Source organism: Winogradskyella sediminis (assembly GCF_003387355.1).
Taxonomy (GTDB): Bacteria; Bacteroidota; Bacteroidia; order Flavobacteriales; family Flavobacteriaceae; genus Winogradskyella; species Winogradskyella sediminis.
In genome coordinates this window covers 57,672-173,014 of record NZ_QUNH01000004.1, presented here as the reverse complement: position 1 = coordinate 173,014, position 115,343 = coordinate 57,672, and the positions used below count along the sequence as shown (strand labels likewise).

The window sequence follows — 115,343 nt, the reverse complement described above, 5'->3', positions numbered from 1 at the left end:
GATGCTCTATTTTTAGAAGCGTTTAGTTCTGCCATCACTCTTTCCTTATCCTTAGATAAGAACATTGCTACTACAGCTCCACCGTTTCCATATCCTTGAATACCTAACGGATTAATATCGGCTACATTTGTAGAGTCTGACTCTATCTGACCTGTAAGTTCGTCAATAGCATCTTCAGTACCTTCATCTTCTGTAGCCTCAGCGACTTCTTCTTTAGATTCTTTTTTCTTATTCGCCTCAACTAAATTTTGGTTCACCTCCATTATATAAGGTAAAACTTCTTCGGTTTTATATGTTTCCCAAAATTGTAATTGTGCTGTTTTAGTTACTAGATCTTTAACACGCTCTATATCTTTAGCACCTGGTAATTCTAAAAGAATACGACCAGAGTTTCCTAAACGCTGAATATTTGGTGAAGTCACACCAAACTTATCAATACGCTTACGCAATACTTCAAAAGCAGAAACGATAGACTCATCAATCTTAGTTTCAATGATGCCTTTAACTTCGTTGTCTGACATATTGAATTTAATCTCATCACTCAACGTTCTATTCGCAAAAATATCTGGAGAGGCTAATTTTGTATCTCCTTTAATAGCATCAAATGCTGTAAAGAAAGATTGCAAATAAGAATCTTGTGAATCTTTTTGTAATTCTTCTGCATCATCTAATGCTTTATTAAATACAGGATCTTTACTATTATTAGCTAAACCCTTTAAAATGTCTCTTACTGAAATCTGTAGAATTACGTTAATACCACCTTTAAGGTCTAAACCTAAATTCATGGCATTATTTTCAACATCTGAATAAGTGTATTGTGCGACACCTAAATTATAAACCTCAATTGGCTCAAATGTATCACCAACTTTTACTTTTGAAGTTTTTAATGAATCTAAGTAACGAATGGCTTCTAAATTCCTTTTACTTTGATAATCTTCTTCTGTATCAGCATATTTTTCAATTGCTGCTGCTTCTGCTTCTTTTTCTATTTGATTAGCTTTGAAAGTAAATGATAATTGATAAATACTTACTAAACCAAATAAAATTGCAAAAAGCTTAATTAATCCTTTGTTTTGCATTGTAATGTTTATTTAATGTCGAATTTTTAACGCGCAAATATAGAGTTTACACTATAATTCGACAATGTTTTTTTATAAATTGATTTTTAGCCTTTTGATTGAAAAAGCTATTCGTGGTGAAGTGGAATTTATTTCAGATGAAACCATTCCATTTATACTAACGGTCCGGCTCTAACTTCTGGAATAATATCGCAAATGTTATCGATTACTAAACGAGCATGGTTACTTATAAGAATAGCAACATTATGATCATAATAACGCTCAATATTCTGTAAACACCCTCCAAAACTATAGGTTTTTGAGAACAACCAGCGATCTGTTTTCTGATTGACCTCTACAATTTGGGTACGCTCAAAGTCCCAATTAATATTAGTATTAGACTTAATTTCAGAGATATTAAGCTCGTAATCTTTTTGATCTTTAGGTTCTGGAAAATCTTCCGAATTAGGTTGACCAGCATTGTAAGCAATGTTTAAGTCTTCAACATTATAAAGCGCTTTTTGAATATAGCCAACATCTGTGTTACTATGATAAAGTATTCTAAGCTGACCATCTTTACTGTGGCCGATTTGAATACGTGTAACACCAATGCTATGAAGTTTGTTTTGAATACTCTCAATAGCATTTTCTGTATCTTCTGTAGAAATATCAGTATCTGAGAACTGAATTACAATCTGTTGATTTGGTAGCGTATTTTGCTCTAAATACGTTCCTAAAAACGCCAAGAGTATAACTATTAACCCAAAATGTAATTTGGTTTTCATGGGCCAAATATAGACAAAAAATAAAGACTGTATTTCTACAGTCTTATCTAAATTAATTTCAAAATGTAATATATAATTACATGCCTTCCATTTTGGTGTAACCTTCAGGAGGAGTTAAGCTTAATTTATCATCTGAAACAGATTCTTGTTTAATCTCAGTTACCTCTGAGGTAACTTCAATACTTGCCCCCATTTGATTCATTTTCATTACAAAATAAAGTGGATAACCCTCAACCTGATCACCCATTGCTGTTGTGTTATGGCTAAAAGCAGAAATTTTATCTGTAGTAAACATTTGCATTTCTACATCTTGTCCGTTTTGCTTCATTTTAACGATATATTGTTGGCATTCATAACCCATAACCGTTTTTGTTTCACTACCCTTTTCAACTGTAACACTTTTTAAATCCTCTTCACTTGGCACAAAGGACTGCAATATATATTTCTTACCCACGCCTAATTGATCAATAAGCATTAACATTTGCTTTTCTTCGCCATCGACAATAATTGTCATATCTCCTGTCATAGGATTACTAGTCTCGCTACGTGATTTTGTACCTTTAAAATAGGTTGTAGCTTCAGAATCTCCCATAGCTTTTAATTGTGCATTCATCTGCTCATTATCGCTAGCCATCGTTTGCTTAGCCGTAAGAACACCTTCTTGCATTTGATCTTGGGCTGTTGCAACCATGTTTAACATTAATGCTAAACCCAATACTAGTATTTTTTTCATAATTTAATTGTTTTAATTATTAGTAAATAAACAAAAACCCTACCAACAAAATTATGCCAGTAAGGTTTTTTTAATTCGGTATAAGATATATTACAACTCTAATAAACCATTAGTTTTCTTTACACCTTCAGCGCTTTCTGCCATGTGAGCCTTTTCTGCATCACTTAAAGGAACATCTACTATTTTTTCAATTCCATTTTTACCTAATATTACAGGCACACCTATACAAAGATCGCTTAAACCATATTCACCATCTAGTAAAGTTGAACATGGAAAAATTTTCTTTTGATCGCAAGCTATAGCCTGAACCAAACCACTTACTGCAGCACCAGGTGCGTACCAAGCAGAAGTTCCTAATAATTTAGTTAATGTTGCTCCACCCACTTTAGTATCTGCAGCAACTTGCTCTAAACGCTCTTCTGATAAAAATTCTGAAACTTTAATACTGTTTCTTGTGGCATGCGATGTTAATGGCACCATACCTTTGTCGCTATGACCACCAATTACCATACCATCTACATCACTAATTGGTGCTTCTAAAGCTTCTGCCAATCTGTATTTAAAACGTGCAGAATCTAGTGCTCCACCCATCCCTATAATTCTATGCTTTGGTAAATCTGTAGTTTTGTGAACCAAATATGTCATAGTATCCATTGGGTTACTCACCACAATAATAATAGTGTTTGGAGAATGCTCTACTAAGCTAGATGATACTGTTTTTACAATACCTGCATTAATACCAATTAATTCTTCACGAGTCATTCCTGGTTTACGAGGAATACCTGAGGTAATAACACAAATATCGCTATTTGCTGTTTTTGAATAATCGTTTGTACTTCCTGTGATTTTAGTATCAAAACCATTTAAGGATGCACACTGCATTAAATCCATTGCTTTACCTTCTGCATAGCCTTCTTTAATGTCTAAAATTACAACTTCTGAAGCAAAGTTTTTAATTGCAATATACTCTGCACAACTTGCGCCAACTGCACCAGCGCCAACTACGGTAATTTTCATTTGTTTTTTTTATTTTAAATTAATGTCGAATGGAACTTGCTTAAAACTACTATTTTCAGTCATAACAATTTATAAGCTTATTTCATAGTTATATAAATATTTGTAATGTGTAAATAACGTATTAAATACGACTGTAAATTTACGAATAAAATTACCTTTAAAGAAGAAAGAATGTAATTTACTTGCCGTGTATTTCTAGGATTCTATACCATAAAAAAAGCAACTATGTAAATACATAATTGCTTTTTCATTTTCATTATTTCGATAGCTATTTATGCATCAATATTAGCATAGATTGCATTTTTCTCAATAAACTCTCTTCTAGGCGGTACCTCATCTCCCATTAACATTGAAAATACGCGATCTGCTTCTACTCCATTTTCTATATGAATTTGACGCAACGTTCTAAATTCAGGATTCATAGTGGTGTCCCATAATTGTTCTGCATTCATCTCTCCAAGACCTTTATAACGTTGAATTTTAGCTCCATCACCATACTTTTCCATTAATGCTAAACGCTCTTCATCGTTCCAAGCATATTCTTTCTTCGCTCCTTTTTTAACTAAGAATAAAGGAGGAGTAGCAATATAAATATGTCCGTTTTCTATTAATTCTTTCATATATCTAAAGAAGAACGTTAAAATTAAAGTTTCAATGTGCGCACCATCAATATCGGCATCACACATTATCACAATTTTATGGTATCTTAATTTTGAAAGATTTAAGGCTTTACTATCTTCTTCAGTTCCGATAGTGACTCCAAGAGCTGTAAAGATGTTTTTGATTTCTTCGTTTTCAAAAACCTTATGTGTCATCGCTTTTTCTACGTTAAGAATCTTACCTCTTAATGGAAGTATTGCTTGAAACATTCTGTCTCTACCTTGTTTTGCAGTTCCACCTGCCGAATCTCCCTCAACAAGGTAAACTTCACATTTTGAAGGATCTTGTTCAGAACAATCGGATAATTTCCCAGGTAAACCTCCAATACTCATCACGGTTTTACGCTGCACCATTTCACGTGCTTTTTGAGCAGCATGCCGTGCTTGAGCGGCCAAAATCACCTTTTGGACAATGGTTTTTGCATCTTCTGGATTCTCTTCTAGATAATCCGTTAGCATCTCTGATACAGACTGACTTACTGCTGCTGACACTTCACGGTTTCCTAATTTTGTTTTAGTTTGTCCTTCAAATTGTGGTTCTGCTACTTTAACAGATACAATTGCCGTTAAACCTTCACGGAAATCGTCTCCAGAGATGTCAAATTTCAGCTTATCTAACATGCCAGATTCATCGGCATATTTCTTTAATGTATGGGTAAGACCTCTTCGAAAACCAGAAAGATGTGTACCTCCCTCATGCGTATTAATGTTGTTTACGTAGGAATGTAAGTTTTCAGCATAAGATGTATTATACACCATAGCTACCTCAACTGGCACACCGTTTTTTTCACCTTCAAAAGAAATAACATCTTTCATTAAAGGTTCTCTATTACCATCTAAAAATTTGATAAACTCACTTAATCCTTCTTCAGAATGAAATGTTTCTCCTTCAAATTCGCCATCTTCTTTTTTATGACGTTTATCAACCAAATGAATAGTAATACCCTTATTTAAATACGCTAATTCACGTAAACGACTTGCTAAGGTATCGTAACTATACTCTAAAGTTTGCGTAAAAATGGTTGGATCTGGCTTAAAAGTAACTATGGTTCCTCGTTTTTCAGTATCTCCAACCTTTTTAACAGGATAGAGCGCTTTACCTCTTTCGTATTCCTGCTCCCAAATTTCACCTTTTCTGTAAACTGTGGCTTTTAAATGGTCTGATAATGCATTCACACAACTCACACCAACACCGTGTAATCCACCAGAAACTTTATAAGAATCTTTATCGAATTTACCACCAGCACCAATTTTAGTCATTACGACCTCTAGTGCAGAAACTCCTTCTTTTTTATGAAGATCTACAGGTATACCACGACCATCATCTTCTGTGGTAATAGAATTATCTTCATTAATAATAACGGTAATATTATCACAATGACCTGCTAAAGCTTCATCGATAGAGTTATCGACAACTTCGTACACCAAATGGTGTAAACCACGTACGCCAACATCTCCAATATACATGGAAGGACGCATACGCACATGCTCCATCCCTTCTAGGGCCTGAATACTATCTGCTGAATAGTTATCCTTGTTAAATTCTTCTCTTTTTTCGCTCATTATTTTGAATACATTTTAGTTCGAATCACAATTAAAAAACGATTCCGTTTTAAACGGAATCTATTTAGGTATCTTAATTTCGTTCCATTGTTAAAATTAAGTCCTGATTTGACATAAAAAAAATGACACGCTTGTATCATTTTTTGAATACTAACAAATATACGTTTTTTAAAAGCTTTATAAAAGCATTTTCCCGAATGCCGTTGATAATTATCAACATTTGTTAATTACTTAAAACACTCTTAGAATCGCTAAAAAGTAGCTTAAATTGAATTTTGTGATTTTTTTACAGCTGAATTTGAACCAAAATTATCAAAATCGCTTAGAAGCGCTCTTTTTAAAACCGTAATACGCTTTCAATAGATCAATTTCTGCTTAAAAACAACTCCTTTTTTCACTTTTGACCACTCATTCAATGACACAAAATGTTCTGCCTAATAAAAAAAGCAGTCTAAATTATTAAACTGCTTTGATTAAAATTACTCTTCTAGATAGCCAAATTTTCCGGTATTGAAATCCTGAAACGCCTCCACTAGCTCTTCTTGAGTATTCATTACAAAAGGACCATGAGCGGCAATAGGCTCGTTTATAGGCTCACCACTTAACACTAAAATCACAGCATCGTTTATGGCTTCAACAGTAAAAGATTCGCCATCATTACTAAACATAACAAAATGGTCTTGTGGTACTTTTGTTATATCATTTACAATGGTGTCTCCTTCTACCATTAAAAGTGCTGTTGTGTAATTGGACGGAAAAGCCAATGTTGTCTTGGCGCCTTTTTTCAACTTTACATTATACATATGTATAGGCGAAAATGTGGAAGCAGCTCCGTTATGCCCTTTGTAGTCACCTGCAATAACCTCAACAACTCCTGCATGGTCTGGCAAAGTGATTTTGGTAATTTCCGAATTAGAAATAGCCTGATATTTAGGAGCACTCATTTTATCCTTTGCTGGTAAATTAACCCATAATTGCACCATTTGAAATTCTCCTCCTGTTTTACTCCATTCGGTTTCATGGAACTCTTTGTGCAATACTCCAGACGCGGCTGTCATCCATTGCACATCACCCTCCCCAATAACACCGCCTCCACCAGCACTATCGTTATGCTCAACACGACCTTTATAGGCTATGGTGACCGTTTCAAAACCTCTATGAGGGTGCACACCAACACCTTTTGGTTTATCTGTAGCAGGAAAATGATACTTAGAATTATAATCTAGCATAATAAACGGATCCATCCTTTGCATGGTCGAAGTTCCTGGTATAAAATTATGAACTCTAAATCCATCGCCCACAAAATGTGGTGTTCCTGGTTGGGTTACTTTTTCTATACTTCTGTTTTTATTTGTTTTCATAGTTCTTTAATTATTTAAGTGTATACTGTTAGACAATATTACTAGAACTTAAAGCGCTGTGCATTGACATTTGGTAAGAAGCGCTATAAAGGCTACGAAGCGGTTAATTTGACTTAAAATTTTCTTTAGCCAAAGATTTACGTACTCGACTTAAACTTTCAGGTGTAATGCCCAAATAAGAAGCAATCATCCACTGTGGCACACGTAGCAAAAGATCTGGATACATGGCAACAAATTCTAAATACCTTTCCTTTGCAGAGGCGCCTATTAATAAACTGACGCGCTTATACAAATGGCGAATGTGGTTTTGTAAGAGACGTTCGTTTTGTGTTCTAAAACCAGGATTCAGTTTAGCTACTTCGCTCACAAATTCCTCACTCAACAACACCACCACAGCATCTTCTATAGCATCGATATAATAAGTAGATGGTTGTTGAAAGAACACACTACCACGATCGCTAACAATCCAGTTTTCGGTAGCAAATTGAAGTATATTTTCTTTTCCTTCTTCATTTAAAGCATAAAATCGAAGCACTCCGCGCTCTACAAAAAAGGAATGCGAACACACCTCTCCTGCTCTTAACAAAAACTCATGACTAGCCAAAGTTTTGGTTTGAATAAAAGGTTCTATTTGAACGATTTCATCTTCAGACAAGCCGCCTTTTTCAATAAGAAATTTTTTAAAATTTGCGAACTTCATTGTTTTTATACTAAGGATATGAAATTACAACAATGCTGGATATAAAAAAAGACCAATCTTAATTTTGATTGGTCTTTTTATCCTGTTGTGTTTATGACAGTTTATCCTTTCACATAAGAATCGGAATGCACATTTGCAATAGCTCTTCCACTTGGCTCATTCATCGTTTTAAAGGCTTCATCCCATTCTAAAGCTGTTGCTGTACTACATGCTACACTTGCTTCTTGGGGCACACTTAATGCCGCTGCATCACTAGGGAAATGGCTTTCAAAAATACTTCTGTAATAATATTCCTCTTTATTTAGTGGTGTATTTATTGGAAAACGGAACGAAGCATTTTCTAACTGCTCATCAGTCACTTCCTTTTCAACAATTTCCTTTAAGGTATCAATCCAACTGTAACCAACACCATCTGAAAACTGTTCTTTTTGTCTCCAGGCAACACTTTCTGGAATATAATCTTCAAAGGCTTTACGAATAACCCATTTTTCCATACGTTCTCCGTTAATCATTTTATCTTTTGGGTTGATACGCATTGCCACATCCATAAATTCTTTGTCCAAAAATGGCACACGACCTTCAATACCCCAAGCGGCTAAACTTTTGTTCGCCCGCAAACAATCGTACATATGTAATTTATCTAACTTACGTACAGTTTCCTCATGAAACTCTTGTGCATTGGGTGCTTTGTGAAAGTACAAATAACCTCCAAATAACTCATCAGCTCCTTCACCAGATAAAACCATTTTAATCCCCATAGATTTAATTACTCTTGCCATTAAATACATTGGAGTTGAAGATCTTATTGTGGTAATATCATATGTTTCGATGTTATAAATCACATCCTTAATAGCATCTAATCCTTCTTGAATGGTAAATTTTATCTCATGATGTACTGTACCGATATGATCGGCTACTTTTTTAGCTGCAGCTAAATCGGGTGATCCCTCTAAACCTACACTAAACGAATGCAACTGTGGCCACCACGCTTTTTCTTTATCGTCTGCCTCAATACGTCGTTCTGAATATTTTTTAGCTATAGCTGAAGTTACCGAAGAATCTAATCCGCCAGACAATAATACCCCATAGGGCACATCACTCATCAATTGTCTATGCACCGCATCTTCTAAAGCTTGTTTAACTTCTGCAATACTTGTCTCGTTATCCTTAACAGCATCATACTCTGACCAATCGCGTTTGTACCATTTTACAAATTCTCCATCTGTACTAGACATGTAGTGTCCAGGAGGAAATAATTCAATTTTAGTACAAATACCTTCTAATGCTTTTAACTCTGAAGCGACGTAGAATGTTCCGTTTTTATCCCAACCTATATACAAAGGAATAATCCCCATATGGTCTCTTGCAATGAAATATTCATCTTTTTCAGCATCATAGATTGCAAATCCAAAGATACCATTCATTTCATCTACAAAGTCCACTCCTTTTTCTTGATATAAGGCCAAGATTACTTCACAATCACTTTCCGTTTGAAAATTATAATCCGGAAACTGCGCACGTAATACTTTGTGGTTATAGATTTCACCATTTGCTGCTAAGATTAATTTTTTATCAGGACTTAATAACGGTTGTTTTCCTGAAGCCGGATCTACAATTGCCAATCGCTCGTGGGCCATTATAGCTTTATCATCACTATAAATTCCGCTCCAATCTGGTCCACGATGACGGATTGCTTTTGCCATCTCCAATACTTGAGGTCTTAAATCTTCAGCTTTTTGTTTTATATCAAACGCACATACTATTCCGCACATAACTTTTAGTTTTAGAGTTTAGCTGATTAACTACAGCTATAATTATTAATTACAGGACAAATATGAAATTAAACTTTCATTTTTAAAACATTAAATAGAATAATGGTTTCAATCTAAAACTATAAACACAAAATACATACAATTTAACAACCAACTAAGCACTATTTAAATAGTTTAACGATGAATCTGTAAATTTTAATAATTAATTACGACTACTTGCTCAATTAAAAACTATTTTTAACCAAACCAAAAACCATTATTTTTTATGAAAAAATCAAACGTACTAACTACAATCGCATTTGCATTTGTAATGCTATTCACCCTAAGCATTGGAGCTCAAGAATTTAAAGATTTAGACAAGAGCCCTATGGATGCAGCTGCGTACCCTGCAGATTATAAAGAGTCCAAAAAGTTAATTAAAATAACATATAGCCGCCCTCAATTAAAAGGTCGTAGTGTAGAGAAACTTGCTAAGGAAGGAGAAGTTTGGAGAACAGGAGCAAACGAAGCCGCTGAGCTTACCCTATATAAAGACATGAAGCTTGGAAACAAAAATATAAAAGCTGGTACTTATACTTTTTATATTATTCCTGGAAAAAAAGAATGGACTGCTATTATTAGTAAAGACCTTAATGTTTGGGGAAGCTATTTTTATAATAAGGAAAATGACATTGCCCGTTTAAATGTACCTGTAACTAAAGGGGATAGCTCTTTAGATGCTTTTTCTATTGCTTTTGATAAAGCTGAAAATGGTGTAGACATGCATTTAGGCTGGGGAACCGTTAGAGTTGCTGTACCTTTTAAGATATAGCTGTTAGCTAAATAATAAAAAAGTTCTGAGAAGATTTAATCTTCTCAGAACTTTTTTATTTGCATAATTTATCAATTAAAAAAATATACTAAAATTTAATCTAAGGAATATTCAAATATTTGTGCGTTTGTAGAGATACTTTCCATTTAGGATTTGCCATCACATAATCCACAATCTTAGGCATCACTTTATCTCGTTTACTCCATTCTGGTTGTAAGTACAGAATACAATTACCATTAACTTTGGCAGCTTGCTCTTCAGCAAATTTAAAATCATCATTATTATAAATGATACATTTTAGTTCGTGGGCTTTTTCGTAAACATCTTCTGTTGGTAATTTCATTTTCTTAGGTGATAGACAAATCCAATCCCACTCACCCGTTAACCGATACGCACCAGACGTTTCAATATGAGTTTGCACACCTTTAGCTTTCAATTGTGCCGTTAATGGCCCCATATCCCAAGTTAAAGGCTCACCACCTGTAACAATAATAGTATCGCTAAACGATACTGCATTTTCTACAATTTTTTCAGTAGCCGTCGGAGGATGTAACTCAGCCAACCAGCTCTCTTTTACGTCACACCAATGGCAACCGACGTCACAGCCACCAATTCTAACAAAGTATGCAGCTGTTCCTTTATGGAAACCTTCCCCTTGTATGGTATAAAACTCTTCCATTAAAGGGAGTAACAGCCCTTTATCTATTAACTCTTGTCGTTCTCTTCTTGTCATAAGGGTGCAAATATATTAATAAGTATGCAGTATTTAATCACCAAAGCCTGTAAACTCAAGGTAATCATCGCACATTTAGAAGTTATCCTAATAAAATGAAGTAATTATTACAATTACACACAAATATTGGGTTTAGAAACAATTTCATACTTGATGAAAATTACATTATTTTTATCCAAATTTTCTGACTAATGAAAAACTCTGAAGCTTTTGTAAAGGATATCAACGACGGAAACGCGTTTAAAGGAGACTATATCACCTTAGGTTCTGCAATGTTAGATGGCAAAACCATGACGAACACTTTTGTTAACGTTCCCTTGAAAACCATGAATAGACACGGTCTAATTGCAGGCGCAACGGGTACCGGAAAAACTAAAACGCTACAAGTTTTAGCTGAGAACTTATCAGAAAAAGGTGTTCCTGTTTTACTTATGGATATTAAAGGAGATCTTAGTGGCCTCGCGAAACCGAGTCCTGGTCATGAAAAAATTGATGAACGCCATGCACAAATTGGTTTACCTTTTGAACCTAAAGCATTTCCTGTTGAGCTTATGACTTTATCTGAACAAGACGGAGTACGGTTAAGGGCTACTGTAAGTGAATTTGGTCCCGTTTTAATTTCAAGAATATTAGATGTTACAGAAACCCAAGCTGGAATCATTTCTGTAATATTTAAATATTGTGACGATCATCAATTACCATTATTAGATCTCAAAGATTTCAAGAAAATTTTACAATATGCCACTAACGAGGGCAAAAAAGAGTTTCAGGATGCTTACGGCAGAATTTCAACTGCATCTACAGGAGCTATTTTAAGAAAAATTATAGAAATAGAACAACAAGGTGGAGACCTCTTTTTTGGGGAAACGTCTTTTGATACGCAAGATTTACTTCGAATCGACGAGAATGGTCGTGGGTTTATTAATATTATTAGATTAACTGATATTCAAGATAAACCTAAATTATTCTCAACGTTTATGTTGAGTTTATTAGCTGAAATCTATTCTACATTTCCAGAGCAAGGTGACAGTGGGCGCCCAGAACTTATAATGTTTATTGATGAAGCGCATTTAATTTTTAATCAAGCTTCGGATGCTTTATTAGATCAGATTGAAAGCATTGTAAAATTAATACGCAGTAAGGGAGTCGGGTTATATTTTGTAACTCAAAATCCCACTGATGTCCCTGAGGCTGTTTTGGGGCAATTAGGTTTAAAAGTTCAACATGCATTAAGAGCCTTTACTGCAAAAGATAGAAAAGCCATAAAATTAACCGCTCAAAATTATCCAGACACCGTTTACTATGATACTGCAGAAGTCTTAACCTCATTAGGTATTGGAGAAGCACTGGTTTCTGCATTAGATGAAAAAGGAAAGCCCACACCATTAGCTGCAACTATGTTGCGCGCACCGATGAGTAGAATGGATATTCTCACAGAAGCCGAACTTGGCAGTTTATTAGCGCAGTCTAAGCTCGCAAGAAAATATAATAAAGAAATCGATCGTGAGAGTGCCTACGAAATGCTTAATGATAAAATTAAAAAAGCTGAAGCAGAAGAGGCTAAACAAAAAGCATTAGAAGAAAAAGAAGCAATTAAACGTGCACAAACTAAACGCCAAACACGTTCTAGCTCTACAAAAAGTAACAGAATGAATCCAATTGTTAAAGTCCTCACTAGCGCTACCGTTATTAGAGGAGTGTTGGGTATTATTAGTAAAATGATTAAATAAATAACATCTAAAATCTTATATGAAAAACGTATTATCAGCACTTGTATGTGCTTTATTAATAACCAGTTGCAGTAACGACAATTCACCTAATCCATTTAAAATATCTAAAAACCGTATTGGTTTATTAACAGATTCTACGCAGGTAAAACAACTAGATTCTATTTACAGTAATGATTCTATTGTAAGATACATTGCCGGAGACGAATTTATAGGTTCTGTAAATACCATTGAAATTTATGAAAAAGGAGGTGAAAAACTACTCGATTTAACACCTAAAGAAGCCTTAGACTCTACTTCAGTAATTTCTAGTATAAACATTATTGATCCAAGATATATCACAGCAAAAAACATATCAAACTTAAGTACCTTTAAGGATATACAATCAGCTTATAAAATTTCGAAAGTTAATAATCTTATTGACGTAATTATGGTAACAGTTAATGAGATCAACGCCTCTTTTACTATTGACAAAAAAGAATTACCTGCGAGTATGCGCTTTAATATGAGTATGGAAATTGATCCTATTCAAATTCCAGAAAAAGCGAAAATTAAATATTTTATGATTCACTGGTAGACTAATTCATATGAAAAAAAATAAAAAATACACCATTCAAAATTCACCTTTTGTAGTTCCAACAGAAGATGGTAAAATTATAAAAGAACACTTTGGAAATGCAACAGACGGAAACTCCAATATTAGTATTGCTCATATGGTTGCACCCGCTGGTTGGTCAGAACCATTTCAAACACCAGAGTTTGATGAATACACCTTTATTATAAAAGGAAAAAAACAATTTATTATAGATGGTGACACTATCGTTCTGGAAGCAGGACAATCTATAAAAGTTAAAAAAAACACACGCTTACAGTATTCTAACCCTTTTACTGAGCCTTGTGAATATTTAGCCATTTGTTTACCGGCATTTTCAATTGAGGCTGTTAATAGAGAAGAAGAATAAGCATGAGTAGTTTGGTCATTAAATCTATTGGTAGTGCACTTAACGCTACCAGCATTATTTCGTCTAAATATGCGGCTAAAAAAGCCATAAATCTCTTTGCATCTCCTAGAAAAGGGAGGTATAACGATGAGCAAAAACGCATTATTGATTCTGCATTTTATGAAGAAATAAAATATAACAATATGAATATTGCCACCTATCGTTGGGTAGGTAAAGGCAAAACAGTTTTACTCGCTCATGGATGGGAGAGCAACACATCACGTTGGGCTTATATACTTAAAGACTTAAAGTCACAAGGTTACAATATCGTAGCTTTAGACGCACCTGCTCACGGGCGATCAGATGGAAAACAATTTAATGCTATTTTATATTCAGAATTTATAAATATTGTTGCTAATAAGTTTCAGCCAGATGTTTTAATTGGACATTCTGTAGGCGGCATGTCCTCTGTATTTTATATGCACAAATATCAATTACCTTCCTTAAACAAAATGGTTTTACTGGGAGCACCTGCGCATTTTACAGGTGTTTTTGAACGGTACAAATCCATGATGGGATTCAATAAAAAAATATCAAAAGGATTAGATAATATTATTATTGAACGTTTTGGACAACCCGTTTCTTATTTTTCTGTCGCTAATTTCACCACATCTATTGAAGCAAAAGGGTTAGTGATTCATGATAAAAAGGACAGAATTATTCCATATGAAGATGGACAACTCATAGCCAATCGCTATAAGAACTCCGAATTTATAACAACGACAGGATATGGACATGGTTTAAAAGACCCGTCGCTCACTCCAAAGATTATTGAATTTATAAATAACTAATCTTTATTGTATTTTTACAACATGTCAGAAGATTTAAAACGCCTAAACAAATACCTCAGCGAAGCAGGTTATTGCTCCAGAAGAGCAGCAGACCGCTTAATTGAAGCTGGAAGAGTCACTATTAATGATGCTATACCAGAAATGGGAACTAAAGTCGCACCTGGAGATGTTGTTAAAGTCGATGGCGAAATAATTGGGGAACGCAAACAAAACTTTGTTTATCTCGCTTTTAACAAACCTGTTGGTATTGTATGCACCACAGATACACGAGTTGAAAAGGATAATATTATTGATTACATTAATTATCCTAAGCGCATTTTTCCTATTGGAAGGTTAGACAAACCCAGTGAAGGCCTAATTTTACTTACGGACGATGGAGATATCGTTAATAAGATTTTACGAGCAAGTAACAACCATGAAAAAGAATACATAGTTACTGTGGACCAACCGATTTCTCAAACTTTTATTGAGCGCATGGCTGGTGGAATTTATTTAGAAGAATTAGGAAAGCATACCAACAAATGTAAAGTGAAGAAGATTGACAAATTTACATTTAGTATTATTTTAACCCAAGGCTTAAATAGACAGATTCGAAGAATGTGTGAGTATTGTAATTACGACGTGCAAACCTTAAAACGAATTCGTATAATGAATATAAACCTTGATATCCCTGTAGGAAAATATAGAGAATTATCAGAAGCCGAATTTAAAACACTCAATGATTTAATCAGTAATTCTACAAAAACTTTTGAGGCAAGCGCAAACCATACACCTAGAAAAAACAGACGTTAATTATGGATTTAACTCCTTTTCACCTCGCTATTCCTGTTCATAATTTAAAGGCTTGTAGAAACTTTTACACCAATTTGTTGCAATTTGAAGAAGGACGCAGCAGTGACCACTGGGTAGATTACAATTTCTTTGGTCATCAATTGGTAATTCATTATAAAGAGGAAAGTGAAAACAACAGTTATGCCAACCATGTAGACGGGAAAGCCGTACCAGTGCCACATTTTGGTGTTGTTTTAGAATGGGAAGCCTTTCATCAATTTTCAGAATTATTGAAATCTAAAAACATTGATTTTATCATTGCTCCTTATATTCGTTTTGAAGGACAAGTCGGAGAACAAGCAACAATGTTTTTTAAAGACCCTTCAGGAAACGCATTAGAATTCAAGGCTTTTAAAGATATGAGCCAATTATTTGCAAAGTAATTTACCGCGTTTATGCGCAATAAAAAAAGGCAAGTAGATTAATATAAACATCGGAATTATAATCAGTTGCCCTACAACAATATAATAAGGCCATTCCCCAAAATAGTCTAATAGTGAAGCCGACTGAGGCTTTTCATTTAAATAAAAATAATTGGCATCTAAAAGATTGTTTAGAAACATCATGAGTAGCACATATGCCTGAAGTGCCAAAAAGGATTTGAAAACACTTTTTAAGGTTGGCCTCATTTTTAATTCAAATATGAAATAGAAAATGATAGCCAACAAGCCTAAATGCACCACCCAATATCTAAAGTAATCAAAACTAGGAAAACCTACACTTATATCAGGAGTTAAAACACCTTGTAACGTTCCACCAATGATCCAAAATACTAGAATCTCGAACATCACATATTTACGATAATACGTAAAAATGGGTATGAGCAGTGCCATTAAACTACAGAGGTAAAGTGGCAAATCAGTTTTAAAATTATAGTTATCGAACAGAATTCGATACAAATGAAAACTTACCAAAGTAACCGAAACAAACCATCCTAAATAATGAACAGCTCTTTGTTTTTGAAGACTGTTAAAATTCTTCCTTGAATAATTTATTAGAAATAATATAAATACAAATGCTAGTACTATTGGAAACACATGTTGAAAACTACCAACCGTTACTTTTGAAAGTACGATGTATAGCATTAGTGTCACCATTAAAAATTATCTGCGATTTTTTCTGTGTTGCTCTCTTGCCAATAAGGTGTTTTTTAACAACATAGCAATAGTCATAGGACCTACTCCACCAGGAACTGGTGTTATATAACTTGCTTTTTTGCTCACATTTTCAAAATCAACATCACCAGTAATATAATAGCCTTTTTCAGAATCATCTGGCACTCTTGTAATACCAACATCGATGATCACCACATCATCTTTTACCATTTCAGCTTTTAAGAATTTAGGGACTCCTAATGCCGAAATAATAATGTCTGCTTGCGATGTAATTTGAGTAATATTCTTTGTGTGACTATGTGTTAAGGTTACCGTAGAATTTCCTGGAAACCCTTTTCTCCCCATTAAAATACTCATAGGTCGACCAACAATATGAGAACGACCAATTACCACAGTGTGTTTTCCTTTAGTTTCAACTTCGTAGCGGTCTAATAATTCAAGAATACCGAACGGTGTAGCAGGAATAAAAGTAGACATATCTAACGACATTTTTCCAAAGTTCATAGGATGGAAACCATCTACATCCTTTTCTGGATTTACTGCCATTAATACTTTTTGAGTATTAATTTGTGGTGGTAATGGTAACTGAATTATAAAGCCATCGATATCATCGTTATTATTTAATTCATCAATTTTATCTAATAATTCAACTTCACTAGTTGTATTTGACAAACGCACCATCGTAGACTCAAACCCCACACGTTCGCAAGCTCTTACCTTACTACCAACATAGGTTAAACTTGCACCATCATTACCAACAATAACTGCAGCTAAATGTGGTACTTTTTCATCATTAGCCTTCATCTTATCAACTTCGGCTTTGATCTCGTTTTTAATGTCGTTACTTACTTTTTTTCCGTCTAGAATTGTCATGCTTTTGGTTATTGTTTTCAGGCAAAGACGCTATGGCGCAAAGCTCTATTTTTAATATTATTTTATAAAAACTGATTAAATACTTTATTTAGGCATGTTTTTCATCATCTGCATCATGCGTTTTCCGCCTCCACCTTGCATCATTTTCATCATTTTACTCATTTGAGTAAACTGCTTTAACAACTGATTCACTTCTTGAACAGAAGTCCCAGAACCTTTACCAATTCGTTTTTTACGACTAGCGTTTATAACAGAAGGGTTAGAGCGTTCTTCTGGAGTCATAGAATGAATAATGGCTTCAATCCCTTTAAAGGCATCATCATCAATATCTATATCTTTCATCATTTTTCCTGCTCCAGGAATCATGCCCACTAAATCTTTCATGTTACCCATCTTCTTGATTTGTTGAATCTGTTTCAAGAAATCATCAAAGCCAAACTGATTTTTAGCAATCTTTTTCTGTAATTTTCTCGCCTCCTCTTCATCAAACTGCTCTTGTGCACGTTCTACTAAAGAGACCACATCACCCATTCCAAGAATACGATCTGCCATACGCGACGGATAGAATACATCTATGGCTTCCATCTTTTCTCCAGTACCAATAAATTTAATTGGTTTATCTACTACAGACTTAATAGATATGGCTGCACCACCTCGTGTGTCACCATCCAATTTGGTAAGGATTACACCGTCAAAATTTAAAATATCATTAAAGGCCTTTGCTGTATTTACAGCATCTTGACCTGTCATAGAATCAACCACAAATAAGGTTTCTTGTGGCTGAATGGCTTTATGAATATTAGAAATTTCCGTCATCATCGCTTCATCTACAGCCAAACGACCTGCAGTATCAATAATCACCACATTATGACCGTTTGCCTTAGCGTGAGCAATACCGGCTTGCGAAATAGCTACAGGATCAGTATTTCCTTTATCACTATATACTTCTACCCCTATTTGATCTCCTACAACATGTAATTGATCAATCGCAGCCGGACGATAAACATCACATGCAACTAATAACGGTTTCTTAGTTTTTTTGTTTTTTAAATAATTGGCCAATTTACCAGAAAAGGTCGTTTTACCAGACCCCTGTAAACCAGACATTAAAATAACACTTGGAGTACCAGAAAGGTTTAAACCTTCTGCATCACCTCCCATGAGTTCAGTTAATTCGTCTTTAACGATTTTAACCATTAATTGACCTGGTTGTAATGTTGTTAATACATTTTGACCAAGCGCTTTTTCTTTTACACGAACGGTAAATTCTTTCGCAATTTTAAAGTTAACATCGGCATCTAAAAGCGCACGTCTTACTTCTTTTAAAGTTTCTGCAACATTTACTTCTGTAATGCTACCATGACCTTTTAATACGTGTAACGCTTTATCTAACTTATCACTTAAATTATTGAACATGTTTTATAGTCTTCTGTTTGCAGGCTGCGGTTTGCAATCCACAATATTTTAATAAGCTGCAAATTTAATAATTTATGAGAGAATTATGAATGGGTTTAAGAATTAGTTTTTAGTTAATACCTTATAGCATAATAATGCCCAAAGAATGCACTACAATAGAAGAAAAATTCTAACACATCCTCTATATTATATTTTAATGTTTTGAGACTATCCATGAGGTTAAAAATAAAAAGAGTCACTCATGACAAATGACTCTTTTCAACAACCTAACTTACTAAAATTACTAACTTCTAGTGGATTTATTCACAGTTATTATCTAGAACAATTTCTAAACTACTGTCATTTACATTATGTAAGATCAATTGGTTTGCAGTACACTCTACTACTAACCAGCTTCCGTTTACAGCTTGGATATTTGGCCCAGTTACATTAGAAAAATCAATGATGACTCCATCACTTGTTTGTGATGTATTCCACGTTGCGTCAATGGTAATGGAATCAGTATAGATTACGACTATACCTGAATTATATTCGAAATGAAAATTATAATGACTTAAGTTATCGCTACCGTTATAGCTCGTTATATTCCACTCACAGGCTATTAATATTCCATCGACATCTGCTTCTGAACAATTGCCAGCGTTACAGGTCATAACATTTAATTGAATAGGAAAAATGTCAACTTGATTTTCAATTTCAACTCTTGCATAAATTGTTGAGGACACATCTGCTACACTATAAGAAGCAGGATTTACAATGATATTAGAACCCGAATCTGCGTCAGCTAGAGTTTCATGATAAGTCACAAGATCTGCAGTTGGTGTACAATCTGCAAATGCTATTGAAAGATCAAATTCATACAAACCATCTGTTCCTTCATCACAAAGCTCTAAAACCGCATCGACACTTTCAAAGCACGCAAAATAATTACAGTTCTCAACAATTAAATCGATTGTAAACATATGTACTATCGCTTCATCGTAAATATTTATTATCGCAGCATAAATTACCGTTGGGTTATACATATTACTATAACTTTCTGGAGTATAGATACGGTTGATATTACTTTGCAAATCGCTTTCCGATTCATAATAATAAATTCCATAAATCGCTAAATCTGGACCACATTCGGCATTGGCTTCTGTTAAATTAAAAGTGGCAAAACCATCAATTCCGCACGCTATAAGTTGTGTGTTTTCAAAACAACTAAAAAGATCGGTATTACAATTTTGTTCTAGGACTAAAGTTTGATCGTCTTTATGTAAAACGATTCGATCTGTATCACATTCAACAATTAACCAGTCTCCATGGAGGCTTTCCTGAAAAGCCGTTAATTCAGCAAATGTTAACCAAATACCAGCATCTGTTGCAGATAAATCCCAAGATCCTCCAATTGCTGAAGCAGCCATTCCTTCTGAAATTTGAACATCACCATTGGCATTAAAAATCATTTGATTTGTCTCAAAATTACCGCTACCATTACTAAAATCCCAAGGACACTCTTGCAAAATGCTACTAATATCAGTAAGCGAGCAACCCAAATCATCTTCGCATTCTTGGTTAATCACCATAGTTTGCCCTTCCTTGGTTAATTGTAAAATAGCGTTAGCACATTCTACCACGTGCCATTCACCATTAAAATCTTCAAAATCTGTTTCTAGATTAAGATATAATCCGTTTTCTGTAGTAATAAGCGACCAATAACTCACAAAATTATAAGTATTCCCATCTTGATAAAAAGCGAAGGTATTGTCGGAATAAAACACGAGATCCATTCCAATAAATTCGGGTAAGCTTGAGTAAGTTGTAATTTCCCAAGGACATGCCTCTAAACTTGATACTAAAGAAGCTTCTGAACAATCATCAATAGAACAATCATCACCAGCCAATTCAATAGCATCCGCTAATTCTTCATTGCTATTGACCTCAATACTATCTCCGTTGCTATATTGTAAATTTACTGGAAAATTTAAACTCACCACAACCACATTCTCATCATCTTCTAAATTATCTAAAAATCCGTGTAAAGCCTCATCACTTTCAATAACTATGGTATCAATAAGGTTAAAATCGGCATTAAAAACTGAAAAAGAAATAGGATATACTATATCTACACAAGCAATAGCGTCAGCGTCCTCTGTTTCACAATCGCTCACAAAATCTTGCAGTTCATCTTCATTTTCAATTACAATTTGACTGTAATCACTAAATACTATGGTGATTGGAAATATAAAATCTAAAAAATCATCGTCCATAGACGACTCGTTATACAAGTTTTCTAATTGTTGTAAATCAGATGGTGTTTCTATAATCATGGTAATATCACTCACCTCTACAGTCACTGGTAGTTCTACGGAAAAACAACTTGCACCATCTAAGATATCATCAGCCGCACCAAAATTTGCAGTAGTTCTACTCAATAGAATTGCCAAATTAGAATTAGAAATAATGGTTTCTTGATCATTAGGATTTTCAATATCAGTAATCTCTTCTTGGCAAGACGTAAAGTAAAATAGGGCAAAAAGGAGGTAAACAAATAAATATTTTAACTTGATTTTCATAGCGTTATGCTTTTCCATTTATTATAAAACAGTTAGGCTTCTATAATTCCTACCCAATAATCTAAAATATTATTTATAATTTGTGAGCCTATTAAGAACCATGAGTAAACCCTTACAAGATAATATCTGTGAATCGCAATTATTTGAGCGCTTTTATAAAAAGCATGCTAAAAATCTGCATGATTTTTTATATTATAAATACGGAGATCAATTAAATCCGCAAGACAAAGTACAAGAAGCCTTTATTAAATTATGGCAAAACTGCAGTAAAGTCGCGCCAAATAAAGCAAAGAGCTATTTATTTACCACAGCAAACAATTTAATGCTTAATGCTTATGCGCATCAGAAAGTGGTACTGAAACACCATAAGCAACCTCTAAAAACATCTACTAACGAAACCCCAGAATTTCTTTTAGAGGAAAAAGAGTATCATCAAAAATTACAAGTAGCACTCAGCAAATTAACCGAAGCCCAACGTGTTGCTTTTTTAATGAATAGAGTTGAAGGCAAACGATTTAAAGAAATTGCAGAACTATTAGATATCTCTGTAAAAGGAGTAGAAAAACGCATCTATGGAGCCTTAAAAAAGTTACGAGAAGATATTGATGAACTTTAATAAATGTTAGAAGTAGGAGTTTTTAATGATAAGCTGTTATATACTTGAAATCACATTATGAAGCGAGAAGAACTTATAAAAAAATGGTTAGATCATAATCTTAACACTGAAGAGCAAATTGCTTTTGAACAGTTAGACGATTATAATGAATTAATGAAAATGGACAGCGCTTTAAGAGATTTTAAAGCTCCAAAATTTTCTAGTACCCAAAGCTATCAAGAAGTTAAAACAAAACTTAAACCTAGAGTTTCACAACCTCAGCAATGGCTAAAACCTTTACTTAGAATTGCAGCAGTATTAGCTATAGGGTTTAGCATTTATTATTACACCACCTCTTTAGATACCACCATAGACACAGAAATCGCAGAACAAACAACAATTGCGTTACCAGATAATTCTATGGTTAACCTTAACGCCAACTCTACTGTAACGTTTAATGAAAGCCACTGGAATAAAACAAGAGCAGTAGAACTGCAAGGGGAAGCTTTTTTTAAAGTGGCAAAAGGTAAAAAGTTTGATGTTATAACAGCAGACGGTATTGTAAGTGTACTAGGCACACAATTTAATGTAAAACAACGCCAATCTTATTTTGAAGTAACGTGCTATGAAGGACTAGTTGCTGTCACTTATAATAACAAAACAACCAAATTAAAACCAGGCCATAGTTTTAAGATTATTGATGGGAAACTACTTGCAACTGAAAAAGAAAACGCTGTGCAACCACAATGGCTGAATGGCGAAAGTAGCTTTACAAGTGTACCTCTGAAATATGTTATTAAAGAGTTGGAAAACCAATATAATAGAACTTTAACTACCGAAAACGTTGATCTTTCGCGTTTATATACAGGAAGTTTTACACATAATAATTTAGATTTAGCATTAAAGTCTGTCACAATACCATTAAATTTAAGCTACAGCATATCTGAAGAATCTATATTATTAAAGCGTGAATAAAAAATTACTTAGTTTCATTTTTTACTTTATAGCAATTGCCTTTTGCAACCTTGCGTATAGTCAGCAGCAAAAAGCAGTACAACCGCTTACTGAAATTCTTCAAGCATTGGAAAAAAAACACCATGTTATATTTTCGTTTGAAACTAAAATCATTGAAGGCATTTCAATTAAACCTCTGTCTAAAGACCTTTCTATTCAACAGGTCTTAGCTCAATTAAATCGAACAACGGATTTTAATTTTAAAATGCTAAGCGACCGATTTATTGCCATAACACCGAAGGAGACCGATAAAAGCCAAAGCGAAATTCAACAATTAGAAGAAGTGGTTATCACTAATTATCTTACCAAAGGTATTTCTAAAACAAACAATGGAACCATAAAAGCAGACACCAAAGCGTTTGACATTCTACCTGGATTAATTGAACCAGACGTGCTACAAATTGTACAGAATCTACCTGGAATTATGAGTGTTGACGAACGCATCTCAAATATTAATGTTAGAGGTGGTACTAACGACCAAAACTTAATATTATACGAAGGCATAAGAATGTATCAATCAGGTCATTTTTTCGGATTAATTTCGGCTTTTAATCCGCATTTATCAGAAAACATTACTGTTTCAAAAAACGGTACAAGTGCTAAATATGGTAATGCAGTTTCTAGTACAATTGCCATAAAAAATGGTGATAAGCTAGACAATAATATTTCGGCTGGAATAGGCGGCAACATGCTGAGTGTAGATGCCTTTGCCAAAATACCATTATCAAAAAAAACAGAGTTACAGCTATCTGCAAGGCGTTCTTATACAGACATTCTAGTGTCTGAAACGTATGATGCTTATTTTGAACGGATTTTTAAAGACTCTGAACTCAATGCGGCTTCTCAAATGAATACACTTTTAGCCCAAGACGAACGCTTTTTATTTTATGATTTTAATGTTAAATTTTTATATGATATAGACCGTACTTCTAAATTGCGAATTAACGTAATGAACATATCTAATAATTTGAATTTTGATCAAATTTTTACTACCGTAGACAACAATTTTCAAGAGACTAAAAGTGATCTAGATCAAATGAGTTATGGAGCAAGTGTTACTTACATAAAACAGTTACATAACGACACCAAACTATCGGCACAAATCTATTCTTCAATCTACGATTTAGATGCACAAAATAATAATATTACCCAGAATCAATTATTCACACAAGAAAATAAAGTGGAAGATTTTGGTTTGCGGTTAGACGTATCTAACACCATAAGTAAAGACTTAAAATTTAATGGAGGGTATCAATTTAATGAAGTTGGTGTCACCAATTTTGAACATGTAACCAACCCAAATTACACAAGTTTGGTAAAAGAAATTATAAGAACACATGCCTTATTTGGTGAAATAGAATGGTACTCTTCTTCTCGCGACACCTATATTCGTTTGGGCTCTAGAGTCAGTTATTTTGGTAAATTATCTGAATTTTTAATAGAACCACGTGTTACTCTAAATTATAAATTTCTCGATTATTTTAGATTAGAAGCTATTGGCGAATTAAAAAGTCAATCAATTACTCAAATTATAGATTTACAACAAGATTTTTTTGGTATCGAAAAACGAAGATGGCAACTAGCTAACGGTAAAGACGTTCCGTTAATTAAAAGTGAACAAACCTCTTTAGGCCTCAGTTATAACCAAAACAACTTACTCATTTCGGTTGAAGGATACTATAAGGGTGTTCATCATATCACAGCACGTAGTCAAGGATTTCAAAATCAATTTCAGTTTATAAATGATATTGGTCATTACACGGTTAAAGGTGTAGATTTTCTTATTCACAAGCGCTTTAGTGATTTTAGCACATGGCTTAGTTACACGTATAGTAAAAACGACTATAATTTTAATGAAATTAATAATAGTAACGCGTTTCCTAACTCAATTGATTTAAGGCATGCGGCTAATGCTTCTTTAACCTATAATCGTAACAATTTTAAAATTGGTATAGGACTTAATTGGCACTCAGGCAGACCTTTTACAGCTCCTTTAGATATGCAAGACAACACGATTACCACCATAGCTTACAATGCACCCAATAGTTCTCGTCTTAGCGATTATTTTAGAACAGATATGTCCGCGATTTATAAATTTCAAGCTTCAAAAGGAATACAAGCTGAAATCGGAGCCTCTATCTGGAACATTTTTAACCAAACCAATATTATAAACCGCTATTACACACTAAATACTGAAGGCGACATAACACAGATAGATAACAGATCCTTAAAATTGACTCCCAACTTAAGCTTTAGATTGAATTTCTAATTACAGAAAAAGCCTCGAAATAGATTCAAGACTTTTTTACATTTCAAAGAGATATTTTTAGCCGTTAGCTGTTTTCGCTTTATCTTTTTGTTTCTCTATGTTTTTCTTAATTTTATTTATAGCTGATTCAATAGACTTATCGGGTTCTATTAAATTATATTTTCCCCAAAAATTAGGATCTGAAAAACCAGAAATAGCATCTGTAATAATTATAGAAGGTCTAAGTTTATCTTTGTTTTTAATTTTCTTGTCAGTAGTATTCACCTCCCAATCCGTTACTGCCATTTCGCTAGACAAAGTATACACCTTATTAAAGAGCTGACGCTTTTTATTCACTTTAAAAGTTAAGCTTAAGTTAGAATAACTATAATACCACTTATCCCCTTTTTCTTTATAATCTACTTTATAAATTGCCTCTAAAGGGTAAACGACAACATCGCTCGGTTTTCTTTTGACTAAAAGATTTTTAGTTTTACTCATATTACTAACATCTAAAAAGTAATTAGCGCTGACTAACGCTAATGATTGTACATCAATAAAAAGTTTCCCTTTATAATTCACTGCGAGCTGATTACCCTTTGGAGTAAAATCAACAACAAATACAGTTCTGTTATTTATAGTTGACGGCTTATTAAAACTAAAATTATAACTACTAATACTTTCGTCTGTAAAAATATATTCTGGATATTTCATTATATCTAAATACATCGTTGAAAACGGACCACCTTGCAATTTCACAGAAACAGTATCTAAACGCTTATAGTCCGTACTTTTTCTCGCTTTACCTAGCTGAATAGCATCTCGTTGTTTAGAGGAATTCGGTTGTTTTAAAATATTAACTACAGCCTCTGTTAAGGATACATTTCTATGTCTGCGTTTAATGGTTTCTCTGTAAAAAGCCGTCATAAAAACAGACTCATCCCCAACATTAACGCTTTTATCGCTAAATACTTTTCTTACAAGACTTTCAGCATTTTGGTACGAAGAAATATTTACAGCAGACAGTTCTGTTACAGCTTCGAATAATTCAATAATAGTTTTTTCCGTGTTTAATTCTGATAAAGGCACCACATAGGTATTATACCCTAAAAAAGAAACCAACACTTTAGAATCTAACTTATTGTTAGGAACTTTTAAGGTAAAATAACCTTCAGAATTGGTAATTGTACTAATGTTAGTATTATTAATACTAAGACTTGCGGCCTCTAATATTTTATTAGTTTTACCGTCAATAACTTTACCTTGGTATACTTTAAAATCCGTCTGAGCATTTAAAGAAAATAACACAAATACCATAAATAATAAAGTACTCATGAAACGTTTTAGCGTGTGAGATTTTTCCATAACAATAAGATTTAAGGAACATTATAACGCTTACTAAGATACAAAAAAGCCACTAAAACTTTCTGTTTCAAAATGTTAAACTGCAAATAACAACTATAATTTACTTTTTTTGCTTTCGAAAAACTGAAGGAGATAGCCTAAAAAACTTAGTAAAGATCTTGTTACAAAATGTTACGAATACTATTTAACGTATCTTCATTGAAATAATAGAACGTTATATCATTTCCCTAGTTATAAAACATAAAAAAACAGTAAAAATTGAACAGAAAGCTTAGTTAAAATCCTCTTCAGTTTTTACTGTTTTTATACTATTAACGACTAGTATTTAAAAGAATCTACATACGCTCTGGAACCTCAATTCCCAATACTTGTAATGCGTTTTTTATAGTCTGACTTACCAATTTAGACAATGCAACTCTAAAGTTCTTTTCTTCATCGGAATCTGCCCCAAGAATAGAAACATTCTGATAGAAAGAATTAAAATCTTTAACCAAATCGTAAGTATAATTGGCCACTAACGCCGGACTGTGTTGCTCGGCAGCGTTTTGAATTACTTCTGGAAACAATTCTAATTGTTTAATGAGTTGTTTTTCTTTATCGTGAAGTGTCACCTCAACAACATTATGTACATCTTTAAGATTGGCTTTTCTTAAAATAGACTGGATTCTGGCATACGTGTACTGAATAAAAGGTCCGGTATTACCTTGAAAATCGATAGACTCTTTTGGGTCGAATAAAATTCGTTTTTTAGGGTCTACTTTTAAAATGTAATATTTTAAAGCCCCTAAACCAATCTTCTTATACAACTCATTTTTGTCGTCTTCAGAATAATCTTCAAGCTTTCCTAATTCCTTAGAAATCTCTTCAGCTGTATCTGACATTTCTTGGATTAAATCATCGGCATCCACAACGGTACCTTCTCTACTTTTCATTTTTCCACTTGGCAAATCGACCATTCCATAACTTAAGTGGAAAAGATTTTTTGCCCACTCAAATCCTAATTTCTTTAAAATTAAGAATAGAACTTTAAAATGGTAATCTTGCTCATTTCCTACCGTATACACCATTCCTCCAACATCGGGATAATCCTTAATACGTTGTATTGCTGTACCAATATCTTGCGTTATATAAACAGCTGTACCATCTGCTCTAAGCACAATTTTTCTATCTAAACCATCCTCTGTTAAATCGCACCACACAGAACCGTCGGCATCTTGTTCAAAAACTCCAGTTTTTAAACCCTCCGCAACAAATTCCTTCCCTAATAAATACGTATTGCTTTCATAATAATACGTATCAAAATCTACACCTATATTTTTATAGGTAATATCGAAACCATCATAAACCCATTGGTTCATTGTGTTCCATAGTGCCACAACGTCTTTGTCACCAGCCTCCCATTTTCTAAGCATCTCTTGAGCTTCTAATAAAATAGGTGCATTCTTTTTTGCTTCTTCTTCAGATTGGCCTTCAGCGATTAATGATGCTATTTCAGCTTTATAGGCTTGGTCGAATTTTACATAGTAATTCCCAACTAATTTATCTCCCTTTAAATCTTCGGTTGGTGTTTCACCGTCTCCAAACTTTTTGTAAGCCAACATACTTTTACAAATATGAATACCTCTATCATTGATAATCTGTGTTTTGTAAACTTTTTTACCAGAAGCTTTTAAGATTTCGGAAACACTATAGCCCAAAAGCACATTTCTAACATGGCCTAAATGCAAAGGTTTGTTGGTATTAGGCGAAGAATATTCTACCATAATGGCCTCATCGTCTGTTTGGTCTACATAACCATAGTTTACCTTATCTTTTACAGATTTAAAGAAATTAAAATAATAACTATCTGCGATTTCAATATTTAAAAAGCCCTTAACCACATTAAAACCTTTTACCAAATCTACATGGTCTAATAGATATTGACCTATTTGCTCACCAATAACAACCGGATTTCCTTTAACCACACGCAACATCGGAAAAACGACCACTGTAACGTCACCAGCAAACTCTTTTCGAGTGGCCTGAAATTCTACAGAGTCTAAATCCGATTGAAACAATGCTTTAATCGCTGCTTTTACATGTAATTCTAATGTCTCTTGAAGGGTCATCATTCTGCTTTATTTTGGAATTTTAAAACGTTGGCAAAGATAGAAGTTTTATTGTTTTATTAAGATTCTATCTAAACATTATTGTGCAACTTTAGTCTGTTGACAAAGTTGAAATCAAACATGTTTATAAAGTAATTGAAAATGTATCATATCGAATTGATATATAAAGGAGACATTAATCCTTAAAAAGGTTAAAGATATTATTATATGATCCTTAAAATTTAAATAAACTTAATTTAGAAGTCTCAAGAACCTCCAAGGAGTTAAAAAATCATAAATTTTATTATATATTCAGTTATCGGATTACGGTTTTAAAGCTAAAATTTACACATATCAAGCAGACATCAAACAACCTCAAAAACCTAAATATCAATAATTTACACAAATCACGCATTTCATCGATAAAAGCGTATTACTACCGTTAAATTTGCGTTTTATCGATAAGGCTTTTTTTCAAAATATTATATTTGTCAGTTCAACTAATAAATAGGTATTAAATCCCAATTATTAGCATATTTGTTTACATAATAGCATTTTTGGAAGGCTATTAATCAATGTCCCAAACATTAATGAGGCTTAATTATCAAACATTAACCCAGTTGTTTTTGTTTTGTATTAACTTACTTTTGTCGTCCCTCCCTAAAAGTTTTTCAATCCAAAACAGCGCAATTCGTTTTAACGCTATTTTAAGATGAGACAGTTACTGACACTAGCTGTATGTCTTATATCGTTTTCCATTTTTTCACAAAATGAAAAGATAGATAAACTTACAGTAGAAATAGCTTATTTAAACGCAGACTCTACAAAAGTAGACAAGTCGCTTGTGCTCATTAATGAACTATACATTAATAAAGATTATAGCAAAGCACTTCTTTATATAAAAGAAACCGCCAAATTATCGGAAGACCTTAATTACATTAAAGGACTAGCAGAAAGCAGTTATTACAGAGCCTTAATTTTTACCGAACGTAATGATTATTTTAATGCTATTGATAACTATGAAAAATCTAGAAACTTATATCTAAAAATTAGCGACACGCTTGGTGTTGCCAAGGTTAGTAATAGCATAGGTCTTATTGAAATTAAAAGAGGTAATTATAAAGTAGGATTACAGAACTCACTCTCTGCGATTGCCATTTTTGAAAAACAATACCTCAGAGATGAGTTAAGTTTAGCATATAACAACCTTGCTGAAGCATACCATAAGACCAATCAGGTTGATAAAGCGATAGATTATAATTTTAAAGCCTTAGAGGTACGCAAACAGATTAATGACAAAGAGGGAGTTAAAACATCTACTAAAAACATTGCAGGTCTTTATTCCGAATTAAAAGAACATCGTAAGGCTATTGAGTATTATGAAAAGACTTTGGACATTCTTAATTCAAAAACAGATCAAGAATTACGTGGTGAAATACTCCCTAAATTAGGAAGCGAATATTTACGTTTTAACGAGTACGATAAGGCTTCAGAATATTTAGTAGAAGGCTTAAAGTACAATAGACAACAAAATAATAAAGAAGGCCTATTAAGAGCCTTAAATGCTGTTGGACAGCTAAACCTTCAAAAGAAAAAGATTAAACTCGCAGAAAAGCAATTGAATGAAGCTTATAAGATTGCACAAAGTATAGATAATAAAACCGAATTATTAGAAAACTACAAATTACATATTGCTCTAGATTCTACGCGTGGATATTTTCAAAATGCTTTTTTCTGGCAAAATAAATTCTATAATTTAAGAGATTCATTGACCAAAATTGACAGCCCTATTTTACCAACAGATTTAGAACCTATTAATTTAATTGAAACCAAAAACACTAATAAAGAGGCGTCTATTGAAGAAACACCTTTACATAACACACCAAAAACACTAGATAATCCTTTAGTGTTATACGGTGGCATCTTAGCATTAGCCTTACTTTTAGGATTACTTATTTTTAGTCTTTTAAAATCTAAATCTCATAAAGATGCCTTAGAAAAGCAGAAAGCAATATTGGCTGAAGAAAAAATAAGAACTGAAGCCATACTAGAACAAACCCATCATTTAGAAGAAGTTAACCAAGTAAAAGACAAACTTTTCTCTATTGTTTCTCACGATTTAAAAGATTCAATTTCATCAATTAAAGCGTTTTTAGATTTATTAAAAGAAGATAGTATTTCTAAAGATGAATTTTACGAATTAATTCCTGAATTAAGTGACAATGCTAATAATGCATCTTCATTATTATTTAATTTATTGAATTGGTCCAAATCTCAAATGCAAAATTTAGAGCCTAAACCCGAACGTTTTAATATTCAGGAAGTTTTTCATACAAAAATGGCGTTAGTTGAACAAAAAGTTGAAGACAAGCGTATTGTTATGATTGACGAATCTCAAGACGATTACATCTATGCAGATCGCAGTATGGTAGAAATTGTTATTCAGAATTTAATTACAAATGCTGTTAAATTTTGCCGTACGGGAGACGTAATAACCATCTCTAACCAAGATGTAAATGGCAAATCCCTTATTTGTATTGAAGATACAGGTGTTGGTATTTCTAAAAGTAATATTGACAAGTTATTTGCTGCTCATAAAAACTTTACAACGGCTGGTACTAAAAATGAAAAAGGAACAGGGTTAGGATTGTCTATTGCTAGAGATTTAGTAGAATTAAACCATGGTAGAATTTGGGTAGAAAGTATAGAAAATGTAGGTAGTAAATTCTTTGTAGAGCTTCCTAAAAGCGCTTCTTAACTACAACCGATTTCTGATTTTGCTTTTAGGGTATAAAAAGCATATCACACACTAATAGAAACCTATTCTGCAATTCACTTAGGCTTTAGGCAAAAATACTTCGGCCATCATACAACGCGCACTTCCACCACCACAAGTTTCAATAGTTTCTAAAGTACTAGAAATAATTGGGCAATATTTCTCTATACTTTTCACTTGATTAGGAGTTAAACTCTGGTGTGCAGATGCACTCATTATTAAATAAAGCTGTTTATTTTCTCCCTGAAGCTGTAACATATTCCCTGCAAATTGATGCATTTGCTTTTCGGTAATAGAGATAATTTCTTTGCCATCTTGTTTTAAATGTTTAACAACATTTTTTCGCTCTTTTTTATCATCTATTGTGTCTAAACAGATTACGGCAAAATTTTCTGCAATGCACATCATAACATTTGTATGATAGATTGGTAACCTATTTCCTTCAACGGTTTGATATGCAGTAAAAATTACAGGAGTATATTCAAAATCCTCACAAAATTCAATGAATAAATCTTCATCTGCTCTTGGTGATAAAGCACAATACGCTTTTCTATTTACACGGTCTAAAATAATACTCCCAGTTCCTTCTAAAAAAAAACCCTCTTGTTCTGCTGAAGTATAATCTACAATGTTTTCGATAAGAAAACCTTCATCTTCTAATCTTACAAAAACTTCATCTCTGCGCTCTCTCCTTCTATTCTCTGCAAACATTGGATATTTTGCAATATCTCCATTGGCATGAAAACTCACCCAATTATTTGGAAAAATAGAATCTGGAGTATCATTTAATTTATCATCATCTTCTACAATAACATTGATACCAACAGCTCTTAATTTTTGAACAAAAGCATCAAATTCAGTCTGAGCTTTGGCATTAATCTCAGCATTTTTTATATCTAAATCTTCTTGAAAGTAATTATTAACAGCAGTCTGCTCATTCATCCTAAAGTTAACAGGACGAATCATTAATATGGTATCAGTAGTTTGTTGCATTTTTTTATAAATAATAGTGTACAATGAAACGCAAAGTTATTGTTTTTTTATACGACTATTACAATAAAATCAGCTTTGATTTTCTAACCATTTTAAAGCATCTTCTCGAGACTTGAACATCTTTATATTCCAGTCGTTATCCCTATTTACATTTATTAAAACATCGGTTGCTAATTGAGAAACATAAGCGTAAGTAACCACCGCCATAGCCTTAACTAGCCCTATGTTTGCTATAGTTTTCTGCGCTTCAAACGTGTATGTATATGAGTGTTTTTTATTAATTAAAAGCGAAAAAGGAGCTTCCAATTTTTCGATTAAAAAAGCATGGTATTCTTCCACCATTTTAGAGTCCATTACAACTCCTTCATTTATTACAACTTCTGCCAAATTAACTTTTAATAAGCTAATACTACCAAAGCTGAGTTTATGTGTTTTCATGTGAATAAATATAAGTAATTTTAGCTAAATTTATAGACAATGAAAAAACTATTAGTATTAGCCTTATTGTTAATTGCTTGTAACGAAAAAAAGGAAACTAACCATCCTAAAAACACCGTTATTGAAGCAGACCTCACAACCGTTTTCGAAAAAAGTAATGGTATCGAAACCGCCACTTACGACGAAACAATTGCATTCTATAAAAATTTAGCGCTCAAATATCCCGAGATTACACTTAGGGAAATGGGTGAAACAGACTCAGGAAAACCTCTTCATATTGCAACCATGAACATGAGTGGTTCTGGTGATAATTTTGAAACTCTTAGAAAAGACCATAGAATACTTTTAATAAACAATGGTATTCATCCAGGAGAGTCTGATGGTATTGATGCCACTATGATGCTGTTTAGAGATATGGTGAATGGAAAAATCGAAGCTCCTAAACATACGATTGTGGTGACTATTCCTATTTATAACATTGGAGGTAGTTTAAATAGAAATACCACTTCTCGAACCAATCAAAATGGACCAAAAGCCTATGGTTTTAGAGGCAATGCTAGAAATTATGATTTAAATAGAGATTTTATAAAATCAGATTCAAAAAATGCAAAATCCTTTGCTAAATTATTTCACATCATACAGCCAGATGTTTTTATAGATAATCATGTCAGTAATGGCGCCGATTACCAATACACCTTAACTCATTTATTTACACAACACAATAAACTCGGTGGTGATCTCGGAAATTTTATTCATACAGAAATGATGCCTTCATTAGAACAAAAACTACTGGCAAAATCTTGGGATATTACTCCATATGTTAATGTTTTTAACCGCACACCAGACTCTGGATTTACACAATTTTTAGATACTCCAAGATATTCTACAGGCTACACCACTTTATTCAACACACTAGGAATGCTGGTAGAAACGCACATGCTAAAACCATATAAACAGCGTGTAGAAGGTACTTACGAACTCATGAAAAGCATGATAGAAATCACCGAAGAAAAAGGTATAGACATTGCAAAACTGAGAAAAGCACAAAACAAGCAATGGAAACCAGGAGATCAATACCCTCTAACATGGAAAGTAGACACCTCTGCAAGTTCTACCTTAAAATTTAAGGGCTATGAAGGTGAAATGGTAGCAAGTGAATTTACAGGAGCCAACCGACTAAAATACAACCGCTCAAAACCTTTTATAAAAGATATTAAATATCAGAATTACTTTAAAGCTACAGATACTGTGACTATTCCTAAAGCCTACATTATTCCACAAGGCTGGCATTCTATTATTGATTTATTAAAACTGAATAATGTAAAGATGACCAGATTTAATAACGATACTACCATCACCGTTGAATCCTATAAAATAGGCGGTTATAAAACGCGCACATCGCCTTATGAAGGTCATTATGCACACTACGAAACAACCATAAACAGCTCTAACGAAAACCACAACTTTAGAAAAGGTGACTATCTTATACCTTTGAATCAAAAATCTATCCGTTATTTATTAGAGACATTAGAACCAATTGCACCAGATTCATTCTTTAACTGGAATTTCTTTGATACCATCTTACAACAAAAGGAAGGCTTTTCGCCATACGTATGGGAAGATAAAGCCAAACAATTATTAGATGAGAATCCAAAATTAAAAGTAGAATACAATATAAAAATCAGTTATGATGAAGACTTTGCAAATAATTGGTATGCACAATTAGGCTGGTTACATAAACAGAGTAAACATTATGAAAAATCACATATGCAGTATCCTGTGTATAGACTTAAATAGACTTGATTTTACACTAATTTTTAATTATTTTGGTCAGTAATCTATAGTTAATATGCTAAAATATTTGAATCTATAAAAAACTAAATATTGCCAGAATGCTTGGTTTTATGAATACTATCACCTTTAAATATATTTCTAAGAATAAACTATAATGAGAGCACTATTTGTCACCATAACTTTATTAATGCTATTTCTACTAGGATCTTGTACGGCTAACGATAGTGAGGCTTTTAAAAATAGAATAAAAGAAGCCGAAACTACCGCTATTCTGCCTGCTTTTCGAGGTTTATACGCAGCTTCAAACAAATCCGTTGAAGATTTTACAGAAAAAATTAACGAAGCCAAACGGTCTTCACTAATCCCAATTGTTTACGGACATTATGCTGCTTCTAATAAAACCTTAGACCAATATTCAAAAAGAATCAAAGCGGCTAAAGTGGCATCTATGAAGCCGATGTACAGAGGTCTATTTGCTTTTTCAGACAAATCCATTCAAGAATTTAATATCAAAATAGAAGAGGCGGAAGCAACTACAATGTTACCTTTATTTAGAGGTCATTATGCTGCGTCAGATAAGTCTATCGACGTGTTTAATTTAAGAATTAAGGAAGCCAAAGCTACTGGTATTCCCACAGCGTACTGTGGCGAGTATGCCGCTTCGCATTTTTCTAAAAAACCATAACTTACTATTCTGTATAATACATGGTCCTTGAGGCTTAAACTAATATTCTAATATTAGCATAGCTATTCTCCAAAGCTTTTTGAGATGCTTTTTCATCTAACCATTCTACTCTAGAAATACCTTCGTTTTCTTGCGGATGTAATTTGCCTTCAAAATCGGTTACCATTTCAAACCAATAGGTAATTTTAATCTTAAGTTTCCCGTGACGTTTAAATATATGATACGTCGTTGGTAAAGGTTTTCTAATCTTTAAACCTGTAACTCCAGTCTCCTCTTCCACCTCCCTAATGGCAGTTTCTTCAATTGTTTCTTTTCGTTCAGCTTTTCCTTTAGGCAAATCCCACTTATCATTTCTATAAATAAAAAGAATTTCGTTTTTTGCATTATACGCTTTTCCGCCACCAGCAACAACATTAGGTAGCAGCTTTAAAAACTTGCTAAGCAGTTTTTCTTCGTTCTTATGAACTAAATGTACAGCCTTTAAATCTGTATTATTTAAGGTCTTTATCACCTTACCAATATTTACAGACTTTAAAAGATAGGATTTAAAATCGGTTTCTTTCTGTGTTTCTGTAGTTAAAATAATAGGCTTATCACCTACATATATGGTGTACATCGTTGCGTATATATTTAGCATTCCTATTGTAAAAATATTATTTTTTACGAGAAACTATTTGAAATGAAATTTATTTTCGATTAAAATTTTCTAACCTTGAAAAATCATTATTTTTGTAACATGATTTTTAACAAAGATACCGCCAAAAAAACAGCCGAAGTTTTATTGCAAATCAATGCTATAAAATTACAACCCAACGATCCATTTACTTGGGCATCTGGCTGGAAATCACCAATATATTGTGACAACCGTATTGTACTCTCTTTTCCTCCTATACGGAATTATATTAGAGCTACAATTGCTAAAAACATAGAAGATCTTTATGGAAAACCAGATGTTATCGCTGGTGTTGCTACAGGTGCTATTGGCATAGGTGCTTTAGTGGCTGAATATTTAAATCTACCTTTTGTTTATGTAAGACCAGAAGCAAAAAAACACGGTCGTCAAAACCAAATTGAAGGGTATATAGAAAAAGGCCAAACAGTTGTTGTTGTAGAAGATTTAATAAGTACTGGTATGAGTAGTCTTAATGCTGTAAAAGCATTAAAGGAAGCTGAAGTCAATGTTAAAGGTATGGTCGCTATTTTCTCTTACGGATTTGATGTTGCCTCTAAAAACTTTAAAGACGCTGATGTAGAACTACATACATTGGGTAATTACGAAAACTTGTTAGAACAAGCCCTCGACACCTTCTATATCACTAAAGAACAACAAGACATTTTAGCACAATGGAATGCCAATCCTAGTGAATGGAATGCTAATTGATAGCTATTTAGGAAAAACACTTACGGTTGTAAAGGTTATAAAACTGTTTACGGTTTCTCATTAAAGTGAATAGTTACAGTACACCTTTATACTTAAAAACAAACTAGTTAAAACAATACACATGAAATTAGAATCACCTAAAGTAACTCTAGATAAATCTGCAGAAGACACATTCAACTTTCTTTCTGATGTTAAAAATTTTGAGAGCTTAATGCCAGAAAACATCAGCAAATTTGAAGTTTTAGAAAATGATAAATTTCTTTTCGCGTTAAAAGGAATGCCAGAGATTATTTTAAAGAAAAAAGAAGCTATTCCTTATAACAAAATCGTTTTAGGTGCTGCTGGCGGAAAATTAGATTTTGCATTAGTTGCGAATATCACCGAAGTTGAACCAGAAAAAACGGACGTAAAATTAAATTTTGAAGGAGAGTTTAATGCTATGATGGGTATGATGATTAAAGGCCCAATTAGTAAATTTATAGAAACATTAGTCACTAATATGAAAACAAAGGTTTAACCATATCAAAAAGATGAATTAATACATTAATTTAACCTCCTTTAAATCAAAGGTTTTAATGATATCATCTTCTGTCCAAACTTGTAATTGTCCCGTTTCGGTGACACCTTGAATAATACCAGAAAAGCTATCATCTTTAGGTGTTCTAAAGGTTGATGGCTTATTTTTTCTAAAAAGAAGACTTTCGTATTCCGATTTAATTTCGAGAAGCTTCTTTTGTTCTAATAGTGTAAAATAAATTTTTAATTGTTTTAGTAACTCTGAAAGGACTTCTTCCTTATTATAAATGACACCAGTAAGCAAACTCATTGAGGAAGCTTGTGGTAAATTATCGAAACTTTTTTGGTTTACATTTAAGCCAAATCCAATAATTGAACCTTGTAGTCTATTATTTTTTATGACATTTTCAATTAAAATACCACATAACTTACGGTCTGCTGACAAAATGTCGTTAGGCCATTTTATATGTAATCGAGGAATTTTAAAGCTACTTAATGCTCTAATAATAGCCAAAGAAACAGTCATACTAATATAAAACTGATCTGTAACATTAAATGCAGTAAACCTTTTAAACACACTCGCTGTAAGGTTCTTACCACTTTCGGCTATCCATTCAGCTCCCATTTGCCCTCTACCTTTGGTCTGTAATTCGGCAACCACCACAGTGTAATCTTGAGGTAATGACACAGAAGATATCTCTTTGAGATATGTATTAGTAGAGTCAATGGCATTAAGTTTGATTATGTACATTTAATAGGCAATTTTATTTTATATTTTTCTTATGACAATATGCGCGCACAAGAACTAAAAAAATAATAACTTTGCACAAAATTAATACAATTTAATGACGAAAGATAAAATCCCTACAGACCAACTCATTACATCAATTATAGGAGGTATTGAAGATGTTAAAGGAAAAGAAATAACATTACTAGATTTAAGAGAAATTGAAAATACTGTTTGTGATTATTTTATTATCTGCGAAGGGTCTTCAAACACGCAAGTAAACGCAATCGTCGGTTCTATTCAAAAACAAGTTAGCAAAACACTTAAAGACAAACCTTGGCACGTTGAAGGTACAGAAAATGCCGAATGGGTCTTAATGGATTATGTTAATGTTGTTGTACATGTGTTTCAAAAACACATAAGAGAATACTACGATATTGAAGAACTTTGGGGAGATGCTAAAATAACCCGAATAGAAACTAGTTACTAAAAAGAGAAACGCTACGAATGGCTAAAGACAATAAAAACTTAAACAAAAAACCCAAATTAAATCCGTACTGGATCTACGGAATTATCATTGCTATATTCCTATCTGTCCAGATTTTTTCTGGTGGGTTTGGGGATTCTACAGGTACACAGACTACTCCTGCTCAATTCTTAGATTATCTAAGTCAAGGTGAAGTTTCAAAAATTGAAATTGTAAATAAGCGAGAAGCAAGAGTCTACCTTACGAAAGAAGCAAAAGAACAATCTGAGCATAAAAAAACGGAACCTAATTCTATATTTCCTTCTGTAACACCTGTTCCAAACTATAAGTTTGAATTTGGGGATCTTCAGAATTTCGAAAAAGAAGTTAACGAGGTTATCAAAGAAAATAATCTTCAAACCGAATTAGTATACGAAACCGAACATAATGTTTGGGGAGATTTTCTACTCACCTTATTACCATTTATATTAATTATCGGAGTCTGGATCTTTATTATGCGTCGTATGTCTGGAGGCGGTGGCGGAGGAGCTGGCGGACAGATTTTTAATATCGGAAAGTCTAAAGCTAAACTCTTTGATGAAAAAATAGACACCAAGACTTCATTTAAAGATGTCGCTGGACTAGAAGGCGCTAAAGAAGAAGTACAAGAGATTGTAGATTTCTTAAAATTCCCAGAAAAATATACTGCTTTAGGTGGAAAAATTCCTAAAGGAGCATTACTTGTAGGACCTCCAGGAACTGGTAAAACATTATTAGCAAAAGCTGTTGCTGGTGAAGCTAAAGTGCCTTTCTTTTCATTATCCGGTTCAGACTTTGTAGAGATGTTTGTTGGTGTAGGTGCCTCTAGAGTAAGAGATTTATTTAAGCAAGCAAAAGAAAAATCACCTTCCATTATATTTATTGATGAGATTGATGCTATCGGTAGAGCAAGAGGTAAAAATAACATGTCTGGTTCTAACGATGAACGCGAAAACACTCTAAATCAACTCTTAACCGAGATGGATGGTTTTGGTACCAATACAAACGTTATTGTATTAGCAGCAACAAACCGTGCAGACGTTTTAGATAGTGCTCTGATGAGAGCTGGTCGTTTTGACCGCCAGATTTATGTAGATCTTCCAGATGTTAGAGAGCGTAAAGAAATTTTTGAAGTGCATTTACGTCCACTTAAAAAAGAAGAAACCTTAGATATAGATTTCTTAGCGAAACAAACTCCTGGTTTCTCTGGAGCAGATATTGCTAACGTATGTAATGAAGCGGCATTAATTGCTGCCAGAAAAGGTAAAAAATCAGTAAACAAACAAGATTTCTTAGATGCCGTTGATAGAATTATTGGTGGATTAGAAAAGAAAAACAAGATTATTACACCTGAAGAAAAGAGAGCTGTTGCATTTCACGAAGCTGGCCATGCTACAGTGAGTTGGATGTTAGAGCATGCTGCTCCATTAGTAAAAGTAACGATTGTACCTAGAGGTCGTTCCTTAGGTGCCGCTTGGTACTTACCAGAAGAGCGCTTAATTGTACACCCAGAGCAAATGCTAGATGAAATGTGTGCTGCTTTAGGTGGTAGAGCTGCTGAAAAAGTAATTTTTGATAAGATTTCTACTGGTGCATTAAGTGATTTGGAAAAGGTGACCAAACAAGCCAGAGCTATGGTAACAGTTTATGGGCTTAGCGATAAAGTAGGAAACTTAACTTATTATGATTCTTCAGGACAATCAGAATACGGTTTTACAAAACCATATAGTGAAAAAACAGCAGAACTTATAGATAGAGAAATTTCTGATATTATTGAAGAACAATATCAGCGTGCTATTAAATTACTAGAAAATAATAAAGATAAACTTACCGAATTGGCTGAAGTCTTATTAGACAAAGAAGTTATTTTCAAAGATAATCTTGAAAAGATTTTTGGAAAACGTGCCTTTGAAAATTCTGCACAGCTAGCAGAGGATCAAAAAGAAACTGTTGAAAAAAACAATCAAGACATTCTCTCAAAAGAGGAAGAATAATATAGTCTAAATCTTACAATCATATAAAAAACTTAAATTAACCCCATGTTAATTTAAGTTTTTTTATATTTGGGAATCACACCAATTATAAGGATTAATAGCAATTATTGAATGAGCTTATTTCGTAAATTCTTCGGAAAAAAGTCTGAAAAGACTGAAGAACACATACCAAATCAAGAGCGTGGCAAGTACATGCCTGAAGTTAAGCTACCTGTAGACGAACGTTTTACAATTAACTTTAAAGGTAATGGAGGTAAGTTTTTGTATTGTGAAAATCTCGAAGAAGTTAAAGAAAGTTTCAATGCGATCTTAGATGAAAATAATTGGCATGATGATAAAGTTTTTGCTATTGATCAACGTTTAACAGAATTATTTAAAGATTTTAACCTTAATAGCACCACAAAACTCTCTGAAAGCACTTATTTTTTATCTACATGTGAGTATTTAATCTCGGATGATGGTTCGTTATTGATCTCTTCAAATCAAATTGCAGAAAAAAAATTAATAGAATTACCAGATCATTTTATCATCTACGCTACTACAAGTCAATTTGTAGAAACTATAGGAGAAGGATTAAAAGGTATTAAAGCAAAGAGCAAAACAAAAATACCTACCAATATTACTACAATAAAGCATTTTAAAACAGCTGAAGACAAGGACTTTCTTACCTATGGAAGTAGTTCTAAAAACCTATACCTACTTTTACTAGAAGACTTATAATGAAAGAACTAGCAACAAGAGCCATTTCTGGTGCTATCTATGTTTTACTTTTAATTGGTTCTCTTTATTCCGAAGTTGCCTTAGCTATTTTAATTGGCATTTTTGGTATTATTTGCTTAATGGAATTTAGCCGTTTAATAAAGTTAAAATCTTACATACAGTACGCTATTTTCCTAATTTTATATGGAGGGTTTTGGTATTTAAGAGTACACAATACTACAAATATTGTGGGTGATGAGGCTACTCAGATATTATTAGTAATTACCATATTTGTCAATCTTATTTTAATCAAAGATCTTTTTACATCGAAACGCATTCCCCTTTTTGAATCCAAACGATTTATCGCCTCAACATTTTATTTAACAAGTGGATTTATTTTTATGCTTCTTATATCTAATTATCATAAAGCCTTTACTCCATTGTTATTGCTAGGTGGTTTTATACTTATTTGGGTTAATGATAGTGCAGCTTATATGGTTGGAAAGAATTTTGGAAAACAAAAACTGTTTCCCAGTATATCACCAAAAAAAACAGTTGAAGGTTTCCTTGGTGGATTATTTTTTGCTTGTATATCGAGCTATTTTATAGCATTGTACACAGAAACACTTAACTTTACGCCCTGGCTCATTCTAGCTATTATTGTGAGTGTTTTTGGTACATTCGGAGATCTTATAGAATCAAAATTTAAACGCCAAGCAGAAGTTAAAGATAGTGGTTCTATTATGCCAGGACATGGAGGCCTTTTAGATCGCTTAGATAGTATTATCTTTGCAGCTCCATTTATATATTTATTTTTAAGAATTATTCACTTTTAAGAAATTTAGACTATGTTTCATAAAGAAGGTCACAAAATTATATTTATAACACTCGTTATTGTTGTGGGTTCATTTTTTTTAATTGATGAATTTATTGTTAATGAATGGCTAAGAAAAGGTTTAATGCTAGTCGTTTTAGCATTATTCATTTTAATTTTACAGTTTTTCAGAAATCCAAAACGTCATACACATCCTAATGAAAAACAAGCGTTATCGCCTGTAGATGGCAAAGTTGTGGTTATTGAAGAAGTTGAAGAAAATGAGGTTTTTAAAGATAAACGCATTCAAGTTTCTGTATTTATGTCTCCTGTTAATGTTCATGTTACCCGTTACCCGATTTCGGGGAATGTTACTTTTAGTAAGTACCATCCAGGAAAGTTTTTAGTCGCTTGGCACCCTAAAGCAAGTGAAGAAAATGAACGTACTACAGTAGTTGTTGAAAATGAAAGTTTTGGCAAGGTATTATACAGACAAATTGCAGGTGCATTAGCAAAACGTATTGTAAACTATGCTAAAGTTAATGACAAAGCAGCACAAGGATCTGATTCTGGATTTATAAAATTTGGGTCACGAGTAGATTTATTCTTACCTTTAGACGCTGAAATTAAAGTAGAACTTAATCAAAAAGTTCGTGGTGGTGAAAGCATCATCGCAGAAATGAAATGACTCCCGAAGAATTAGATATAGAATTTAAAGACGCTGTAAATCGTGTAAACGATCATACAGAGCCTTTTCCTGCGGATTTTTTACTTCGCCTCTATGCTTATTTCAAAAAAGCGACGGATAATTACGATCGTCCGAGCAGTCGTAAACCTATTATTAATGCGTTTAAAGCCAACGCGCTATTTCAAGTTAAAGACATTTCTAAAGACGAAGCGAAACAAGAATATATTAATCTTGTTACAAAGTACTTCTTGTATCGACGCTAATTAATCTCTTATTAGTGGCAATGTAGAGCATCTTAGCAACCCTTCTTGTTTGGCAATCTCTGCATAAGGGACTTCTTCTACCGTAATACCATGCTCACGTAGCCAAGTATTTAATCTGGTAAAATTGCGTTCAGAAATAACAACATCTTCCGCGATTGAAAATACGTTACTATTCATGTTATACATTTCTTCTTTTGTAATTTCAAATACATTTTCTTTCCCGAAGAAATTTAATAACCAATTGTACTCTTTTTCATTTAGAAATCCATTTTTATGAAGTATAGCTTTATCACTTCCGATAGGTTGAAAACAGCAATCTAAATGCAATGCATTTTCTTTAGCATCTGTATTAGATTTACGTAGTTCAAAGGATTTTACGGTTTTATGAGGAAATAATTCTTGCAAAGCAATGACAGCATCCATATTGGTTCTGGCAGTAATATAATCTGGATAATCATCACCAGAATAGGTGCCTACAAATATATAATCATTCCATGGCATAACGTCTCCACCTTCTACATGGCATTCCTCTGGTAGTGTAATAATATTATCCTTATCGATTGTATTAAGTACATGCTGAATGGCGTCATATTCGCGCTCGCGATCTGGTAATATATTTGCTTTTATAAATTTATCTTCTATAACAAAGGCTATATCTCTAGAGAATATTTGGTTGTAATCCTTAATGACTTCAGGTCTGTAAACTTTTACATCATACTTTTCCAATACTTCCGCAACAGCATCCATTTCTTTCTGCATATCACTTTCTATAGGATAAGTACCTGCCTTAATATGCAAAATAGATTTAGGATCGTACGCCTGATCAAGTGACGGCATAGCACCTATACTTTCGGCTGTACCTAATATAACGGCTCTAAGACGGGAGGTTTCGTTCTGTATATTTAATTTCATGTGTCACAGTGCTTTAGTATCATTAATATCAGCAATCAAATTGTATTTATTACTTGTAATATGACCGCGATTAGAATGCTTAAAAATAAAAAAAGCTCCATAATATCTATGAAGCTTTTAACTAATATTTTCTACGATATTATCTTTCCTCTACAGGTACAAATGCTCGGTAAGTTTCACCGACATATAATTGTCTAGGACGACCAATTGGTTCTTGTTTTCTTCGCATTTCTTTCCACTGTGCAATCCAACCTGGTAAACGACCTAAGGCAAACATTACAGTAAACATTTCTACCGGAATTCCCATAGCTCTGTAAATAATACCTGAATAAAAATCTACATTAGGATATAATTTTCTATCTACAAAATACGGATCTTCTAAAGCTTCTTTTTCTAATCCTTTAGCTATATCTAAGATAGGATCTTCAATACCTAAGTCTGATAATACTTCATCGGCAGCCACTTTAATAATCTTAGCTCTAGGGTCAAAGTTTTTATAAACTCGGTGTCCAAAGCCCATAAGACGGAAAGGATCGTTTTTATCCTTAGCTTTAGCCATATATTTTTTAGTATCACCACCATCTTCTTTTATGGCTTCTAGCATTTCTAAAACGGCTTGGTTAGCACCACCATGTAAAGGTCCCCAAAGTGCAGAGATTCCAGATGCTAATGACACAAAAAGTCCAGCGTGTGATGATCCCGTGATTCGCACTGTAGATGTTGAACAGTTTTGCTCATGATCTGCGTGTAAAATTAATAGCTTATCTAGGGCATTTACCAGAATTGGATTTTGTTTATACTCACTATTTGGACTCTTAAACATCATCTTAAGAATGTTCTCAACATAGCCTAAATTATCATCTCCATATTCTAATGGTAAACCTTGTTTCTTACGCATGGTCCATGCCACAATTACAGGGAATTTTCCTAGAATTGTTACTATTGAGTTATACATTGCTTCTTCTGATGCAACATTTACAGAACTTGGATAAAAAGCCGTAAGTGCACTTGTTAAAGACGATAATACACCCATTGGATGTGCAGACTTAGGAAATGCATCCAAAATCTTTTTAAGATCGTCGTCTACAACTGAATGTGATTTTATGTCTTCGTGAAATTTATCTAGCTGTTTTTTATTTGGTAATTCCCCGAATATCAGTAAAAATACAACTTCTAAAAAGTCTGCTTTTTCCGCCAATTCTTCAATAGAATAGCCTCTGTACCTTAAAATGCCTTTTTCACCGTCTAAAAATGTGATTTCACTTTCACAACTCCCTGTATTTTTGAACCCTGGGTCTAGGGTAATAACACCACCTGTTGCATTTCTCAAACTTTTAACATCAATAGCGACTTCGTTCTCTGTTCCTGTTATAACAGGGAATTCATATTTTTCACCATTAATTTCTAATGTAGCTTTATCTGACATATTTTCTTTTCGGATTTTAATAAATTATAAGGACTGTAAATTTACGAAATCTCAAACGATTTAGAAAGGAGATTTATAATGGTTTTAACAATTTGAGAGTGTTCGTATAAATTACTATGAATTCAATAATTTGGAAGGCAAATAACGACCATATTTTTATGCTTTATTAAATCTGAAACACATTGTTTTTAACTTCTATTTTTATCATGCACTATTTTTAAAATTAGTATTAACCCAATATTAAGAATTAGACTAAGTTGGAAAAACACACATTGAATAATATGAGATACCTCTATAATTTAATAGGCCTATGCCTGGTTTTATCGCATAAAAAAACCATCTAAAATTTAATATTTTAGATGGTTTAGTATATGTTCAGCATATTTAGTTGGATGGTCTATTCTCATTGTGTATTGTTCTATACACTCAAAAAAAAACACCCCTAAAGAGCTTCGCTCTGTAGTTTCAAAACAAAAAATATTTTGTTTCTCACTAATCCTCAAGGGGACAATCCAAAAAAACTTATGCTTTCACCTTAAAAGCATTTGCTCCAGGAAAATAAGCAACACTTCCTAATTCTTCTTCTATACGTAATAACTGGTTGTATTTTGCCATACGATCACTACGAGACGCAGAACCAGTTTTAATCTGTCCGCAGTTTAATGCTACTGCTAAATCGGCAATAGTATTATCTTCTGTTTCACCAGACCTGTGAGACATTACAGATGTATAGCCAGCATTGTGTGCCATGTTTACTGCTGCAATCGTTTCAGTTAGTGTTCCGATTTGGTTCACTTTAATTAAAATTGAATTGGCAATACCATTTTCGATACCACGAGATAAACGTTCTACGTTAGTTACATATAAATCGTCACCAACTAATTGTACTTTATCACCAATCTGCTCTGTAAGGTCTTTCCAACCATCCCAATCGTTTTCATCCATTCCATCTTCAATAGAAATGATTGGGTATTTTGATGCTAATTCTGCAAGATATTTTGCTTGCTCTGCACTTGTTCTTACTACACCTTTATTACCTTCAAATAAAGTGTAATCGTATTTACCATCTTTATAGAATTCAGCTGCCGCACAATCTAAAGCAATCTTAATATCTTCACCGAAAACATACCCCGCTTTTTCAACAGCAGTCTTAATAGTATCTAAAGCATCTTCAGTACCTCCTGGTAAGTTAGGTGCAAATCCACCTTCATCACCAACTGCTGTACTTAAATCTCTATCATGCAATACTTTTTTAAGATTATGAAAAATCTCAGTTCCCATTTGCATCGCATGTGTAAAGTTTTTTGCTTTAACAGGCATAATCATAAATTCTTGAAAAGCAATAGGAGCATCACTATGAGAACCACCATTAATAATATTCATCATTGGCAATGGTACTGTATTTGCAGAAACCCCTCCAACATATCTATATAATGGCATACCTAATTCATTCGCTGCAGCTTTAGCAACCGCTAAAGAAACCCCTAAAATGGCATTAGCACCTAATTTTGATTTGTTTGGCGTACCATCTAAATCGATCATCATTTGATCAATCGCGTTTTGTTCAAAAACAGAAACACCCATTAATTCTTGAGCAATTGTAGAATTTACATTGTCTACCGCTTTTAAAACTCCCTTACCCATGTAAGTATCTCCACCATCTCTTAATTCAACAGCTTCATGTTCACCAGTAGATGCACCAGATGGCACAGCTGCTCTTCCCATAATACCGTTTTCTGTGGTCACATCAACTTCTACTGTTGGGTTTCCTCTGGAATCTAAAATTTGTCTTGCGTGTACATTGATAATAATGCTCATTATTTCTTAATTTAAGTTATCTATAATTTTAAAAGGCTACAAGGCTCTGCACCTCATAGTGTCACCCAAATTTACGAAAATCTATGGCGCAAAACTTGACAAAAATCAAATTTATGATTAATCCTTACGATAATGATTTCGTAACTAAAAAAACGCAATAAAAAGGGTGTTTTATTGCGTTTTTGGTATTATTTATTTTTTATATTCTCAATAAATTGATCAAATAAATACAGTGAATCATTTGGTCCAGGACTAGCTTCTGGATGGTACTGCACAGAGAAACAATTTTTGTCTTTTATCTTTATACCTGCCACAGTATGGTCATTTAAATGCACATGTGTAATTTCTACATTAGCATTGGCTTCAGTTTCTTCTCTGTTAATAGCAAAACCATGATTTTGAGATGTAATTTCACCTTTACCAGTCACTAAATTTTTAACAGGATGATTGATCCCTCTATGACCGTTATGCATTTTGTAAGTTGAAATTCCATTGGCCAAAGCAATGATTTGATGACCTAAACAAATTCCGAATAATGGTTTGTTGTTAGCGATGATATCTTTAGCTAAATCGATAGCATCTGATAACGGCTCTGGATCACCTGGGCCGTTAGATAAAAAATACCCATCTGGATTAAATGCTTCTAAGTCTTCAAACTTTGCATTGTAAGGAAATACCTTGATGTAAGCATCACGCTTTGCCAAATTTCTTAGAATGTTTTTCTTGATTCCAATATCTAAAGCAGCAATTTTATAAGTTGCATTTTCATCACCTACAAAATAAGGTTCTTTTGTGGAAACTTTTGAAGCTAATTCTAAACCTTTCATTGACGGAAATTCGGCAAGTTGTTTTTTAAGCGCTTCTAGATTATCGATTTCAGTAGTTATTACAGCATTCATAGCTCCATTATCTCTAATGTAGCTTACTAAGGCTCTTGTATCTACATCTGCAATGGCCAAGGTGTTATGTTTTTCAAAGAAATCTTCTAACGACGCATCCGCTGCTGGTCTCGAATAATTAAAGCTAAAATTTTTACAGATTAGTCCTGCGATTTTTACATCATTGGATTCTACTTCTTCTTCTTTTGTTCCGTAATTACCAATATGTGCGTTAGTTGTAACCATTAATTGGCCATAATAAGAAGGATCTGTAAAGATTTCTTGATAACCAGTGGTACCTGTATTAAAACAAACTTCACCAAAAGCAGAACCTTCTTTTCCTATGGACTTACCATGAAAGATGGTTCCGTCTGCCAATAAGATAAGCGCTTTTTTTCTTTGTTGATATTTCATGTGTGTTGTGTGTAACTTAACTCTACTATTATATTGTTGATTTCACTGCGTTAGTGATTGAACGATTTGTTTGAGCTCCTCGCAGAGAGCGAGTAGTGAAAGCGCGACGGAATTAGTTTTCTAAAAAACTAATTGGGTAACGCCCAAATGATCAATCAATATATTTGCAAAAATCCAAAAAAAAAGGATAAACTGAAACAGTCTATCCTTTATATTTATTAATGCTTATTAACACTCGATAATCGAGATTTGTATAATGCGAAAGCTAGTGCAAAATTCTTATTTACATTGAATTTAAAATCGTCTAGAACTTTCGTTAGCATTTATTCTATTCTTCTTCGTTTGAAGCCTTAGTTTCAGTAGCAGCAGGTGCTGTTGCAGCCGCTTTACTTCCACCTCTTCTACTTCTACGTGTTGTTTTCTTAGGTGCTTTACCAGCATTGTAGATTTCGTTGTAATCAACTAATTCTATCATTGCCATATCAGCGTTATCACCTAATCGGTTTCCTAATTTGATGATACGTGTATATCCACCAGGACGATCACCTATTTTTGGTGCTACATCTCTAAACAATTCAGCAACAACATGCGTTTGTCTAAGCTTAGCCATTACAATACGTCTGTTATGTGTTGTATCAGTTTTAGATTTTGTAATCATAGGCTCTACAAACTGCTTTAGAGCTTTCGCCTTAGCAACTGTTGTGTTAATACGTTTGTGCTCTATTAAAGAACAAGCCATATTAGCTAACATTGCTTTTCTGTGTGCTGTTTGTCTACCTAAGTGGTTGAATTTTTTTCCGTGTCTCATGACTCTTGTTTTATCATCTTGCTACCAAACTCTTTTTTGAGGAGCAAAATATGATTATTAATAATTATTTTAAATATAAATACCATTCCCATAAAAACAGGAATGGCATACAATATTTAGTCTTTATCTAATTTATATTTACTTAAATCCATTCCGAAATTTAAACCTTTAACATTTACTAGTTCTTCTAGCTCAGTTAAAGACTTCTTACCGAAGTTTCTGAATTTCATTAAATCATTTTTATTGAACGATACTAAGTCTCCTAAAGTATCTACTTCTGCTGCTTTTAAACAGTTAAGTGCACGTACAGAAAGATCCATATCAACTAATTTAGTTTTCAATAGTTGTCTCATGTGAAGTGACTCTTCATCATAAGTTTCAGTCTGTGCTATTTCATCAGCTTCTAATGTAATACGCTCATCAGAGAATAACATGAAGTGGTGAATTAATATTTTAGCAGCTTCAGTTAAAGCATCTTTAGGATTAATTGATCCATCAGTTCTAATTTCGAAAACTAATTTTTCGTAATCCGTTTTTTGCTCAACACGGAAGTTCTCAATAGCATACTTTACATTCTGGATTGGTGTAAAAATTGAATCAGTAAAGATAGTTCCAACTGCAGCAGATGCTTTTTTATTCTCTTCTGCAGGCACATAACCTCTTCCTTTTTCAATCGTTAATTCCATATTGATGTTTACTTTAGGATCTAAGTTACAGATAACTAAATCTGTATTTAGTACTTGAAAACCTGAAATAAACTTCTGAAAATCTCCAGCTGTAATTTGATTCTGACCTGAGATAGATATGGTAACCGTTTCGTTATCCACTTCATCAATTTGACGCTTAAAGTTAACTTGCTTTAAGTTCAAAATCATTTCAGTTACATCTTCAACTACACCAGCGATTGTAGAAAACTCGTGATCTACACCTTCTATTCTTACAGATGTAATTGCAAAACCTTCTAAAGAAGATAATAACACACGTCTTAAGGCGTTACCAACAGTTAATCCATAACCTGGTTCTAAAGGTCTAAATTCAAATTTACCTTCGAAGTCGGTAGAATCAATCATGATTACTTTATCCGGTTTCTGAAAATTTAATATTGCCATATTGTTCTTCGTTTTAATTGTTATTTAGTTGCGCGGTTTATAAGTATGAAGAAGACTATAAACCCTTTGGCCAAATACCAATATGATTAGTTTATTATTTAGAGTAAAGTTCAACGATTAATTGTTCGTTGATTTGTTCTGGAATTTGAATTCTTGCAGGAACAGCAACATAAGTACCTTCCATAGAACCTGTATTCCAAGTAATCCATTCGTAAACATTACTAGAGTTTGCTAATGAATTTTGAATAGCCTCTAATGATTTTGATTTTTCTCTAACACCAACAACATCACCAGCTTTTAATTGATAAGAAGGAATGTTTACCTTTTCACCATTTACTGTAATATGTCTGTGAGATACTAATTGTCTTGCTCCACTTCTTGAAGGAGAAATACCCATTCTATAAACAACATTGTCTAAACGAGACTCACATAATTGAAGTAATACTTCACCTGTAATTCCTTTAGCAGAAGTTGCTCTTTTAAACATGTTTCTGAATTGCTTTTCTAAAATACCATAGGTATATTTAGCTTTTTGCTTTTCCATTAACTGAATAGAATATTCAGATTTTTTACCACGACGACGGTTGTTACCGTGTTGCCCTGGAGGGTAATTTCTTTTTTCGAAAGCCTTATCGTCTCCGAAAATAGCTTGTCCGAATTTACGGGCGATTTTAGTTTTAGGACCAGTATATCTTGCCATTTTAAATTGTTTTTTAAGAGTGATAAATGAATTAAGGTCTTAATCTTATCCTTCAAAAATCGTTGATCTCTTATTAATACTTGTTAATATTTTTCAGTTTGCAAATGTATAAAAAATAAACTAATATCAGCACATAAATGCGTGATATTAGTTTATTTAAAAATTTGAGTATGTTTTCTAATTAAGTAAATTAGATTTCTGAATAACAATTCAGATTACACTCTACGTCTTTTTGGTGGACGACAACCGTTGTGTGGTAATGGAGTTACATCAATGATTTCCGAAACTTCAATACCTGCATTATGTATAGATCTTATTGCAGATTCTCTACCGTTACCAGGTCCTTTAACGTATACTTTCACTTTCTTTAAACCAGCTTCTTTCGCTACTGCTGAAGCATCTTCTGCAGCTAACTGAGCAGCATATGGAGTATTCTTTTTAGAACCTCTAAAGCCCATTTTACCAGCTGATGACCATGAAATTACGTCACCTTTTTTATTTGTTAAAGAGATAATAATGTTATTAAAAGAAGCTGTAATATGTGCTTCTCCAATTGCATCTACTATAACCTTACGTTTTTTTGTACTTGCCTTTGCCATTTTATTTTTAGCTTTTAGTATTAGTTTATAGTCGCTAGAATCCTAAACCGTTAAATTTCAAACAGATTCTTTCCAACGTCTAATAGACTAAAGACTATGATTACTTAGTTACTTTCTTTTTGTTAGCAACTGTTTTACGTCTTCCTTTTCTTGTACGTGAGTTATTCTTAGTACGTTGTCCTCTTAAAGGGAGACCAACTCTATGACGGATACCTCTGTAACATCCAATATCCATTAATCGCTTAATGTTCATTTGTGTTTCAGAACGTAATTCACCTTCGATCTTAAAAGTACCAACAGTTTCACGGATTGCTCCAATTTCATCGTCAGTCCAATCTTGAACTTTTGTGTTTTCGTCAACTTTAGCGGCTGCTAAAATTTCTTTAGCTCTACTTCTACCTACTCCGTAGATATAAGTTAAAGAGATAACTCCTCTTTTCTGTTTTGGTATGTCTACACCTGCAATTCTTGCCATAATTACCCTTGTCTTTGTTTGAATCTAGGATTCTTTTTGTTAATGACGTAAAGTCTACCTTTTCTGCGCACCAACTTACAGTCTGCGCTTCTTTTCTTTACTGATGCTCTAACTTTCATCGTTTTAGTATCTATATGTTATGCGAGCCTTCGTTAAATCGTAAGGACTCATTTCTAATTTCACTTTATCACCTGGTAACAATTTAATATAATGCATACGCATCTTACCAGAGATATGTGCAGTCACTATATGACCATTTTCTAATTCAACACGAAACATAGCATTTGATAATGCTTCAATAATAGTTCCATCTTGTTCTATTGCTGCTTGTTTTGCCATAATTATTCTTATTGCGCCACAGCTTTTCTGTTCTTACCTGTTTTCATCAAGCCATCATAATGCTTATTTAATAAATAAGAATTAATCTGTTGCATAGTATCAATAGCCACACCTACCATAATTAATAGTGATGTTCCACCAAAGAATAATGCCCAACCTGCTTGCACGTTCATTAATTTCATAACAAATGCTGGAAAAATAGCAACTAAAGCTAGAAATATAGAACCTGGTAAGGTTATCTGTGACATGATTTTGTCTAAATACTCAGAGGTTTCTGATCCTGGACGTATACCTGGAATAAATCCACCGCTACGTTTTAAATCATCTGCCATTTTGTTTGTTGGTACTGTAATTGCTGTATAAAAGTAAGTAAACACTATAATTAATAAAGCGAAAATTAAATTGTACCAAAACCCAAACATATCAGCGAAGTTGGTTTGCATCCAAACTCCAGTACTTGTATCTTTTAACCAAGCAGAACCACCGATTAAACTTGGAACAAACATAATTGCTTGCGCAAAGATAATTGGCATTACACCAGAAGCATTAAGCTTTAATGGTAAAAACTGACGTGAACCAAAGACATTCTTTTCATATCCTCCAGTAGCCGTTCTTCTTGCGTACTGAACTGCAATTTTTCTCACCGCCATTACTAAGAATACAGATCCTAAAATAATTAATAGCCAGATTACCATTTCAATTAAAATCATCATAAATCCTCCGTTACCTTCTAATCTAGAAGCTGCGTTTTGAATAAATGACTGAGGCAATGTAGCAATAATACCTACCATAATTAATAATGAAATACCGTTACCAATACCTTTATCTGTAATTTTTTCTCCTAACCACATTGCAAATACACAACCTGTAACTAAGATAATTACTGAAGAAAAGTAAAACATATTTTCACTAAAACCGGGTACCAACATGGCACTCATTGATGTAGAACCAGATAATCCTGGTATACTAGCTAAATAACCAGGAGCTTGTACTAAACAAATACCGATGGTTAACCAACGTGTAATTTGAGTAATTTTTTTCTGGCCACTAGCCCCTTCTTTTTGAAGCTTCTGTAAATAAGGAATCGCAATACCCATTAATTGAACAACAATGGAAGCAGAAATGTAAGGCATAATACCTAATGCAAATACTGAGGCGTTAGCAAAAGCTCCACCTGTAAATGCATTTAACAACCCTAGTATACCACCATCCATACCAGCTTGTAAACCACCCAGTGCGTCTATATTAATACCAGGTAATACAACCTGAGCACCAAAACGATACACTAATAATAAACCTAAGGTTAAGATAATTCTATCCTTAAGCTCTGTGATTTTCCAAACGTTTTTTAATGTTTCTATTATTTTCATCCTATAATCTTATAAAGTTACAGCTTCACCACCAGCAGCTTCAATAGCAGCTTTTGCCGTAGCAGTAAATTTATGAGCAGTTACGGTTAATTTTGCTTTCAACTCTCCTCTTCCTAAGATTTTAACTAGTTCGTTTTTACCAACTAATCCTAGAGATAATAAAGTTTCAAAATCAACGGTATCATTGATTACTTTTTCATCTACCAACTTCTGAATCGTATCCAAGTTAATTCCTTGGTAATCTACTCTGTTAATATTTGTAAATCCAAATTTAGGAACACGTCTTTGTAATGGCATTTGACCACCTTCAAATCCTAATTTCTTAGAATAACCTGAACGTGACTTTGCCCCTTTGTGACCACGAGTCGCGGTTCCACCTTTACCAGAACCTTGTCCACGTCCAATACGTTTCCCCTGACTTTTTACTGAACCTTCTGCAGGTTTTAAATTACTTAAATCCATTGTTAAGTTATATTTTTAAGCTTCCTCTACAGAAACTAAGTGTTCAACTTTCTTAACCATACCAAGAATACTTGATGTAGCTTCGTGCTCTTTTACTTGACCAATCTTGTTAAGACCTAAAGCCTCCAATGTTTGCTTTTGTCTTTTTGTACGATTGATTGCACTTTTTACTTTAGTTACTTTGATCTTTGCCATCTTGTCCTTGATTATCCGTTAAATACTTTTTCAAGTGAAATACCACGTTCTTTAGCTACAGATTTAGCATCTCTTAATTGTAATAATGCATCAAATGTTGCTTTTACCACGTTGTGAGGGTTAGAAGATCCTTGTGACTTAGATAATACATCGTGTACACCTACTGCCTCAAGAACAACTCTTACCGCACCACCAGCAATAACTCCTGTACCAGGTGCAGCTGGAATGATGTTTACTCTAGCACCACCATACTTTCCTTTTTGCTCGTGTGGAATAGTACCATTAAGGATAGGAATTCTTACTAAGTTTTTCTTAGCATCTTCGATTGCTTTTGCAATTGCAGTAGCAACGTCTTTAGATTTACCTAAACCTTGTCCTACAACATTTGTTTCGTCACCTACAACAACAATTGCAGAAAAACCAAATGCTCTACCACCCTTTGTTACTTTAGTTACACGCTGAACGCCAACTAAGCGATCTTTTAATTCTAATCCGCTTGGTTTAACAAGCTCTGCGTTTTTATATTTTTGATACATAATGTCTTAAAATTTAAGTCCTGCTTCTCTAGCTCCTTCAGCTAATGATTTTACTCTTCCATGATATAAATAACCACCTCTATCAAAAGAAATAGTATCAACACCCGCTTTCTTTGCTTTTTCTGCTACAGATTTACCTACTAACGCAGCTATTTCTGTTTTGTTTCCTTCAGACTTTGCAATATCTTTATCTCTAGAAGATGCAGCAGCTAAAGTTTTACCAGTTACATCATCTACGATCTGAGCATAAATTTCTTTATTACTTCTAAAAACAGCTAATCTTGGTCTTGTTTCAGTACCAGATACTACCTTACGGATTCTGTTTTTTATTCTTATTCTTCTTTCGTTCTTTGTCAATGCCATAACTTAATTATTAAGCTGATTTACCTGCTTTTCTTCTAATTTCTTCACCAACAAACTTGATACCTTTTCCTTTGTAAGGTTCAGGTTTTCTAAAGCCACGGATTTTTGCAGCGACTTGACCTACCAATTGTTTGTCAAAAGACGTTAATTTAACTATTGGATTTTTACCTTTTTCTGAAACTGTCTCAACTTTTACTTCTGGAGCAATATCCAAAACAATATTGTGAGAAAATCCTACGGCTAAATCTAATTTTTGTCCTTGATTAGACGCTCTATAACCTACACCAACTAATTCTAATTCTTTGGTCCAACCTTTAGAAACACCTTCTATCATATTAGCAATTAATGCTCTGTAAAGACCATGTTTTGCTCTTAAATCTTTTTTATCAGAAGCACGCTCTAATGTAATAGTACCGTCTTCTAATTTAATCGTAACATCTGAATACTCTTGAGTTAATTCACCTAATTTACCTTTAGCGGTAATTACGTTGTCTTTAATCTCAACTGTAACACCTTCAGGAACTGTTATTGGGTTTTTACCTATTCTTGACATAATTTCCTGTTTTTAGTATACGTAACATAATACTTCACCACCTACATTTTCTCTCTGCGCTTGTTTTCCTGTCATCACTCCGTGAGACGTAGAAACAATTGCAATACCTAATCCATTAAGGATTCTTGGCATTTCTTTAGATGAAGCATACTTACGTAAACCTGGTTTACTGATTCTTTGAATTTTTTTGATAACTGACTCTTTAGTCTCTTTACTGTACTTTAAGGCAATTTTAATTGTTCCTTGTACTGTTGAGTCATCAAATTTATAACTTAAGATATATCCTTGGTCGAATAATATCTTAGTTATTTCTTTTTTTAAGTTAGATGCAGGTATCTCAACCACCCTGTGATTTGCCTTAACTGCGTTTCTAACTCGCGTTAAATAATCCGCTATTGGATCTGTGTTCATATGTATTAATTTGCGGTAGCGGTTTTCGACACTATTGTCAAACCTGAAACCAATTTATAATTTTACCAACTTGCTTTTCTAACACCAGGAATTAAACCTTGGTTAGCCATTTCTCTAAACATTACACGAGAAATACCAAATTGTCTCATGTAACCTTTTGGTCTTCCCGTAAGTTTACAACGGTTATGCTGACGTATAGGTGATGCGTTTTTTGGTAACTTTTGCAATGCTTCATAATCGCCAGCTTCTTTTAAAGCTTTACGTTTTTCTGCATATTTAGCAACCGTTTTAGAACGCTTAACCTCACGGGCTTTCATTGATTCTTTAGCCATAATTTAATTCTTTTTAAAAGGTAATCCTAGTTCTGTTAATAACGACTTCGCTTCCTTATCGGTTTCAGCTGAAGTCACAAATGTGATATCCATACCAGAAATTTTATTCACTTTATCAATGTCTATTTCTGGGAAAATGATTTGTTCTACAATACCTAAGTTGTAGTTTCCACGTCCATCAAAACCAGTAGCTTTAATACCGTTAAAATCTCTAACTCGTGGTAAAGCTGAAGTTACCAAACGATCTAAGAATTCATACATTTGCTCACCTCTTAATGTTACTTTGGCACCAATTGGCATTCCTTTACGTAACTTAAAAGACGCGACATCTTTCTTAGACATTGTTTGTATAGCTTTCTGTCCAGATATTTTAGTAAGCTCATCTACTGCGTGATCGATTAATTTCTTATCCGCAACAGCTGCACCCACACCTTTAGATATTACTATCTTAGTAAGCTTAGGTACTTGCATTACATTTTTATATCCAAATTCTTCCGTAAGAGCAGCAACAATTTTGTCCTTATACTCTTTTTTTAATCTTGCAACGTAAGCCATATTAAATTACTTCATTAGATTTTTTAGAAAATCTCACTTTATTATCTCCATCCATTTTATAACCAACTCTTGTTGTATCTCCTTTTGAAGTTAACAACGATAAGTTAGAAATATGAATAGATGCTTCTTTCTCTACAATACCACCTTGAGGATTTTGTGCACTTGGTTTAGTATGTTTCTTAACCATGTTTACACCTTCTACGATGGCTTTGTTCTTATCTAGTAATACTTTAAGTACTTTACCTTCTGACCCTTTGTGATCACCAGCAATTACTTTTACTGTATCTCCTGATTTTATTTTAAGCTTTGTCATTTTATTTATCAATTAAAGCACTTCTGGTGCTAATGATACTATTTTCATGAATTGTTTATCACGAAGTTCTCTTGCTACAGGACCAAAAACACGAGTTCCTCTCATCTCCCCTTGAGGATTTAAAAGTACACATGCATTATCGTCAAATCTAATGTAAGAACCATCTGGACGTCTTACTTCTTTAGCAGTACGAACTACAACTGCTGTAGATACAGCACCTTTTTTGATTTGCCCGTTTGGTGTTGCATCTTTAACAGATACCACAATCTTATCACCTACAGAAGCATACCTTCTTTTAGTTCCACCTAATACACGGATAGTTAATACTTCCTTTGCACCAGTGTTATCAGCTACTTTTAATCTTGATTCTTGTTGTAACATAATTACTTCGCTCTTTCAATTATTTCTACTAATCTCCAACATTTAGATTTACTTAAAGGTCGTGTTTCCATGATCTTTACTGTATCTCCTTCGTTGCAGTCATTTGTCTCATCGTGCGCAACATATTTCTTAGTTTTTAACACGAATTTTCCATACATAGGGTGTTTTACCTTCTTAACTTCAGAAACAACAATAGATTTCTCCATTTTGTTACTCGTTACGATCCCTATACGTTCTTTTCTTAAATTTCTTTTTTCCATCTTTCAGCAGAATACGATTATTGTACGTCTCTTTTAGTTAATTCTGTTGCCATTCTAGCTACTGCGCGACGTGCAACTCGTAACTGGATTGGGTTATCTAAAGGAGAAATAGTATGAGCCATTTTCAGGTCCGTATAACTCTTTTTAGATTCACTAAGTTTCTCTTGTAACTCAGCTGTTGAAAGCTGTTTAATTTCTGATTGCTTCATAATATCTTTCTATTAAGCTTCGTAATCTCTAGCTATGATAAACTTAGTTTTTACAGGAAGTTTTTGAGCTGCTAATCGAAGCGCTTCTTGAGCGGTTTCTAATGGCACTCCACTTATTTCAAATAACATACGTCCTGGTTTTACAACTGCTGCCCAATATTCTACAGAACCTTTACCTTTACCCATACGTACTTCAAGAGGTTTCTTTGTGATAGGCTTGTCCGGAAATATTTTAATCCATAACGATCCTTCTCTTTTCATATAACGAGTAGCGGCAATACGTGCTGCTTCTATTTGGCGTGCAGTGATAAATGACGCATCTAATGATTTAATACCGAAAGTTCCATTTGATAACAAATGACCTCTTCCCGCATTTCCCTTCATACGTCCTTTTTGCTGCTTACGAAATTTTGTTCTTTTAGGCTGTAACATTTTGTCTTTTCTTTAAAAAATTACTTTCTACGACGAGATTGGTTCTTGTTTCCACCACGTCCACCTTTACCTTTTTGTTGTTTAGATAAACCGACTAATGGAGAAAGTTCTCTCTTTCCATATACCTCGCCTTTCATTATCCAAACTTTGATGCCCAATCTACCATAAGTAGTATGTGCTTCTACTAAAGCATAATCAATATCTGCTCTAAAAGTAGACAAAGGAATACGTCCTTCTTTATAGTGTTCTGAACGTGCCATTTCAGCACCGTTTAAACGACCACTAATCTGAATTTTAATTCCTTCTGCATTCATACGCATGGCAGCTGCAATAGCCATCTTAATTGCACGTCTGTATGAAATTCGGCTTTCAATTTGACGAGCAACACTTGCTGCTACTAAATACGCATCGAGTTCAGGTCTCTTAATTTCAAAGATGTTCAATTGAACTTCTTTGCCAGTAATTTTCTTAAGCTCTTCTTTTAACTTATCTACTTCTTGTCCACCTTTTCCGATAATAATACCAGGTCTAGCAGTAGTTATAGTAACGGTTACAAGTTTAAGCGTACGCTCAATAATTACTCTACTTACACTAGCTTTAGATAGACGAGCATGAATATACTTTCTAATCTTATCGTCTTCGGCAAGTTTATCACCATAATCGTTTCCTCCGTACCAGTTAGATTCCCATCCTCTGATAATTCCTAAGCGATTTCCGATTGGATTTGTCTTTTGTCCCATATCTCTATCTTAGCTTTGTGTTTTATTGATTGCATCTACAACCACAGTTACGTGGTTAGATCTTTTTCTAATTCTGTGTGCTCTACCTTGAGGTGCTGGACGCAATCTCTTTAACATAGAACCACCATCTACTCTAATTTCTTTGATAAATAATTTAGCCTCTTCAACATCAGCATCTTCATTTTTAGCTTGCCAGTTTGCAATTGCAGACATTACAAGTTTTTCTAAACGACGAGACGCTTCTTTCTGACTAAATCTAAGAATCTGAAGAGCTTTCTCAGCCTTTTCTCCTCTTACTAAATCCGCTACTAACCGCATTTTTCTTGGAGATGTAGGACAGTTATTTAGCTTTGCAAAAGCAACCTGCTTTTTCTCGGCTTTAATAGCTTCCGCCATTTGTTTTTTACGACTTCCCATGATTCTTATTTTTTACCTTTATTCTTAGCACCTGCATGACCTCTAAACGATCTTGTTGGTGAAAATTCTCCTAATTTATGACCTACCATATTTTCAGTAACAAATACTGGAACAAATTGACGACCATTGTGAACTGCTATAGTTTGCCCAACAAAATCTGGAGAAATCATTGAAGCTCTAGACCAAGTTTTGATCACCGTCTTTTTGTTTGAAGCTACATTCTCTGCAACTTTCTTATCTAATTTATAGTGGATATAAGGTCCTTTTTTTAATGAACGTGCCATACTATCTTAATTATTTCTTTCTACGTTCTACAATATACTTATTACTCGCCTTTGTCTTAGAACGCGTTCTGTAACCTTTAGCAGGTACACCGTTTCTATTTCTTGGATGACCACCTGAAGATTTACCTTCACCACCACCCATTGGGTGATCTACCGGGTTCATCACTACCGGTCTTACTCTTGGACGTCTTCCTAACCATCTACTTCTACCTGCTTTACCAGATACTAACAATTGATGATCTGAATTAGAAATCGCACCAATAGTAGCCATACATGTTACTAAAATCATTCTAGTTTCACCTGATGGCAACTTCACAGTAGCAAATTTATCACCTCTTGCCATTAACTGAGCAAAAGCACCTGCACTACGCGCCATAACAGCACCTTGACCAGGACGTAACTCTATACAAGAAATAATTGTTCCTAATGGTATTTCACTTAAAGGCATTGCGTTTCCAATTTCTGGAGCGATACCCTTTTCACCAGACACTATATTTTGCCCTACTTGTAAACCATTTTGAGCAATAACATAACGTTTCTCACCATCTTGATAGTTTAATAAAGCAATAAATGCTGTTCTGTTGGGATCGTACTCAATAGTCTTAACTTCTGCAGGAACTCCCGCTTTGTTACGTTTGAAATCGATAATACGATACCTTTTCTTATGACCTCCACCCACTTGGCGTATGGTCATTTTTCCTTGACTGTTTCTACCACCAGATCTCTTTTTCGGAGCAAGCAAGCTTTTCTCCGGCTTATCAGTAGTAATGGCGTCAAATCCATTAACTACTCTAAATCGCTGACCTGATGTGATCGGTTTTAATTTTCTTACTGACATTAATGTCTAAAATTACATGTTAGTGTATAAATCTATTGTTTCACCTTCCGCCAGTTGTACAATTGCCTTTTTAACAGCATTTGTTTTACCATGTTGCACACCAGTCTTTGTAAACTTAGTCTTGCGATCTGGACGGACATTTATTGTACGAACCTTTTCAACAGAAACTCCATAAGCAGCTTCCACCGCTTTTTTGATTTCTACCTTGTTCGCCTTTGTGCTCACTTCAAATGCATACGCATTTAACAACTCACTTTGCATGGTTGCTTTTTCTGTGATTATCGGTTTTTTTAAGATACTCATCTGTTCTACTTACTTAAATTCGATTCAATTCCTTCTAATGCACTTTCAATTAGAATAACTTTATTAGCATTCATAATCTTATAAGTACTTAATTCTGAAGCAGTTACCACTTCAGAACCTTTAAAATTGCGTGATGACAAATATACATTATTATTTGTACCTCCCAACACAATAAGAGATTTTTTGTTTTCAACCTCTAAAGCCTTTAAAACATTAAGGAAATTTTTAGTTTTTGGTGCTTCAAAATTGAAGTCTTCCATCACTAAAATTGACTTATCATTTGCTTTAATACTTAGGGCTGACTTACGTGCTAATCGCTTTACGTTTTTATTTAATTTAAAACCGTAGTTTCTTGGTCTTGGACCAAACATACGACCACCTCCTCTAAATACACCAGACTTAATACTACCTGCTCTTGCAGTACCAGTACCTTTCTGTTTCTTTATTTTACGTGTACTACCAGAGATATCTCCTCTTTCTTTTGCCTTATGTGTACCTTGTCTTTGATTTGCTAAGTATTGCTTAACATCTAAATAGACAGCATGGTCATTAGGCTCTATAGCGAATACGTCTTTAGAAAGCTCTGCTTTTCTACCCGTATCTTTTCCGTTTATATCTAAAACTGCTACCTTCATTACTTCTCAATGATTACATAAGAATTCTTGTGACCAGGAACACATCCCTTTACCACTAGCAAGTTCTTTTCTGGAACCACTTTGTAAACTCTTAAATTTTGAACTTTTACTGTTTCACCACCCATTCTTCCGGCCATCTTCATTCCTTTGAATACTCTCGCAGGATAAGAAGCTGCACCAATAGAACCTGGAGCTCTTAAACGGTTGTGCTGACCATGTGTCGCTTGACCTACACCACCAAATCCGTGACGTTTTACTACACCTTGAAAACCTTTACCTTTAGAAGTCCCTGCGATATCTACAAATTCTCCTTCAATAAATTGCTCTACTGTGATAGCATCACCTAACTTGTACTCCGAATCAAAACCTTTGAATTCAACAACTTTGCGTTTTACAGAAGTACCCGCTTTTTTAGCATGACCTAAGTCTGCTTTAGTAGCGCTTTTTTCTGTCGCGTCATCGAAACCTAATTGAAGGGCAGAATAACCATCCACTTCTTCAGTTCTGACTTGGGTAACGATACATGGTCCAGCTTCGATTACTGTACATGGAATATTCTTTCCATTTTCATCGAAAATGCTGGTCATACCGATTTTCTTTCCAATTAACCCAGACATATTTATATATATTAATTATTACTATTTGTTATTCAAAATTCAAGGCTGAAAAATACGTTTCAGCCTTGAATTGTATTTTTTCCCGTTTTTCCTTCGCTCGCAGCTTAGGACATGTTAGCGTGTAATTACACCTTGATCTCAACTTCTACTCCACTTGGTAATTCAAGCTTCATTAAAGCATCAATTGTTTTAGAAGATGAAGAGTAAATATCTAATAAACGCTTATAAGAGCTTAATTGAAATTGTTCTCTAGACTTCTTATTTACGTGTGGTGAACGCAATACAGTGAAAATCTTTTTGTGTGTTGGTAAAGGAATTGGCCCTGTTACAACTGCACCTGTACTTTTTACTGTTTTTACAATCTTATCAGCAGACTTATCCACCAAGTTGTGATCGTAAGATTTTAATTTTATTCTGATTTTTTGACTCATTTTCTTAAGATTTACGATTCAACTCCTTTAGCTGCTTTGATTACTTCTTCAGATATATTTGAAGGTGTTTCAGCATAGTGAGAAAATTCCATTGTTGATGTTGCTCTACCTGAAGATAATGTTCTTAATGTTGTAACATATCCAAACATTTCAGATAATGGAACAGTAGCTTTTACAGTTTTTGCACCAGCTCTATCTCCCATGTCACTTACTTGACCTCTTCTTCTATTTAAATCTCCAACAATATCACCCATGTTTTCTTCAGGTGTAATTACCTCAAGCTTCATGATTGGCTCCATTATTACAGCTTTTGCAGCTTTTGCAGCATTTTTAAATCCTAATTTTGCAGCCAACTCAAAAGATAGTTGATCCGAATCCACATCGTGGTAAGATCCATCCTTAAGTGTAACTTTCATAGCATCTACTTCGTAACCTGCTAAAGGACCATTGACCATAGCCATTTTAAATCCTTTTTCAATAGAAGGTATAAATTCTTTAGGAACGTTACCACCTTTTATTTCAGATACGAACTCTAAACCTACTTTTCCTTCTTCTGCTGGCTCTACTGTAAATACAATATCAGCAAACTTACCACGACCACCAGATTGTTTCTTATAAACTTCTCTATGATCAGCAGCTCTTGTGATAGCTTCTTTATATTCTACTTGTGGTTGACCTTGGTTAACCTCAACTTTAAATTCTCTTTTTAAACGATCTACAATAATATCTAAGTGAAGCTCACCCATACCTGATATAATTGTTTGTCCTGATGACTCATCAGTTCTCGCTGTAAATGTAGGATCTTCTTCAGCTAATTTAGCTAAAGCCATCCCCATTTTATCAACATCTGCTTTAGTTTTAGGCTCAACCGCGATACCAATTACCGGATCAGGGAAATCCATAGATTCTAAAACGATAGGATGTTTTTCATCAGACATGGTATCACCAGTCTTAATATCTTTAAATCCTACTGCAGCTCCAATATCTCCTGCTTCAATAAAATCGATAGCATTTTGTTTGTTAGAGTGCATTTGATAGATACGAGAGATACGCTCTTTCTTACCTGAACGGTTATTTAAGATATAAGAACCAGCATCTAAACGACCAGAATACGCTCTAAAGAATGCTAAACGCCCTACGAAAGGATCTGTAGCAATCTTAAACGCTAAAGCTGAAAACGGCTCATCTACTGAAGGCTTACGTCTTTCTTCTGCATCTGTATCTGGATTAGTACCAATTACACTATCTCTATCTAAAGGTGATGGTAAATAACGACATACAGCATCTAATAAGAACTGAACACCTTTATTCTTAAATGAAGAACCACATACCATTGGTATAATAGCCATATCCATTACAGCAGCTCTAAGTGCAGCGTGCACTTCTTCTTCTGTAATAGAATCTTCATCTTCCATGAACTTCTCTAATAAGTTCTCATCGTAACTTGCAACTTCTTCGATTAATAAAGCACGGTATTTACGTACTTCATCTTTCATATCTTCAGGAATATCAACAACGTCGAAAGTAGAACCATAGTTATCATCATGCCATACGATAGCTCTATTTTTAACTAAATCTACAATACCTTTAAAGTCCATCTCATCACCAATGTTTAATACAATTGGCACTGCGTTAGACTTCAACATATCTTTAACCTGCTGACAAACTCCTAAAAAGTCAGATCCTTGACGGTCCATTTTATTAACGAATCCAATTCTTGGAACTTTATAATTATCCGCTAGTCTCCAGTTAGTTTCAGATTGTGGCTCAACACCATCAACTGCACTAAATAAGAATACTAAACCATCTAATACACGTAATGAACGGTTAACTTCTACCGTAAAATCCACGTGACCAGGAGTATCAATAATGTTAAAATGGTAATCCTGAGCATCTGCTGTTGGCTGACCATTTTCTTTAGGGAACGTCCAGTCACAAGTTGTAGCTGCAGAAGTAATTGTAATACCTCTTTCCGCTTCTTGCTCCATCCAGTCCATTGTAGAAGCACCATCATGCACTTCTCCAATTTTGTGTGAAACACCCGTATAAAAAAGAATACGCTCTGTTGTTGTTGTTTTACCAGCATCAATATGAGCTGCAATTCCTATATTTCTTGTAAGTTTTAAATCTCTTGCCATTTCTTAAAATCTAAAGTGTGAGAATGCTTTATTTGCTTCTGCCATCTTATGAGTATCTGTTCTTTTCTTAACAGCTGCCCCTTCTTCTTTAGCTGCAGCTAATACTTCTGCGGCCAAACGTTGCGCCATAGATTTTTCGTTTCTTTTACGCGAAAAGCTAATTAACCATTTCATCGCAGTAGAAACCTTACGATCTGGACGAATCTGCATTGGAATCTGGAATGTAGCACCACCAACACGACGACTACGCACTTCTACGTGAGGCATCACATTTGATAAAGCTTCTTTCCAAATCTCTAAAGCTGTTTTTTCGTCATCATTCTTTTTCTGTTCAACAATATCAATTGCATCATAGAATACTTTAAAAGCTACAGACTTCTTACCGTCCCACATCATCATGTTAACAAAACGTGTTACTAACTGATCATTGAATTTTGGATCTGGTAAAAGCGGTCTCTTTTTTGCTGCTCTTTTTCTCATGTCTTCTTCTTAAAGTTTTTAATTACTTCTTAGGGCGTTTTGCACCATACTTAGATCTACGCTGTGTTCTTCCTGATACACCTGCTGTATCTAAAGCACCACGAACGATGTGATATCTAACTCCTGGTAAATCTTTTACCCTTCCACCTCTAACCAATACTATCGAGTGCTCTTGTAAATTGTGACCTTCTCCACCAATGTATGCATTTACTTCGTTTCCGTTTGTTAAACGAACCCTTGCCACCTTACGCATTGCTGAGTTAGGTTTCTTAGGTGTCGTTGTATAAACACGAGTACATACACCACGTCTTTGAGGACACGAATCTAAAGCAGCCGATTTACTCTTCTTGGTTATTTTGGCTCTTCCTTTTCGTACTAATTGTGAAATTGTTGGCATATATTTCTATATAAAATTTTATTAATCCTCACTTTTGAGGGGTGCAAATGTACTAATTAATATCTATTATTCAAATACTTGAGAATTAATTTTTAAAAGATTTACAAACTTTAATTCCTTCACTATATAATATCGCTTATTTTTACGTTACTATAAGACTAGTTTTATATCGTATTCATGTCGTTTTACTGCCGTATTATTTTTACTACATTTCTTTTGATACTCGTAAGTGAGAGCATGGCGCAATCTATTCATCTAAAGATTTCTGGTGAAAACAACCTCTCAACCACACTTATCGACTCAATAGGTTACAAAGACACATTTAATAACTACAAAGGGATACAAACGGAAATTAAAGTACTTTCAAAAACTTTAAGTAAACTCGGCTATATTGATAATACGATTCGTAAAGTGATAAGAAAAAATGATTCTCTCTTTGAAGCTCATTTTTTTATTGGAAAAAGAGTACCTAGAATAAGAATTTATTATGATGCAACTTTTAACACCGAATTATTAAATGACATTTCTTATAATTCAACTCATAGATTTTTTGACTTAGACATCGCTGAAGTAGAACCGTATTTAAAAAACTTAAATACTAGAATGGCTTCTGAAGGTGACCCATTTTCGTCCTTACAACTTATAAATGTATCTAAATTAAACTCTGATTTAATTGAGGCCGATTTAGAAATTATTTCTAATAAAAAAAGGCAATTAGATAAAATAATAATTAAAGGTTACGAAAAATTCCCGAAGTCTTATATAAAACATTATATGAAGTTGAAAACAGAAAAATCTTTCAACCTAAATGCTATAAGAGACAAAATAGATTTATTAAGTGAATTGCGTTTTGCCTCTAAAATTAAAGAACCAGAAGTATTATTTACCCAAGACTCTACAACACTATATATATATGTAGAAAAAACTAAAACCAATAATTTTGACGGCTTCCTAGGCTTTGGCTCCAATGAAAACACCAATAAACTTGAGTTTGACGGGTATATAGACCTAAGGCTAATTAACAATTTAAACTACGGTGAAACGCTGAACCTTTTTTACAAAAGTGATGAAATAGATCAGCAAACATTTAATGTCGATGCAGATTTACCTTATCTATTTAACTCTCCAATTGGATTGCAAGTTGGACTTAATATTTTTAGAAAAGATTCTACATTTTTAACAGCCAAACAATATGCGAAACTAAATTATTTGGTAAACGCGAAGCACAAAGTAGGTATCGGAATTAACACAACCACATCTACCAATTTGCTCGAAAATGATACAGACATCCTTAACGATTACAAATCCAATTATTACACGGTTCATTACAACTATACAAAACCTCAATTTTACGACCCATTATTTCCTGTGAATTTTTGGTTCGACTTTTCTTCAGGGTTTGGAAACAGAACCGATGATATTGCCTCCCAAAAGCAAAGCATATTTACCATAGATACATATAAGGTATTTAATCTTAATTTAAGAAATAGCATTTACGCAAGACTAAACGGTGCTACGCTCGTTTCCGATAATTATTTAGATAATGAAATGTTTCGATTTGGCGGTATTAACTCTATCAGAGGATTCGAAGAAAACAGCTTAGTTGCAAATCTATACGGCGTATTAAGCACGGAATACCGTTACCGTTTAGGCTCTGCACTATATATACACTCAGTACTAGATGCTGCCTATTTTGAAAATAAACTTACAGAAAGCAAGGAGAAACTTTTTGGTTTTGGATTTGGCCTAGGTTTACTTACCAATGCAGGGCTATTTCGTTTAAATTATTCTAGCGGAAAAACAGAAAACCGACAATTTAAATTATCGGATTCTAAAGTGCATTTAAGTTTGACAGCTACCTTTTAAGAGAAAAACTTACATCACCTATTTTAGCAGTACAAAAAATAATCACGTAGGCCTTGAATTGGACAGGCTTCCACATTATATCGACATCTTAATTTATAAACATATATTGAATAATAATAGGTTTTTTAACAAAATTTTATCAAATTTGATAACAATCACATTTAATCTATAACAATATGAAAACAAACTACACAGGAATTTTCACACTTTTATTAGTGGTTTTTGCTCAATTAGTATTTGCGCAAGAAAAAACAATTTCAGGGGTGGTATCCGATGAGAGCGGACTACCCTTACCCGGAGTAAATATCGTTATTAAAGGAACAACATCGGGAACTCAAACAGACTTTGATGGTAAATTCTCTATTGCAGCTAATGTAGGCGACACTATCGTTATTAGTTATATAGGTCTTAAAACTGAAGAAGTTAAAGTAGGTGACTCAAATATCATTAATGTAACATTATCAGAAGATTCTTCCACGTTAGATGAAGTCGTTGTCGTTGCCTTTGGAACCTCGAGTAGAGAAGCATTTACAGGATCTGCAAGTGTCATTGGAGAGAAAGATTTAGCATTAAGAAGTGTTACCTCTCCTATTGCTGCTATTGAAGGTAGAGCAACAGGTGTTCAATTTACGTCACCTTCTGGACAACCAGGTTCTTCTCCTAATATCGTAATACGTGGAGTTGGAACGTTAAATGGATCTTCAAGCCCTCTATATATAGTTGACGGTATACAGTTTGAAGGAGCATTGAGCACTATTAATCAAGAAGACATTGAATCTTTTACAATTCTTAAAGATGCTGCATCAACATCCTTATATGGGTCTCGAGCTGCTAATGGTGTTGTACTAATAACCACAAAAAGTGGAACAAAAGGAAGAATTAAAACGAATGTATCAGTGCAAACTGGTTACGTAACAAATGCTATACCTGAATATGATTATATAGGTCCTGGCCAGTACTACGAAACCATGTGGGAGGCACTAAAAAACTCAAGTGCTGCAGGTGGAGATCCTGTATTTGCCTCAGAAAATATTTATAACCAATTAGGTTATAACCCCTTCAATGTTTCTAACGATCAAATTGTTGGAATTGACGGAAAATTAAATCCGGATGCTCAGGTTATTTACAAATCTTTAGACTGGTATGATGTTTTACGCAGAACGGGAGTAAGAACTAACTACAATGTTAATGTAGCAGGTGGAGGAGATAATCACAAAATATTTTTCTCTACGTCTTACTTAGATGAAGATGGCTACGTCGTAACATCAGACTATAATCGCCTAACAACTAGACTAAATGCAGATTTTAATGTTAATGATTGGTTAACAATGGGCGGTAGTGCTAATGTTACTATATCAGAGTCTAACGGTCCTGCTAACGGAGGTGAAGGAAGCATAGCAAATCCCTTTAGTTTTGCTAAAAATATTGGATCTATCTACCCTGTATACGTAAATGATTTAGACGGAAACTTAGTCAGAGATGTCTCTGGTAACCCTGTTTATGATAATGGATCTGGATATCCAGAATACAACATTGGATCTAGACCAACTAATCAAGATCGTCATGCATTACAAGAACTTGTTTTAAATGACGAAAACAATCAAAATAACACATATGGTTTTAGATATTATGCAGATGCAAAAATACTAGAAGGTTTAAACTTTAAAGTAAACTACGGTAGAGATATTAATGAAGGTATAAATAAAAGTTACGAAAATAACATCATTGGAGATGCGCAGCCAACCGGCAGATATGCAGAAGTAAGATTTAGAAGAGAGGTTGAAAATTTCAATCAAATTTTAACGTATTCTAATTCTTTTGGTAGCGTACACAATGTTGATATTACGGCAGGACATGAGAGTTTTGATAGAACATACACCAGTAATAATGCTACAGCTATAACACAAGTTGTCGAAGGCATTTATGAATTTGATAATTTCTCTGAACCTGTAAGCTTAGGAGGAGCAACAACAAACAAAACTCTAGAAGGTTACTTTTTAAGAGCTAATTACAACTACGATGATAAGTATTATTTAAGTGCTTCCGTTAGAAGAGATGCGTCTTCTGTATTCGACAAACAGTCAAGATGGGGTACTTTTTATTCTGTAGGCGCTTCATGGCGAATAGATCAAGAAAAATTTATGGATAATGTGAGTTTTATCGATAAATTAAAAATTAGAGCATCTTACGGTGAAGTAGGAAATGATAACTTATTAGACTTTTTCTTATCTCAACCTAGATATGGGTTAACATCCAATGCTGCTGATCCTGCATTGGTATGGCAAGAGATTGGTAATGCAGATTTACAATGGGAAACATCATCGAGTTATGACGTAGCATTAGAATTTACACTATTCAATAATTTTATTGACGGTTCTTTTGAATATTATAAGAAGAACTCTACAGACCTATTATATGATTTACCAATAGCATTAAGTAATGGGTTAAATGAATTCCCAACAAATGTAGGTGATATGTATAATTCAGGTTTTGAAATTGGATTAACAGCACATCTTGTGAATAAAGAGGATTTCAGATGGGATTTAACGCTACAAGGTTCAACATTTAAAAACGAAATAACTGCACTTCCTGACCCATTTATAAATGGCTCAAAACGCTGGGAAACAGGACGTTCGCGTTATGACTTTTACTTACTCCATACAGCTGGTGTAGACCCTGACAATGGAGATCAATTATTTTACATGTTTGAGTTAGATGATGATGGTAACAGTGTTCCTGTATTTGATGCCAATGGAGTTCAAGAAACGACTAACGACTGGCAGGAAACAGAAAGAGCATATACTGGAGATAGTTCAATACCAGACTTTTTAGGTTCTATATCCAACAGTTTAAGTTATAAAGGATTTTCTTTAGACTTCTTAATTACATATGGTATTGGCGGTAAGGTATTAGATAATGGCTATTCTGCAATGATGCATAGTGGTACTTACGGTCGTTCTTTTCACCCAGATATCTTAAACGCATGGAGAGAGCCAGGCGATATAACTGACGTGCCAAGATTACAAAATGGAAATAGCGATTTAGTACAAACTCAATCAACAAGATTCTTAACAGACGCATCGTTTTGGTCTTTAAAAAATGTTAACCTTGGATATACTTTTGATAACAAACTTACCGAAGCCCTTAAAATGGATAACTTAAGATTATACGTATCGGGTGAAAACTTATATCTTAAAAGTAAAAGAACAGGTTTAGATCCTCAATACAATTTATCAGGTACAGGTTCAGGAAATGACTATAGTCCTAGCAGGATTTTCTCTCTAGGATTAAATGTTTCATTTTAATTAAACTAATTTAAATATATATATCATGTTAAGAAAAATAAAAATAACACTACTAGTGGGTATTGCCCTAACTGTAGCCTCGTGTGAGGAAGATTTCTTGGAAACATCACCAACAGATGCCATATCTTCTAATGACGCCTTAGCTACCGCCGACAATATGGCGTTAATACTTAATGGACTGCATCGTTTACAATACGCGCAACCACAAACATTAATATCTGGAGGTGACAGCTACAGATCTGGTAACCATTACTGGGTACCTTTAGGAGACAATTTAGGAGGTGGATTAATCCACTCTGCATCTGCCAACAATTTAGGATGGCAAGATGAAGCAAGATGGACGTCTCATACGCAACAAACCTCACTTACCACAGAACAATTATGGTATCAGCGCTACCACGTTATTGCGAGCACCAATGCTATTATTAATAAAGCGACAGACGGAAGTATTCCAGAAGATGACAGATTGAGAGAAATTTTAGGACAAGCTTATACTTACAGAGCATTTGCTTACCATGATTTAGTGACGCATTATGCAAAAGGCTATTTAATTGGGAACCCATCTACAGACCCTGGAGTACCTTTATTATTTGCTTCTGAAGCACCTTTTGAAAGTGAAGCAAGATCTACAGTACAAGAGATTTATGACCAATGTAGATCTGATATCAATACTGCTATTTCATATTTTGAAAATGCAACACCAAGACAAACGGGAGATGCAAAATATAAATCACAACTCAATATAGACGTAGCCTACGGGATTAAAGCACGTATAGCATTAGCTAGTGGTGATTGGAGTACAGCAGCTAGTGCAGCAGCAGCCGCTCGACAAGATTACCCATTAATGGGAGAAGATGATTATAAATCTGGATTTAACACAAACAACTTATCTGAAGTCATTTGGGGAAGTAATAATATAGGTACCGAAACGACCTATTTCCGATCATACTTTTATTTAGCTAGTAATACCTTTAATGGTAGCCAGGTTAGAAACAATCCTAAATTAATTGACAAAAGATTGTATAATCAAATTCCAGACACAGATTACAGAAAAGACTTATTCTTAGCAGATGCTCCTAACACTAATACTTCTGCTGCTAATGGTGAAGGAGGATTTGGTAATGACCCTAATTATACAGACGAAGATGTATTTAATGATAGAAGAGATGCTATTCGCTCTCAATATGGTTTATCTTCTAGCTTTAATTTACACCCTTATATGCATGTTAAATTACGAAATGCTAATCCAGGAACAACAGATCCTGATGATATTATTTATATGCGTTCTTCGGAAATGTACTTAATAGAGGCAGAAGCTTATGCAATGATTCCAAACATTCCTGCAGCACAAACAGCATTACAAACTTTAGGTGGAGCAAGAGATTCAGAGTTTGACGCTTCAGTTTTCACTACTCAAGCGAGTTTAATGGAACAGATTAAGTTTCAACGTGGTGTAGAATTATATGGAGAAGGCTTTACGTATTCAGATAAAATTCGTTGGGACGAAGGTATAGATCACGGAGCTAATGGAGGTTCTGGTGCTTCTGAAACCCTATATCAAGACGGGTTCATTCAGGCAAAGCCTTCAGTAAATGATGCTTGGATTTGGAAAATCCCTCAAGCTGAAATTGATGCTAACCCAAATTTAACATCAGGTGATCAAAATTAATAAACAAGATTAATGGATTTTAATTAATATCATGAAATCTCCATCAGTAATATGCTGTTGGAGATTTTTTAATTTAAAAATGCATAGCATTAATTAATTATAAATTTCTTTACATAACTTTACCCCATGAAAAACGAAACCACCATTTTTGGAACTAGAGCCATTATTGAAGCCATAAAATCTGGAGAAACAATTGATAAAGTTTTTATGCAAAAAGGCTTACATGGTGAATTGTTTCAAGAGTTAGAACAGGCCATACGAGCTGGAGGCATTAATTCATCATACGTTCCGGTTGAAAAATTAAATCGATTAACGCGTGGAAATCACCAAGGTGCTGTTGCTCAAATATCTCCAATTGAATTCCATGATATCGACGACTTAGTGATGCGAGTTATTGAATCTGATAAAACTCCTTTGTTCCTTTTATTAGATCAATTAAGCGATGTTAGAAATTTTGGAGCTATTGTTAGAACAGCAGAATGTACTGGTGTGAATGGTATAATTATTCAGAAAAAAGGTGGTGCTCCTATTAATGGAGATACTATAAAAACAAGTGCTGGTGCTATTTTTAAAATACCCATTTGTAAAGTTGACCATATAAAAGATGCCGTTTTTCATATGCAGTCTTCAGGAATTAAAGTAATTGCTGCCACTGAAAAGGCAAAAGACTATGTTTACGATGTTTCGTTTAAAGAACCATGTGCCATAATTATGGGATCTGAGGGTAGAGGTATCAATCCTTCCGTATTAAAAATAGTAGACAACCAAGCCAAACTTCCGATACTAGGTGAAATAGAATCTTTAAATGTTTCAGTAGCTTGTGGAGCATTCTTATATGAAGCGGTTAGGCAACGTAGTTAATTTTTATCGAAAATTGTAACATTGAAATTACTTAAATTATTTATTAACTCGAGTTACATGAGGTGATTTTGAGCCTCTAAAATTCAGTCTTCCTTTTTCTTGTAAATATAATTGATACTTGGAGCTCTATTTAATTTAGATTCAATTTCGCTTTCAGTTTCATTTTCAGTTTCGACCTCTGGTTCAAACTCAATAAAATTTCCGTTTTCATCAAAATGCTTCATAAACGGATCTTCTTCTTCGTTGTAATCGGGCTCTTCCCATGTGTAACGTTCAGGTTTAGCAACTTGTTTTCTAAATATTAAAGCAAATACCAATCCTGTAATTAAACCACTGAGATGACCTTCCCAAGACATACCACTTTTTATGGGAAAAACGTACCAAATCATACTTCCATACAGAAAAATAACTACTAATGACAAAGCTATAAGTCTATAATGTTTTGCAAAAATACCTTTAAAAAACATAAAGCTAACTAAGACATATACTAACCCACTTGCACCAATATGATTTCCTGAACTCGCAATAAACCACGTCATAAATCCAGAAAGTAAAATACCAAATCCAATAACTTTCCATGCTATTTTATTATAGAAATAAAATAATGCCACAGTGAGAACAAAAAGAGGAATAGAGTTATTATAAATATGATGTATGTCTCCGTGCAGAAACGGACTCGTTACGACTCCTATAAGTCCTTCTAATTTCTGTGGCCTAATGCCATAAGCTCTTATACCACTATCAATCCGTACTTGATACCAAAACACCAACCAATTAGCGAACAATATCAGCAATGGATAGATGATGATATTGTTAGAGTATTTAAAGTGTTGTGGTGTACTCATATTCAAATTTAGAGAAAGTCTTTCAAATTTGTAACCAAAATTGAATTGTATGAAATAATGGCAGAAACACAAAATCATATTCAATGTAATTTTAATATGATTTTCATTGATTTCGTTAATCCATCACAAAAGCATTTTGTAATTTTGAAGCATGAATACTCCATTAGCAGAACGTTTACGACCTCACACATTAGACGACTATTTAAGCCAACAACATTTAGTTGGTAAGGATGGTATGTTGTATCAACAAATTAAAAGTGGAGTTATTCCTTCTATGATTTTTTGGGGACCACCTGGTATAGGAAAAACAACATTATCTCATATTATCGCCAACGAATCTGAGCGTCCTTTCTTTAAACTTAGTGCTATTAATTCTGGGGTTAAAGATATTAGAGAAGTCATAGATAAAGCTAAGAAAAGTGGAGGTTTGTTTACTGCAAAAAATCCGATTTTGTTTATTGACGAAATCCACAGATTTAGTAAATCGCAACAAGATTCCTTATTAGAAGCTGTTGAAAAAGGATGGGTAACATTAATTGGAGCAACCACAGAAAATCCGAGTTTTGAGGTTATTTCTGCATTATTATCAAGATGTCAAGTCTATACATTAAACGCCTTTAGCAAAACAGATTTAGAAGCTTTATTAGAACGTGCTATTAAAGAAGATACCTTACTTTCAAAATTAAATATCGAATTAAAAGAAACGGAAGCCTTATTGCGTTTATCTGGAGGTGACGCTAGAAAACTACTTAATATTTTTGAATTGTTAGTCGCTTCTTTTGAAAGTGATGCTATTGTAATTACTAATGATTTAGTTACTAAACAAGTGCAAAATCAAGCCGCTCGTTATGATAAAACGGGAGAGCAACACTATGACATTATTTCTGCTTTTATAAAATCGATTCGAGGTAGTGATCCAAATGCTGCTGTGTATTATTTAGCCCGAATGATTGAAGGTGGTGAAGATGTAAAATTTATAGCAAGGCGCTTATTAATTTTAGCCAGTGAAGATATTGGTAACGCCAACCCAACAGCTTTGGTTATTGCAAACAACACATTTCAGGCGGTATCAGTCATTGGAAACCCTGAATCTCGAATAATCTTAAGTCAATGTGCCACCTATTTAGCTAGTTCTCCTAAAAGTAATGCAGCTTACGAAGCTATTGGTAAAGCGCAACAATTAGTTAGAGAAACTGGAGATTTATCAGTTCCTATTGCTATGAGAAACGCTCCGACTAAACTGATGAAAGAATTAGGATATGGAGATAATTATAAATACTCTCACAACTACGAAAATAATTTTGCCGCACAAGAATTTCTACCTAAAGAAATAGCCAACACTAAATTGTATAATCCCGGGAACAATGCCAGAGAGCAAGCCCAACGCAACCATCTTAAAATGCTTTGGAAAGATAAATATGGATATTAATTATCAGTTGTTGGTATAGTTTAAAATTTAATATTTAACACCTTTTCTGTGGTAGTTTTCTCATCGTTTTCAGAATAAATCCATTGTCCATCTTTCTTAAAAACAATGGCATCTTTATCCTTGACAATAAAGACTTCTTTTGCTGAAGACTTCAATAAAATCATTACAATTCTTGGTTCTGAATTTACAAGCTGATAACCATTGAGAATAGATTGTGCATAATAAATCTCTGCGCCTAAATTACGAGGTGCTTCAACCTCCTTTGTTATCTCTTCTTTTTTAGGAGTAGTTTGAGAAACTACCTTTGCTGACTGCATTGGTTTTTCGTCTATTTGAGGTTCTGGCTTGGACATATTATTTGCAACACCCTTGCCTTCATACTTGTAGTCTAAATTTTGGAATGTTTCAAAAGCATCTCTTAAGGCTTCGTGGTACGCTTTTTTAAATTCCTTTATACGAGATTCTCCTATTTTGGATCTCATAATTTCTTCGTTATAACAATCTTTCAAAATGATTTCTAACTTGGTTTTAAACATACCACCTTCATCATTAGATACATCAGCTGTAAGCGCTAAACAACGGTCCTTTTTTAAATCTTCCGAAAGTTCATCAATAGAATAAGCTTTATAGCCATATTTATTAAAAAGAAATTTTGTTAATGAATTCAATTGGTATTGGTCATCGCTTTTAGAAAACTCAAATGCATTTGGTATTATAATATATTTATAATCATTTAAGCTTTTTTGTGCATTGCCGTATAAAGCATAAAGGACAATTAAAGTGGTGAAAATTATTTTCTTAAACATGATTTTATTTTTAAAGGTGATTAATAATCATTTTTAAATTCGTAATGCGTTTAAAACGATGATTTGTATGGCAATTTTTATAATCGAAATGAATAGTATCCATACCAATATTATGAGCTCCTTCGATATCAGCCTCAATATTATCACCAATCATTATACTCTCATTGGCATTTGCTTTAGCTAACTCCAAGGCAAAGTTAAATATTTTAGGATTGGGTTTCTTTACTCCTACCATTTCAGAATTTGTTATGGTATTAAAATACTTTTTAATCTTAGAACTTACTAATTTTTTCTCTTGTGCTTCTTCAAATCCATTGGTAATGATATGCAATTGATATCTTTCTTTTAAATAACCTAAGATTTCATACGTCCCTTCAAACACATGGTTAAATGAGGTTAACTCATCAATATAAGCGTTAGATAAAAGGTTTATAAGATCATCTTCTACACTAACACCTATTCCTTCGAAGGATTTTTTTAATCTTCCGTAACGCAATGCCGATTTGGTTACTTTCTCTTCTCTATAAAGTTTCCAGTATTCGAAATTAATAGGTTCATAAACTTGTAAAAAGTCATTTAAATCGATATCAATATTATTTGTTTTAAATATCTTTTCAAAAGTTAATCCAGAATTTTTATCAAAATCCCAAAGTGTATGATCCAAGTCAAAAAAAATATGCTTTATAGCCTTTGTCATTCTGCAGATTCTAAAATTAAATTAAATAGTGATCTATAACCTTTCCAACGGTCTAAATCACTAAAACTATAATTATGAAATACAGTTGTAAACGTCCCATTAACAGCTTTCACTTCATTAATTATTTTTTGTAAATGCTCTGTCTTATCAAGTAACGAATTATATTTTAACAACCCAAAATCGAGACAGTGATAAGGATTAATTTGCAAAGGAGTTTGCACCTCATAATCCAAATCATAAAACTGAAAAGGCGTACATGTACCAGCTCTAAAACCCAACGTATTTATATAGCCCATGGTATAATCTTGATGAATTTCTAATTCCACCAAATTTCGATACGAGGTTGGTAAATTCAATTTCGAAAACGAGTGACGTACCGCTTTTAAGTCGGTATGCGTTATAGATTCCATTTTAAGTTTTTCCTTTTTTAAAATAGAAATATCTGTTAGCGAAAAGTAAGACGCCTTTAAACCGACATCGCAATAATCGGCCACAGATTTAATTAGAGAAATAAAATCCTTTTTATTGGTATTTATATTTTTATCATATGTTGAATAATCTCCGATTAAAAATAGTACGGTAAATTTAAAGTTGTGTTGTTTTTGCCTCCTTATAATCCACTTAAACGTATCGTAAGGATCGCGTTTAAAACCAAAAAGTACCAAATAACGAAAATACAATTGTTTTAAGCGTAAACGTCTAAGATCATTTAAGGTGCCACCTATAGTTCTCAAAAAGCCTTTATTTTTAAAGTAATAAGCCATGGGCACATCTATAACTGGCTGAACGCCGTACGATCTTTCTGGAAACTCATAATTTGGAAAGCGTTCACTTAAAACAGCTTTAAGTTTATAAGCCCAAATATCTACAACAGGTTGCTGCAAAAATTTATTTATAAATGCTAAGCTTTCTGAAGCTAAAAACCGACCATAATCATCCTTAACATGTGGCAGATACTCTTCATATCTACTAAGTAAATAAAATGCTGCTGCAAAAATATCGAAAGGCAAATCACTTCGTTCTCCTGTAGGAAAAAATCCCTTTGTATTCTCCCATGTTTGCACATTGATATCTATATCCGATAACCCTGTTTCAAATAGTAAATCGTTACTTCTAATGAACAACTCACTACTTAATGGTTGCTTTGTATACGACATTTTAAGACTATCGTGTGCTATAAAGTCTTCTACCTTAGAAGTAAAACGCACCTCTATACCCAATATACGTTTGCAGATGTGCTTAAACGTATACGTAACGCGTGGTGTTATTTTATGTGTATAGACTAAAAGCATAGGTAGTGCAATTTGCAAAAGCTAAAAGTAACAAATTCTATGGGTTCCTTTTACCTTATAAGCTGTGATATTTATAATTTAACCCATAAGATTCTCATCCGCAAAACTATAATATGCATTTTCTGTTATAATAAGATGATCTAAAACCGAAATGTCTAAGCTTTTAGCTGCATTTTTTAATTTGTAAGTAATGTCTTTATCTGCTTGACTGGGTTTTAATGTTCCCGAAGGATGGTTATGGCATAAGATTAAAGCTATTGCTCCAACTTCGAGTGCTGTTTTAAGCACCAATCTAACATCTACTAAAGTTCCAGTAATGCCACCTTTGCTCAATTGGTTTTTCCGAATCACCTTATTAGAATTATTAAGATAGAGTATCCAAAATTCTTCGTGTGGCAACTCGCCAATAATTGGTTGCATCACATTAAAAACGGAGCGGCTCGATGAAATTTCATCCATCTGTAAGGCATCCTCTAAGCGACGACGGCGTCCTAACTCTAAAGCAGCAACAATAGAAATTGCTTTAGCTTCACCAATACCTTTAAACTCCATTAATTGCGCTATAGACATTTTACCTAACGCATTTAAATTGTTATCTACAGTGGCAAAAATGCGTTTACACAAGGCTACCGCACTTTCATCCCTATTGCCTGATCCAATTAAAATGGCTATTAATTCCGCATCACTAAGTACCATTTTGCCCTTATCTCTTAGTTTTTCTCGAGGCTGATCGTCTTGCGACCAATTTTTAATTGAAAATGAAGTTGGTTTCCCTGACATGCACTAAAGATAAAAAATTGTAAATTTCGAAAGTCATTAATTTAGTATAAATTAAAAAAATGATATCTTAAACCTTATTTAGGCAGATAAAACATGAATTATCCTCCAGAACATCATCAAGATAATAACAGAGATCACCTTATCGAAGTGATAAAAACATATCCGTTAGCTACGGTAATTTCTGTACATTACAATCAGCCTTTCATTACTCATTTACCGTTAATTTTTGAAAACGGTAAACTTATAGGTCATATCGATATTAATAACCCACAAACTGAATTGTTAAAAGACAACCACGAGATTTCGGTTATTTTTAGTGGACCTGACTGCTATATTTCGCCTAGCATTTATACAACCACACAATTACCAACCTGGAACTACATTAAGGTACATCTCAAAGGAAAAGTAAAGCTCAATTTGGATAAAATGGCGCTGAAACAATCCTTAATTAGCATGACAGATTTTTTAGAGGCTCCAGAACATCGCTATACATTAAATGCCAATAATCCGCGTTTAGATAAAAATCTTGATTATATTGTAATGTTTGAAATTACCATTACCCATTGGGAAGGTAAATTTAAACTGTCTCAAGACAAAAAACCAAAGGATACGGCTGCCGCACGTAAAGCATTAAAGCAATCAAGCCAAGAAAGTATTGAACAATTTTTAAACAAAGTATTTTAAACCCAAAGACCATGAAGTATCTATTTACATTTTTTATTATTCCTTTAATATTACATACAACAAGCCAGAAAGAAACCATTGTAGGCAAATGGGTTGGCGAAGACCAAAATCAAATTGGCTATTTAATTTTTGATAATGAAGGCCACGCAGCATTTGAAATTGATGGCCAAGTCATTGGAGGTAAAGAATTTTACATGAAAGGCAAAAAAGGAAAAATGACCTATACCATTAACTACAATACTACTCCGATTGAAGTCGATTTTACACTGACAAAAATTGAAAGTGGAGAATCTAAAAAAATTCTTGGTATTGCTGAATTTACGGATAAAAACACCCTAAACTTTAATATGGCTTTTGATGCCGCCAGACCGACTACTTTTGGTGAAGACACCATGGTATTAAAACGAGTACAATAACAATTTAGCGCGCTTAAATGCCAATGCCTAGTTTAATTAAATCTCAGAACCATGAAAGACTTAAAAAAAGAAGATATTACACAAGAAGTTTTCGATTTATATGATGACTATGCGCACAACAAACTTAACAGAAGACAGTTTGTCGAAAAACTTGGAGTCTATGCTGTTGGAGGGATTACACTATCTTCTTTAATGAGTTTTATGTCTCCTGACTATATTTCTAATTTAATGGTAAAACCGGACGACCCTACACTTGATTCTGAATTTATCACCTATGAATCTCCAAAAGGAGGTGGTACTATAAAAGGGTTATTATCACAACCAAAAGACAATAAAACCAAATTACCGGGAGTTATTGTGGTGCATGAAAACAGAGGTTTAAATCCCTACATTGAAGATGTAGGAAGACGTACGGCAAAAGAAGGTTTTATTTCATTAGCACCAGACGCCTTAAGTCCACTTGGAGGTTATCCAGGTAATGACGACGACGGTAGAACGATGCAAAAAGAGCGCAACCAACAAGAAATGCTTGAAGATTTTATTGCCGCTTATCATCACCTTAAAAATCACGAGAATTGCGATGGAAATGTCGGAGTTGTAGGGTTTTGTTTTGGAGGCTGGATTTCTAATATGATGGCTGTGCGTTTACCAAATTTAGGAGCCGCAGTACCTTACTATGGCAGACAACCAGAAACTGAAGATGCTGCTAAAATTAAGGCTCCACTTCTACTCCAATATGGCGAATTAGACACAAGAGTGAATGCAGGTTGGCCAGCGTTTGAAAAAATTCTGAAAGCGAACAACATTGAATATACAGCATACATCTATCCTGAAGTGAATCATGGTTTTCACAATAATACTACACCACGATATGATAAAGCTGCAGCAACGTTATCTTGGGAACGTACTATTGCTTTTTTTAACCAACATTTAAAATAACAAAACACTGAGATTTGTCAGAATAACAAATTAGTTTTTCGTTATTTAGCGGTTGTAAAAAATCATCTAAAAACGAAACAACAGAATGCCCCTTACACTGCTTTCTTCTCCATTACAAGGGTTTACCGATTTCCGGTTCCGGAATGCTTTTAATCAGTACTTTGGTGGTATCGATACGTTTTATGCTCCTTACATTCGATTTAATAAAAAATTAATCATTAAGAACTCTTATAAGATAGATTTACAGTTCGAAAACAATTCTGAACTCGAAGTCATTCCACAAATCATGACCAATAGCGCTGATGAGTTTTTATTCGTGGTCGATTATATTCAAGAATTAGGCTATAAAGAGTTGAACTGGAATTTAGGTTGTCCCTATCCCATGGTGACGAATCGTGGGATGGGTTCTGGACTCATTTGCGATCCGGAAAAAATCAATCATATTTTAGAGCGTGTGCATAAAGAAACGGACATTGTGGTATCTATGAAAATGCGCATGGGTTATGAAAACCCTGAAGAAATTTTACATACCTTCCCTATTTTAGATGCTTATCCGCTTAAAAATATAGCCATTCACGCACGCATTGGCAAACAGCTTTATAAAGGCGGTGTGAATCTCGAAGCTTTTGAAAAGTGTATCGAAAGCACCAAACACAAATTGTATTACAACGGTGATATTACTTCCGTTACAAAGCTGAAAGAAATGCAAGTGCGTTTTCCAAGTATCGATCATTTTATGATTGGCAGAGGCTTAATCGCTGATCCGTTTTTACCAAGTATGATTAAAAACAACACGACAGACTATCCGGAAAACCGATGGGACATTTTTAGAGAATTCCATGATACTATTTATCATCAATACGATGAAGCCCTATCTGGTCCAACTCCGATAAAAATGAAAATGCAAGGCTTTTGGGAATACTTTTCCCTGTCGTTTTCAGATCCACGGAAGACCTTTAAGAAAATTAAAAAGGCGAGTAATCCAAGAGCGTATCAACAAGCGGTTGCTGAGATTTTGAGGAATGGGTAACTATTTATCTCGCTTTACACAATCGTGAGTTCGAGTGTTTATTCGTTTGAAGTGCAACGAAAAACGAATAAATGTATCGAGAACAATTCGTTTACATAAAAGTTCTTGATACAATTTTATCGTACCTAAAAAATCACTCGAACTGACGACTGAACTTTATTTAAAATTCTTTTTGCCAAATTAGGCAACTTCTCATATTCATCATTAATCAAAGCTTCCTTCTTTGCTCTCGACCACTTCTTTATTTGTTTCTCAGTTTCTATAGCGAGATTAATATCGGTAAATTCGGCGTAGAATTTTAATTCCACCGGTCGTCTTTTGTACGTATAACTATCTATATGTGCTCCTGATTTATGTTCAAATAATCGCTTATTTAAATTACTTGTAATACCAGTGTAGTACGTATGATCTGAGCACATTAAAATATAGACATATGATATTTTCATAGTTAAAGTTATAAAATCTAAAATAAACCTACAGCGTCAGTTCGAGTGTTTATTCGTTTGTAGTGCAACGAAAAACGAATAAATGTATCGAGAACAATTCGTTTACAAAAAAGTTCTCGATACAATTTTATCGTGCCTCAAAAATCACTCGAACTGACGGAAGGATATAATTGAAATCCAAACCACTCAAACGAACCACCTACGTCAGTTCGAGTGTTTAGTTATTCGAAGTAGAACGAAGAATAAATAAATGTAGCGAGAACAGGTTATATACTACTAAGGTTCTCGATACGATTCCGAAAAAACGGAATCACTCGAACTGACGATATTACTCCCATTAAAATTCAGAATACACAACGATATAACTTCTATATTTGCAATCATCAATTTCAATTTCAACCAGTGAAAGACCTCTTACTCATAACACCTCCATTTACCCAACTCAATACTCCGTATCCTGGAACGGCCTATCTTAAAGGCTTCCTGAATACCAAAGGTATTGAAGCGTTTCAAATGGATTTGGGTATTGAAGTGATTTTAGAGTTGTTTAAAAAAGAAACCTTTGAAGAAATATTTCAATTAGCTTTTGAAAATGATCGTATTCAAACTGAAAATTGCGAACGCATTTATGCTTTAAAAGATCATTATCTAAAGTCTTTAGACGATATTATCTTATTTCTTCAAGGCAAAAATCAAACCTTTGCCCGACAAATTTGCACCACTAACTTTTTACCGCAGGCCTCGCGTTTTGCACAGCTAGACGATATGGATTTTGCCTTTGGTGCCATGGGAATGCAAGACAAAGCCAAACATTTGGCCACACTTTACATTGAGGATTTATCCGATTTCATCGTCGAATGTATTGATCCCGATTTTGGATTCAGTCGTTATGCCGAACGTTTAGGACAAAGTGCCAACGCCTTTGACGAACTTTATGCGCAGTTGCAAGATCATGAAACATACATCGACCAAATCACATTAGAAATATTAGAGACTCGGATTAAAAATACCCAACCCAAACTCATTTGCTTTTCGGTACCGTTTCCTGGAAATTTATATAGTGCTTTTCGTTGTGCACAATTTATTAAGGCGAATTATCCTGAGATAAAAATTGCGATGGGAGGCGGATTTCCAAATACCGAATTACGGTCTGTTACAGATGTCAGGGTTTTTGAATTTTTCGATTTTATCACTTTAGATGATGGCGAATTACCTATTGAATTATTATACAATGCGGTTCTTAAAAACGACACCACATTCAAACGCACCTTTGTTTTAGAAAACGGTACCATCGTTTATAAAAACAACAGCAGCTCTCCAGATTACAAACAAGCCGATGTTGGCACTCCTGATTATTCAGATTTATTATTAGACCAATATATTTCTGTTATAGAAATCGCCAACCCAATGCACAGTTTATGGAGCGATGGCAGATGGAACAAACTCACCATGGCACACGGTTGTTATTGGGGAAAATGCACCTTTTGCGATATATCCTTAGACTATATAAAAATTTACGAACCTGTTGCGGCATCGCTTTTAGTGGATCGCATGGAAACACTCATTGCGCAAACTGGCGAAACTGGATTTCACTATGTCGATGAAGCCGCTCCTCCATCGTTGATGAAAGCTTTAGCGCTCGAAATCTTAAAACGAAACCTCAGCGTTACCTGGTGGACCAACATTAGATTCGAGAAAAACTTTACGCAAGATCTTTGTATTTTATTAAAGGCCTCTGGTTGTATTGCCGTTTCGGGTGGATTGGAAGTCGCTTCAGATCGTTTGTTAAAATTGATAGACAAAGGTGTCACCGTTGAGCAAGTCGCGCAAGTGACTCGCAATTTTACCGAAGCCAACATTATGGTGCATTCGTACCTAATGTATGGTTACCCAACGCAAACGGTTCAAGAAACGGTAGATAGTTTAGAAATGGTACGTCAGTTGTTTGAAGTTGGTGTATTACAATCTGGTTTTTGGCATCAATTTGCTTTAACAGCACACAGTCCTGTGGGATTAAATCCTAGTGATTATGGCATTACACCTAATTATAAAAACATAAGTTTTGCCAATAATGATGTCGATTTTACAGATTCAACTGGTATTGACCATTCACAATTTAGTTACGGATTAAAGAAATCACTGTTCAATTTTATGCATGGTATTGGCTTTGATAGTCCTTTACAAGATTGGTTTGACTTTGATATTCCTAACACCGAAATTGCCCCAGATTTCATCTATAATTCCTTAGCACAAGAACCTGTTTTCAACATTAAACCGACCGCTAAAATTGTTTGGTTAGGCAGCATGCCTTTAGTGGCTGAATTCTCAAAAACGAAAAAAGGTACGACTAAAGATTTCTTAGAATTCACCTTTCACGATACAACAGATAGCTATCAAATTACCTTAGAAAAAGAGAAAGGCCTTTGGCTTTTAGATATTTTAGAAGATATCACACCGCAACACAAGCCACAATCGTTTAAGCAATTAAAAACTAGTTTTGAAACTCAATTTGAAGATTTTGAAGTGTTTTGGCATTCGAAACCTATTGATATTTTGAGAGATTCTGGTTTGTTAGTATTATAATATTTAGACCCTTAGCACGAATCGAGCAGTACTAAACACCAATTATTAGTGATATTTCTTAAATGTTGAAGGACTCACTCCGACATTCTTTTTAAAAAACCGTGAAAAGCTACTTTGGGAATCAAAACCAAGCTCAAAAGCCAATTCTTTTGGCGATATCTCGCTTCTAACAAGTCGTCTTTTGGCTTCGGTAATCTGGCGTTGTTGAATAATCTGCTTCGCTGTTAAATTGAGTTTTTCTTTTAAAATTTGATTCAAACGTTTCGAACTCACACCTATAGTTTCTGCATAAAAGCTACTATGGGTTTCGTTTAAAAAATGTGTTTCCATTAATTCTAAAAACTGAAAAACACGCTTCTGATTTAAATCTTGTTCTAAAAATCCATCGTTTTGATAACGGATAAGATGCAACATCAAAACCTTCAGTAACGTTTTGAGCATAATGTACGATGCTGCATCACTTTGGTACTCGTCTTCAAGTAAATGAATGACTTTTTTTAATTGCTCAATTTCCGACGTGTTTGTTACAACCCATTGTGGATATTTATTAAACAGCGTCATAATATCCAACGCATACTCAATATCGTCTTCATCAATAAGATCGCGTTCAAAATTTAACAAAGTCGCGTTTTCAAGCTTATGGATATCGACTTTAAACGTTTCATTCAAAGGTTTAAAATGAATACATAAACTAGCATCATGCTTATGTTCAAAGCAAATGCCCATGGAATTACCAGAGAGTATCCCTTCTATAGTTTCAAAATTATTACTGATTTGAAATTTATGTTTCCAATCTGTTTTGTGCATCGTCTTTTAAGGTCTCCCTCAAAAGTAAGAAGAATTTAGTCAAGTTCATTCTTAGTCAACTTTTGAAATCGAATATAAAGTACAGCTCCAATCACTAAGGCTAAACCTGACGCAATCGCATAAACAGCTATATGGTTTTTAGAAATAAACTCAATAAACGTAGATAAAAACTGACCACCAAAAACAGCCATTGAAAACAAGCCTAAATTTTTTCCTTGGTTTAGCAGAGTACTTGCTTCAAGCATCATGTGGTTTAACAACGGAATGGTAAATCCAAAACCAATGCCTATAAATATCGCTGTGAGCACCAAGAACGGTAAACTCGCTGTACTTGCCAGAACTAGATAACCCAACATAAAAAATAGAAACCCGAGAGCAACGGTTTTGCCATCACCCAAAAGTTTCACCATTTTTGGCATCTGACTCGCCGTTATAATAGCAATTAAAGATATAAACGCCATTAAATATCCGGTTTGCGATTCACTAAAACCAAAGGTTTCTGGTAAGTATAATGGCAAGGTTACAAATCCTACAAAAAACAACATCATGGCAAATAGCGATGCTATAAAAATGAGTCTTACCTTGGTTTTGCTTTTATCATTTTCAGAAGTTACCTGCGCTTCCGTCGTCTCCTTTTTTTCTGGTTTGGGTAAGGTTTTTGCCACTAACAACAAACAGAATAACCCGACTAAATAGATGTAAAATGGAAATTGCCAATGCAATTCACCCAAAACACCACCAATAGCCAAAAAGACAACACCACCAAGTTCTATGGACATACCTTGATAGGCAATCATTTTCATACGGTCTTCACCAACAAAAAATTCCGCAATATAAGCCGTCACCGACACCTGAATAGCAACCGTTGCGGCTCCTAATAAAATGCGGTCTAAAATTAAGAGTACATCATTGGATATAAAAGCTCCAACTACACCCAAAACGGCATAAGGCACAAGACCTAAACTTAGTAACTTGAGTGTTCCGAGTTTATGTAACAAGCGGCCAATTAAAGGAGCAAAAAGCACAACACCTAAGGAAGGCAGCGTAATTAACCAACTGGGTGAAAAACCTAAATCGTTATGTGCAACGATGCTTGATAATGACGGAGCGATAACGGTCCCAACCATGATGGTTAAACTGCTCACCAATAGCAATGTAAAAATCCCGAAGTTTGATATCTTTTTCATACTGCAAAATTCAAACTTATCTCTCAAAATGTTATAACGCGTTTTCTAAAAAACTGTGCAAAAATGGAAATCGGTTCAGTTTTAATTTGAGACTAAGGTTTAGATGATGATCATCTGGATATAAATGGATAAGCTGTTCTAAATTTCCACGCTACAATTTGTCGCTTAAAAATTTTCTTAGACCTTTGTAAAATCTAAGACTGAGTGATTACACCCAGCCAAAGGTAAAACCTCTAAAATTTCTTAATGAGAAAACATAAAGCCATTCGATTTTTAATGGTCGCTACTGTTTTATTTACACAGGTTACCTTTTTAACCATGATTGTAAACGCGCATTACGAAACCAACGCAGCCATAATTATAGCCGCACTTGTTATTATACTTACCATCGTTTTTGGCTATCGCTACTTAGATTTACACCACGAAGATTACGCCTACGAAAAAATATCCGTCGTCATTTGGGTGCCAATCGGAGCCGTATTGTGTTACCTCTTAAATGTTCCTGGTGGTTTAGGCCCCATTTTAGCTATGGGCATTGTTGGGACAGTAGCGTCATTTTTACCATCTTTAAATAAAAAATCGAACTACTTACAACAACTACCAGCAAGCATTTATTGTGGCGCTTTTGTTGGTATGTCTAGTGCAGAAACCAGTCCTTCCCTTGGTTTTGCGCTTGCTGCAGGCACGCTTGCAGGTCTGTTTTTTATGATGTCTAAAAACTTATTTCTTGGTGTTGGCGGAAAATTAGGCACCATGGCATTTGCAGGTGTCATCACAGCAACTTTAATGTATGCGTTATTAGTATGAATACATTCATCCTCATCATCACCGGAATCTTAGGCGCCACAATCACCCACTTTGTTAGCGAGCACTTACGCTTTGGCGCTGTAAAAGCCTCTGCGTTACTATCGCTAATAGTTGGTCTGTTTTTTTATGCCTTTCCTAACGTACTCAATGGCTATTTAACCGAACACCTCCCTATTGTATTTGTTGGCACCTCTTTTATTGGGATGGTCTCTGCTAAAACCTTGAAAAGTTACACCTTGCTTGCCATAGCAGGAGCACTATTTACTGGGATTTACATTACGAAAAGCCATGTCTTTGATGGCTATGGAGGTGCACTTGGCGCACTTGCGTTTATTGCTTTAGTGACCACTATGGGTTTTGCTTTTGTGGTATCGAATTCAAATAAGATTAGGAGTAAGTTTGTTTTGGTTTGGCAGACGGTTTTTGGTTCTGGGGAATAGGGTTTTGATTGGTTTAGAATTTTATCCTATTATCGATAGATTTTCTACTTTTGATTTTGTAGATTTTAATAGTCATAAAGCATTTATATCCGAAAATGAATTGAAAAACACATAACATCTATAACCATTAACATCAGTAATAAGCTGAATTTCAATTACAAATTGAGTAGTAAAAATATAAAATTGTTAATATCTTGTTACACTTTTTAAATAAACAATTAGCTTATAATAAGGAAATCGTGTTAAATTTGTCAAAAAAATAAACTCACAGGTTGATTTAATGAAAATAATTAATACATTTGTAATAGTAAAAGAAAGTTTATTTTCGGTTCAATATGAAACTGAAAACTTAAATGAATTTGCTAAATGTTTTGAATTATGGAACGATCCTGTCTACTTAAGAGAGTTTTTCGAAAAAAACAAAGAAGACTTAGACAATGAATTTTGGAAGGGCATAACTATTGAAGAAGCAATTATTAAAACCCGAGAAGATGCTAGTCTTTTTGAAGAAGAATTACTTTATATAGCTGAAACCGGAAAAACTGAAAGACTTGAAACATTATCTACATTATTTGAACCCTTATCAAAAGGGATTATTGAAGAAAACTTTGAAAAAGACAAAGCTAAAGGGTTAAAAAGACGAAGTTGGCTACGTATATATGCCATAAGAATTGAAGCTAACTTATTTGTTATTTGTGGTGGAGCAATAAAACTTACAGCAACAATGAATGAAAAACCCCATTTACTATTAGAATTAGAAAAGTTAGAATTCACTCGCAATTATCTACAAAATGGAGAAGACGAAAATTTAGATTTCGTTGAATTGAAATGAATTAAATCAACCAAACAAATACTAATGAGTATTAAAAACATAAAAAACAGACTTCTAGAATCTTCAAAACAAGACAATACTTGGGCTGAAAGAGCAAAGTACAGAAAAGAGAATAAAGCTTGGCTTGATATTTCTTTTGCAATAGCTGTAAAGGTAATGTCTGCAATTAAAACAAATAAAACTTCTAATACTTTTCCAAAAACTCAAAAAGAGTTGGCACAAGCATTAGGTTGTTCACCACAGTACGTTAACAAAGTTTTGAAAGGAACAGAAAACTTACAATTAGAAACTATCACTAAAATTCAACAAATTTTAAATATTAATTTAATTGAGGTTCCCGAATTTCAAACAACGGTTCATGTTCAAGTTGAGGAATATAAACAATACAATAAATCTGATGAATCAGTAAACGTAGAATCAAGTCTTTCAAATTATGAAGAATTGTTCGGCGCATATTCTTATGAGAATGAACCAGATTATTATCTAAAATTAGTTGCATAATGGCAGAAGAAAAAAATAAAGTTGGCTTTGCATTAAAAAAAATTACAACTGAACAGTTTGCTATTATTGAATCCTCTTATAAAGAAAGTGAAATTGTAGAATTAAAAGCTGGATTAAAGTTTGGGATTAATTTTGATAACAATATTATTTCAGTTGTTTTTTCAACAAGTTTAATTCAAGAAAAGTCACCCTTTTTACTCATTGCGGTTGGCTGTCATTTCAATATTAACATCGAAGCTTGGAACAGTTTCTATAATGAATCAAAAACTGAATTAATAGTACCAAAAGGTTTTATTAGTCATTTAGTAATGTTAACTATTGGAACAACTAGAGGAGTTTTACATAGCAAAACAGAAAACACACCATTTAATAAGTTTTTACTTCCCACATTAAACGTCAATGAATTAGTTAAAAAAGATGTAGTTTTTAAAGCTGAAAAAACTAAATAAGAAACGACTTTAACTAGCTAAAAACGGAATTTATAATCTCTGAAACTCAGAAAAAACAGCTTTTAAAACCCATTATCAAAACGTCATGTTAAACCTTCTTCATCCATCCAATTAATCCATATTTTTGCATATTGAAAATTGAGAATTATGCAAGACAATAAAACCCTAAATTACATAAAAGACGTTCTAAAGGATATGCCAACAGACTGGTTAAACCTAACCACGCATCGTTTAGATATTTACAACGAAAAGTTAGCTAAAACACAGTTTTTAGATGCGTTTGAAAACCTATATAAAAACAATAATTCAGATCCTTCAGCATTAAGCGAATTACCAACCGCTTACGATTATATTCGTTTAGGGCATCCGTTATCTTGTATTCTAGAATGGGGAATTGCGAATTTAAACGACATTAAAGCAGACAACGTGATTAGTTTTTCGTCACAAACGGTACCTGTGTTGGCTATTTTAAGAACAAATTTATTAGAAAACAAAAAGACCCAAATTGTATATACAGGCGAACTTCCAGAATTTTTCGATGCTGAAATCATCAAGCAGGTTTATGGTTATCATTTCGATGTCATAAAGGTAGATAGTGCAGATGCTATTTTAGAGTTTAACGGCAGTACTGTTTTTATCTCGCAGCAAGAGGACATTTCACATCTTGAGGACAATGTGAATATTGATTTTTATATCAATCTTCACGCACACCTTGGAAGTGTACTCATCGTGAATGGCAGTCACAACGATCATTATATTTCAGATATTCAGCATGTGAGACGTCGTGAAACGATTGCGATGACTCCATCAAATTGTTTAGTCGCTTTAAAAGCCTTAACAGCACATACTGCAATTACTAATTTAGACCATCATTTTGAAGCCAATAAAGCAAGTGTTTTAAACTCCATTAAGGAAATTAACGGCACAACGTCTCAGCCGTTAGTCGGTTCTAGCGGATTGTCGGTGCAGTATGCTATTATGATGGGCTTAGTGGACTATGCTTTAGAACACCATAAAGGTAAAGCGATTAAATTTGTGGTACCACCAAATTGTTATGGAGGCACCAATGACCAAGCCAGACGTGTGGCTGCCTGTTTAGATAATGTGGAAGTGGTAGATTTACCAGTAGATGGTGATAATGATATGGTGCAAAGTATCCACACCGTTTTAGACAAAATTGCACACGAGGACGCGATTCCTTATATCATTGCAGAAATCCCAACCAATCCACGTGTTGAAGTTCCGGATTTACAAAAATTAAAAGAAGCGTTGAGCGAAGAACGTAGAACCGCTTCTGGAGACATCGCGATTGATCCTGTGTTTATATTAGATCAAACCTTTTGTCCTAATGTGCACTTTTTAGGAGAAGGTGAAATATTATCTACCATGCGTACCATTTCTTATGCTAGTGGTTCTAAATTCCCTAGTGGTGGAAAATGCACGGCTGGTTATATTGTAGGAAATGCAAAAGTAGATGCTTTAATGAGCAAAATAGCATTGCATTTGACGCTTTGCGATAACGAAGCGACTGCGCTTCAATATGAGATTTTGGCCAAGCAATTACCATCTATGAATCAGCGTATTGCAGAGGCTTATAAAAACACGCGTGAGTTTGTGAATTTTATTCACGATACTTTACCAGAAGCGAAAATCAATTTTGTGTCCGAAGAATTGGCAGCACAAGGCTTTACACCTTCGGTATTTTCATTAGATCTTCCTACAAAAGGAAATACACCTGAAGAAAAAGAAACGTATAAACGTGCTTTGAATCATAGATTAATCCATTTAATGATTACCGAAATTCCTAACGAAAGCAAATACTGCGTGAGTTACGGCCAGTTAAAAGGCTGTTATTGGACGATTCCGGCGACCTCAACGCAAGGCACCACAAAAGAAGGTGACAAAGATTATATTGCACGTGTGTCTTTATCACCAGATATGGATTTGGAAAAGCATAAAGCAGTGTTTTTGAAATTTGTTTCTGAGATTTAACAGATTCCTAATCATTAATTATTATTTACTAAAACAGCCTTGTCCTGCAAGGTTTTGAATACCTTGTAGGTCTGTAAAGCTAACACACTATACCTACAAGGTTAAAAAGAAACCTTGCAGGATATTCTGTTCTTAGCGCGTCAGTTCGAGTGTTTAGTTATTCAAAGTAGAACGACGAATAAATAAATGTATCGAGAACCATTGGGTTTACTATAGGTTCTCGATACAATTTTTCAAAAAGGAAAAATCACTCGAACTGACGGAAGTTGTAAATAAAAAATACAAATGGCTAAACACTCCACAATCGTCAGTTCGAGTGTTTAGTTATTCAAAGTGCAACGACGAATAAATAAATGTATCGAGAACCATTAGGTTTACTATAGGTTCTCGATACAATTTTTAGAAAAGGAAAAATCACTCGAACTGACGCACGTATTATCGAACTGACGTAATAACAAATAATCAACTTCAATACCTTATAAAACAATGGAAATTTTAGAATGGATACAGAATTGGCTTCAAGACAATGCCGATGGTGAATGGGAAAAAGGCGATGCCATTCAAATTACCACTTTAGATGATCCTTTGGGCTGGGATGTAGAAATTGATATTTCCAATACGTCTATTGCGAATTTAGAAATTAAATGGATTCTCAATGAAAATGGGAAACAAGATTGGTATGGAGTAAAAATTCAGAATAGAAGATTTAGAGCCGCTGGTGATGCTAGCAAACTAACCTTTTTACTTAATTTATTCAGAGAGATGATAGAGAAAATTGAAAATGAATAATTCACATTTTCAATAATCAGCGACATTTTATTAGACCTTGGTATGAGGTTGAAACAACGAAAGTTAACATTCAAAACCCAAATTAACGTTAAATATTTTTACATTTCTAACCGATTGTTTAGTTTTGTAATGTAATTAGAAATAATGGCTAGAAAGAAACAATATAACGAAGACTTGGTGGTCGAAAAAGCGATGAATCTTTTTTGGAAGAATGGCTATGAAGCGACATCTATGCAAATGCTTGAAAAAGAAATGGGCATTAATAAGTTTTCTATTTATTCTAGTTTCGGTAATAAACACGGGCTATTTCTCGAAAGTTTAAAGCGATATAAATCGAGAGTTAACGATGTACTTGTAAAATTAAAAAATGGAACAAAAGGTGTTGAAGACATAAAACAATTCTTCTATGATTCCATAAGTTCTAATTTTAAAACAGGAAATCAAAAAGGGTGTTTTGTAACCAATACCTACTATGAGTTCTCTGAAAACGAAGACCAACTTATAAAAGAGCAAATGACTTCCTTTATGGAAAACTTAAAAAGTATAATTATAGACAAATTACGCCTAGATCCTTTAAAAGACGAAGCGACCATTACAAAACAAGCCAATTATTTACTCTTAGCAAAACATGGTTTAGCAGCTGCAGCAAGAGTGAATACTAAAGAGGAAATTGAGGATTATATTGAAATGACCTTCAAAAATTTATAACCCTATTTTTTTACACAATAACTAAACGAACGTTTAGAATTAATTAACAGAAACACATTAAATAAAAAAGAAAATTATGACAACTTTAAAAATTCACGACATTGAATCTGCGCCAGAAGGTAGCAAATCACTTTTAGAAAACTCTCAAAAATCTTTTGGTATGATTCCTGGATTACATGGCGTTTTAGCGAGTTCACCAAAAATATTAGAAGCGTACCAAACTTTACACCAATTATTCGTAGACTCGTCATTTAACGAAGAAGAATTAACAGTAGTATGGCAAACCATTAATGTAGAGCACGCTTGTCATTATTGTGTACCTGCACATACAGGCATCGCTAAAATGATGAAAGTTGATGATGCCATTACGGAAGCCTTGCGTAACGAAACACCGTTAGAAAGCTCAAAATTAGAAGCTTTACGTACTATGACATTAACTATTGTTAGAAATCGTGGTTATGTTACACAAGACGATCTTGATGCATTTTATGCTGCCGGTTATGGTGAAGCACAGGTCTTAGAAATCATCTTAGGTTTATCTCAGAAAACAATAAGTAACTATGTTAACCATATTGCAAACACACCAGTAGATGCTCCATTCCAAAAATTTGAATGGTCTAAAGAGAATGTGGTAAAATAATCCCTATAAAAAGCCACATATTGATTGATAGCAATAAACCTTCCGTCTTTTCGGAAGGTTTATTAACTTTAAAAATTTAGAATTGTGATTAAAGTATCTGTAATGTATCCGAACGGCAAAGATGTTCAGTTTGATACACATTATTATCAGAATAAGCATTTACCAATGGTAACAAAACTCGTTGGTAGTGCCCTAAAAGGTTTAGAATTAGATTTAGGAATTGCAAGTAGGGTTCCTGACGAATCTGCACCTTATGTCGCTATTGCACATTTACTCTTTGACGATGTAGCGTCTTTCCAAGAGGCTTTTGGCCCTCATGCAGCAGCCTTTGCTGCTGATGTAAAAAACTATAGTAATGTGCAGGCGGAACTACAAATAAGTGACTTGATTATTTTTAAAACAAAAAACTAGAAACGATAAAGGTGTTTAATGAAGATTGAAGGGGAACCCATAAAACAAATAGCAAATAAAAGTTTTAAAGAAGTTTTTAGAACCAGTACGCAAGCGCATGGCTTTGTAAACCTAGTTTTTAAAAAAAAGAACATAACCCCTTACCAATTCAGGTCAATTATGATAAACCTGAAAAAGGAATTATCAAAACTTAGTGTTTCAAAATTCAACAAAAAGTTAAGTTATCATTGGCTAGTTCGATTTGATCAGCAGGTAAGCACACCTTTTCATGTTGATAATGCTTCGGAGCAATCTATACTAATTCTAGGTTATGAACCTAGTAATATTAAAAGTGAACTGCATATAGCGGATTATTATTCTTACGCTAATGAAGCCTTTGAAACACCTGAAGATTATTTTAATAATTTTTCACCTGTTTTTAAAGATAATGAGGGTGTATTGTTGCCTTTCATTTCAAAAATAAAGTTAGCTAATAACGATAATTATTCTATAATTATAATTAATAATAGCAGTCCAAAATTGGATATCGAGACTTTAGGTGTTTTTCATAAAGCTTTAATTATAAAGGAGGATTTAAGCACAAGTAGAATCGTAAATTCTATGGTTTTAAATCTTGTGTCAAAAGATAAAATCACAGAAGATCAACAAAAAGAAAATAACTTTCTAAACACTAATCTCATTAGTAAATAAATTGATTAGTGTTATAGAAATCATTAAAATTCAATTAAAAAATAAAGTTATGACTAATAAATTAAAAATAGATATCGTTTCAGATGTGGTCTGCCCTTGGTGTACCATAGGATACAAACGTTTGGAAAAAGCAATTTCAGACTTAGGCGTAGCAGACCAAATCGTTATAGAGTGGCACCCCTTTGAGTTGAATCCAAATATGCCCACAGAAGGGCAAAATATCATTGAACATATCTCAGAAAAATACGGTTCTACACTTGAGCAACAAAGAGCATCACAACAACACATGGTTGATGCTGGTGAAGAATTAGGATTTAAATTCGATTATTTTGATGACATGCGCATTGTTAACACCTTTGATGCTCATGTTTTACTAAACTATGCAAAAGCGTTTAACAAGCAAACGGAACTAAAAATGGAGCTTACAAAAGCTTATTTTAGTGACCGTAAAGACGTTTCAAAAAAAACAATCTTAAAAGAAGCTCTTTTAGCAGTGGGCTTAAATGCAGAGGAAGCCTTACAGACCTTAAATGATGAAGAGGTACGTAAAGCCGTTAGAAGCCAACAGGATTACTGGAAACATCTGGGAGTGAACTCTGTTCCTACTATAGTATTTAATAGAGAAAGTGCCGTTACAGGAGCACAACCTATAGACACTTTTAAACAAGTACTTTCTGAATTAATTGCGGAATAAAGCACTCTATAAATATCTAATTAATACGATTAAGCTCATTTATTCACCTCTCTAAAGCGACTAATGAAAAACAACAGAAGGCATTTTATTAAAAACTTAGGAATTATGGGAGCAACAGGAATGTTGATGCCAAATTTAGTTCTAGGAAACCCTCAAAAAAACATAAATATGATGACAAATCAAACACGACCTAAAGTATTATTTTTTGATGTTAACGAAACCCTATTAGACCTCACCCAAATGAAAAAACAAGTTGGTGAGGCATTAAACGGCAGAGAAGATTTATTAGCGCTTTGGTTTACAACCATGCTTCAATATTCTTTAGTAACGACAGCAAGTGGACAATACGAGCATTTTGGACATATAGGAGCTGCAGCATTACAAATGGTAGCCGCTAATAATAATATTTCAATTTCTGAAAAAGAAGCACGAAACGTCATTGTGAATTCGTTAAGAGGGTTACCAGCACATCCAGACGTAAAACTAGCCTTAACACAATTAAAAGCAGATGGTTATAAATTGGTGTCTTTTACAAATTCATCAAACGAAGGAGTTAAAAAACAATTCGAAAGTGCTGGATTAACCGAGTTTTTTGACGAACGTTTGAGTGTTGAAGATATCGGAAAATTTAAACCTTCTACTGATACTTATGCTTGGGCTGCACGTAAATTGAATATAAAACCCGAAGACTGTATGCTCATCGCTGCACATGGTTGGGATGTGGCTGGTGCTATGTGGGCAGGATGGAGAGCTGCCTTTATCAGTAGACCTGGTCAACAGTTATTTCCATTAGCACCAAAAACAGAAATTATAGAATCAGATTTACAAAAGGTGGCTGATATTTTGGTGACTTATAAATAAAGCATGAATTGAAAAAGAAAATGTTTTACTAAATGACAAAGGAGCTTCAATAAAGCTCCTTAGTTGCTTTAAAATCTTAAGCTTTGTAATTACAAGCACTCATTCAAAACGTTCCGTAATGCGGAACGGATACTTCTTTGTAATTCTATCTCTTTCTTCATAAAGTTTCTTATCACGACTGAATATATTTCTACGAATTACTGAATCTATCTTATCAAAATTTTCAGTTGCTCTCAATTCCCAAGCTGCTGTTTTATGGGCTGATAATACATTAATATAATCTTGATAGGTTACATTAACTCCATAAATGTATTCAATAATATATGATTCATTAATATGACTTTTGAGCTTTTCAGGGAGCATATGTAGTGGAACCTCACGATTATCTATTTTAATCCCTTCTGAAATATAAACGCTTAATGTATCTTGAAACTTCTGATCTTTATAAAAATCCCAACCTGGAATTCTAGGTGGTTTTCCTGTTCTTGGAAAAGCATCTTGTAAGGAAGGAGAAATACGTTTGTCTAATTCATTATTATAATAGCTTGCTGTCAATTCATCATTATTGGCAACTTCATAAACCAATCTCCATTGATTCATTTCTAAAAGTTGAAGTTCAAATTCTTTAATATACTTAACAGGTATATTTCTATTTGCGCGTAATCGTACTAGCGTTCGACTAGAATAATATAGGTCCTCATTAAAATCTAATATTAATTCGTATAATTCAGACCATTCAATTTGTTCATTTTCTTCGTTAAATAAGCTGACCCGATGCTTCGAATCAAAATCCATTTTAATGACTAAATTATCATAATGATTTCTACGATAGTTATCATTTAGGTATGCACTAGACGGCACATCCATTGTTGGGTTTGAAGCTATCATGGACGCATCCAATGACTTATAATCTACAAAATTAATACGACTAAGCATAAAAGTTAGCACTACAAAAACTATCAAATGAACACTTTGAATTTTCCAACGGTTATTTTTTATAACGGTTAGTAGTGTTTTCCATGTATCCAAATAAAGTACTATGACCAATAAGATTGAAGGCCATAAAAATGTATCGATAAATTTCGTCCCCATAAACTGAGAAGTAAAAACGCAAAACAAAAACCAAATTTTTGTAAACCAATGAAGAAAAGTTGCCCCTAAAAATGCTTGATCATTAAGAATTCTATTCCGCTTATTGTTTCTTCTTGAAAATGCTTTTTGAGACCTAGAAAACAAATAGCTAATTCCAATAGAATTTCCTATTACCATCGAAATTGCAGCGAAGAATAAATTATGTAGTTGTCTTTCAGATTCAGGAATTATAACGGGTCTATTCTCAAAATCAAGAAATAACATCCTATCCGTTTCTCGCAAAACATCATAAAAACCGTAGAGTATAATCGCAGATAATAATCCAATAATAACCGACAAAACAATTCTCTTCATAGAAATTGATTTGAAGTTTACATGTGCATCATAGAAAATACGATTGAATTTCATAAGTGATAAGTTCTAACATATCAGTCTTATAAAAAGAATAATTGTTACGTCCTACGATTTAATAACTAAATGATTATGATATTTTGTTACAGGATAAGAATGACGAATCTATTTAATCAAATTCTTCACCTCATCAAAATCCAAACCTCCATAATTCCCAGAACTCATTAATAACAACGATTTATTATCAAAATTTTGTTCAAATAAAAAATCTTTAAATGCTTCTGGATTCGTATAAATAATTAAATCATCGCGCTCAAAAGCATTAGCAATTTGGTCTTTTGTAACTTCCTCTAGTTTCTTAATTTCTACAGCATGTGGAGAATAAAATACCACAGCAACATCTGCAGCATCTAAAGCCCCTTTATATTCTTTTAAGAATTCGGCATTGAGGCTACTATAGGTGTGTAACTCTAAACACGCCACTAAAGTACGATCGCTGTATTGTTCTTTTACCGCTTTGGTTGTGGCTTCTACTTTACTTGGAGAGTGTGCAAAATCTTTATAAGCGACGCTTGACTTAGATTCAGCAATTTTCTCTAAGCGTTTGCTCGCGCCTTTAAAGGTTGAAATAGCTTCGTAGAAATCATCTTCATCAATGCCCATATGTTGGCAAATCCATTTGGCACCAGCTAAGTTATTTAAGTTGTGAGCTCCAAAGACTTCAATAGGCATTGGTCCTTCTGGAGTTTCTAATAAGGTTTCACCATCTTCAACCGTATATTCAGGTGTTTGATAAGCTATTTTTCTGATTTGATTTTCTGAAGCTTCCACTACACGTTTAACTTCCGGATCTTCTTCGTTATAATTAATACTTCCTCCTCTAACTATAGAATCAACGAAAATGCTAAACTGTTCTACATAATTTTCATAGGTAGGAAACACATTAATATGATCCCAAGCAATGCCACTTAACAAGGCGATATTTGGTTTATACAAATGAAATTTTGGTCGTAAGTCAATCGGTGAACTCAAATATTCATCACCTTCTAACACCATAAAATCATTCTCATCGGTGAGTTTTACCATCACATCAAAACCTTCTAATTGTGCGCCAACCATATAATCCACATCACGATCATGGTAATGCATTACATGTAAAATCATAGAGGTAATCGTAGTCTTTCCATGACTTCCTCCAATAACCACACGGGTTTTGTTTTTGGCTTGTTCGTATAAAAATTCAGGATAACTGTAGATTTTTAAACCGAGTTCTTGGGCTTTAAGCAATTCCGGATTATCAGCTTTGGCATGCATTCCTAAAACGATAGCGTCTAAATCTGAAGTAATCTTTTCAGGATACCAACCAAAAGCCTCAGGCAACAACCCTTTAGCATCGAGTCTCGATTTTGAAGGTTCAAAAATAGTATCATCACTACCTGTGACCTTATATCCTTTATTGTGAAGTGCCAAGGCTAAATTGTGCATTGCTGCACCACCAATTGCTATAAAATGTACGTTCATTGTATAATTTGTATACCGTAAAAATACTACTTATAATTCAGGATTTACAGCCAAACTATTAAAAAGCTTTGCTTTTGTCTTGAAGAATTTATTCTGAATTTCTATAGCTTTTAACTGACCATCAATAAGTTTAGACTCTCTTGAATTGACAAGAAATAACGAGCTTTCTCCAAGTTGAAATTTACGTTCCTCAGCTTGCAACATAAGCTGATAATCTGAAACCATATCTACAGTAATTGCAGTTTGAATGCTGTAGGATTCTAATTCTTGTTTTAAGGCTGAAATTTTATTTTGAAGATTGACACGTGTGGCATCAATCTCAAACTCCACATCTTGCTGTTTTAATTTTGCCAATTTTAAATCACCGCGTTCTTTTCTTAAAAATAACGGAAAACTCACATTTAATCCCCCTTTGTATTCTGCAGTATTAAAGGTTCTTGCAACATCGGGTGCTTCGGTTAAGAAATTATATTCCGCATTAATTTTTGGTAGCAATTTATTCGCTTTCAATTTAGTATCCACTTCTAAACCTTCTCGTTTATAGGTTAAAGACATCATTTTAGGATGTGTTTCTAATGGCATATCAGCAGTCCGTAATTGATTGATATTAAAAGTAGCATCCACTATTGGTGCTGTATTCACATCCGGAATCATATTGGGTTGCAACTCCACAGGTACATTATTTTCTAACCATAAAAAATTCGATAACTCTAAAGCCGTTTTTAATAATTTCACTTTAGCTTGTTCTAAACCAAGTTTTCTATTATTCACTGCAATGCGCGCTTCTGTAGCATCAATTTGGGCATTCTCGCCGACTTCAACTCCTTTAGCGACGCCTTTGTAACGCAACTCTGCATTGCCTAAAATATGTTCATATAACTTTAACTCATTATAGGCTTGCAACCAATTGAAATACACCAAAGAAGCTTCAAATAAAATATTGTTTACATAAATATCCCGATCAGCTTTTGCTTGTTCTCTATATAGCTTTGCTTGTTTTAAGGATGCCATTCTATTATTAATCCATAAGCCTTGACCAAAAGGAATAGCAACACCAGCACTATACAGTCCGTCGTCTGGCACATTGGATTCTGGATTTAAATAGCTGCCTTCGTTATCATCAAATGTTGCTTTTACCTCAACACCAAACCATGTTGGTATTTTAAACGTTCCGTTGAGCTTGTTATAATATTCTGTGTTTTTAAATTGCTTTCGACTGTAATCAACTTCAATCTTAGGATCAAAAGCACCACGTGACTTCATAAGTTTTGCTTGACTCTCGTCAATGACTAATTCCGCTTGCTTTACAATAGGATGAAATTTCTTTACAAACCCTAAGTATTCATCAAAGCGGAGGACATTAGAAAAATCTTCAGACTGCGAAAACCCAAAGCCACTAAAACAAACAGCCAGAATTATAAATAAACGATACTCCATTCTCTATTTCTTTTTTGTGGTTGAAGCATTCTCTGGCTTATAATAGTTGGGTGGAAAACCGTTGAGTTGACGCCATAATTCATACCAAATCGGCACATCATCTAATAACGCCATGGTGTAGGCACCAGAACCTGCTCTAATTTCTTTTGGCCAAGCGTGGGCATCTTCATCTGGTGCTAAAAGCACTCTAAACTTGCCGTTATCACTTATAAAACTCTCGACAGCAATAATTTTAGCTCCATAAGTCCCGTACGATATATCTGGCCAACCACTAAAAATAATTGCTGGCCAACCATCAAACTGTACGCGAACTTTCTCTCCAATATTAATTAATGGCAAATCGATGGGAGCCACATACGTTTCTACTGCCAAATCTGCATTGGCAGGCATTATGCCCACGAGAGCTTCACCTTCTTTAAACGTTTGTCCGACACCTCCTCGTATGGCTTTATTGATATAACCATCATAAGGAGCTTTAATAAAACGTAAATCATTTCGCATCTGATAATTAGAATACTGATTATCTAATTTAGAGACCTGTGCTTCAGTATCAAACTGACTCGATTGTGCGGTGTATTTATCACTTTCAGCTTTTGAAATTTTATCAGTATACATCGCTGAAATCCTTGATAATTCTACTTGGACATTTATGATTTCATTTCGACTTGCTAATAATTTATTTTCTTGAGAAATTAATTTCGCTTCCGTTTCTTGAAGCTTTAATCGAGCATCCTCAACATCTTTTGTCGCTTTAAAACCTTCATCTTTTAAAGTGGCTGTTCTTGTGTATTTAGATTGTGCAATTTTAATATTCGTTTTTGCAGCTTCAAAATCAATACTATCGCTTTTAGCCTTTAATTTAGATTGCAGCAATTTGTTTTTCGCTTGTTCTAATTTTAAACTACGCTCTTTATACAAAGCTGCAATTTGCCGATCTAATGCTTTTACTTTTTCAGTATAAGACCCTACAGATTGGGCTTTAGAATTTCGTTGTTCCGCGGTGCGCTCAACCAAATTAGGATCAAAATATTCACTTTTTATTTCTGAAATCTGCATGATGGTATCGCCTTTGACTATAAAATCACCTTCCGTAACATACCATTTTTCAATTCTACCCGGAATTGGGGACTGAATGGTTTGTGGTCTTTGATCTGGTCTTAACGTCGTCACACTGCCTTTACCTGTAATGTTCTGCGTCCACGGTAAAAACAAAATAAGTAGACCTACAATAACAAATACGATTAAAAAACGGTTAAAATAACTATAGTATTTAACGTTAAAAATGTGTTGTCCTGATTTATACTTTTCTAAATCTACTGATTTGTTAAGCTGATTATGAGATATATTTAACATTGTAAATTATTTTAAATTATTTCACCATTTTTAAGAGTTATGACCTGTGTACAGTTTTGTATCCAGTTATTCGTTTTACTCACTACAACCAATGCCCAAGGGCTGCTGTTGTCAGTTAAAAAAGAGATGATACGATTAACCTCATTAGGTTCAAAATACTCTAATGGATCTTCTAATATTAAAATTCTTGGTTTATTAACTATTGCTCTAGCCAACACAATCTTTTTGGAGATGGTATATGAGGTTTGCTTACCTTCTGGATATAAAACTGTACTTAAGCCTTGTGGACTTTGTTTTACAAATTCATTAAGTTCAACTTTTTCTATAGCCCAACGCAATTGCGCTTCTGAAATTTGATCATTCCCAAAGGTTATATTTTCCCTTATGGTGCCTTCAAAAGGAGTTTCATCAGCAAGAGACATGCCTAAATGCGCCCTGTAATGATTGAGATTAATATTATCTAACACATAGTCGTTTACGAAAACACGTCCTATAGTAGGTTCTAGAACACCTGCGATTAAACGTAGTAAACTCGATTTGCCCGAACCACTTTCTCCACGAATCAACAATTTGGTCTTAGGGTTTATTTTTAAAGAAATCTTTCTTAGAATATGCAATTCTCGGTTGGGTACTCCATAAGACACATTATCTAATTCAATACTAAAATCATCATTAAAGTTTGGTTTATCCCCTTCTTGATTTTCAAGTTCTTTATCGACAACTTGTCCCATTTTTTCTAAAGACGTTAATACATCATAAAACGATTCTAGTCTAAGAATTAGTTTTTCTACAGATGATATGACTAATAAAATAATAATTTCAGCGGCCACAAATTGACCGATATTCATTTCTTGATTTAAGACTAACAATCCTCCAATTAACAATAGTCCGGCTGTTACGATAACTTTAAAACCAATCATTTGAATAAACTGAATTACTAATATTCTAAAATGGCTCTCTCTAGCTTTTAAATAATCATTAACTAAATCGTCATTTTTATTTATAGCTAAATTTGTTTGTCCAGATAATTTAAAACTCACAATGGCTCGAGCAACCTCCTGAATCCAATGTGCCACTCTGTATTTGTGCTTAGACTCAATTAAACTCGTATCCATTCCTGTTTGTGCTGTAAACTTAAATACCACATAAATTAAGATCAACAATAGCATTCCAAAAGCAATAAAAAATGGATGGTAAAAAGACAACAGCACCAAGGCAAAAACAATTTGTATGATCGCTGCTGGTATATCTACCAATATCTTAGCTAATCCTTTTTGAATATTCAATGTATCAAAAAAACGATTCGCTAATTCAGGTGGATAGTAATTACGTAATTCACGCATCGTAATTTTTGGAAAGCGATACGTAAACTCAAAAGACGCGCGTGTAAAAATGCGTTGCTGAATGGTTTCTACGATACGCATTTGCATTAATTGTAAAACACCTACAAAGGCAACACCTATGGTAACCAAAACCACCAAAACACCCCAAGAGGTACTGACTTGTGCTCCTTGTAATAAATTAATAATGGCTTGAATCCCCAAGGGTAAGGTTAATCCCAAAAGCCCTGAAAAAATAGCGTAATAAATAACTTGTAAAATATCGCGTTTCTCAAGTTTTATTAAACCAACAAAACGTTGCCATGGAGACATGATTTCTTTCTTTTTCATATCAAGTTACTTTGGTAATGGCATTAATTGTTAATTCCTTAAAAAAATCAGAGGGAGTAATTTCATCGTTACAATCTGTAATAGACTTAAAATGCACTTTTAAAAAATGCTGATGTAGTGCACCTTCTACAATAGTACTAGCCAAACTAGAAGCGAATTTATACTCGGGGTTTATTTCTAAAATCATATCACTTAGGCGCCTAATCATACGCTTATAGATAACAAAATATCCCTCTTTGTTTTCGCTATCAACCTCCTTTGTTAGATACGATTTAGAATATTCATTTATGATAATTCTATTTAACACAATTTCATTGATATGCGAAAAGGTATCGTCTTGTGTAATAGTTTTTGTGACCACATCAATGGCTTTAAACAATTTCTCTTTTGCATCTGGAACATTAAAAGTTGTAAACACCATTTGATATTCAATCCAAGCCCAATACCAAGATGTTAAGTATAATAACAATTTATGCTTACTCTCAAAATAACGATAAATCGAACTCTCGTTAGATCCAATTTTAGCTCCTAATTTCTTAAAGGTGAAGCTATCGAAACCAATTTCATCTATTAGAAGTATACCATGTTCAATTATTCGTTTACCTAACTTAGAGGATTCAGGGTCCTTAAGGTAGATTTTATCAGGCACTGAAATTTTTAAATTTGAAAGCAAACTCTTCATATAAATATAATTTAATTGCAAATATGATAGTAATACTATTAATTTAAAAATAATTAACAAAAAATTATCTCCATTAATCTTGGAGGTGATTGCTATAATAAATTAATACTTAAGAATTATAGTGCAGAAATAGTTGCTTTTTCTTCTTGAAACACATCAATATCTGGTAAACCAGAAATGGCTTTATTAATCCAAACTAAAGCTTTCGCTTTATCATTTTTGTGCTTGTAGATTTGCGCCAAACGATAATATGCCCATTCTTTTGGCACGCCATCTTGTGCTGAATGATTTTCAAGATACACCATTAGCATCTTTTCGCCTTTATCTAACTGAATATTATAATCGGCACACACTTTTCCTATTTGATAATGCATGGCATTTCGTTGGTGTTTATCCTTAGCTTCCTCCAAGTTGTCAATAGCTTTTTCGGGTTGCTCTTGCCCTTCGTAGAAATTGGTTAATTTTTCATAACAGGTGACAGAACCCCCTACTTTTATAGCCAATCGGTAATACTTTTCAGCCAGTTCTGGTTCGTCATCATACTCGTAAACATAACCTTTGGCTAAATAGCCGTCTACTTTAGACAGTTCTTCTAACTGCTCGGCATATCTTAAGGCTTTAGAATAACTTCCACCTACAATACCTGGAAGTGACACATACAATTCTACCAACGCCCAACGCGCGTCAATATGATTAGGATCTAACTGTGTGGCTTTATGGAATGCCTCTTTAACATCTCCAATTATGGTTAATGCTTTAATCTTACTAATACTCAACGCTTTCATTCCTAAAGCTCCACCATATTTGTAATGGTAATTAGCATTTTTGGGGCATTTTTGTTTTAAGATTTGATATTGCGCAATGGCATCATCCCATTTTTTCTGGAAGCCATACGCATCACCCAAAAGCTCAATAGCCTCAAGATCATTGGGATTAGACTCTAGAAATAAAATCATTTTATTTTGCGCTTTCACATATTCCTTTTTAGCGATATAGGTTTGAGCATCCTCAATAAGCGTTTGAGAAAAACTATAGGTAGAAAATAAAAAAGCAAACAAATATTTATACATAGATCTAAAGTCTCTTTTGGCGAAAATACAATTTATTAACGCTTAGTTTACTCAACAAATTGTTAACTTCACTCATCTAAATGAGACAACTACTCATTAGCACTATTTTTGGAATACATTTTGAATGTATTTTGAAGGAAAATAAAACTCACATGAAAAACTATATCTCTATTCTCGTACTCATCTGCTTTGCTTCATTCGCTTCGGCTCAAAATGATTTTGATAAGCAATGGAAGGAAATTTCTAAACTAGAAAACGAAGGCCTGACAAAAAGTGCTTCGGCATTGGCAGAAGTCATATATAAGAAGGCCGTTTCTGCTCATAATACTCCTCAACGCATTAAAGCCTTATTGCATATTAGCAAGTATCTATTAATTCTTGAAGAAGATGCACAACTCACCATTGTAAATCGATTTAAAACCGAAATTGAAAGTGCTTCAGACGTTGTAAATAAGCATCTACTAGAGAATATGCTGGCAACCATGTATTGGCAATATTTTCAGCAACATCGTTATCAATTTTATGATAGAACTAAAACTACTGAAAAAGTCAGCGATGATTTTAGAACCTGGGATTTAGAAACATTATTTAATGAAATACATTGGTATTATCAGCTTTCGCTTCAGGATGCAGATGTACTTCAACAAGAATCATTAAACCACTACTCCATACTTCTCCATGAAGCGGAAAACTCTAAGAGTTATCGTCCTACCTTATTTGATTTACTTAGTCATAACGCTTTAGAATTTTATAAAACAGATGAAAATAGTATTACACAACCGTCGTATAAATTTACTATTGATAATCCTGATTTAATTGCCGACAGTGATATTTTCACCTCGATAAACTTAACATCTAAGGACACCTTATCATTGCAACGTAATGCCTTAAAAATTTATCAAAATTTATTAAAATTTCATCATAAAGACCAAGCTTCCAAAGCTTTTGTAAATGTGGATATTGAACGCTTAAATTTTGTAGCACAACATGGTACATTTTCAGGTAAAGATGATCTTCTAATTAAGACTCTACAACGAAAATCGAAAGAATTAAATACTTCTAGTTTATCAACTTTATATGATTATGAAATTGCCAAAGTCTATAAGAAACAAGGGGATTTATACAATAACACACTAAGAGAAAGCACAATTAACACTAAAAACCGTTGGAAGTTAAAAGAGGCGATAACACTTTGTAATGCGGCAATTTCTCGATTTCCAAATAGCTCAGGCGCACAAAAAAGCGAGGTTTTAATTAAGCAAATTCATAAGCCTAGTTTACAAATTCTAACTGAAGAATTTATAGGTATTCATTCTCCTTCAAGAATATTAGTGACTTATAAAAACTTGGACCAACTAGATTTTGAAATTTATAAGGTTTCTAAGCATCAATTAGAAACTTTTAATAACACTTATAGAGCGGAAGTAAAAGAAGCATTTTTCAAAAAACTAAATCTAGCTCAATCTTTTTCAAGAGCATTAAAAACAGAAGGCGATTACCAGAATCACAGCACAGAAATTGTATTACCTAATTTAACCAATGGCTTATACATTGTTAAGGCAAATACCAATTCTGAACATAACGTTTTTGCTACAGCTGATATTCAGGTTACAGATATAGCCTTAGTTGAGAGCGTTCAAAATGACAAACAGTTATATCAAGTCATCAATAGAAATGACGGTAAGCCTTTGGCTAATGTAAAAGTCAAGTTGTCTTATACCAATTATAACAACAAATCTTTTACAAAATCTTTCACAACGGATCGCTTCGGAAAGTTCAACTTTAAAAAGGACAAAAATTATTATAACGCGGTACAAATAGTCGTAACGACAAAAAATGACACGGCATATTTTGGAGACTACTACATTAATAGAACGTACAAACAAAACCAAAATAAAGACACCCAATACAAAAACTTTTTATTTACGGATCGCAGTATATACAGACCTGGACAAACGGTATATTTTAAAGGTATAGCGACCAAATCTAAAAACGGCAAAACAGAAGTTTCTGCTCATAAAGCGGCCAAAATAAGATTGAAAAACGTTAACGGAGAAGTCGTTAGTGAACACTTATTAAAAACCAATGAATATGGTTCTGTACACGGTGAGTTTATTTTACCAAACGATGGTTTAACTGGTAATTTCAGTATTGATATGTTTTCTGAAACTTATGGTTACACCAATTTTTCGGTTGAAGAATACAAGCGACCAAAATTTAAGCCAGAGTTTCAACCTATTACTGAAACGTATAAAGTAAATGACAGCATCATCGTAAACGGAACGGCAATCGCTTTTGCTGGCAGTAACATTACAGATGCCAAAGTGGTGTACCGTGTAAAACGATATGTACGTTTCCCAAGTTGGTATTATTGGAGACGCCCCTATTTTAATGCAGAAGCTCAAGAAATCACTTTTGGAGAGACCAAAACCAATGCTAAAGGGGAATTTGAGATTGCGTTTAAAGCCCTTCCAGACGATAGTGTATCAAAGGACAACCTACCCGTTTTTAATTATGAAATTACTGCAGATGTTACGGATATTAATGGAGAAACACGTTCAACATCAACCAATGTATATGTAGGTTATCATGCCCTGACACTTCATATTGATGCTCCTCAAAACATAGACAAAACACAAAAAGAGATAGAACTCAGTTTAGCTTCGTTAAACCTTAATGGGCAATTTGCACCTGCTAAAGGAAAATTAAAAATCTATAAACTCAACGCTCCCAATCGTGTTTTAAGACCTAGACCTTGGCAAGCGCCAGATTACCAAACACTTTCTAAAGACGAATTTGTTAAATTATTCCCGAACGACCCGTATGACAATGAAGATGAATTGACCAATTGGACAAAAGGCGACGAAGTTTTTAGCACCGAATTCGATACTGAAAAAGACAAAACCATAACGCTTAAAAAGCTTAATAAATGGAATTCTGGCCAGTACATTATTGTTGCAGAAAGCAAAGATAAGTTTGGACAAACAGTAACCGACCAGATTTTCACATCACTTTTTAGTGATACCGATAAAACCATTGCTGATAACCAGTTATATAAAGCGCAATTAGATAAAGATAGTTATGACATTAATTCCATAGCAAAATTAACTTTAGGTTCTGCTGCAAAAAATATCACAATTACTGTTGAAATTGAAAAAGGAGGTAAGATTATAATGACGCAATTAGTTGAACTCAACAATTCTAAAAAAAACATATCGATTCCTGTTTTAGAAAGCGATTTAGGTGGTTTTGCAATTCATACATCATTTGCCGCTTTCAATGCCTTTACATCTCAAAGTTTTACAGTAAATGTACCTTACCCTAAAACCGATTTAGAAATTGAAACAACCACCTTCCGAGACAAATTACAACCAGGACAAGATGAAACTTGGAGTTTTAAGATAAAAGGACCTAAAGGAGATAAATTTGCTGCGGAATTATTAGCTAGTATGTATGATGCCTCTTTAGATGAGTTTAGAGCACATAGCTGGAAATTTAGTCCTATTAACAATCCTTACTACTACGCAAATATCAATAAAAATTCCAGACAAAGTTTTGGGCATACCAGCTTTAGGGTTATTAACCAATTTAATACTATAGCATCTTACCCTTACCAAGATTACGACCAATTAAATTGGTTTGGATTATATTTTGGTTATGGAAATACACGTGTTAGAAGAATGCTATCAAGAGCACCGGAAGCAACTTTAGCAGAATACAAAAATACACCTGAAGAAGAGCTAATCTTTATGGAAGATTCAGTTGGTAATGTTTCTGTTAAACGAACTGATTTTGGTATTGATTATATGGAATCAGATTCTGATAAAGCTATAGCTTTTAAAAGTAAAACAGAATCAAGTGGATTTAATGTAACTGGAGTAAAAACCAAAAAAGAATCAATAGACTTAGACAACATCCAAATCCGAACAAACCTCAACGAAACCGCTTTCTTCCTTCCACAATTACAAACCGATAAAGATGGTAATGTCAGTTTCAATTTTACAGCACCAGAAGCGTTGACCAAATGGAAATTGCAACTCTTGGCGCACACAAAAACTTTAGAAAGTGCCATAAGCCGATTAGAAACCGTGACGCAAAAAGAATTAATGGTCCTGCCAAATGCACCACGTTTTTTGAGGGAAGGCGATGTCATTACCATTAGCACTAAAATTGCAAATCTTACAGAAAAAGAATTATCTGGTCTTGCACAATTAGTATTGACAGATGTAGTTACAGGAAAAGATATTTCGAAACAACTTGTCTGGTCGAGCGCAGTCGAGACCTCTTCAGACTACAAAAATTTCACAGTAAATGCCAAAGGCAATACACAAGTCTCATGGCAATTAAAAATCCCTCAAGGTTTACAAGCTGTTCAATATAAAGTGATTGCAAAAGCTGGTGACTTTAGTGACGGTGAACAAAATGCTTTACCTGTTTTAAGTAATAGAATGCTAGTGACTGAAACGCTTCCGATGTGGATTCGTTCTAACGAAACTAAAACATTCACCTTGGATAAGTTGAAGGATAATACCTCATCAACGCTTACCAATCATCAGTTAACTTTAGAGATGACGTCTAATCCAGCTTGGTATGCGGTACAAGCCTTACCGTATTTAATGGAATATCCTTATGATTGTAACGAGCAAACGTTTTCACGTTATTATGCCAATGCTTTGGCACAACATATTGTAAAATCGAATCCGAGAATTGAAGCTGTTTTTAACCAATGGAAATCGACAGATGCTTTATTGTCTAACTTAGAGAAAAATCAAGAATTGAAATCTTTATTGATTCAAGAAACACCTTGGTTACGTGATGCACAATCTGAAACAGAACAGAAAAAACGTATTGCCTTATTATTCGACTTAAATAAAATGACTAATGAGTTGCAATCGGCTATTCGTAAACTAGAGACTAATCAACACGCTTCTGGAGCTTGGCCTTGGTTTAATGGTGGACGTGATAATCGATTTATTACCCAACATATTATTGCTGGTTTTGGACATCTTAAACAACTAAATGTCTCTTCGAGCGCAGTCGAGAAGTCTACGATTCACAACGCAGTTCGTTATTTAGATGCGCAATTTATTCAAGAATACAAAGACATCAGAAAGTATAACAAAGATGTAGATTTAAGCAAAGATCACTTATCACACACACAACTGCATTATTTATATACGCGAAGTTTTTATCCTGAAATTGAAACGTCGAGTGAAGTTCAAAAGATCATGGATTATTACCAAGGACAGATTCAGAAATATTGGTTGTCGCGTTCCTTATACGCTAAAGGCTTAATGGCATTAACCATGCATAGAACAGGTGATGCAAAAACAGCTGGTAAGATTATAAAATCTTTAAAAGAAAATAGTATTACTTCAGATGAATTAGGCATGTACTGGAAATCAAATACGAATTCATGGCATTGGTACCAAGCACCTGTTGAAACACAAGCTTTAATGGTGGAAGTATTTTCTGAAGTTGGTTCGAGTATACAAAGCGAAGAAAAAAATCTTGAAGACATAGACAACCTAAAAATCTGGTTACTTAAAAACAAGCAAACGAATCGGTGGAAAACCACCAAAGCGACGACAGAAGCTGTTTATGCTTTATTATTGCAAGGTAGCGATTGGTTAAGTGCCACAGAGCAAGTGGACGTTAAAGTAGGGCGTGAAACGATTTCACCAGAAACCTTAGACAACGTAAAAGTGGAAGCTGGAACAGGTTACTTTAAAACATCTTGGACTGGTTCTGAAATTACACCTGAACAAGCAGATGTTACCATCACAAAAAAAGGAGAAGGCATTGCTTGGGGCGTGTTGTACTGGCAATACTTTGAAGATTTAGATAAAATAACCTCAGCTGAAACTCCTTTAAAACTAAGTAAAAAGCTATTCTTAAAATCAAATACAGATAAAGGGGAAGAAATCACTGAAATCACTTCAAATACAGAATTAAAAGTTGGTGATTTAATACGCGTTAGAATTGAATTAAGAACCGATCGCACCATGGAATTTGTGCATCTTAAAGATATGCGTGCCGCTGGTTTGGAACCTATAAACGTTCTGTCTCAATACAAGTGGCAAGATGGATTAGGCTATTATGAAAGCACAAAAGATGCTGCCACCAATTTCTTTATGGACTATTTACCAAAAGGAATTTATGTGTTTGAATACGATTTACGTGTGAATAACGCTGGTGATATGAGTAATGGCATTAGTACTATTCAATCGATGTATGCACCAGAATTTAGTAGTCATAGTGAAGGTGTACGAATTACGGTTGACTAAAAACTCAATTGATAATACGTAGCGTCTATAAAAAGACTTTAGTACTGAATAAATAGAAAAAGAGGTTTCAAGTTGAAACCTCTTTTTTTTAATTTTAGTTCTATTTACTTGGAGGCATTGTTGGCCTCACTTCTATTTTACTTGGTAATGTCCTTGGGTTCATTTTTAGTAAATCTATGACCAGTTCACCAATATCTTCAATTTGTATTTTCCATGCTTGTTCATCACTTGGGGTATTTCCATTAAAATGTGTTGACACAGATCCTGGCATAATAGTACTCACTTTTACACCGTACTTCCTTAAGTCTAGCATTACCGCTTGGGTAAATCCGGTGACTCCAAATTTACTGGCATTATAAGCCGAACCACCTGCAAAGAAATTTGCCCCAGCCAAACTCGAAATAGTTATATAATAGCCTTTCGATTTTTTAAGTTCTGTAACACTCGCTTTTATAGAATTAAATACTCCGGTAAGATTCGTATCAATAGTATCACTCCATTGTTCTGAGGTTAAATCTTCAATACTTGCAAAATGACCGAGCCCTGCATTAGCAATAACGATATCTAATTGCCCAAAAGTACTCAATGCTTGACCTACCGCTTCTTGCTGACTTTTGAGTTGTCTTACATCGGCCTGAACACCAATAACAGATCCTACTGAATCTGTTTTTGTGCCCAATACTTCGGCTGCAGAATTGGCTGCATTTTTATCTCTACTTGTAATTACAACTTTTAAGCCTTGATTTAGTAAAGCTTCTGCAACACCGTAACCAATGCCTTTTGTACCACCTGTAATTAAAGCTACTTTTCCTTTTAAATCTTTCATATCTACTCGTTTGTTTTCTTTTACTCAAATTTACAAAACACAAATAATAACTAAAATTATAGATTGTTAGGATTATGATAAAATAACACTTAACAATTGCTAAACTTCTGTTTCACACTACATTTATTTCTATATAATCTTAATAATAACTAACTTTAGCCTCCTAAAAATATTGAAATTTCATAAATGAAAATTGTAACATACGCCATTGCCTTAACCTTAACTATTGGCCTACTGTCTTGCGCTAGTACACTTCAGGCTTCTGAAGAAGAACCCACAGTCCTAGAAGCACCTCAGTTACTTTTTTTAAACTATGAAATGAAAACATATGGAAATAAAAAGTCGATTTCACTTATCAACCAAGTGACGACGGATGGGAGATTAAAACAACACATTAATCATAATCCAAATCCAGATCTAGGCGATTTAGAATGTGTAATATTAGATAAAGACTCTAATATTCTTGAAACCTATTCTATAAAAAACCCGTTGTTAAAAATTGTTGAGTACATCAACGATTCTGGACATTTTGAAAAGAAAATACTGAATTTAGATTACGCACAATTTTCTTTAAAATTGCAATTAAACGCTAAAGCTGCATATGCAGTAATTCACGAGATTAACCCTAACGGAAACATCAAACTTAAGACGACTAAAATTGAATAATAATGAAAAAACCGTTACTCTTAATTATTTTATTTTGCCATGTACATTTCGTTTTTTCTCAAACCTTTGAAGTAGAAACCATTAAAACTTCGGGTAGCGATGACAAGCGGATTAATCTCGTCATTTTAAGTGAAGGATATCAAGCCAGCGAAATGGCACAGTTTGAAGCTGATGCTCTTAATTTTATGAATGATATGTTTTCTCAAGAACCTTTTTCTAATTACGAAAACTACTTCAACGTACATATTATTAAAGTCCCGTCTAATGAAAGTGGCGCCACGCATCCAGGAACGGCTCCAGACGAGCCGACTTCAACCGTGCCCACCTTGACTGTAGATAATTATTTTGGCACATCTTATGACAGCTATGACATTCACAGATTATTATACACAGAAAATAGCGCATTAATTAGCACTGTTTTAGCCAACAATTTCCCGCTATATGACCAAGCACTTCTTTTGGTAAACTCACCTTATTACGGAGGAAGTGGAGGCACATTTCCAGTGACTTCAACAGGTACAAGTGCTAGCGAAATTGCCATACACGAATTAGGACATTCGTTTGTAAATTTAAAAGATGAATATTACCCAGGAGATTTACTTGCTGCAGAAGCAATAAACATGACCCAAGAAACGGATCCTACTTTAGTGAGATGGAAAAATTGGATTGACATAGACAATGTGGGTATCTATGCTTATGCCAGCTCGGGAACA

The 115,343-nt window shown here is 34.0% G+C and carries 118 protein-coding genes (2 of these 118 cut by a window edge); 47 read left to right on the top strand and 71 right to left on the bottom strand.

Going from position 1 to position 115,343, the window contains the following annotated elements; all coding sequences use genetic code 11:
• The 8 genes from secDF to asnB form a co-directional block, all read right to left on the bottom strand.
• On the bottom strand, positions 1-1,079 hold the 5' end (the start) of the coding sequence (gene secDF / locus C8N41_RS15485) for a protein translocase subunit SecDF (RefSeq protein ID WP_115839927.1). 1,963 nt of this gene lie to the left of the window's left edge; 1,079 of the gene's 3,042 nt are visible here — the first part of the coding sequence; the start codon lies at positions 1,077-1,079; its stop codon lies beyond the left edge, outside the window.
• Positions 1,080-1,231: 152 nt separating this feature from the next.
• Entirely contained in the window at positions 1,232-1,843 is a 612-nt protein-coding gene (locus tag C8N41_RS15480; RefSeq protein ID WP_115839926.1) for a hypothetical protein, read from the bottom strand.
• Positions 1,844-1,919: 76 nt separating this feature from the next.
• Positions 1,920-2,576: a DUF4412 domain-containing protein gene (locus C8N41_RS15475; protein ID WP_092446862.1), complete on the bottom strand. Its 657-nt coding sequence runs from the start codon at positions 2,574-2,576 to the stop codon at positions 1,920-1,922.
• Between the two features lie 90 nt (positions 2,577-2,666).
• The gene (gene mdh / locus C8N41_RS15470) at positions 2,667-3,593 is read right to left on the bottom strand and encodes a malate dehydrogenase (protein ID WP_092446861.1); all 927 of its coding nucleotides are present in this window, start codon (positions 3,591-3,593) and stop codon (positions 2,667-2,669) included.
• A gap of 272 nt (positions 3,594-3,865) precedes the next feature.
• Positions 3,866-5,815, bottom strand: a complete 1,950-nt coding sequence (gyrB, locus tag C8N41_RS15465; protein ID WP_092446860.1) for a DNA topoisomerase (ATP-hydrolyzing) subunit B — start codon at positions 5,813-5,815, stop codon at positions 3,866-3,868.
• Positions 5,816-6,294: 479 nt separating this feature from the next.
• Entirely contained in the window at positions 6,295-7,176 is an 882-nt protein-coding gene (locus C8N41_RS15460; protein WP_115839925.1) for a pirin family protein, read from the bottom strand.
• Between the two features lie 103 nt (positions 7,177-7,279).
• Entirely contained in the window at positions 7,280-7,876 is a 597-nt protein-coding gene (locus C8N41_RS15455; protein WP_115839924.1) for a Crp/Fnr family transcriptional regulator, read from the bottom strand.
• Between the two features lie 101 nt (positions 7,877-7,977).
• A complete protein-coding gene (gene asnB, locus C8N41_RS15450; protein WP_115839923.1) occupies positions 7,978-9,648 on the bottom strand; it encodes an asparagine synthase B in 1,671 nt (556 codons plus the stop codon).
• Between the two features lie 265 nt (positions 9,649-9,913).
• On the opposite strand from asnB, the gene C8N41_RS15445 reads away from it, so the two are divergent.
• Complete coding sequence (locus C8N41_RS15445; protein ID WP_115839922.1) at positions 9,914-10,459, top strand: DUF2911 domain-containing protein; 546 nt, start codon at positions 9,914-9,916, stop codon at positions 10,457-10,459.
• Positions 10,460-10,559: 100 nt separating this feature from the next.
• On the opposite strand, the gene C8N41_RS15440 is transcribed toward C8N41_RS15445, so the two are convergent.
• On the bottom strand, positions 10,560-11,192 hold the full coding sequence (locus C8N41_RS15440; protein WP_115839921.1) for a 7-carboxy-7-deazaguanine synthase QueE: 633 nt from the start codon (positions 11,190-11,192) through the stop codon (positions 10,560-10,562).
• Positions 11,193-11,383: 191 nt separating this feature from the next.
• Here C8N41_RS15440 and C8N41_RS15435 point away from each other — a divergent pair, with 191 nt between their 5' ends.
• The 6 genes from C8N41_RS15435 to C8N41_RS15410 are packed head-to-tail and all read left to right on the top strand — an operon-like array spanning position 11,384 to position 15,925.
• Positions 11,384-12,922 carry a helicase HerA-like domain-containing protein gene (locus tag C8N41_RS15435; RefSeq protein WP_115839920.1) on the top strand — a complete coding sequence of 513 codons (1,539 nt, stop codon included), beginning with the start codon at positions 11,384-11,386 and terminating at the stop codon, positions 12,920-12,922.
• Positions 12,923-12,941: 19 nt separating this feature from the next.
• Complete coding sequence (locus C8N41_RS15430) at positions 12,942-13,496, top strand: hypothetical protein (RefSeq protein WP_115839919.1); 555 nt, start codon at positions 12,942-12,944, stop codon at positions 13,494-13,496.
• Positions 13,497-13,506: 10 nt separating this feature from the next.
• Positions 13,507-13,881, top strand: a complete 375-nt coding sequence (locus tag C8N41_RS15425; RefSeq protein WP_115839918.1) for a cupin domain-containing protein — start codon at positions 13,507-13,509, stop codon at positions 13,879-13,881.
• 2 nt (positions 13,882-13,883) lie between these two features.
• A complete protein-coding gene (locus tag C8N41_RS15420; RefSeq protein ID WP_115839917.1) occupies positions 13,884-14,711 on the top strand; it encodes an alpha/beta hydrolase in 828 nt (275 codons plus the stop codon).
• A 21-nt stretch (positions 14,712-14,732) separates the two neighbouring features.
• Positions 14,733-15,503, top strand: a complete 771-nt coding sequence (gene rluF / locus C8N41_RS15415) for a 23S rRNA pseudouridine(2604) synthase RluF (RefSeq protein ID WP_115839916.1) — start codon at positions 14,733-14,735, stop codon at positions 15,501-15,503.
• 2 nt (positions 15,504-15,505) lie between these two features.
• Positions 15,506-15,925, top strand: a complete 420-nt coding sequence (locus C8N41_RS15410) for a VOC family protein (RefSeq protein WP_394331431.1) — start codon at positions 15,506-15,508, stop codon at positions 15,923-15,925.
• Here the strand turns inward: C8N41_RS15410 and C8N41_RS15405 are convergent.
• The 4 genes from C8N41_RS15405 to C8N41_RS15390 all read right to left on the bottom strand — a co-directional run bounded on the left by C8N41_RS15405 (position 15,911) and on the right by C8N41_RS15390 (position 21,507).
• Positions 15,911-16,627 (bottom strand): YwaF family protein, encoded by a 717-nt coding sequence (locus tag C8N41_RS15405; RefSeq protein ID WP_249033288.1) that lies wholly within the window; start codon positions 16,625-16,627, stop codon positions 15,911-15,913. The genes C8N41_RS15410 and C8N41_RS15405 overlap by 15 nt on opposite strands.
• Positions 16,628-16,645: 18 nt before the next feature.
• Entirely contained in the window at positions 16,646-17,530 is an 885-nt protein-coding gene (locus tag C8N41_RS15400) for a bifunctional 5,10-methylenetetrahydrofolate dehydrogenase/5,10-methenyltetrahydrofolate cyclohydrolase (protein ID WP_092446848.1), read from the bottom strand.
• Between the two features lie 84 nt (positions 17,531-17,614).
• The gene (gene ffh, locus C8N41_RS15395) at positions 17,615-18,946 is read right to left on the bottom strand and encodes a signal recognition particle protein (protein ID WP_092446847.1); all 1,332 of its coding nucleotides are present in this window, start codon (positions 18,944-18,946) and stop codon (positions 17,615-17,617) included.
• Positions 18,947-19,245: 299 nt separating this feature from the next.
• Positions 19,246-21,507 carry a hypothetical protein gene (locus tag C8N41_RS15390; protein ID WP_147298971.1) on the bottom strand — a complete coding sequence of 754 codons (2,262 nt, stop codon included), beginning with the start codon at positions 21,505-21,507 and terminating at the stop codon, positions 19,246-19,248.
• A 100-nt stretch (positions 21,508-21,607) separates the two neighbouring features.
• Between C8N41_RS15390 and C8N41_RS15385 the strand changes: the two genes are divergently transcribed.
• Genes C8N41_RS15385 through C8N41_RS15375 form a run of 3 tightly spaced genes read left to right on the top strand, consistent with a single transcriptional unit; the run spans position 21,608 to position 25,385 of the window.
• Positions 21,608-22,123 carry an RNA polymerase sigma factor gene (locus C8N41_RS15385; RefSeq protein ID WP_115839913.1) on the top strand — a complete coding sequence of 172 codons (516 nt, stop codon included), beginning with the start codon at positions 21,608-21,610 and terminating at the stop codon, positions 22,121-22,123.
• A gap of 57 nt (positions 22,124-22,180) precedes the next feature.
• On the top strand, positions 22,181-23,077 hold the full coding sequence (locus C8N41_RS15380) for a FecR family protein (protein ID WP_170137140.1): 897 nt from the start codon (positions 22,181-22,183) through the stop codon (positions 23,075-23,077).
• The gene (locus C8N41_RS15375) at positions 23,070-25,385 is read left to right on the top strand and encodes a TonB-dependent receptor domain-containing protein (protein ID WP_115839911.1); all 2,316 of its coding nucleotides are present in this window, start codon (positions 23,070-23,072) and stop codon (positions 25,383-25,385) included. Before C8N41_RS15380 ends, C8N41_RS15375 begins: the two co-directional genes overlap by 8 nt.
• A 57-nt stretch (positions 25,386-25,442) precedes the next feature.
• On the opposite strand, the gene C8N41_RS15370 is transcribed toward C8N41_RS15375, so the two are convergent.
• Positions 25,443-26,729 (bottom strand): carboxypeptidase-like regulatory domain-containing protein, encoded by a 1,287-nt coding sequence (locus C8N41_RS15370; RefSeq protein WP_115839910.1) that lies wholly within the window; start codon positions 26,727-26,729, stop codon positions 25,443-25,445.
• A gap of 335 nt (positions 26,730-27,064) precedes the next feature.
• Positions 27,065-28,837 carry an arginine--tRNA ligase gene (gene argS / locus C8N41_RS15365; RefSeq protein ID WP_115839909.1) on the bottom strand — a complete coding sequence of 591 codons (1,773 nt, stop codon included), beginning with the start codon at positions 28,835-28,837 and terminating at the stop codon, positions 27,065-27,067.
• Positions 28,838-29,528: 691 nt separating this feature from the next.
• On the opposite strand from argS, the gene C8N41_RS15360 reads away from it, so the two are divergent.
• Positions 29,529-31,574 (top strand): tetratricopeptide repeat-containing sensor histidine kinase, encoded by a 2,046-nt coding sequence (locus C8N41_RS15360; RefSeq protein WP_115839908.1) that lies wholly within the window; start codon positions 29,529-29,531, stop codon positions 31,572-31,574.
• Between the two features lie 78 nt (positions 31,575-31,652).
• On the opposite strand, the gene ctlX is transcribed toward C8N41_RS15360, so the two are convergent.
• Together ctlX and C8N41_RS15350 are read right to left on the bottom strand one after the other, a co-directional pair.
• Complete coding sequence (gene ctlX, locus C8N41_RS15355; RefSeq protein WP_115839907.1) at positions 31,653-32,585, bottom strand: citrulline utilization hydrolase CtlX; 933 nt, start codon at positions 32,583-32,585, stop codon at positions 31,653-31,655.
• Between the two features lie 69 nt (positions 32,586-32,654).
• Positions 32,655-33,023: a DUF7793 family protein gene (locus C8N41_RS15350; RefSeq protein ID WP_115839906.1), complete on the bottom strand. Its 369-nt coding sequence runs from the start codon at positions 33,021-33,023 to the stop codon at positions 32,655-32,657.
• 39 nt (positions 33,024-33,062) lie between these two features.
• Here C8N41_RS15350 and C8N41_RS15345 point away from each other — a divergent pair, with 39 nt between their 5' ends.
• Together C8N41_RS15345 and C8N41_RS15340 are read left to right on the top strand one after the other, a co-directional pair.
• Positions 33,063-34,820 carry a M14 family metallopeptidase gene (locus C8N41_RS15345; RefSeq protein ID WP_115839905.1) on the top strand — a complete coding sequence of 586 codons (1,758 nt, stop codon included), beginning with the start codon at positions 33,063-33,065 and terminating at the stop codon, positions 34,818-34,820.
• 151 nt (positions 34,821-34,971) lie between these two features.
• Positions 34,972-35,502, top strand: a complete 531-nt coding sequence (locus C8N41_RS15340; protein ID WP_115839904.1) for a hypothetical protein — start codon at positions 34,972-34,974, stop codon at positions 35,500-35,502.
• 34 nt (positions 35,503-35,536) lie between these two features.
• Here C8N41_RS15340 and C8N41_RS15335 read toward each other — a convergent pair whose 3' ends face one another.
• Positions 35,537-36,118, bottom strand: a complete 582-nt coding sequence (locus C8N41_RS15335; RefSeq protein WP_092446835.1) for an NUDIX hydrolase — start codon at positions 36,116-36,118, stop codon at positions 35,537-35,539.
• A gap of 120 nt (positions 36,119-36,238) precedes the next feature.
• Here C8N41_RS15335 and pyrE point away from each other — a divergent pair, with 120 nt between their 5' ends.
• Both pyrE and C8N41_RS15325 read left to right on the top strand, forming a co-directional pair.
• The gene (gene pyrE / locus C8N41_RS15330; protein ID WP_115839903.1) at positions 36,239-36,883 is read left to right on the top strand and encodes an orotate phosphoribosyltransferase; all 645 of its coding nucleotides are present in this window, start codon (positions 36,239-36,241) and stop codon (positions 36,881-36,883) included.
• A 121-nt stretch (positions 36,884-37,004) separates the two neighbouring features.
• Positions 37,005-37,400 (top strand): SRPBCC family protein, encoded by a 396-nt coding sequence (locus tag C8N41_RS15325; RefSeq protein WP_115839902.1) that lies wholly within the window; start codon positions 37,005-37,007, stop codon positions 37,398-37,400.
• A gap of 18 nt (positions 37,401-37,418) precedes the next feature.
• Here the strand turns inward: C8N41_RS15325 and C8N41_RS15320 are convergent, their stop codons facing one another.
• The gene (locus C8N41_RS15320) at positions 37,419-38,150 is read right to left on the bottom strand and encodes a biotin--[acetyl-CoA-carboxylase] ligase (protein ID WP_115839901.1); all 732 of its coding nucleotides are present in this window, start codon (positions 38,148-38,150) and stop codon (positions 37,419-37,421) included.
• A 94-nt stretch (positions 38,151-38,244) separates the two neighbouring features.
• Between C8N41_RS15320 and rsfS the strand changes: the two genes are divergently transcribed.
• The 6 genes from rsfS (at position 38,245) to C8N41_RS15290 (ending at position 43,089) form a co-directional block, all read left to right on the top strand.
• Entirely contained in the window at positions 38,245-38,616 is a 372-nt protein-coding gene (gene rsfS, locus C8N41_RS15315) for a ribosome silencing factor (RefSeq protein WP_092446831.1), read from the top strand.
• Positions 38,617-38,633: 17 nt separating this feature from the next.
• On the top strand, positions 38,634-40,625 hold the full coding sequence (ftsH, locus tag C8N41_RS15310) for an ATP-dependent zinc metalloprotease FtsH (RefSeq protein ID WP_092446830.1): 1,992 nt from the start codon (positions 38,634-38,636) through the stop codon (positions 40,623-40,625).
• A 111-nt stretch (positions 40,626-40,736) separates the two neighbouring features.
• Complete coding sequence (locus C8N41_RS15305; RefSeq protein ID WP_092446829.1) at positions 40,737-41,345, top strand: LUD domain-containing protein; 609 nt, start codon at positions 40,737-40,739, stop codon at positions 41,343-41,345.
• Positions 41,345-42,160, top strand: coding sequence for a phosphatidate cytidylyltransferase (locus C8N41_RS15300; RefSeq protein WP_115839900.1), 816 nt, complete (start codon positions 41,345-41,347; stop codon positions 42,158-42,160). Before C8N41_RS15305 ends, C8N41_RS15300 begins: the two co-directional genes overlap by 1 nt.
• A gap of 12 nt (positions 42,161-42,172) precedes the next feature.
• Positions 42,173-42,826, top strand: a complete 654-nt coding sequence (locus C8N41_RS15295; protein ID WP_115839899.1) for a phosphatidylserine decarboxylase family protein — start codon at positions 42,173-42,175, stop codon at positions 42,824-42,826.
• On the top strand, positions 42,823-43,089 hold the full coding sequence (locus C8N41_RS15290) for an acyl-CoA-binding protein (RefSeq protein WP_092446826.1): 267 nt from the start codon (positions 42,823-42,825) through the stop codon (positions 43,087-43,089). Before C8N41_RS15295 ends, C8N41_RS15290 begins: the two co-directional genes overlap by 4 nt.
• On the opposite strand, the gene C8N41_RS15285 is transcribed toward C8N41_RS15290, so the two are convergent.
• From C8N41_RS15285 to rpsL, 36 genes are all read right to left on the bottom strand, one after another.
• Positions 43,090-44,001 carry a dimethylarginine dimethylaminohydrolase family protein gene (locus C8N41_RS15285; protein ID WP_092446825.1) on the bottom strand — a complete coding sequence of 304 codons (912 nt, stop codon included), beginning with the start codon at positions 43,999-44,001 and terminating at the stop codon, positions 43,090-43,092. It abuts the gene before it with no gap.
• Positions 44,002-44,140: 139 nt separating this feature from the next.
• Positions 44,141-45,427, bottom strand: a complete 1,287-nt coding sequence (locus tag C8N41_RS15280; RefSeq protein WP_092446824.1) for a citrate synthase — start codon at positions 45,425-45,427, stop codon at positions 44,141-44,143.
• 522 nt (positions 45,428-45,949) lie between these two features.
• Complete coding sequence (gene eno / locus C8N41_RS15275; protein WP_115839898.1) at positions 45,950-47,245, bottom strand: phosphopyruvate hydratase; 1,296 nt, start codon at positions 47,243-47,245, stop codon at positions 45,950-45,952.
• Positions 47,246-47,433: 188 nt separating this feature from the next.
• Positions 47,434-48,537 carry a glutamine-hydrolyzing carbamoyl-phosphate synthase small subunit gene (carA, locus tag C8N41_RS15270; protein ID WP_115839897.1) on the bottom strand — a complete coding sequence of 368 codons (1,104 nt, stop codon included), beginning with the start codon at positions 48,535-48,537 and terminating at the stop codon, positions 47,434-47,436.
• Between the two features lie 328 nt (positions 48,538-48,865).
• Positions 48,866-49,345, bottom strand: a complete 480-nt coding sequence (gene rplQ / locus C8N41_RS15265) for a 50S ribosomal protein L17 (protein WP_115839896.1) — start codon at positions 49,343-49,345, stop codon at positions 48,866-48,868.
• Positions 49,346-49,461: 116 nt separating this feature from the next.
• Positions 49,462-50,454, bottom strand: coding sequence for a DNA-directed RNA polymerase subunit alpha (locus tag C8N41_RS15260; protein ID WP_092446820.1), 993 nt, complete (start codon positions 50,452-50,454; stop codon positions 49,462-49,464).
• Positions 50,455-50,548: 94 nt separating this feature from the next.
• Complete coding sequence (gene rpsD / locus C8N41_RS15255) at positions 50,549-51,154, bottom strand: 30S ribosomal protein S4 (RefSeq protein ID WP_092446819.1); 606 nt, start codon at positions 51,152-51,154, stop codon at positions 50,549-50,551.
• Positions 51,155-51,369: 215 nt separating this feature from the next.
• The gene (rpsK, locus tag C8N41_RS15250; RefSeq protein WP_020897634.1) at positions 51,370-51,753 is read right to left on the bottom strand and encodes a 30S ribosomal protein S11; all 384 of its coding nucleotides are present in this window, start codon (positions 51,751-51,753) and stop codon (positions 51,370-51,372) included.
• Positions 51,754-51,853: 100 nt separating this feature from the next.
• Positions 51,854-52,228: a 30S ribosomal protein S13 gene (gene rpsM, locus C8N41_RS15245; protein WP_092446818.1), complete on the bottom strand. Its 375-nt coding sequence runs from the start codon at positions 52,226-52,228 to the stop codon at positions 51,854-51,856.
• A 2-nt stretch (positions 52,229-52,230) separates the two neighbouring features.
• On the bottom strand, positions 52,231-52,347 hold the full coding sequence (gene ykgO, locus C8N41_RS15240; RefSeq protein ID WP_008269159.1) for a type B 50S ribosomal protein L36: 117 nt from the start codon (positions 52,345-52,347) through the stop codon (positions 52,231-52,233).
• Positions 52,348-52,351: 4 nt separating this feature from the next.
• Positions 52,352-52,567 (bottom strand): translation initiation factor IF-1, encoded by a 216-nt coding sequence (gene infA, locus C8N41_RS15235; RefSeq protein ID WP_007094967.1) that lies wholly within the window; start codon positions 52,565-52,567, stop codon positions 52,352-52,354.
• Between the two features lie 8 nt (positions 52,568-52,575).
• Entirely contained in the window at positions 52,576-53,937 is a 1,362-nt protein-coding gene (secY, locus tag C8N41_RS15230; RefSeq protein ID WP_092446817.1) for a preprotein translocase subunit SecY, read from the bottom strand.
• Between the two features lie 9 nt (positions 53,938-53,946).
• Positions 53,947-54,399 carry a 50S ribosomal protein L15 gene (gene rplO, locus C8N41_RS15225; protein ID WP_115839895.1) on the bottom strand — a complete coding sequence of 151 codons (453 nt, stop codon included), beginning with the start codon at positions 54,397-54,399 and terminating at the stop codon, positions 53,947-53,949.
• A 15-nt stretch (positions 54,400-54,414) separates the two neighbouring features.
• Positions 54,415-54,594, bottom strand: coding sequence for a 50S ribosomal protein L30 (rpmD, locus tag C8N41_RS15220; RefSeq protein ID WP_092446815.1), 180 nt, complete (start codon positions 54,592-54,594; stop codon positions 54,415-54,417).
• Positions 54,595-54,605: 11 nt separating this feature from the next.
• Entirely contained in the window at positions 54,606-55,130 is a 525-nt protein-coding gene (gene rpsE / locus C8N41_RS15215) for a 30S ribosomal protein S5 (protein WP_092446814.1), read from the bottom strand.
• 6 nt (positions 55,131-55,136) lie between these two features.
• Positions 55,137-55,493, bottom strand: a complete 357-nt coding sequence (gene rplR, locus C8N41_RS15210) for a 50S ribosomal protein L18 (RefSeq protein WP_092446813.1) — start codon at positions 55,491-55,493, stop codon at positions 55,137-55,139.
• A 10-nt stretch (positions 55,494-55,503) separates the two neighbouring features.
• On the bottom strand, positions 55,504-56,046 hold the full coding sequence (gene rplF / locus C8N41_RS15205; RefSeq protein ID WP_092446812.1) for a 50S ribosomal protein L6: 543 nt from the start codon (positions 56,044-56,046) through the stop codon (positions 55,504-55,506).
• Positions 56,047-56,058: 12 nt separating this feature from the next.
• Positions 56,059-56,457 (bottom strand): 30S ribosomal protein S8, encoded by a 399-nt coding sequence (gene rpsH, locus C8N41_RS15200; RefSeq protein WP_092446811.1) that lies wholly within the window; start codon positions 56,455-56,457, stop codon positions 56,059-56,061.
• 62 nt (positions 56,458-56,519) lie between these two features.
• Positions 56,520-56,789 (bottom strand): 30S ribosomal protein S14, encoded by a 270-nt coding sequence (gene rpsN, locus C8N41_RS15195; protein ID WP_020897643.1) that lies wholly within the window; start codon positions 56,787-56,789, stop codon positions 56,520-56,522.
• Between the two features lie 3 nt (positions 56,790-56,792).
• The gene (gene rplE, locus C8N41_RS15190) at positions 56,793-57,344 is read right to left on the bottom strand and encodes a 50S ribosomal protein L5 (RefSeq protein WP_092446810.1); all 552 of its coding nucleotides are present in this window, start codon (positions 57,342-57,344) and stop codon (positions 56,793-56,795) included.
• Position 57,345: 1 nt separating this feature from the next.
• Positions 57,346-57,657: a 50S ribosomal protein L24 gene (gene rplX, locus C8N41_RS15185; protein WP_092446809.1), complete on the bottom strand. Its 312-nt coding sequence runs from the start codon at positions 57,655-57,657 to the stop codon at positions 57,346-57,348.
• A 12-nt stretch (positions 57,658-57,669) separates the two neighbouring features.
• Positions 57,670-58,038 (bottom strand): 50S ribosomal protein L14, encoded by a 369-nt coding sequence (gene rplN, locus C8N41_RS15180; RefSeq protein WP_092446808.1) that lies wholly within the window; start codon positions 58,036-58,038, stop codon positions 57,670-57,672.
• A 2-nt stretch (positions 58,039-58,040) separates the two neighbouring features.
• On the bottom strand, positions 58,041-58,298 hold the full coding sequence (rpsQ, locus tag C8N41_RS15175) for a 30S ribosomal protein S17 (RefSeq protein WP_040756784.1): 258 nt from the start codon (positions 58,296-58,298) through the stop codon (positions 58,041-58,043).
• 17 nt (positions 58,299-58,315) lie between these two features.
• The gene (gene rpmC / locus C8N41_RS15170) at positions 58,316-58,507 is read right to left on the bottom strand and encodes a 50S ribosomal protein L29 (protein ID WP_092446807.1); all 192 of its coding nucleotides are present in this window, start codon (positions 58,505-58,507) and stop codon (positions 58,316-58,318) included.
• 12 nt (positions 58,508-58,519) lie between these two features.
• Positions 58,520-58,939, bottom strand: a complete 420-nt coding sequence (rplP, locus tag C8N41_RS15165) for a 50S ribosomal protein L16 (RefSeq protein WP_092446806.1) — start codon at positions 58,937-58,939, stop codon at positions 58,520-58,522.
• A gap of 20 nt (positions 58,940-58,959) precedes the next feature.
• A complete protein-coding gene (gene rpsC, locus C8N41_RS15160) occupies positions 58,960-59,679 on the bottom strand; it encodes a 30S ribosomal protein S3 (protein WP_092446805.1) in 720 nt (239 codons plus the stop codon).
• 9 nt (positions 59,680-59,688) lie between these two features.
• Complete coding sequence (gene rplV, locus C8N41_RS15155; protein ID WP_092446804.1) at positions 59,689-60,096, bottom strand: 50S ribosomal protein L22; 408 nt, start codon at positions 60,094-60,096, stop codon at positions 59,689-59,691.
• A 5-nt stretch (positions 60,097-60,101) separates the two neighbouring features.
• Positions 60,102-60,380: a 30S ribosomal protein S19 gene (gene rpsS / locus C8N41_RS15150; RefSeq protein WP_020897652.1), complete on the bottom strand. Its 279-nt coding sequence runs from the start codon at positions 60,378-60,380 to the stop codon at positions 60,102-60,104.
• Positions 60,381-60,390: 10 nt separating this feature from the next.
• The gene (gene rplB / locus C8N41_RS15145) at positions 60,391-61,218 is read right to left on the bottom strand and encodes a 50S ribosomal protein L2 (RefSeq protein WP_092446803.1); all 828 of its coding nucleotides are present in this window, start codon (positions 61,216-61,218) and stop codon (positions 60,391-60,393) included.
• A gap of 12 nt (positions 61,219-61,230) precedes the next feature.
• The gene (gene rplW / locus C8N41_RS15140; RefSeq protein WP_092446802.1) at positions 61,231-61,521 is read right to left on the bottom strand and encodes a 50S ribosomal protein L23; all 291 of its coding nucleotides are present in this window, start codon (positions 61,519-61,521) and stop codon (positions 61,231-61,233) included.
• Between the two features lie 5 nt (positions 61,522-61,526).
• Positions 61,527-62,156 (bottom strand): 50S ribosomal protein L4, encoded by a 630-nt coding sequence (rplD, locus tag C8N41_RS15135; RefSeq protein WP_115839894.1) that lies wholly within the window; start codon positions 62,154-62,156, stop codon positions 61,527-61,529.
• Positions 62,156-62,773 carry a 50S ribosomal protein L3 gene (rplC, locus tag C8N41_RS15130; protein ID WP_092446800.1) on the bottom strand — a complete coding sequence of 206 codons (618 nt, stop codon included), beginning with the start codon at positions 62,771-62,773 and terminating at the stop codon, positions 62,156-62,158. Before rplC ends, rplD begins: the two co-directional genes overlap by 1 nt.
• Positions 62,774-62,898: 125 nt before the next feature.
• Complete coding sequence (rpsJ, locus tag C8N41_RS15125) at positions 62,899-63,204, bottom strand: 30S ribosomal protein S10 (protein ID WP_007650482.1); 306 nt, start codon at positions 63,202-63,204, stop codon at positions 62,899-62,901.
• A gap of 11 nt (positions 63,205-63,215) precedes the next feature.
• Entirely contained in the window at positions 63,216-65,342 is a 2,127-nt protein-coding gene (gene fusA / locus C8N41_RS15120; protein WP_092446799.1) for an elongation factor G, read from the bottom strand.
• 3 nt (positions 65,343-65,345) lie between these two features.
• The gene (rpsG, locus tag C8N41_RS15115) at positions 65,346-65,822 is read right to left on the bottom strand and encodes a 30S ribosomal protein S7 (RefSeq protein WP_092446798.1); all 477 of its coding nucleotides are present in this window, start codon (positions 65,820-65,822) and stop codon (positions 65,346-65,348) included.
• A 22-nt stretch (positions 65,823-65,844) separates the two neighbouring features.
• Positions 65,845-66,219: a 30S ribosomal protein S12 gene (gene rpsL / locus C8N41_RS15110; RefSeq protein WP_019386263.1), complete on the bottom strand. Its 375-nt coding sequence runs from the start codon at positions 66,217-66,219 to the stop codon at positions 65,845-65,847.
• A 237-nt stretch (positions 66,220-66,456) separates the two neighbouring features.
• Here rpsL and C8N41_RS15105 point away from each other — a divergent pair, with 237 nt between their 5' ends.
• The 4 genes from C8N41_RS15105 to rlmB all read left to right on the top strand — a co-directional run bounded on the left by C8N41_RS15105 (position 66,457) and on the right by rlmB (position 73,920).
• A complete protein-coding gene (locus tag C8N41_RS15105) occupies positions 66,457-68,085 on the top strand; it encodes a BamA/TamA family outer membrane protein (protein ID WP_115839893.1) in 1,629 nt (542 codons plus the stop codon).
• Between the two features lie 176 nt (positions 68,086-68,261).
• Positions 68,262-71,390 (top strand): SusC/RagA family TonB-linked outer membrane protein, encoded by a 3,129-nt coding sequence (locus C8N41_RS15100; protein WP_115839892.1) that lies wholly within the window; start codon positions 68,262-68,264, stop codon positions 71,388-71,390.
• Positions 71,391-71,415: 25 nt separating this feature from the next.
• A complete protein-coding gene (locus C8N41_RS15095; RefSeq protein ID WP_115839891.1) occupies positions 71,416-73,059 on the top strand; it encodes a RagB/SusD family nutrient uptake outer membrane protein in 1,644 nt (547 codons plus the stop codon).
• Positions 73,060-73,185: 126 nt separating this feature from the next.
• Positions 73,186-73,920, top strand: a complete 735-nt coding sequence (gene rlmB / locus C8N41_RS15090) for a 23S rRNA (guanosine(2251)-2'-O)-methyltransferase RlmB (protein ID WP_092446794.1) — start codon at positions 73,186-73,188, stop codon at positions 73,918-73,920.
• A gap of 83 nt (positions 73,921-74,003) precedes the next feature.
• On the opposite strand, the gene C8N41_RS15085 is transcribed toward rlmB, so the two are convergent.
• A complete protein-coding gene (locus C8N41_RS15085; RefSeq protein ID WP_092446793.1) occupies positions 74,004-74,765 on the bottom strand; it encodes a rhomboid family intramembrane serine protease in 762 nt (253 codons plus the stop codon).
• Positions 74,766-74,916: 151 nt separating this feature from the next.
• Here C8N41_RS15085 and C8N41_RS15080 point away from each other — a divergent pair, with 151 nt between their 5' ends.
• Positions 74,917-76,194 carry a replication-associated recombination protein A gene (locus C8N41_RS15080; protein ID WP_115839890.1) on the top strand — a complete coding sequence of 426 codons (1,278 nt, stop codon included), beginning with the start codon at positions 74,917-74,919 and terminating at the stop codon, positions 76,192-76,194.
• A gap of 20 nt (positions 76,195-76,214) precedes the next feature.
• Here the strand turns inward: C8N41_RS15080 and C8N41_RS15075 are convergent, their stop codons facing one another.
• The 4 genes from C8N41_RS15075 to radC form a co-directional block, all read right to left on the bottom strand.
• On the bottom strand, positions 76,215-77,000 hold the full coding sequence (locus C8N41_RS15075; protein ID WP_115839889.1) for a hypothetical protein: 786 nt from the start codon (positions 76,998-77,000) through the stop codon (positions 76,215-76,217).
• Between the two features lie 10 nt (positions 77,001-77,010).
• Entirely contained in the window at positions 77,011-77,697 is a 687-nt protein-coding gene (locus C8N41_RS15070; RefSeq protein ID WP_115839888.1) for a YjjG family noncanonical pyrimidine nucleotidase, read from the bottom strand.
• On the bottom strand, positions 77,694-78,989 hold the full coding sequence (locus C8N41_RS15065) for a polysaccharide deacetylase family protein (protein ID WP_115839887.1): 1,296 nt from the start codon (positions 78,987-78,989) through the stop codon (positions 77,694-77,696). The genes C8N41_RS15070 and C8N41_RS15065 overlap by 4 nt, the downstream gene beginning before the upstream one ends.
• Positions 78,990-79,067: 78 nt before the next feature.
• Positions 79,068-79,769 (bottom strand): RadC family protein, encoded by a 702-nt coding sequence (gene radC, locus C8N41_RS15060; protein ID WP_115839886.1) that lies wholly within the window; start codon positions 79,767-79,769, stop codon positions 79,068-79,070.
• A gap of 93 nt (positions 79,770-79,862) precedes the next feature.
• Here radC and C8N41_RS15055 point away from each other — a divergent pair, with 93 nt between their 5' ends.
• From C8N41_RS15055 to C8N41_RS15040, 4 genes are all read left to right on the top strand, one after another.
• The gene (locus tag C8N41_RS15055) at positions 79,863-80,453 is read left to right on the top strand and encodes an FMN-binding negative transcriptional regulator (protein WP_115839885.1); all 591 of its coding nucleotides are present in this window, start codon (positions 79,863-79,865) and stop codon (positions 80,451-80,453) included.
• 11 nt (positions 80,454-80,464) lie between these two features.
• Positions 80,465-80,869 carry a hypothetical protein gene (locus C8N41_RS15050; RefSeq protein WP_092446786.1) on the top strand — a complete coding sequence of 135 codons (405 nt, stop codon included), beginning with the start codon at positions 80,465-80,467 and terminating at the stop codon, positions 80,867-80,869.
• 51 nt (positions 80,870-80,920) lie between these two features.
• On the top strand, positions 80,921-81,808 hold the full coding sequence (locus C8N41_RS15045) for a dienelactone hydrolase family protein (protein WP_115839884.1): 888 nt from the start codon (positions 80,921-80,923) through the stop codon (positions 81,806-81,808).
• 85 nt (positions 81,809-81,893) lie between these two features.
• The gene (locus C8N41_RS15040) at positions 81,894-82,838 is read left to right on the top strand and encodes a tRNA dihydrouridine synthase (RefSeq protein WP_115839883.1); all 945 of its coding nucleotides are present in this window, start codon (positions 81,894-81,896) and stop codon (positions 82,836-82,838) included.
• 125 nt (positions 82,839-82,963) lie between these two features.
• Here the strand turns inward: C8N41_RS15040 and C8N41_RS15035 are convergent, their stop codons facing one another.
• Positions 82,964-83,284: a GIY-YIG nuclease family protein gene (locus C8N41_RS15035; protein WP_115839882.1), complete on the bottom strand. Its 321-nt coding sequence runs from the start codon at positions 83,282-83,284 to the stop codon at positions 82,964-82,966.
• Between the two features lie 402 nt (positions 83,285-83,686).
• Between C8N41_RS15035 and C8N41_RS15030 the strand changes: the two genes are divergently transcribed.
• Positions 83,687-85,867: a B12-binding domain-containing radical SAM protein gene (locus tag C8N41_RS15030; RefSeq protein WP_115839881.1), complete on the top strand. Its 2,181-nt coding sequence runs from the start codon at positions 83,687-83,689 to the stop codon at positions 85,865-85,867.
• 45 nt (positions 85,868-85,912) lie between these two features.
• Here C8N41_RS15030 and C8N41_RS15025 read toward each other — a convergent pair whose 3' ends face one another.
• A complete protein-coding gene (locus tag C8N41_RS15025) occupies positions 85,913-86,674 on the bottom strand; it encodes a helix-turn-helix domain-containing protein (protein ID WP_115839880.1) in 762 nt (253 codons plus the stop codon).
• 35 nt (positions 86,675-86,709) lie between these two features.
• Positions 86,710-87,861, bottom strand: coding sequence for an MFS transporter (locus tag C8N41_RS15020; RefSeq protein ID WP_115839879.1), 1,152 nt, complete (start codon positions 87,859-87,861; stop codon positions 86,710-86,712).
• A gap of 246 nt (positions 87,862-88,107) precedes the next feature.
• On the opposite strand from C8N41_RS15020, the gene C8N41_RS15015 reads away from it, so the two are divergent.
• The 13 genes from C8N41_RS15015 to C8N41_RS14955 all read left to right on the top strand — a co-directional run bounded on the left by C8N41_RS15015 (position 88,108) and on the right by C8N41_RS14955 (position 97,675).
• Positions 88,108-88,668, top strand: a complete 561-nt coding sequence (locus C8N41_RS15015) for a hypothetical protein (protein WP_115839878.1) — start codon at positions 88,108-88,110, stop codon at positions 88,666-88,668.
• Positions 88,665-89,108 (top strand): hypothetical protein, encoded by a 444-nt coding sequence (locus tag C8N41_RS15010; RefSeq protein ID WP_115839877.1) that lies wholly within the window; start codon positions 88,665-88,667, stop codon positions 89,106-89,108. Before C8N41_RS15015 ends, C8N41_RS15010 begins: the two co-directional genes overlap by 4 nt.
• A gap of 280 nt (positions 89,109-89,388) precedes the next feature.
• Positions 89,389-89,940 carry a hypothetical protein gene (locus tag C8N41_RS15005; RefSeq protein WP_092446779.1) on the top strand — a complete coding sequence of 184 codons (552 nt, stop codon included), beginning with the start codon at positions 89,389-89,391 and terminating at the stop codon, positions 89,938-89,940.
• Between the two features lie 24 nt (positions 89,941-89,964).
• Positions 89,965-90,441, top strand: coding sequence for a helix-turn-helix domain-containing protein (locus C8N41_RS15000; protein WP_115839876.1), 477 nt, complete (start codon positions 89,965-89,967; stop codon positions 90,439-90,441).
• The gene (locus tag C8N41_RS14995) at positions 90,441-90,890 is read left to right on the top strand and encodes a hypothetical protein (RefSeq protein ID WP_115839875.1); all 450 of its coding nucleotides are present in this window, start codon (positions 90,441-90,443) and stop codon (positions 90,888-90,890) included. The genes C8N41_RS15000 and C8N41_RS14995 overlap by 1 nt, the downstream gene beginning before the upstream one ends.
• Positions 90,891-91,037: 147 nt before the next feature.
• Positions 91,038-92,882: a PLP-dependent aminotransferase family protein gene (locus C8N41_RS14990; protein ID WP_115839874.1), complete on the top strand. Its 1,845-nt coding sequence runs from the start codon at positions 91,038-91,040 to the stop codon at positions 92,880-92,882.
• 486 nt (positions 92,883-93,368) lie between these two features.
• Entirely contained in the window at positions 93,369-93,671 is a 303-nt protein-coding gene (locus tag C8N41_RS14985) for an immunity 53 family protein (protein ID WP_092446775.1), read from the top strand.
• 144 nt (positions 93,672-93,815) lie between these two features.
• Complete coding sequence (locus C8N41_RS14980) at positions 93,816-94,379, top strand: TetR/AcrR family transcriptional regulator (RefSeq protein ID WP_092446774.1); 564 nt, start codon at positions 93,816-93,818, stop codon at positions 94,377-94,379.
• 76 nt (positions 94,380-94,455) lie between these two features.
• On the top strand, positions 94,456-95,019 hold the full coding sequence (locus C8N41_RS14975; RefSeq protein ID WP_092446773.1) for a carboxymuconolactone decarboxylase family protein: 564 nt from the start codon (positions 94,456-94,458) through the stop codon (positions 95,017-95,019).
• Positions 95,020-95,103: 84 nt separating this feature from the next.
• The gene (locus C8N41_RS14970; protein ID WP_115839873.1) at positions 95,104-95,430 is read left to right on the top strand and encodes an EthD family reductase; all 327 of its coding nucleotides are present in this window, start codon (positions 95,104-95,106) and stop codon (positions 95,428-95,430) included.
• Positions 95,431-95,448: 18 nt separating this feature from the next.
• A complete protein-coding gene (locus C8N41_RS14965; protein WP_115839872.1) occupies positions 95,449-96,120 on the top strand; it encodes a hypothetical protein in 672 nt (223 codons plus the stop codon).
• A gap of 49 nt (positions 96,121-96,169) precedes the next feature.
• Positions 96,170-96,814 carry a DsbA family oxidoreductase gene (locus C8N41_RS14960; protein ID WP_115839931.1) on the top strand — a complete coding sequence of 215 codons (645 nt, stop codon included), beginning with the start codon at positions 96,170-96,172 and terminating at the stop codon, positions 96,812-96,814.
• Between the two features lie 63 nt (positions 96,815-96,877).
• A complete protein-coding gene (locus tag C8N41_RS14955) occupies positions 96,878-97,675 on the top strand; it encodes a haloacid dehalogenase type II (RefSeq protein ID WP_115839871.1) in 798 nt (265 codons plus the stop codon).
• A 99-nt stretch (positions 97,676-97,774) separates the two neighbouring features.
• Here C8N41_RS14955 and C8N41_RS14950 read toward each other — a convergent pair whose 3' ends face one another.
• The 7 genes from C8N41_RS14950 to C8N41_RS14920 form a co-directional block, all read right to left on the bottom strand.
• Complete coding sequence (locus C8N41_RS14950; RefSeq protein ID WP_147298970.1) at positions 97,775-99,121, bottom strand: hypothetical protein; 1,347 nt, start codon at positions 99,119-99,121, stop codon at positions 97,775-97,777.
• A 162-nt stretch (positions 99,122-99,283) separates the two neighbouring features.
• Positions 99,284-100,639: a UDP-N-acetylmuramate--L-alanine ligase gene (locus tag C8N41_RS14945; protein ID WP_115839869.1), complete on the bottom strand. Its 1,356-nt coding sequence runs from the start codon at positions 100,637-100,639 to the stop codon at positions 99,284-99,286.
• Between the two features lie 30 nt (positions 100,640-100,669).
• Positions 100,670-102,076 carry a TolC family protein gene (locus C8N41_RS14940; protein WP_092446767.1) on the bottom strand — a complete coding sequence of 469 codons (1,407 nt, stop codon included), beginning with the start codon at positions 102,074-102,076 and terminating at the stop codon, positions 100,670-100,672.
• Between the two features lie 3 nt (positions 102,077-102,079).
• Positions 102,080-103,429 (bottom strand): HlyD family secretion protein, encoded by a 1,350-nt coding sequence (locus C8N41_RS14935; protein WP_092446766.1) that lies wholly within the window; start codon positions 103,427-103,429, stop codon positions 102,080-102,082.
• A gap of 11 nt (positions 103,430-103,440) precedes the next feature.
• Positions 103,441-105,099 (bottom strand): peptidase domain-containing ABC transporter, encoded by a 1,659-nt coding sequence (locus tag C8N41_RS14930; protein ID WP_092446765.1) that lies wholly within the window; start codon positions 105,097-105,099, stop codon positions 103,441-103,443.
• A 1-nt stretch (position 105,100) separates the two neighbouring features.
• Positions 105,101-105,781, bottom strand: a complete 681-nt coding sequence (locus C8N41_RS14925) for a TetR/AcrR family transcriptional regulator (RefSeq protein WP_092446764.1) — start codon at positions 105,779-105,781, stop codon at positions 105,101-105,103.
• 116 nt (positions 105,782-105,897) lie between these two features.
• Positions 105,898-106,851 carry a tetratricopeptide repeat protein gene (locus C8N41_RS14920; protein ID WP_115839868.1) on the bottom strand — a complete coding sequence of 318 codons (954 nt, stop codon included), beginning with the start codon at positions 106,849-106,851 and terminating at the stop codon, positions 105,898-105,900.
• Positions 106,852-107,003: 152 nt separating this feature from the next.
• Here C8N41_RS14920 and C8N41_RS14915 point away from each other — a divergent pair, with 152 nt between their 5' ends.
• Positions 107,004-113,138 carry an alpha-2-macroglobulin family protein gene (locus C8N41_RS14915; protein WP_115839867.1) on the top strand — a complete coding sequence of 2,045 codons (6,135 nt, stop codon included), beginning with the start codon at positions 107,004-107,006 and terminating at the stop codon, positions 113,136-113,138.
• A gap of 100 nt (positions 113,139-113,238) precedes the next feature.
• On the opposite strand, the gene C8N41_RS14910 is transcribed toward C8N41_RS14915, so the two are convergent.
• Positions 113,239-113,964, bottom strand: coding sequence for an SDR family oxidoreductase (locus C8N41_RS14910; protein ID WP_092446761.1), 726 nt, complete (start codon positions 113,962-113,964; stop codon positions 113,239-113,241).
• 186 nt (positions 113,965-114,150) lie between these two features.
• Here C8N41_RS14910 and C8N41_RS14905 point away from each other — a divergent pair, with 186 nt between their 5' ends.
• Together C8N41_RS14905 and C8N41_RS14900 are read left to right on the top strand one after the other, a co-directional pair.
• The gene (locus C8N41_RS14905; RefSeq protein WP_115839866.1) at positions 114,151-114,630 is read left to right on the top strand and encodes a DEAD/DEAH box helicase family protein; all 480 of its coding nucleotides are present in this window, start codon (positions 114,151-114,153) and stop codon (positions 114,628-114,630) included.
• A gap of 2 nt (positions 114,631-114,632) precedes the next feature.
• Positions 114,633-115,343 carry the 5' portion of a T9SS type A sorting domain-containing protein gene (locus C8N41_RS14900; RefSeq protein ID WP_115839865.1) on the top strand. 675 nt of this gene lie beyond the right edge of the window, so only the first 711 of its 1,386 coding nucleotides appear in the window; it begins with the start codon at positions 114,633-114,635; its stop codon lies off the right edge, out of view.

Bases quoted from the DNA above. Each gene is read 5' to 3' on its own strand.
- C8N41_RS15480 (WP_115839926.1), bottom strand. From the start codon at position 1,843: ATGAAAACCAAATTACATTTTGGGTTAATAGTTATACTCTTGGCGTTT.
- C8N41_RS15475 (WP_092446862.1), bottom strand. From the start codon at position 2,576: ATGAAAAAAATACTAGTATTGGGTTTAGCATTAATGTTAAACATGGTT.
- mdh (WP_092446861.1), bottom strand. From the start codon at position 3,593: ATGAAAATTACCGTAGTTGGCGCTGGTGCAGTTGGCGCAAGTTGTGCA.
- gyrB (WP_092446860.1), bottom strand. From the start codon at position 5,815: ATGAGCGAAAAAAGAGAAGAATTTAACAAGGATAACTATTCAGCAGAT.
- C8N41_RS15460 (WP_115839925.1), bottom strand. From the start codon at position 7,176: ATGAAAACAAATAAAAACAGAAGTATAGAAAAAGTAACCCAACCAGGA.
- C8N41_RS15455 (WP_115839924.1), bottom strand. From the start codon at position 7,876: ATGAAGTTCGCAAATTTTAAAAAATTTCTTATTGAAAAAGGCGGCTTG.
- asnB (WP_115839923.1), bottom strand. From the start codon at position 9,648: ATGTGCGGAATAGTATGTGCGTTTGATATAAAACAAAAAGCTGAAGAT.
- C8N41_RS15445 (WP_115839922.1), top strand. From the start codon at position 9,914: ATGAAAAAATCAAACGTACTAACTACAATCGCATTTGCATTTGTAATG.
- C8N41_RS15440 (WP_115839921.1), bottom strand. From the start codon at position 11,192: ATGACAAGAAGAGAACGACAAGAGTTAATAGATAAAGGGCTGTTACTC.
- C8N41_RS15435 (WP_115839920.1), top strand. From the start codon at position 11,384: ATGAAAAACTCTGAAGCTTTTGTAAAGGATATCAACGACGGAAACGCG.
- C8N41_RS15430 (WP_115839919.1), top strand. From the start codon at position 12,942: ATGAAAAACGTATTATCAGCACTTGTATGTGCTTTATTAATAACCAGT.
- C8N41_RS15425 (WP_115839918.1), top strand. From the start codon at position 13,507: ATGAAAAAAAATAAAAAATACACCATTCAAAATTCACCTTTTGTAGTT.
- C8N41_RS15420 (WP_115839917.1), top strand. From the start codon at position 13,884: ATGAGTAGTTTGGTCATTAAATCTATTGGTAGTGCACTTAACGCTACC.
- rluF (WP_115839916.1), top strand. From the start codon at position 14,733: ATGTCAGAAGATTTAAAACGCCTAAACAAATACCTCAGCGAAGCAGGT.
- C8N41_RS15410 (WP_394331431.1), top strand. From the start codon at position 15,506: ATGGATTTAACTCCTTTTCACCTCGCTATTCCTGTTCATAATTTAAAG.
- C8N41_RS15405 (WP_249033288.1), bottom strand. From the start codon at position 16,627: ATGCTATACATCGTACTTTCAAAAGTAACGGTTGGTAGTTTTCAACAT.
- C8N41_RS15400 (WP_092446848.1), bottom strand. From the start codon at position 17,530: ATGACAATTCTAGACGGAAAAAAAGTAAGTAACGACATTAAAAACGAG.
- ffh (WP_092446847.1), bottom strand. From the start codon at position 18,946: ATGTTCAATAATTTAAGTGATAAGTTAGATAAAGCGTTACACGTATTA.
- C8N41_RS15390 (WP_147298971.1), bottom strand. From the start codon at position 21,507: ATGAAAATCAAGTTAAAATATTTATTTGTTTACCTCCTTTTTGCCCTA.
- C8N41_RS15385 (WP_115839913.1), top strand. From the start codon at position 21,608: ATGAGTAAACCCTTACAAGATAATATCTGTGAATCGCAATTATTTGAG.
- C8N41_RS15380 (WP_170137140.1), top strand. From the start codon at position 22,181: ATGAAGCGAGAAGAACTTATAAAAAAATGGTTAGATCATAATCTTAAC.
- C8N41_RS15370 (WP_115839910.1), bottom strand. From the start codon at position 26,729: ATGGAAAAATCTCACACGCTAAAACGTTTCATGAGTACTTTATTATTT.
- argS (WP_115839909.1), bottom strand. From the start codon at position 28,837: ATGACCCTTCAAGAGACATTAGAATTACATGTAAAAGCAGCGATTAAA.
- C8N41_RS15360 (WP_115839908.1), top strand. From the start codon at position 29,529: ATGAGACAGTTACTGACACTAGCTGTATGTCTTATATCGTTTTCCATT.
- ctlX (WP_115839907.1), bottom strand. From the start codon at position 32,585: ATGCAACAAACTACTGATACCATATTAATGATTCGTCCTGTTAACTTT.
- C8N41_RS15350 (WP_115839906.1), bottom strand. From the start codon at position 33,023: ATGAAAACACATAAACTCAGCTTTGGTAGTATTAGCTTATTAAAAGTT.
- C8N41_RS15345 (WP_115839905.1), top strand. From the start codon at position 33,063: ATGAAAAAACTATTAGTATTAGCCTTATTGTTAATTGCTTGTAACGAA.
- C8N41_RS15340 (WP_115839904.1), top strand. From the start codon at position 34,972: ATGAGAGCACTATTTGTCACCATAACTTTATTAATGCTATTTCTACTA.
- C8N41_RS15335 (WP_092446835.1), bottom strand. From the start codon at position 36,118: ATGTACACCATATATGTAGGTGATAAGCCTATTATTTTAACTACAGAA.
- pyrE (WP_115839903.1), top strand. From the start codon at position 36,239: ATGATTTTTAACAAAGATACCGCCAAAAAAACAGCCGAAGTTTTATTG.
- C8N41_RS15325 (WP_115839902.1), top strand. From the start codon at position 37,005: ATGAAATTAGAATCACCTAAAGTAACTCTAGATAAATCTGCAGAAGAC.
- C8N41_RS15320 (WP_115839901.1), bottom strand. From the start codon at position 38,150: ATGTACATAATCAAACTTAATGCCATTGACTCTACTAATACATATCTC.
- rsfS (WP_092446831.1), top strand. From the start codon at position 38,245: ATGACGAAAGATAAAATCCCTACAGACCAACTCATTACATCAATTATA.
- ftsH (WP_092446830.1), top strand. From the start codon at position 38,634: ATGGCTAAAGACAATAAAAACTTAAACAAAAAACCCAAATTAAATCCG.
- C8N41_RS15305 (WP_092446829.1), top strand. From the start codon at position 40,737: ATGAGCTTATTTCGTAAATTCTTCGGAAAAAAGTCTGAAAAGACTGAA.
- C8N41_RS15300 (WP_115839900.1), top strand. From the start codon at position 41,345: ATGAAAGAACTAGCAACAAGAGCCATTTCTGGTGCTATCTATGTTTTA.
- C8N41_RS15295 (WP_115839899.1), top strand. From the start codon at position 42,173: ATGTTTCATAAAGAAGGTCACAAAATTATATTTATAACACTCGTTATT.
- C8N41_RS15290 (WP_092446826.1), top strand. From the start codon at position 42,823: ATGACTCCCGAAGAATTAGATATAGAATTTAAAGACGCTGTAAATCGT.
- C8N41_RS15285 (WP_092446825.1), bottom strand. From the start codon at position 44,001: ATGAAATTAAATATACAGAACGAAACCTCCCGTCTTAGAGCCGTTATA.
- C8N41_RS15280 (WP_092446824.1), bottom strand. From the start codon at position 45,427: ATGTCAGATAAAGCTACATTAGAAATTAATGGTGAAAAATATGAATTC.
- eno (WP_115839898.1), bottom strand. From the start codon at position 47,245: ATGAGCATTATTATCAATGTACACGCAAGACAAATTTTAGATTCCAGA.
- carA (WP_115839897.1), bottom strand. From the start codon at position 48,537: ATGAAATATCAACAAAGAAAAAAAGCGCTTATCTTATTGGCAGACGGA.
- rplQ (WP_115839896.1), bottom strand. From the start codon at position 49,345: ATGAGACACGGAAAAAAATTCAACCACTTAGGTAGACAAACAGCACAC.
- C8N41_RS15260 (WP_092446820.1), bottom strand. From the start codon at position 50,454: ATGGCAATATTAAATTTTCAGAAACCGGATAAAGTAATCATGATTGAT.
- rpsD (WP_092446819.1), bottom strand. From the start codon at position 51,154: ATGGCAAGATATACTGGTCCTAAAACTAAAATCGCCCGTAAATTCGGA.
- rpsK (WP_020897634.1), bottom strand. From the start codon at position 51,753: ATGGCAAAGGCAAGTACAAAAAAACGTAAGGTTATAGTAGATGCAATT.
- rpsM (WP_092446818.1), bottom strand. From the start codon at position 52,228: ATGGCAAGAATTGCAGGTGTAGACATACCAAAACAGAAAAGAGGAGTT.
- ykgO (WP_008269159.1), bottom strand. From the start codon at position 52,347: ATGAAAGTTAGAGCATCAGTAAAGAAAAGAAGCGCAGACTGTAAGTTG.
- infA (WP_007094967.1), bottom strand. From the start codon at position 52,567: ATGGCAAAACAAGCAGCAATAGAACAAGATGGAACTATTATTGAAGCA.
- secY (WP_092446817.1), bottom strand. From the start codon at position 53,937: ATGAAAATAATAGAAACATTAAAAAACGTTTGGAAAATCACAGAGCTT.
- rplO (WP_115839895.1), bottom strand. From the start codon at position 54,399: ATGGATTTAAGTAATTTAAAACCTGCAGAAGGTTCAGTAAAAAGTCAG.
- rpmD (WP_092446815.1), bottom strand. From the start codon at position 54,594: ATGGCAAAGATCAAAGTAACTAAAGTAAAAAGTGCAATCAATCGTACA.
- rpsE (WP_092446814.1), bottom strand. From the start codon at position 55,130: ATGTATCAAAAATATAAAAACGCAGAGCTTGTTAAACCAAGCGGATTA.
- rplR (WP_092446813.1), bottom strand. From the start codon at position 55,493: ATGGCATTGACAAAGAACGAAAGAAGAATAAGAATAAAAAACAGAATC.
- rplF (WP_092446812.1), bottom strand. From the start codon at position 56,046: ATGTCAAGAATAGGTAAAAACCCAATAACAGTTCCTGAAGGTGTTACA.
- rpsH (WP_092446811.1), bottom strand. From the start codon at position 56,457: ATGAACACAGATCCAATAGCGGATTATTTAACGCGAGTTAGAAACGCA.
- rpsN (WP_020897643.1), bottom strand. From the start codon at position 56,789: ATGGCTAAAGAATCAATGAAAGCCCGTGAGGTTAAGCGTTCTAAAACG.
- rplE (WP_092446810.1), bottom strand. From the start codon at position 57,344: ATGGCTTACGTTGCAAGATTAAAAAAAGAGTATAAGGACAAAATTGTT.
- rplX (WP_092446809.1), bottom strand. From the start codon at position 57,657: ATGACAAAGCTTAAAATAAAATCAGGAGATACAGTAAAAGTAATTGCT.
- rplN (WP_092446808.1), bottom strand. From the start codon at position 58,038: ATGTTACAACAAGAATCAAGATTAAAAGTAGCTGATAACACTGGTGCA.
- rpsQ (WP_040756784.1), bottom strand. From the start codon at position 58,298: ATGGAAAAAAGAAATTTAAGAAAAGAACGTATAGGGATCGTAACGAGT.
- rpmC (WP_092446807.1), bottom strand. From the start codon at position 58,507: ATGAAGCAATCAGAAATTAAACAGCTTTCAACAGCTGAGTTACAAGAG.
- rplP (WP_092446806.1), bottom strand. From the start codon at position 58,939: ATGTTACAGCCTAAAAGAACAAAATTTCGTAAGCAGCAAAAAGGACGT.
- rpsC (WP_092446805.1), bottom strand. From the start codon at position 59,679: ATGGGACAAAAGACAAATCCAATCGGAAATCGCTTAGGAATTATCAGA.
- rplV (WP_092446804.1), bottom strand. From the start codon at position 60,096: ATGGGAAGTCGTAAAAAACAAATGGCGGAAGCTATTAAAGCCGAGAAA.
- rpsS (WP_020897652.1), bottom strand. From the start codon at position 60,380: ATGGCACGTTCATTAAAAAAAGGACCTTATATCCACTATAAATTAGAT.
- rplB (WP_092446803.1), bottom strand. From the start codon at position 61,218: ATGTCAGTAAGAAAATTAAAACCGATCACATCAGGTCAGCGATTTAGA.
- rplW (WP_092446802.1), bottom strand. From the start codon at position 61,521: ATGAGTATCTTAAAAAAACCGATAATCACAGAAAAAGCAACCATGCAA.
- rplD (WP_115839894.1), bottom strand. From the start codon at position 62,156: ATGAAGGTAGCAGTTTTAGATATAAACGGAAAAGATACGGGTAGAAAA.
- rplC (WP_092446800.1), bottom strand. From the start codon at position 62,773: ATGTCTGGGTTAATTGGAAAGAAAATCGGTATGACCAGCATTTTCGAT.
- rpsJ (WP_007650482.1), bottom strand. From the start codon at position 63,204: ATGAGTCAAAAAATCAGAATAAAATTAAAATCTTACGATCACAACTTG.
- fusA (WP_092446799.1), bottom strand. From the start codon at position 65,342: ATGGCAAGAGATTTAAAACTTACAAGAAATATAGGAATTGCAGCTCAT.
- rpsG (WP_092446798.1), bottom strand. From the start codon at position 65,822: ATGAGAAAAAGAGCAGCAAAAAAGAGACCGCTTTTACCAGATCCAAAA.
- rpsL (WP_019386263.1), bottom strand. From the start codon at position 66,219: ATGCCAACAATTTCACAATTAGTACGAAAAGGAAGAGCCAAAATAACC.
- C8N41_RS15105 (WP_115839893.1), top strand. From the start codon at position 66,457: ATGGCGCAATCTATTCATCTAAAGATTTCTGGTGAAAACAACCTCTCA.
- C8N41_RS15100 (WP_115839892.1), top strand. From the start codon at position 68,262: ATGAAAACAAACTACACAGGAATTTTCACACTTTTATTAGTGGTTTTT.
- C8N41_RS15095 (WP_115839891.1), top strand. From the start codon at position 71,416: ATGTTAAGAAAAATAAAAATAACACTACTAGTGGGTATTGCCCTAACT.
- rlmB (WP_092446794.1), top strand. From the start codon at position 73,186: ATGAAAAACGAAACCACCATTTTTGGAACTAGAGCCATTATTGAAGCC.
- C8N41_RS15085 (WP_092446793.1), bottom strand. From the start codon at position 74,765: ATGAGTACACCACAACACTTTAAATACTCTAACAATATCATCATCTAT.
- C8N41_RS15080 (WP_115839890.1), top strand. From the start codon at position 74,917: ATGAATACTCCATTAGCAGAACGTTTACGACCTCACACATTAGACGAC.
- C8N41_RS15075 (WP_115839889.1), bottom strand. From the start codon at position 77,000: ATGTTTAAGAAAATAATTTTCACCACTTTAATTGTCCTTTATGCTTTA.
- C8N41_RS15070 (WP_115839888.1), bottom strand. From the start codon at position 77,697: ATGACAAAGGCTATAAAGCATATTTTTTTTGACTTGGATCATACACTT.
- C8N41_RS15065 (WP_115839887.1), bottom strand. From the start codon at position 78,989: ATGCTTTTAGTCTATACACATAAAATAACACCACGCGTTACGTATACG.
- radC (WP_115839886.1), bottom strand. From the start codon at position 79,769: ATGTCAGGGAAACCAACTTCATTTTCAATTAAAAATTGGTCGCAAGAC.
- C8N41_RS15055 (WP_115839885.1), top strand. From the start codon at position 79,863: ATGAATTATCCTCCAGAACATCATCAAGATAATAACAGAGATCACCTT.
- C8N41_RS15050 (WP_092446786.1), top strand. From the start codon at position 80,465: ATGAAGTATCTATTTACATTTTTTATTATTCCTTTAATATTACATACA.
- C8N41_RS15045 (WP_115839884.1), top strand. From the start codon at position 80,921: ATGAAAGACTTAAAAAAAGAAGATATTACACAAGAAGTTTTCGATTTA.
- C8N41_RS15040 (WP_115839883.1), top strand. From the start codon at position 81,894: ATGCCCCTTACACTGCTTTCTTCTCCATTACAAGGGTTTACCGATTTC.
- C8N41_RS15035 (WP_115839882.1), bottom strand. From the start codon at position 83,284: ATGAAAATATCATATGTCTATATTTTAATGTGCTCAGATCATACGTAC.
- C8N41_RS15025 (WP_115839880.1), bottom strand. From the start codon at position 86,674: ATGCACAAAACAGATTGGAAACATAAATTTCAAATCAGTAATAATTTT.
- C8N41_RS15020 (WP_115839879.1), bottom strand. From the start codon at position 87,861: ATGAAAAAGATATCAAACTTCGGGATTTTTACATTGCTATTGGTGAGC.
- C8N41_RS15015 (WP_115839878.1), top strand. From the start codon at position 88,108: ATGAGAAAACATAAAGCCATTCGATTTTTAATGGTCGCTACTGTTTTA.
- C8N41_RS15010 (WP_115839877.1), top strand. From the start codon at position 88,665: ATGAATACATTCATCCTCATCATCACCGGAATCTTAGGCGCCACAATC.
- C8N41_RS15005 (WP_092446779.1), top strand. From the start codon at position 89,389: ATGAAAATAATTAATACATTTGTAATAGTAAAAGAAAGTTTATTTTCG.
- C8N41_RS15000 (WP_115839876.1), top strand. From the start codon at position 89,965: ATGAGTATTAAAAACATAAAAAACAGACTTCTAGAATCTTCAAAACAA.
- C8N41_RS14995 (WP_115839875.1), top strand. From the start codon at position 90,441: ATGGCAGAAGAAAAAAATAAAGTTGGCTTTGCATTAAAAAAAATTACA.
- C8N41_RS14990 (WP_115839874.1), top strand. From the start codon at position 91,038: ATGCAAGACAATAAAACCCTAAATTACATAAAAGACGTTCTAAAGGAT.
- C8N41_RS14985 (WP_092446775.1), top strand. From the start codon at position 93,369: ATGGAAATTTTAGAATGGATACAGAATTGGCTTCAAGACAATGCCGAT.
- C8N41_RS14980 (WP_092446774.1), top strand. From the start codon at position 93,816: ATGGCTAGAAAGAAACAATATAACGAAGACTTGGTGGTCGAAAAAGCG.
- C8N41_RS14975 (WP_092446773.1), top strand. From the start codon at position 94,456: ATGACAACTTTAAAAATTCACGACATTGAATCTGCGCCAGAAGGTAGC.
- C8N41_RS14965 (WP_115839872.1), top strand. From the start codon at position 95,449: ATGAAGATTGAAGGGGAACCCATAAAACAAATAGCAAATAAAAGTTTT.
- C8N41_RS14960 (WP_115839931.1), top strand. From the start codon at position 96,170: ATGACTAATAAATTAAAAATAGATATCGTTTCAGATGTGGTCTGCCCT.
- C8N41_RS14955 (WP_115839871.1), top strand. From the start codon at position 96,878: ATGAAAAACAACAGAAGGCATTTTATTAAAAACTTAGGAATTATGGGA.
- C8N41_RS14950 (WP_147298970.1), bottom strand. From the start codon at position 99,121: ATGAAGAGAATTGTTTTGTCGGTTATTATTGGATTATTATCTGCGATT.
- C8N41_RS14945 (WP_115839869.1), bottom strand. From the start codon at position 100,639: ATGAACGTACATTTTATAGCAATTGGTGGTGCAGCAATGCACAATTTA.
- C8N41_RS14940 (WP_092446767.1), bottom strand. From the start codon at position 102,076: ATGGAGTATCGTTTATTTATAATTCTGGCTGTTTGTTTTAGTGGCTTT.
- C8N41_RS14935 (WP_092446766.1), bottom strand. From the start codon at position 103,429: ATGTTAAATATATCTCATAATCAGCTTAACAAATCAGTAGATTTAGAA.
- C8N41_RS14930 (WP_092446765.1), bottom strand. From the start codon at position 105,099: ATGAAAAAGAAAGAAATCATGTCTCCATGGCAACGTTTTGTTGGTTTA.
- C8N41_RS14925 (WP_092446764.1), bottom strand. From the start codon at position 105,781: ATGAAGAGTTTGCTTTCAAATTTAAAAATTTCAGTGCCTGATAAAATC.
- C8N41_RS14920 (WP_115839868.1), bottom strand. From the start codon at position 106,851: ATGTATAAATATTTGTTTGCTTTTTTATTTTCTACCTATAGTTTTTCT.
- C8N41_RS14915 (WP_115839867.1), top strand. From the start codon at position 107,004: ATGAAAAACTATATCTCTATTCTCGTACTCATCTGCTTTGCTTCATTC.
- C8N41_RS14910 (WP_092446761.1), bottom strand. From the start codon at position 113,964: ATGAAAGATTTAAAAGGAAAAGTAGCTTTAATTACAGGTGGTACAAAA.
- C8N41_RS14905 (WP_115839866.1), top strand. From the start codon at position 114,151: ATGAAAATTGTAACATACGCCATTGCCTTAACCTTAACTATTGGCCTA.